This is a genomic window from Shewanella glacialipiscicola, assembly GCF_023283485.1.
Taxonomy (GTDB): domain Bacteria; phylum Pseudomonadota; class Gammaproteobacteria; order Enterobacterales; family Shewanellaceae; genus Shewanella; species Shewanella glacialipiscicola.
In genome coordinates this window covers 1-92,701 of sequence record NZ_JAKILU010000017.1, presented here as the reverse complement: position 1 = coordinate 92,701, position 92,701 = coordinate 1, and the positions used below count along the sequence as shown (strand labels likewise).

Here is a 92,701-nt window from a genome sequence, read left to right as displayed (position 1 = left end):
GTGTGGAGAATATAGGACGTGCCAAGGTGGCATTTTTGCATTAATTTTACGTGTTCAGTTATTTCCGCTCAGGGCAAGTATATCAGCAACTTAGAACCCTTTGAAAGGGCTCGGGTTGTGTAAAAAAGTAGTCCCACGCAACCAATTTTCGGGCAAAAAACCTCTTTAAGGTGGCATTTTTGTGTCATTTTCGGCAAAAAACGTGACTTATTTTAGTGGCGTGAAGTGCGGACAATGCAAGACGAGCTAAGATGGCATTTTTGCGTTAATTTTTTACAGATGCATATTTGAAACTAAACTAATTACATCAGACACATATAACATGCATAAATAATAAAAGCTGTGCAAAAAAGTAGTTTCCCGCAATCAAATTTACAGGCAAAACTTCTCTTAAAGTGGCAATTTTTCCCCAAAAAATACTGGATTTTTTAGCGGCGTGAAGTGTGGAGAATATAGGACGTGCCAAGGTGGCATTTTTGCATTAATTTTACGTGTTCAGTTATTTCCGCTCAGGGCAAGTATATCAGCAACTTAGAACCCTTTGAAAGGGCTCGGGTTGTGTAAAAAAGTAGTCCCACGCAACCAATTTTCGGGCAAAAAACCTCTTTAAGGTGGCATTTTTGTGTCATTTTCGGCAAAAAACGTGACTTATTTTAGTGGCGTGAAGTGCGGACAATGCAAGACGAGCTAAGATGGCATTTTTGCGTTAATTTTTTACAGATGCATATTTGAAACTAAACTAATTACATCAGACACATATAACATGCATAAATAATAAAAGCTGTGCAAAAAAGTAGTTTCCCGCAATCAAATTTACAGGCAAAACTTCTCTTAAAGTGGCAATTTTTCCCCAAAAAATACTGGATTTTTTAGCGGCGTGAAGTGTGGTGAATATAGGACATGCCAAGGTGGCATTTATGCGTTAATTTTCTTTAAAACTAATTATATACTAAATTAAATAACATCATAATCTTACAGGATTTCTGAAAGAGAATTATTATGTAAAAAAGTGATTTTACGCAATTAAATTTAAGATAGAACATCTAAGATGACATTTTCCATAAAATATCCTTGAGCTTGCCAATAATTAGCGAAGCATTAGCCAATCGCAAATGACATCGCTGAATGGTTTAGGCTTGAAAATGTGAGTGGATAATAAAATCTGATTACTTTTAAAATATCCAAAAATGTGTTTGCATAATCACCGCTAACACATTTTTGGACAAAAGCGCACTTGATTCCTAACTCTAATTCGTAAATTTCGGATTGAAATTTCTATGGATTAACGCCACGCTCACCGGCAATTTTAGATCGCAGCGGAAAAATTGTCCGTGTGCAACGCTTTGTTAGAACATATTTCCAACGACTCATGGACAAATTTAACTGCCTGCTCCCGACTCATTCTGTGCATTGATGCGATTGCTATTGCTTGCGAACAAGCAATAACAAAAAGATCACCAGAACCTAATTTTCTATCTATGGCTTCAAAACGATCCACATAATTATTGTATCTTGTCAGTATCTCATAGGTTGGATTCTTGATTACTGGTGGTTTAATTTCTTTCTTACACACCAAAATTGCATCTAGGTTGATTGGTGCTTTGGCTGCACTTTTAGGGCTAGCAACTGACATTTCTGCTTTTACAGGATGCGCAGCTACAATATCAAACCCTGCTTCGGTTACTGAATTATAAATAGCCATCCAACCTTCAACCGTTGAATGGTGATAGCTAAAGCATAAAAGACCATCTTCTTTCAACACGCGGTTGCACTCTTTAAAAATACTGCAAATTTTTCGTGTAAAGTTTTCATTGTCACGATCTTGAACTTCATTTTCATGAGACGAATTTAGCCTACTCAGGTATTGATATTCATGCCCGAGAGAATTAGTTAGCCATGCATAGAAAAAATCACTTAATTCGCTGTAGTGAACAAAGTCGAAATATGGTGGATCAGTTACGACTGCATCAACAGAAGAATCCGGAATCGGTAATGAAGAACTGTCACCATTCAGTATTAAGGCTCCATGAGGTGAGCTAACAAATTCTTCCCAATTCTTAGCAATGGATAGCCTAATCGGGTTGCTACAAACTATTTTTTTTGATGCCCGTTTCCCACTACTTTCATCAATTGAAATTTCGAAGGGTTCATCAAGATATGTTTTGGCTTTTACCAACCGGCTTCTGAATAACGTTGAAAAAGAACCACTACTTTTACCTAGTAAACCCCACGGGTTGTTTTCTAATGGTGTTTTTTCAGGCTTAATAATGTGATTTGAAAACATATGACGAACAGCGCCAGTCCCTTCACCCTTGAAACTGCAAAATAAGTTGTTAAATTCAAGCGTCCCACTAAAAAGACAAATAAAGTGATCTCGAATAACTTTATTTTCTATTTTTAATATTCTTTGAAGCAATAAGCCAAGGCATAACAATTGTCTATGATTAAAAAAATCTCTCCAATAATTATAGTTGTATCCGCGTGCTTGATTTGTATTATGTCCAGCTCTAACCGCCATCGTAGGCAATGGAAGGTCACCTTCAATTATGGAAAACCTTTCGTTAGCTTTGGTTAGAATATCATAGTCATACTGTGTTGGCTTGATGTAGACTTTTTTCCCATCTTCATTAATCGCCAAAATTGCATATAATTTATGTTCAGGTGCTTTTGCACCATTGACCACCAAGTCTTTAATCTTGTATTCAGAACCGTTACTATCAATAACCTTAGCGCCTATTGCTTGTCCCTTCTGCGGGTTGAAGCTGTAATGACAGTCTGGGCACTCAACTTCTGTTGCATTATATTTTTCTACAAAAATAGATTCACAAGAGGGGCACCATATTTGGGAATCTGGTTTTTTACTTGCGTATGCATTTTTGCTAAATACATAACTTGAAAATAGAGGAATTATTTCTCCTCTAGGAGTTGTAACCACCTTAACCCAAAAATAATACAACGCTGGTGTGGGCTTAGAAGACCCGGGAACCATGGTTCGATAATAAGAAAGTATTTCTTCTTTTACATCTAACTCTATAGCCGTATATTCTTTTTCAAGATCATTCAAGCTTACATTCGTCAATGCTTGGGTGACCAAGAACGTGCTTACGGGGTTCACATCACACCCGATAACATTGGCTCCAAGTTTTGCAGCTTCGCCAAGCGTAGTTCCTGACCCCATAAAAGGGTCAAGAACTACTTTTCCTGTATTATTCTGGTATTCGTGAAAGTCTTTCCATTCCCCTTCTGAAAGGGTTCCCGAAACTATTGACCTGAAAACACTCCCCAGTCTTTTTGCCCACCACTTATGAATATGATAAATAGGACGATTTATTTCCTTTCTATAGCTTTCGATTTCAGCTATTGGGTCTATTTTTTCGAAAGGAAAATCATTTTCGATTACATGTTTCAAAATTACTCACTCAAAAAAGGCATAGATGCGGAAATGCGTTCTCTTGCAGTTCTGGCTTTACAACCAGAAAATATGTCTTGAATTAATTCTGGTTCAGTTGAATGGTCATGTTTACCATTATCAATTATGTTGTATAAGAAAGTGTTTTCATATATGTCAGTCCTTGAGACTTCTTCTGTGACTAGATGCGTCAATCCCAAGTTTTCACAATCCAGCTTTTTTGTTACGAAAACCTTTCTTGTATGGAAACATTTGAGCTTGTAATTAAGAGGGTTAGGATACGTATACATCGCCCTGTGCCTTACAGAACCTTCACCGTAAGGGCCATGATGGTATTCCGACTGATTAGCTACTTTCGCCTTCTTGTGGAGATTAAAATCGTAGTTGATAAAATCACCATGCATTAGAATAAGGGTAACAATACTCGTGCTATCATTGCTCAATAATGCATAGAGATAGTAACAGGGTATGTCTACCGCTGCATTGCCAACTTTAATAAGAGCCGTGCCGCAAGGTAAACAGCTATTGTAATCCATAGTAAGTCCACGAGAGTCCGCCCCATTAGACTTTTGAATTAGCTTCTTCACCTCAATTCCTACAATTATTCCGCTGCGTTTGTCTCTAATAATGATATCTGGGGTCGTTAACGAACCAGAGCTCACAATTTCTAAATCAGGGAATGCCGCTGTAAGCTCTTGTTCAATAAGGCAATCGAACGGGTCGTCTTGTACCGTACCAACAAGAGTGGGAGCCCTAAGATCAATAGGGATAGCATCGTTTTCAATTTTATTGTAAAGATGCTCATAAACGCTTTTCATTATTTGATGTTCGTTGTGGTACATCTTGATGGTAATCCTCGATTCTTGAAGTTTGTGTGTTCTAACATTTTAGTATTTGTGCGTTGTGCTGTTTGCAAGGCAAAAATCGCTTGTTGGACTTGGCCGATGTCTTATCCAGATTAATTGGCATGCTTCATTTTATAGGAATTAGCCTCTTTGATGCGAGCTCTTAACTGCAAAGCAATTTTTAATTGATTATATTGAAAATCACTTGCCATTATGGTGTTCCATCACATCGTTTTTAAATCTAACTGATTCAATGAGGATAAGCCCCTCCGCCACATGAAGCGGAACACTTTATACCCTACGCCGCATTCAAATGCTGCATAAATATGTCGTAAGGTGAATAAAAAATGACGGTATTCAGTGCGTGAACCAGACTAGGCAAGTTTGATTCACTAACACGATTTTGGACAAAAATTGTTTTACTTTACGCCCCACGACAGTGTTTAACTCTACAAAAATAGCTTACTGTCCCTAAATCGTTGTATCGCGCGAAGCTCCTCTTTAGTTAAAGAGGGCGGTGCCTGTAATGGTTTAACCTGCTTCACTTTCTTCACCGCTTTGGGCTTTGGCTTCGCTGTTGGTTTTCTTTCTGGCAGACGCTTTTGCTTTACTTTTACGGCGGGCGTGGGAGCCTCATTAGTTTGAGGTATATAGGGCTTGAGTGGCTCTGACTGAGTGAAAATGCCTTTGAAGACAGCCCCTATAACCTCAGCGGCTTGCTCTACGCTATCATCCCCAACATGGGTATATCGTAACGTCATTGTGACTTTTTTATGCCCCAGTAAAGAGGCCACCATCGGAATACTGCATCCGTCCATGACAGCGTAACTTGCAAAGGTATGCCGTAAATCGTGCAATCTTACATCTTCAATCCCTATCTGTTTTCGCAACCTTAGCCATAGCGACTGTACCAACGAAGTGGAAGCGCCTTGTTTCATCGGAAAAAGTTCTATATTGGCCTTACAGTGATAGCGACTTAATATGTCAACTGCGGCTTGACCAATATAAAGCACTTTTGCCCCCGTTTTACTGTCGGGTAAATGCAATTCATTGCCGCGAACGTACTCCCCTTTTAAAAAAGTGATTTCCGATAATCGGCAGCCTGTTAGCAGTAACAGCCGCAAAACATCAGCACATTGAGCAATACTGCCACCGACCTTTTCACATTCATCAAGCGCCACAAATAAACGCTGCATTTCAGTAACACTCAAAAAGCGATTTAATACCCGCCTTTTGTTTTGCCGAATACCAATACAGGGGTTCGTCAGGCAATGCCCCTGCCTCAATGCTAACTTGAAGACTGATTGCAATGTATCAAGGTTACGATTAGCGGCACCTTTGCGCGTTTTACTTATTTCATCAAACCATGCTTGCACCATTTTATGGTTAATCATATGCAACGGGTAACGGCCAAAATGAGCTAACAAGCGTCTATTCAGCGCGGGCAAGACTGACCGTTTTGTACTGGGTTTCCAGTGGTCAAAAATCATCGGCTTCCATGTTTGTTCAACAAACACATCAAAACGAGGCGAAGCACTCATGCTCGGTTGAGTGTTTTCCTCTCGCCATGCTTGAAGTTGTTCTGTTGCCTTCTCCCGTGCCGCTTTAACCGTTAGCGCACTAACTGGCGCAAGAATGCGTGTGCGTATCCGATTATCAATAAGGCGGCTAATAACGTACTGCATCGGTTTATCGGGCATAACTTTAACGCCAAGGCCATGACAGAGACTGTCTTGAATGGTATAGGCGCGTGTTTGACGGGCTAATGACCGAATAAACACTTGTGTTAATTTCACTGTTTTCATCGTTGCATCTCCCCTGCAATGAGTTGAGAAACGACATTTGCCGCCTGTTGAACATCACGTTTAGCAAGGTGTGTGTACTTTAAGGTTGTTTCAGGTAAGGCATGCCCTAATAAGCGGCCAATCGTGAGGATGTTGATATTGTGCTTTACTGCAATACTGGCGTAGGTGTGGCGTAAGTCATGGATGCGAACATCATTAAGATGAATTGTCTCGCGAAATGGCCGCCAAAATCGGTCTAAGCAAACAGGGGTAAACGGCTGTGAAGGTGATTGATGCCAAAAAAGATGCTCGCTTACTTGTGGCCAATCACTCAGCAACTCCCGCGCAAAGGAAGACAGAAACACCGTTTTCGCGCCTGTTTTACTGTCGGGCAAATACCAATGCCCTTGCCGATAATCAACCCATTTGACGGAGCACACTTCGTTACAACGACAACCCGTTAAGATTAGTAACCGTAAAACCATCACCGCAACGGGTGACGCTTTTTCGTGGCTATCTAAAGCCAACCATAGCCGCTTGAGTTCTTCCTCGGATAAATAACGCTCACTGTGCGTAGACTTATAGCGCTTAAAGCCTTTGCAAGGGTTACTTTGCGCTGGACGATACTCATACACTTCGGCTTGCTGCATCATTACCGACAACAACGGCAACAAGCGATTAGCCATGCCTTTCGAGGCATGCATACCATCAAACCACTGCTCTATGTGTTGTCGTGTCAACGCTGCAAGTGGAACATCACCCAACACAGGGGCGATATGCCGCGTAAAACCGCGCTGGCTATTGAGTAATGTTGAGGGCTTCCAATGACGGGCATATCTTGGAAAAAACTCTTCTGCGAACGCACAGAGCGTAAGGGAGGGCGCAGGTTCACGCACCACCCCATAACGTAACGCATCTATCTGCTTTCTTGCCTCAAGTCGCGCATCATCAAGCGTGATATCATTTGCATTGCCGATAACATGAAGTTGCCGCAAGCCTTGATACTGGAAGCGAACGTAATAACACCGAATACCAGAGGGATAGGCTCGCATAAAAAAAGCGGGAAAATATTTATCGTAAAACACCGTTATTTTCTGTGGTGTGGGTAAATTATCAATCATTGACTGTTGCAGTTTAATACTCGGCATAGGTTTTCCTCGTTCAGTAAGGTGGCATTCATGAGGTGTTTTCGAACCATTTTCGGGCTAAAAACACGTAAGAAACGCATTAAATTTCACTGAGCGAAAAACAATAAAACACATTTAAATCAATGCACTAAACCCAACAAACAACCACCCCCTTGGAGCGTGGGGTGTGGTTCTTTTCTCAAGGTTCCAACTTCACTATTTCGCCAGGATTTTGCACTTTTCATTTTTTGGGGATTTTTTGGGAATTTTCGATTTTTGCTAGGCTGCTGCCGTATGAAGCGGCAAAGGTATCGGGGGATTTTCAGGCCAAAAAAAACGCACTCAATGAGTGCGTTTTCTGCAAGCGTGGCGGCTTAATATTCGCTTGGCAATAATGCGGTGGTTCGTGCTCTGTCTGCCTCGGTGATGATCCATATTTCTACACCTTCAAACTGATAAGCTGAAAGGATACGACCGCCCTTAATTAACATCTCATTATTAAGCTGGTAATCTTCATTCTCTAAATCTCCCCAATCTCCGATCGCGTGACGATAGAACAAAGACGCTAACGCTAAACCATTACCATGGCCGTTTTTGACCAATTCATTTATCCCTTTAGATGTATATAATGCACCAAGCCACTTCAATTTATCTTCTATTGTTTTATCCGACATATCTATTCCTATATAATAAAAGGCTTAGTGAAAACTAAGCCTATAAAATCAAGCGGCCTTTAACTGTTCGCATGTGACTTGCATTAAATACTGATGAGCCTTAGACGCGGCACTGGCGGCTTTAAAAATATAGCGCTTATCATTCTTTAACTGCGTTAACCAACTTGCGATATAAGACTCATGCTGAACGTCACCGCTAATATTTAACTCGGCCATTAAAAAACTTGCGCCTAATTCAGCGATCAATTCTTCAAAGGCGTAATCATCCGAACCAAACCGAGATCCCTTTATTCTGTCTAATCGGCTTTTTGCGCCTGTCCAATGCGTTAACTCATGCAATGCCGTACAATAAAAATCAAGGCTATTTGAGAAACGTTCGCGAGTGGGTAAAACGATGTTATCGGTAGAGGGTCTAAAAAATGCTTTATCTCCTTGCTCTACAATATTCGCACCTGTTTTATTAATGAAGCTTTCAACATGATCAATTGCATCAAATGAGTTGTTTACGTTGAAACCTTTCACTTCCTCAACATTTAACCCGTCGATTTGCTCAACGTTAAAGACAGTGAAACTTTTAAGCATGGGAATAACTTCTTTTTCACCTTGTTCATTTTCTTTTTCCCAACTCTTATAAAAAATAATTGAGGTGCCCTTCTCGCCTTTGCGAACTTGACCGCCTAAATTATTCGCTTGGTTATAGGTTAAAAATTGATTTGATGAAAATCCCGCATCAAATGCCGCCGCCCATAACAACAAAACATTAATACCGCTATAGGCTTTTTTAGTATCGAAATTAATCGGCAAACCTGCACCGATTGAATTTCTCTGCCACGGACACACCCAAGGCTTTACGCCTTTATCTAATGCCGCAATGATTTGATCAGTGACGACCTGATACATATCTACTTTTTTAAATGCTTTTGCACTTTTACTTTTTGTTTTGCTTTTTGAGATATCGTCTTTGGAGAGCCTGCTTGTCGCTTGTAAGCTGGCTTGCTCGCTGAAAGGCTTAGTGTGGCTTGCTGGGGTAGTGATTGAGTGTGTCATGGCTGCTTGCTCCGTTTGGGGTCTATCATCTTCGTTTTCGCCTGACGTCCTGCTCGCTCGCCATCGTTCTGATTGACAAGGGCGCGCAGCGGCGAAGCGAACCCTTGGCAAGCGGGTTGTGGTGAGCGACAGATTAAGACGGAAGCGTAAACGAAAGGGATAGAACCAGGAGCGGCCGTGATGCCGAATGAAACGACCAGCTTAGCCACACTTGCCGCGCAGTGAGTAGGACTGTGCTTGGCGGTTTGGTAGTTGCGTTAGGGATTGGCAAGCAGGAACGTAGAGCCACGGCAAGCTTGCTTGCCATCAGTGGATCACGTTATCGCGGGGAGCGAAGCGAAAAGCCCGACCGGAGGGAACGCCCAAGTTCATCAGTTGTATTTAGATGACATAGCGCCACAGCAGCCAATAGACACTCAGAGTAAATAGATTAACCGCCGAGGCACGTTTCAAAGCACACCAAGGGGTATTGTCAGATAAACGGAAAAGGGCGGCGAAGCCGCCGCTTGTTTCGCGTTTTGCGGGGAGCTATCAGGGGTAATGTTCAGTTTAAGTAGATCACATGGCTCAGGCTGATATCATTGCTCGACAACGATTTGCAGCCTACAAACCCACGCTTTTTTGAACTGCCCTTTTGATAAACTCATTCGTGCTAGTCGATGCCTGAAATGCCGCGATAGACGCAGCCAAATGCAAGTCATGGCCTAATCTGACATTAAGCGATCCCTTGCAAGGCTTCTCTGGTTGAATGTCCTGTTGAGCACAGTCAGCAAGATAAGCGTTAATCGCCTCTTGAAAGGCTTGCTCTAACCCTTTGGCTGTTTCGGCCTCATAGTTGATCAACGGTGAAATGAATAGCACCTGCCCAAACAGAATATTATCCTCTGGGCTGATTTCTACAGAGCCGTGATAACCCTTATATGTCATTGTATTTTGCATCATAGTTTCCCCCATTCGGTTAATTTGTCTCTCACTTGGCGCAATGCGTAAGCCTTTAATTCATTTTTAGGATGCGGTTTATGCAGGTTGATTAACTCCTTCGGAATGCCATTATCAAACTTAACCCTCGAACCATCACCCTCGACTTGTTGATAGCCGAGCACTTTTAACGCCCCCGCTAATTCATTCCAAGTCAGTGTTTTGGACGATTTGAGCTTTGCTAATAATTTATCCGTTTTCGTCATAATGCCCCCTGCTATATAGGGGATCATTATACCAAATCAACCGCAAAAAGTGCAACTATATATAGTTGCAATTGGGATATTTTCGAGACTTAACCTATCGAATGGATTGAACTTAAGAAGAAAACGAAATGGGTCATGATGTGAATTAACGAGAATGAGGAACGCATGTTCCCCTGTAAGACGTTCAGGCTGCTTACACAAAATGCCCTTGTAGATCCTTAATTCTCACTATCGGATAGCGATTAGCACTCTCTAAGCATTTAGCGCGAGCCCTTTCGATATTGATCGCTGAATCAATAAAATAGCATTGTTTTTGGGCAATATCGTTTTCAGAGTCATAGCCAACAATAAAAAAGCGAGGGGAATATTTAACCTCGTCCACGGTATAACGGATCGCCTGACCTGTCGCGGATTCGTGATGGCCAATGTACCCGATCCCGTTAGCATTCAAATCAGCCATGTGGCTACTAACAACTGATGTTGCATAGTCCGCAGGCCAACCCGTTGCAGGGGTGCGACCATATAAACGTTCATGTTTATATTGCCCTTGTAAATAGGTGTTCATTTCTTCAAACGTCACTGAGGGTTTGCACATATCATATCGCCCCCGCGTTAGTGGCCAACTCAATGCAGCCCCCTTCCATCACAAACCACAGAGCATGATGTGTATAGCAATCGCTTATCCCCCCGTCAGCCGCCACCGACACATAAACCGTTGATGTGATCCCCGAGGGTAAAGACCACATGATTGAAACGTGCTTATTTCGATAGTTCTGACTTAACGCCCTCGTTAGTTCTTCGACTGAGAGGCATTGCGTATCGTTGCCAAAATTCTTAATCACGACAGGAAAACGAACCGAAACCCGTTTTTTGTCAGTGCTAAACACATTAAAACGCACGCGATAATCAATACTTGCGCCATTGCGTCGAGGTTGATCGATTGATACGACATTTTGAGCCACTTTTGCCGCGACTAAGTACCGCTCGACCGCTTCAAACAATAACCCTTGTGAATAGGGATACCATGCCTCATTAGCCACGCCCTCAAGTCCGAGGCCGCAAAAGTGAAAGAAATTCATTTCAGTTAAAACAATGATCGTCAACTCGCCCCTTTTTTGCTGTTGAATATCGTCTTTGGAGAGCCTGCTTGTCGCTTGTAAGCTGGCTTGCTCGCTGAAAGGCTTAGTGTGGCTTGCTGGGGTAGTGATTGAGTGTGTCATGGCTGTGTGCTCCGTTTGGGGTCTATCATCTTCGTTTTCGCCTGACGTCCTGCTCGCTCGCCATCGTTCTGATTGACAAGGGCGCGCAGCGGCGAAGCGAACCCTTGGCAAGCGGGTTGTGGTGAGCGACAGATAAGACGGCAGCGTAAACGAAAGGGATAGAACCAGGAGCGGCCATGATGCCGAATGAAACGACCAGCTTAGCCACACTTGCCGCGCAGTGAGTAGGACTGTGCTTGGCGGTTTGGTGGTTGCGTTAGGGATTGGCAAGCAGGAACGTAGAGCCACGGCAAGCTTGCTTGCCATCAGTGGATCACGTTATCGCGGGGAGCGAAGCGAAAAGCCCGACCGAAGGGAACGCCCAAGTTCATCAGTGGTATTTAGATGACATAGCGCGACAGCAGCCAATAGACACTCAGAGTAAATAGATTAACCGCCGAGGCACGTTTCAAAGCACACCAAGGGGTATTGTCAGATAAACGGAAAAGGGCGGCGCAGCCGCCGCTTGTTTCGCGTTTTGCGGGGAACTAACAGGGAATAGCGACTATCGGCGGCCAATAAAAACGAGCCTGAATGCGGCGGCGACGAAATAAATAGCAGAAATGGCAATGAACAGCCAACAAATCACCAATAGTATATTATTCAAGAATGCCATCATCACTTTGTCCTTTCATTTTATCAGCGTAAATACTTTGCGATTAGCAGCGGTTTTGGTGTTATCAGTCAACGGCCAAATTTCCCAAGGAGAATCGGCGCCCGTGCGACTTCTGAGAATGCTATCTCCCTTGCGCCATTGAAACTCTTCGTAATCAATACACCACTCAAACACTTCGCCCTGTTTGACGGACTTGAGATCACTTATCTTCACAATCTCTATCGCACGTTGAGACATGCCTAATCCTCCTTGTCGTTATCGCAACACTCACATGTCTTCATCTTCCCACTCGATGAGGCGGTATTTTTGAAACTCTGGATGCTCTTTAAGCTGTTCGTGAACATCTGCGGGGATGTGAAAATTCAACTCCCCCGCTTCAATCAAATACTTCAAACACGCTAAGCCCTCATGCTCAAGCCCAGACTCATCAATCACGCGCTGCACTTGATTGGCTTGGCATCGATACCGCGCCCCACCGACAACGACATTCACCGCGCCAGAGGGCATAAAAATCATCGTCACTGGATAGTGATGGCCACCAAACAGATTCACAAAGGAAAAATAAACATGATGACCTTCACGAGTACAACTCACGATATTGTTGATTGGCATGATAACGCCCTCACTGTGTTGCACTGGAATAATGTGGATCGGTTCATCGGCTTGTACGGCTTGCTCATAGGCCGCGACAACCTCGGGATTGTCCATAAGCTGCGCTTTCACCTCTGAAAATGGAATACCGGTTACTTTGCCCATATCAATCTCCCACTTTTGAACACGATCTTACTGAGTCTGCGCTGTTCATTAACTTATCAGCTGCCTTGGCTAAGAAGTCCGAACGGTCTTTGAACTCGCGATGAAACGCCACAAAACTATCGATACGTACAATCTGCGATTCTGACAATGTGATATTGAGGCGTTTTTGTTTGGCTTTAAGCGCCTCTAGTGGCACCTCTAAGGCCATCCATTGGTCGAACTTGGGATGCAATGCCTGATAGTCGCGATAACCTTCATTCAAGCTATCGACTAAATGACCATCGTTGATCACTTCCTCAGCCATTAATAAAATGGCTTCTTTAGCCTTAAACAAGATTTCTTCTTGGCAATCCGCCGCCGAAAAACAGCCATAGCCTAATTTTTCAAACACGGGGATAACGATACCAAACGCCTGCGTTTCATCAGCAGGGCTTTCGATCCCGACCATAAATAGCATTGTAAAACCTCTGCGTTAACCGTTGAACCATTATACACACGCATACACACAACTCAATTTATTTAGTTAATTCTTGCTCAGATTTACCCTGAATTAACAGGGTAAATCTGCATCAGTATGCGGCTTAAAATCCAGCTGGCATCAACGCATCAAAGTAGGCTTTTTGTGCATCATCTAGCCCTTTTCGCTCACCGTTCACTAAGCTATCAACCTGATTTGCTAAATCCTTTTTCTTGAGTGCAGCGGCTTGTAATGCCCACTGCTCACCCATGACAGGCTGAGCCATATCAATTAAACAAGACAAACTCACGCGCTTAAAGAAGGTTTCCGCAGTAGGTCGCCAGTAGTTAGACCATTTCACATCGAGCGTGGATATCACGGCCTCAACAGCTTTATGACTATTATCAATTGACGCCTCGAACATGGAAGCCGTGGCGTAAGCCACCTGCTTTTCTTTCTCTTTTACATCGAGGGCGCAAAAAGCGTTAAAGCGTTCAGCGACCGTTGGCAGACCAACCCACGCTAAATTTAGGCTGGCTTTTACACCCTCGATTAACTGCACCGCTTTGTTATCCGTGAGCGCTCCCGTTTTAGGATGGCAAGTGGTGTCGTTAACGCTGATATGCAGTGGACGGCTGCCATAATGCGAATCAGTGAACGCGCTTACACAGACAGAGAAATGCAACGTATCAAGCGCAACGCTTGGCGCACTCATTAACGCATGTTTCGTGATAATCAAACGCTGTGCGCGTAAGTCGTCATTGAGCGCAGCGGAATAACCGCTTGCGTCCTTATCTTCAATTTTTTTCACGTCACCCACATTGAGTGGGTCTAATTGCACACTGGCTTTTAATTGTGCCAGTGCCTTTTTGTCGTCTTTATGCACTAACCCAATATAGATACTGACAGGCTCACCATAACTTTTTAACACGAGCATACACCCCGCTAGCGCCATTTCAGCGGGATCATACTCACCCTCTTTTGAGTCTAGAAGCCCAAACCCTGCAAGTTCATCGTATTCAGAAACTAACTTTATCTGTGTCCACTTCCAGCCACGCGCGATTAACTTTGCTGCTTCGATTTCCAATTTTGCGGTCGCTAATGATTCGAGCAACGCTTTATCATCAAGATAGACTTCATCACTGAACAAGTCTGAGGTCACAACCCCGCCCGCTTTTTCGTATTCTTCTTGGCCAACAAACTGAGCCAAATAGTGATCAGCATTCACAGCGGCGTCTTTAAGCATATTGCGGAATTGGTTTTCGTTGTAACGTCTATCGCCTGCCAGCTCCCACACTTCGACTTGTTTTTCGACACTGGCAATCGTGAATATCATCACGACATCAAGCGACACGTTCCCCGCTTTGTACGCATCGAGCACAACAGGGGCTACCATGCTTAATTTCATGCGCTGCTGCACGAATTTCGCTGTTACGCCAAACCGCGCCGCAACATCAGCAATGCTCGCGCCCTTATTCACCATGTCAGCAAAAGCGTGAAATTCATCGACTGGGTGCATCTTTGCGCGTGTGAAGTTTTCAGTCATTGATAGCTCGGTGGCATAGTTGGCGACTTCTTCGGCTGTCAGCAACTTAACAGGCACAAGCGTTTTCGGTTTCAGCTTATTATTTTTGACCGCTTTAATGAGCTGTCTCAGTCTACGGCCACCGCCCAAAACTGGGTATAAGCCTTGCGCGTTCATGGGCTCGACGATCAAATTTTGTAAAATGCCATGCGCCAAAATGGAGGCATACAACTGTTCATCGTCAGCCTTGGACGCATTTTCTTTACGCACGTTCTTCTCAGACAACACCAACTGGTTAATCTGCAATTGCAGTAACACTGGCTTTGCTGTTGAGGCCAATGCCACCACAGCGTTAGCCGCTGTTGCCGATTTTTGAGCAATATCGGGCTTGTGAGAGCCTGCTTGAGTCTTTGGGCTGGCAGGTAAAGTGGTGGCTTTAGTGTGAGTTGCTTGCGCTTGAATTGAGTTTGTCATTGCTTGTTTTCCTGTCGTTTAAATATCGTTCTCGTCTTCGCCTAACTTCCTGACTCATTTCACGTTCTGACAGACAAGGGCGCGCAGCGGCGAAGCCTCCCTTGGCGGGCAGGTTGTGAAATGAGACAGATAAGAAGTGACAGCGCAGACGTGAACGGTATTGACAGGGAAACGATGACAAACGATAGAGAAGCGCACGCTTACTCACACTTTAGCCGGCAATGAACCGGACAGTGCTTTAGGACGTTGATGTTTGCTTTTGTTTGGGGCTTGGTGATTGCGTTAGGGATTGGCAAGCAGGAACGTAGAGCCACGGCAAGCTTGCTTGCCATCAGTGGATCACGTTATCGCGGGGAGCGAAGCGAAAAGCCCGACCGAAGGGAACGCCCAGTTTAAGACCAATCTCCGGTGAGCTGTTTTACTTCCGTTTCACGAAGACAAAACGCCGTATTAATCGACGTTAGATTATCAAACTTCTCACGTTGAGTGAGCGCAGGATCTTGCTCAATTTTTCGTTCAGCGCCGGTCACTTGGATTAATAGCGTATCGAGATTCTTACTGGCTTTAAACTTACGCAACCAAACCAAATCCAACTCTGACAAGGTGTTATTATCAATATAATTCATGGCTTCTCGTATATTTACCAAATATTGGCTTGCTGACAGCGACTTTTGACGATTTCATTATCATTGAGCTGAATGGCGGCAATTTTTTTAGCCCGCTGACACTCTTGGACATTCACCGGATATTGCTTATCCCACGCACTCATAAGCTGGCGCTGCGACTTACTCATCGAATATTTAGGATAACTTTGGTCCATATACAGATAAGACCGAGCAATGCGCCCTCTGGCGGCTTCGGGAGGCTGAGCTTTGCTGCCCTCAATACGCATATCACAGGCACCAAAATCAGATTTAGCAGCTGGTAACAGGGCAAAATTGTAATTACTGCGCAGCGCGTTCACAGCGCCAATGGCCGGAAATAGATTGTGCATATCCGCTTGCATGTATCGATACTCAACATTCATCTTCTCGGCACACTTGCGGCCCTTGAACGACTGACCTTTGCTATCGACACATTCCCCATGGCCATCACGCCACTCAGTAAATGCTTTGCCAAAATTTTCGGCGGGTACAACGTGTTCCCATTCGATTTTTTTAGCGCGCGCTAAATGCGATTTAGTAGTAAATCCTGGCGGAGTGATTACCAGCCCTTTTGCATCAAATGCAGCACCGCAATAAAGGGTTTCCCGCTGATCTTGATAGACCGATAACAGCTGTTTTTTAGCCTGATTAAACGACTGATTCGTCGTATTGGAAGCAACAGCAAAAAGGGGAATTACCGCAATGATAGAAATTAAAAAACGATTCAAAAACAAACCTCTTTTCAATGAGATTGACTACATTAGATTAATCTAAAAGCTGTGTTAATAATGCGATACTGCCAAATATTCTACTTTATCCAGAAACTTAGGCGGCCAAAGATATGACTTGTTTAAGCGATCATTATCGACGACAGCTAATGAGGCTATTTAGTTAAGTAAATGACAAACCTCTGTTTTTTCATCACACAAAAATGATTTTCCGCTCAGTTAACACTAATGACTGAGAAGCCTTTATGCTCCCCACATTTAAGACATGAATCAGGCACTTTGTCCCCTTCAAAATAATGCTTGTTATCACCGCATTTTTCACAATGAGAGCAATAAACAGCATCGTGCATTTTGGCCGCAACTTTATGAAGATCAGACAAATCTACGTTTAATTTCATGCTTTATTTTCCGTTCTATGTGTTTTTGGTAATGGATGTAAGGGCTTTATCAATTGAGAATGGGCGTAGTTCACCGTTAGACAAGTGGACTTTATAACAAGCTGTTGTGATCCAAGTCTGTTCGACAAAACGTTTCTCATTTTCAACAACAAAAGAAACAACTAGGCGACCATTCAAATCCCATCCCTTTTCATTATCACAGTAACGTTCAAAGAGTTCTTTGAGTGCATTAAATAATTCACCAGAGTCTATTTTTCCATTTGCATCAGGACTCAATTTTTGACTTTTAAAGTAGTTAGAAGCTTCACCTTTGGTTTGATAAAACTTGCCTGCTATTGTGACTGGTTTTGCCTTTCCCATTTGAAACTCCTTTACGATGTTGAGTTAATCAGACAGCACATTTGCTTCAAAGTAACCTGGCGTTCTTTGTTTATAAGAGTGACCGCATTTATATGGGCAAATGATTTTTTCGCGCTCCCAACCAATACCATCAGCATTTTTTTCAATTAGTTCAAAAACTTTCTTACAGTTTGGACAAGTAATGTAATCTTTTCTATCGCTCATAATTGACTTTCCGTTATTTATTAAATGTTCCAAAAACAGTGTTCAAAGCATCTACAAATTCACCTGCTTTGACATCACCAAGGAAACAGGGCTTAAAAGAATCGGTGGCGATGTATTTTTTCTTAGCTGGCACGTAAATCATTGAGTCTGGATTCGTGGCCAAATAGTCTTGAAAGACTTTACTCACTTTTTGACGACCTAGCCCCAAATGACGGTAAATATCTTGGCTGGTAACGTGTCCATTAAGCACGAGTTTTGCGTCAATCAACTTTAATACAGCGTCATCAAGTAATGGGCGTGACATAAATTATTTTCCGATTATTTACTGTTTTTCTTTGGCAAGCCTCTAACTGCGTCCATATCCCTAGCTTCACCAGCCGCCGCGATTCTGGATAGTTGCCGCTCTGACTTGCCCCAGCGTTTTGCAATTTCTTCAAACGTCCATCCCTTTGAGTTGGCTATTAATTGAAATTCCGTAATAGGTTTACCCGTCATATATGCCTAGTACACCTTTTAAGTTAGACCTGTCAAATATGTCTAGTATATTTCTTTTTCAAAACCAATCAATCCCACACATCTGTTCAATCCGCTTCGGTTGAATAACAACGTAGTCTATTGTGGTTTCAGGGCTGGCATGGCCGAGGATTCGCGCTACAGTCTCAATCGGTACGCCATTGACTACGGCGTTAGTACAAAGCGACTTACGGCCAGAGTGTGACGAGGCCGATGGTAGGCCACATTTCTTATAAATCTCGCGCATTGCCTGCTCTAAGGAGTCGCAAGCCCAATATTCCCGCACCACGCCAGAGTCAAGCTTTCGCGGCTTAGGTTGGAGCGAATAAGGAGCGCCACGAACCGTATACAGAAACCGCGACTCAGGGATTAATCCTTGAAACTCGGCACGGCCTGATACGCCCCATTTTTTAACTAGGCGGTGATCAACCCATTCCTGAATGATCGCCCTCGATGTTTTGTTTGTAAGCCAAACCGTTCTGGGCTTCAACAGCTTGCAAATACTGGCTGGCAGGTGGATTTCCTCTTTGATTTTGCCGTTGGCAAAAAGGATGTGTTCAGTTTTGAGTAATGCAACCTCAGTCACGCGCAGGGCAGCGTGAGAAAGTGCTACAGCACAACGTTTTCCTTCGCTGTGCTGCATGAGTTGGCAAGTTTTCAGGACTCTATGAATTTGGGCGGGAGTAAGTGCGTCTGCGCGGCTCATTGTCTGTATTTTCCTTTTAAATGGGGATATGCAGACAATACGATTTTTACACTGCCTAATTAGCTTAACACAGCATTAGAACTGGCATTCACGGAAAGCAAAAATAATAGCGAAGGCCACTAGAAAATGAATAGGTTAGTCTCCATATGAATTATATGGCTATTTCGCCATAACGTCGTATAGGAGGCCTTATGGCTTGGAGTGATTATATTGGTAGCTGTTTTGGAATAGAAGATAAAAAGTTTGCTTTGCATCCTTCAGATATTAGTGCGGCATCCGAACTACTGGCTAAAGCACAAGCTGAAGGTGTGGGTTTTGCTGAATACGTAGAAGCAATTAAGCAATGGATGGTTGCTCAGGGCTGTTCTCCTGCTCATATTGCGGAGCAACTAGTTAGAGTTAAAAACGTAACCACTTATTTTATAGGGGATTAATATGAGTCAATGTCCAAAATGTGGTTCTCATAATATAGAAAAAGAAGAATGGCGTGATGCCGTACCAAATGCAGTAGAAATAGGTGGTTCAGCCGCATTTGGTAAAACAGGTGATCTGATATGTTTAGATTGTCGCTACACCAGTTCCCCAAGCTCGTTTGAACCCAAAAAGCCCAAATAGACCTCACTTAGAACAAAACCAGCTTCGGTTGGTTTTTTCTTTTATTTATCGTTTCCGTGGTGCTTGTGCTTAACCAGAAGGCCAGACGCCACGGAATCAAAATTAGATTCCATGGCGAGTTGACATAGATCCGGTAAAATTAATACTTTCTGATTAAGCATCTAAAAAATCTGTCAGCGAACCAAAGCCTAGTCGGTCAGAAATAACAGCACCAATTAAAAATATAGCGGGTGGTAAATACCACATACCAAGCGTCATACCGGCTGCAATCCATAGTGTTAACTCACATGATAAAGAAGCGATCAAGGCAATCATAAAAATTTTTGTCATATTAAACATACGGTTCTCTCTAGCTATGTAATTAGGAAAGCAGTTAAGTTTTAAGTGTGGGTATATCTGACCAACGAGTGGTGTATTGCGGCGATAGAAATTCTCGTCGCATAGACCAATGTTGCGCGCTGCCTTGAGCCGCAATATACAACACATCACGGCCATAGCGATTATTTAGACTATCAAAGATTTTCATTAATTTAGGGTCACTCTTTGGCACATTAAATAAGTCATATTGAACTGATGTTTTAGGACAAAGGTCAATCAACCCCACGCCAATTCGATAATAGCGCACACCAGAGCGATAGAGGTTTGATACCTCCCTGCTAACCGCGGTGCACAGTTCACGGCTGTCATCAGTTGCACAAGTGAACTGGACGACCTTCTTAAAATACACAGGCTGAGGATCGTGCGGCGAGTTTGCCGCAAACACCACCATCGTTTTACAGAGTGAACCTTGCTCACGCGCCTTGGCCGCCGCTATAGCGGCATGTTTGGCTAACGCTTGGTGTAAATGGTCACGGGTAGTTATTCGCTTGCCAAGGCTGCGGGTGGAAAAGATCTGTTGCTTGTCTGCTTTAGTGTCATCCCACGTTTTACAGATCTGGCCATTGAGTTCACGCACTGTTCGCTCAACATCGATAGAAAAATGTTGTCGCGCCACTTTCGGCGCCAGCTGCGCCAAATCATAGGCAGTTTGCACACCCAATAAACCCAATTTAACCGTTAACTTGCGGCCAATCCCCCAAACTTCATCAACTGGCATCGATTTTAAAATCTCAATCCGCAGTGCATCGTTATCGATAACGCAAACACCCTGATATTGGGCCAATTGTTTCGCGGCATGGTTAGCCAACTTAGCCAGGGTTAATGTCTCACCAACCCCCACACACACCGGCAAACGGCACTCACGCCAAACTGTTCGGCGCAACTGAGCACAATGTGCCGTTAAGTCTGCAATTGCAACACAGCCTTTAAACGACACAAAAGACTCATCGATGGAGTACACGTATTGCTCGGGCGCAAACCGTCCGATCACTTGCATCATTTTTGCCGATAGATCGGCATAAAGTTCATAATTAGATGAAAACACCTGCACATTATGTCGTCTACATAGATGTTGCTGCTCAAAGTAAGGAGCAAATTTCTTCACGCCAACGGACTTGGCCGCGCGGTTGATTGCCACACAACAACCGTCGTTGTTACTGAGTACAATCGCGGGAAGTCCGCGCAAGTCGGGTCTAAACACCATTTCGCACGATACATAAAATGAATTAGCATCAATCAGTCCGTACATGATTGACTCAGATATTGTTCAAGTAAGCTTGAATGCTCGTGAAGTCGGATTGATTTGATGATCACCCCTTCAACCGAGAAGGTATCTGCATCATCGATAGCAATGGACGTCATGTTTTGCTGTTGATCGATAGAAACCAGTAAACGGCGTTTTTCATCGAGGAGCTTTACGGTAAATTCACCGTTATAACTCGCCACGACGATAGCCATGTTGCGACGTTGAGCGGCGCGGTCTATCACTAAAATGTCACCATGATAAATGCCTACCCCCTCCATCGAACGACCAACTGCGCGGCCAAACCACGTAGAACTAGGATGATCAACCAGCAGTTGATCAAGACTAAGGGGTAATTCTACGTAATCAGCCGCTGGGCTTGGAAACCCCGAAATTCCCGCACTCGCATTGCATGTGATGAGTTTCATAGCACTAAACCACTGTATAAATAATCAGTAATAATAGCAGTAAAAAAAATAAAATCTAAAATTTCGATCCTGCTGCCGGTTCCTGACTTTTTTCGGTGGATAATCGCCGCGCTCTTTGCGGTGTTATCCACAAAAAATCAGGGTTCGGTGGCAAATGGCTTTTCGCTTGAAATGGTCATGAGTGATGGAAAACCGGTTAATAATTTCTGACAGCCGCTTTTGTTGCATAAATCTGTTCAATACCCACAGATTTTTGACCACTTGTTGCAGAATACTTGGTAATCTCATGGCAACTGTCTAGATCCACGGTGAACAACTCCTAGACAGCCAGCCCCCGCAAGGGGGCGTTCCAACTTTATAAACGTCAAGAAACGACAAAGGATACAAATGACTATTAAAAAGTGAATATCTTCGTGTCATTTTAGACCATGTATGCGTTAGTGAATTAAGTCTAGAAGACCGGATATTGATTTGAAAAATTAATTAAGTTATTCCAAAGTACCTAATAGAGATGACGAATATTTTGATTAAACTCTAGGGTAATGGCCAATATTAGTTGGCCACTATACATCTTGCTGTTTACGTATCACAAACCAAACCACGTACTTTCATATCGATTACTATCACTTCTATCTCATCAACACCTACGTAATTACCTGCAATAGTTTTCCAATAGCATTTCAAAGCAGATGCAAGTTCATTTACACCAACTCTCTGACCATTAACAACCCACTTTTTCGTGGTTTTTTGGGAGATTAAAAGAAACACACCGCACCCTGCAGCTTCTTCTCTTAGATAATCACCAACCAATTGATTTCTTAATCGCTCACATAATTTCGGACCACTCCAATCCTTATCAAGTAACTTTAATTCAATAGGTACGGGTGACCTTACCTTTGGGTTATCAAGCCAGATATCCATTCGCTGTTCATTAGCTAACTCTGGTTCCTCAGCAATAGTGTAGTATCCTTTGCTATGCTTTCTTAACTCTGCCGCAATAAGAGTTCTTACCTCATTTTCTTCGGTCGCCCTTTGCCATGTTACCCACGGGCTATCATTGCCATTCTCAACCCAATCCTTGAGTGTTTTTAACTGCAAAACAGCTAACTCAAAAAGTTGTCGATGTGATTCAGGTGAAACCATTTCAGATTTGCAAAACTCTTTAAATTGGTGAACTGACCAAGGGGTTATATTCCCATAATTCTCAGCCATTATATAAGCTCGCTCTCGCATCCAAGGCCTATATGATTCACTAGGGTGCTCTTCTATCAATTGCTTTAAAGCGATGTAACTCTCTTTCCCTGGTATTTCAATCAGAAAACTGAATAACATATCACGAGCTTCTTGAGCATAGTCTCGGGTAGTTGGGGAATATACACCTTTATCATTCCTGTCAATATCGTCACTTGTTTTTATATACTTGTGCATCAATATATAAAGAGACTTTATATGCGCAACAGTTTTAAATCTTCCGGCACAATACAATGCCTTTTGAGAACCTATTCCTCCCAATAACGCCACAATAAATTTTTCCGCAGCATACTTGGCGCTACTTTTATCTAGTTTAGATAACCAGTTTTCAAATTCTGAAATTCCAATCTCAGGAGAACTATCAACTAACAATGCAAACCACCAAGCCATTTCATCATTATCATCAATACACGCTGCTATATATTTCCGAGCCAATCTAGTTAACTTTTCAGGTTCAACTTTCCCGTCAATCAATATTCGAACACAATATTCTCGACTTGAACAAATAAGACTTGTACTGCGCATAAGGTGGTCAAATACTTTAGGCGCGATATACTCATTCAACCAAGGTGCGTAATATACTAAGTCATGAAGAATATGATTTATTGAATCTGAGTTTTTAGGCGTTTCCAGCTCCCAAATCAGCTCTTTCAATACAGCATCTTCCGTAGTCGTAGGAAATTTTTTATGTATTTTCTCAAACCAGTTAGGGAAACCATTAATGTCCCAAGTGAGGTAACGCAACGCTAAATCAACTTCACTATGACTTAAATATTCAGGAAAATGTGGAAACTCGATCGCTTCTATCTCAAGACCAGCTAAGGCAAGGAGTAATACACCGGAAATTGAGTTACCAAACTCCTCTTCTGACCTTAGTTGCGGTCTAAAGTGCCTCCAATGCTGAATAGCAAAATCTTTGTATGCTACAGCCACCTCCTCCCCGAAATCAGTAATTAGTAGCTGCCATTGCGTATAATGCTGACGAGAAGTACATGAACCATTTTTGTCTAATTCAGTCATTAACCAAATATGATTATTAGTAATTTCACCTTTATTAACTAAAGGTTTAGAGATTTCCAAAGGTTTATTCCGTAAATATAGTATCCAGTCCCTCCTTTCTTCTTTTCGCTTCATGTCCTTCTCTTTGATTTTTAAAGCACGGGTAGCTTGCTTCTCTTCAAAGTCTTTCATTGAATTTGAAACATCAGGATTTAACAACTTGTTTAGTTGCGCAGTAAGCTCGACATTTCCTTGCACAGAACGATTAATCTCTGCCAGCATATTCACTGGGAAATCACATTGTTGAAAAATTCTATAAGCTGCATTTAGTGCAACTAATTTATCGTCAATCAAATCTCGTGCTTCTATATAACCTAGGATCCTAATAAAATCGGCAGCCTCAAAGTACCAATAATGCTCCAGATAGGCGATGCTCCAATCATTAGTCAAAGACCCATCTTTAACACTCAAGTTCTCTCTTGCTTTTTCTATACAATGCCAATATAGAGCGTCATTTAACTCGGGCCATTGAGGTACGATTTTTTTAAAATCAGTATTAATTCCATGTAAAACATCACTCTTCCAGAACTTTAACTCTGCAGTTAAAGCCAAAATAGACAACGATACTGCAGAAAGTGCGTAGCACTCTTTCATCAATATCAGTTTCTCTATACATTTTAACGCTACACTGACTAACCAAGCGTACTGCTCAGAAATTTTGCACTCTCCTCCCTCAATATATGGTTCTATTTTCAAATAAATAAAAATTCTACCCAATATTTCTGGGATAATTTCAGTATCTGCACGTTCTACAAATTTAAATAAAACGCTATTCAACCTTGAAAACTCAAACTCTTCATATTTAGTTAGCTTAGGGATACTTTCTAGCAATAATTCGACTGTGGTTTGAGTTGGTATGATTTGATCAATTAACTCTACCAATAACTCCCTTTCAATTACGTTGCAGGTATCATTTATTGTTAGCCACATAAAATGCTTTTGTTCTTCGCAACCACAAGTCATAACAGCCCTAATGGAAGCTATTCTTGCGTACTTATCTCTATTCTCATCAACGGCAATTGGGATTAACGATTCTATACAACCTGCCATTCCACCTTGCCACACCAATCGGCCTAAGAAGAAAATGACGTCATCATTTTCTCGATATTTCTCAATAAGGCTAAGTACATTTTCTATAAGATCTGATTGTGCAATTCTTGCAATTGCTGCATTGTCACGAGCCGAATGTCCATCTGTTTTATTGGCAATACGACTAACAATATCTGAAAGTAATCTTTTACGTATATGCAACGGCAATTGTGACGGGTCGCCTTCTTCAACTGCAATTTCGGGCTTAATTTTTAAAGTTTCAGTACAAATATTATCATCAAATAAAATAAGCCATGGAAGTAATGGGCGAAGTAAAGGAGTAACGATAATTTCACCTAGAGACTCCCTAAAAAAAAACGATTTAATTTGCGAACGACTATGCCCACCTTTAAGTAATCCATCAAAAAACTCTGCTGCTAATAGCTCTCTAATATCCCTATGCCTAAAGCGTACTGCACCATAGATAATATCATTGAACAGCCCACTTTCTAGTAAGGATTTAACGTCTTCTTGAGACCAATCATATAAAATCACATCCGCATCAAATCCTTTTTTAATGCGTTCCGAATCAGGGACATTAATCCCAACAATTCCTGTTAATACAACAGCTGCGGCTAGACGCTGTGCTCCATTACGAGCTTTGTCAACATTTAGGGGTTGGCGATCATTATTATGAGACTCTTTTAACCGAGTATTCACATTGTGTTGCAAAAGGTTTAAGCGTCCGCCTAGTGACTGCTCATTAGCCCATTTAGTGATTATTAAATCTAAGTCGAAAGGCCTTTCAGCTAGAGTCCATAGATTAAGTCTATCTACTTCATTTAACAGTTTTTTGGTATCTTCAACGTTATGTGCATTACAATATTCTGAGATTCTTTCTCTATCCAAAGGCCGTAAACCATAGACTTTTAAGGCACTAGATGGCTGCTTATTACCTATGATCTCTTTAGTTTCTGAAGATGCAAGAAAAAGAAACGTATCCATTAGCCCTTGATCTGCTTTAGATCTCCAGCTATAAGGCCGACTAGAAATATATATATGCGCTCTATGTGCACCTTTTTCAATTCCCTTCGAAAAACGTTTTATTGCATTTTCAAAAGCTCTTGGGCTACTAAGTCTCGCTTCATCCACAGAGTCTAAAAAAAACCAAGCCTCTTCACTTGAGGCTAGCCAAGAATCAAAGGCATCTTCATCACCAACTTCAAAGGCATCATAAAATTGACGGTCGATATCTTCAACTCTAATAAAAAAAGACGGTTTTCCTTCACTTGCAAGTAACGTTGCTTTCTCCCGAAATTCTATTGTTTTCCCTGCCCCAGCTTCAGCTAGGACTACACAGCGATATTCGCACAATAGTGAATCCCATGATTCAGTTTTTCCTCCCCCCCAGTTAAGGGACTGCTCAAGTTCTTCAGCTTCTTTATGATCTTTAGAAACAGATGAAAACTGCCTGTTTAATGGAATGTATTTAGACATAACGGCACCAAAGCTAAAATGGATTATAGCGAAAGATCATTGCTTCATATTCTACTCGTTACTCATCCATAACCCAAACAATGCATCAAAAAGTTATATTTGGTAGCAACTTACGTAGTAATTGATAAATCGAAATAGAACTGATGGTTTCAGATCAAAGTAGATGGTTTCGGCAAAACTAATCAAAATGTAAGAGTATGAGAATATTATGAACATTAGCTCTAACGTATAAAGGGGCAGAAATGGATTATGATGATCATCTCTAACACTTACCAAGCCATAACCATGCAAACTTAATATGCCATCCTTAACTATGCCTGCATTGGCCCAATATGATAATGTGACTAGAACACTTAGAGTATACCCCAAGCAAACTAGCTACATCACATTGCCAATTGGTTCGCTATATATTGATTTAAAACCCTACTCGCACTAGCATCGTAAAACACATCCTAAAAACACCAAATGAGGCAAAATGTTTATTCGGGCGGGCCTACCTACGCGCATCAACAGATGAACAAGATGCCAATCGAGCCAGAAATGAGTTGGTTCAGTTTTCAGACAGTAAAAATGTTCGCATTGCCAGTTTTTATACTGAGACGCAATCAGGGACGAAAATTGAACGGCCTGAACTTGGGCGCTTAATCATAGACTCTCACCCTGGCGATGTTTTACTCATAGAAAAAGTCGATAGATTGTCTCGCCTCCCCTTCGAGCAATGGAAGGTCCTAAAAAGTAAATTGGTAAAAGCCAATATTCATATTGTGGTCGTTGACCAGCCAATGACACATGGGATCTTAAGTGGCACAGAAGAACATACCATGATCGCAAAGGTACTAACTGAGTTCATGATTGATTTAGCCGCGGCAATGGCCAGAGATGATTACGAGACAAGAAGAAAGCAACAAGCGCAAGGCATCGAAAAGGCCAAAACCTTAGGCAAATACCTTGGACGTCAGCCTGACCATGGATTAAGGCAAAATATTCGGTTACTACTCGATGAAGGGAAAAGCTGGTCACAAGTGCAGAGTCTGCTTAAATGCAGTCGTTCTACCATTGCCAAAGCAGCTAAGTTGAATGAGCTAAAAACCGATGAATCAATTCTCTAAAGATTTGATTCATTCTAAGGCAAAAACATGCCCCGCTGGAAGGAAGATACGGGGCGAAATAGGGGTTCTGTAGCAAAGTTGAGTGTCATGCTGTGGATGCTCAAGTTCCCACGGACTCAGAACTTAACTCAGAACTTAACTCAGAGCTTCACTCAGATAATCAAGTAGCATGCGCACTTTAGGTGATAAGTGCCGGTTGTGAGGATAGAGTGCCCAGATCCCCTCTTTAGGTTGACGATTTTGCTCCAACAGTGGAACAAGCTGTCCATCTTCTAAAAAAGGCAATACATAGTACTCAGGTAGCTGAATGATGCCTATGCCTTTTATCGCGGCATCAACGAGTGCATAGCCACTGTTACAGATCAAATTACCCTTAACCCTGACATTTCTCGTCTTTCCATTTTCCTGAAATCGCCAGTAATCTAATGTTCCCAACAGACAGTTATGCTGTTCCAGCTCAGACAGTGAGTGAGGTATTCCAAAAGTTGAAACATAATCTGGGGAGGCGCAAACATATTGAGTTCTTGAGCCTAGTCTTTTGGCCATAATACTCGAGTCTTTAAGCTGTCCGAGTCGAATGGCGAGATCGTACCCATCATCGATTAAGTCGACATTCTGATTCGTCAGATTTATCTTTACTTCAAGCTCTGGGTATTTAGCGATAAAATCGTTCACCAGCGGCGCAAGCGTTTTTTCACCATAAGTTACTGGAGCGGTAATTTTTAACAGCCCTCTCGGTGTACTCTGTAAATTGGTAATCGCGCGCTCGGCCTCTTCTAATCCATTCAGCACTTGCCTGCAGTGTTGATAATAGATCCGACCCACTTCGCTCACCGACACTTTACGTGTGGTGCGGTGAAACAGCTTAGTAGCCATTCGGGTTTCTAATGCGCTGACCTGCCTGCTGACTTGCGCGGTAGATATCCCAAGCTGTTTTGCGGCCTTGGTAAAGCTCTCTGCCTCTGCAACGGCTACAAATTCGCTAACGCCTTCCCAATTAAACATTGTTGCTTCCCAGTAATTATAGGTCTTCAATAATACTCATTATCGTCAAAAATATTGTGGATGCAATTTGTATCCTAAATAAGAGTGAATTTCATTTTGTTCTCACACCACATAGGGGTAGCGCTTTTCACATTCAAAATTGTTACTGAGAAGGAAAAGATATTTCCGAAATTATGGGATTATCATTACTTTTGAGTGGAATATAATCCTCGTTATCCAAGTAATACAGGCGAAGATCTTCAGGCTTTGACATCAACCCAGGCCAGTTTATCGCCTCAAAACTACTGACCCATTAGCAAATTTACCCTTTTTTATTCAATACGAGGAAAGACAAATGAGTACTACATTTTATATGCCTCCAATGTCTCTGATGGGACAACATGCTATCAAATTGTTAGGCACAGAACTGCAGGCAAGAAACTTCAACAAGGCACTGATTGTTACAGATAAGGCATTAGTAGATATCAAGTTGGTGGATAAGCTGACAGATCAGTTATCTGCTCACGATATCGCATTCGTAATTTTTGATGGCGTTAAGCCGAACCCGACAGAAAAAAATATTGAACAGGGTTTGGCTCTGCTCGAAGCGCAAAAATGTGACTTCGTTATTTCGTTCGGCGGAGGTTCTTCACACGACTGTGCTAAAGGCATCGCATTGGTCGCAGCCAACGGCGGCCACATTCGTGATTACTCTAAAGGGGTTCATCTGTCGGCTAAGCCACAACTACCTCTGGTGACTGTGAATACTACAGCTGGTACTGCAGCAGAGATGACGATATTTGCCATCGTGACCAATGAGGAAGATGAAACTAAATACCCGATTGTAGATAAAAACCTAACTCCAATAATTGCAGTAAACGACTCAGAGTTGATGGTTGCAATGCCTAAGTTCCTCACGGCAGCGACAGGCATGGATGCATTGACTCATGCGATAGAAGCTTATGTGTCGACGGCAGCAACGCCAATAACCGATGCCTCAGCAGTTAAAGCTATTGAGCTTATTGCCCAAAACCTGAAGGCGGCAGTTAACAATGGTGAAAATCGTGAGGCTCGTGAGGCTATGCAATACGGTGAGTACCTTGCAGGTATGGCATTCTCTAATGCTTCATTAGGTTATGTACACTCGATGGCTCACCAACTCGGTGGTGTCTATGATCTGGTGCACGGCCTCTGTAACGCCATCTTGTTACCGATAGTGTCACGTTTTAACGCGGTTGAAAAAGTGGAGCGTTTTGCCGAAGTGGCGAAAGCAATGGGTGTAAATACTGTGGGCATGACGTTAGTCGATGCAGCTGAAGCTGGCATCCTTGCTATCGAGAAACTATCTGCTTCGGTTGGCACAGATCAGAAACTGTCTGATCTTGGTGTTAAGGAGGGCAAGCTTGAGCTTATGGCAATCAACGCCCTGAATGATGCCTGTTCCTTAACAAATCCAAGAAAGGCAACCACTGAAGATATTATTAATATTTTCAAGAAAGCTATGTAATTCAAACCAAACAGCCTCAGGTGGAGGTTGTCTTAACTAAATATCCATGGAGTAATCACTATTAAAACTTTAATTCACCCTCAAGTCGATAACGGTATTGTTGCCGGTCGTGATGGCTTTTCTGGCGGTTATTTATTCTGTAAGTGCAGCAGTAAGCCCGTTGAAGTTACCGTTGGTGCTCAGACTGCCCACAATCATGTTTGCGGTTGTAGCAAATGTTGGAAGCCAGAAGGAGCCTTGTTTTCTCAAGTCGCCGTTGTCGCACGTGACAAGGTGAGCGTCACTGAAAATTCTCACAAATTGATCATTATCGACGAATCGGCAACTATTCAGCGTTATGCCTGCAAAGAGTGCGGCACGCATATGTTTGGCCGCATCGAAAACACGGGCCACCCCTTCCATGGTTTAGATTTCGTCCATACGGAACTATCTTCAGAACAAGGTTGGTCTGCACCAGAGTTTGCGGCGTTTGTGTCATCGATCATCGAGTCGGGCGCAGCGCCTGAATCCATGGGGGATGTACGTAACACCCTTAAAGAGTTGGGACTGGAACCTTACGACTGCTTATCTCCTGTATTGATGGATGCCATCGCTACTCATATAGCGAATAACGGCTAAGTTCGTTTCTGTTTCATCAATCAATTCCCGTTCTGGGCAGGGCAAGAGCGTGAACGTTTTACAATCTAAACTCGTTCGCAAAATAGACGGTAGTTGAGTGTTAAATAAACAGGAATCGCTTTGTAATATGTAGATAGGATTATCTTCTATACATCGCGTTTAAAAATCAACCACTCACGCCCTCGCCCTGCCGTTCTGGGAGGTACAGGATTTAATAAAAAATTGTTACGACACTTTTTATGTCAGATTTTAGCGGTAGCCATGATCGATATATACATTGATGGAACGAAATTAAATTTATAGGTGCGAAATTAGCATTGAAAGAATTAAAGAAAGCCTTGAATATATAATTGCTACTTTTAATAGCCTGTATGTAAATGCAAAACAAACACAAATAATGCATAAAGCACCCTTATTGGTGGGTTATGTTAAATTAAATGGAAAAACAACATATGACCACATTGACAGATAAGCCTGGGATATCGCTATTTAAAGCAGGCTCATTAAAATTGAATGAACTAAATGAAATTATTAAAATTGAAGGCTTGCGAAGCCAAATGGCTGAAGTTGCTGTTACCAATAATTCAAACGCACTGACAATTGGTCACTTCATCATGCAACCAGGCGTCGAATTTGAATACATCTATGATTCTGTAGAATATAAAGTTGTGACGAAAGGTAAAATTATTATGCGAGACCAGCAAGGTAATAAATATGTTGCCGAAGTAGGCGATGTTATTATTTTCTCACCAGATGTGACGGTTATCTTTGATGCTGAAAGTGATGGCGAAGCCGTTTATACCGCTCACCGTAAAGCTGCAGCAGAGTTTGCTCCACAGGCATAATAATGGATATCGCTAATAGAATCCAAAATGTCAGATTTTAAATTATAATAGTATGGAAACCATGGTTGTCAATTAGGGTAAGAGCGTGAACGTTTTACAATCTAAACTCGTTCGCAAAATAGACGGCAATTGAGTGTTAAATAAACAGGAATCGCTTTGTAGTATATAGAGTGGATTATCTTCTATACATAGCGTTTAAAAATAAACCACTCTCGCCCTGGATTGTCAATGGTTTCTACCTGTTTACCCATAACCGCTCTTATCTTGAATTACAACATCTGCATTTCAAAGCTGCAGGTTTTCCGCTCAAGCTTGTGCAGTTCAAACGGACCAGCGGTTATGTGCTGGTGTATTGCCCTGGTTTCTTCAACAGTCATTGTTACCTACTGATAGCCATCATTAAACATTGGGATAAGAACAAGCCGAATGATGTCGATAATACTGATCGTGATACCGGCTTAATGAACCAACTGGAGAAAATAGCCGAAGGCTTCAGGGAGCAGTTTTAATTATACCGAATTTGCCCAACGCGCCAAAAATGTAAAGTTAACCTACATTAAGGCCTTGTTGCTTGTCCGCTGATACAGCATATCTCGACTCTCTACGAGCTTGTTGGCTCATGGCAGTTTAGTGGCAATTAATGTGAGTCCGCCTAGATGAATGCAAGCCCGTTGTTAGTTAATCTGCCCCCATTGGCAGTTAATGTGAGTCGGCGGCACCGCTTATTATCAATTAATGTGAACCCAGTTTGGCGGATGTAATCGCGCCGAAGGGATTATGTGTGCAAGCCGCTACACCTAAGCTGCCTCGACTTTGTTTAAATAGCTGTCGAACAAGGCGATAAAGCTTCAGTGTTTCAACGCTTATCACGTTTGCAGGGCGTTTATGCCAATCGTAATAGCCTGACTTACTGACACTCATTACTCGACATAACAGTGCTATGGGAAACAGTTGAGATTGCAGTTTGATGAAACGAAATCTTACTTCATTTCTCTCGCAAAGAAGGCGCTTGCCTCGGCGTGCCCCTTGGGTATTTTTAGAATTTCTTTCTCCATGCGTAATTCTCTGTTTTCTCTACGCAATCTCTTTAGCTCATCACACTCAGACTCTTCTAAGGTGATACCTTGTTACAGGGCTTGGTGTTTTTCCTTCCAGCCTGTAAAGCAGGCTCGTGCTAACTCCAAGAGACTTTGCCGCATCGGCAACGCTATAACCTTGTTCTAGCACCATCAAGACAGCTTCATCTTTAAATGCCTGCGGATAACTCTTATGTGATTTCTTCAGACTCATATAGACCTCTTAATTTATTGACCCTACTGTCTCAAAATTAAGTGTCCGATGGGATTAGACCAGAACAGTTTCATCCATTCGCCACGAGCCAGATACTCGACGCTTTGTCTTCCTGAATATGGCTTCGAACTGCGGTGCATATTTGATAACCCAGCGGTTCAAGGTTGAGTGGTCAAAATGAATGTTTCGCTCCGCGAACATTTCCTCAATTTCACGGTAACTAAGTTTATTGGCTAGGTAATATCGTAGCGCTTGCATGATGATATCTGATGGGAAGTGTCATGCCGTGGCATGCTCCAAATTAATGCCTGCACATCATCAACACTTTAGTTTACTTCGTCTGCTTTGCGACAGTCCCCTAAAAAGCACTGACCTTGGTACTAACCAAATCGTTAAATTTTTCCTATGTTAACGACTTTTGATACGTTCATTAACGCATCATAAGAAGAAGGGATTTCACCATCATTTATTGAGGGCTGTCCCTCGTCAACCCCATAAAACTCAATGTGGACACTTGGGTATGGATTATCGCCATTTGCTTCAATGATGGTATTCGTCAACATGTTTTGTACTTCTTCGAGCGATTGGTTTTCAGAATATAGCCAATACTCTTTAGCTTCTTTATCTGGTGAGAACACGCTGACTTCAAAGCCGTATGTATATACACCTTTATATGACACCGGCTCTTTAGATCGTTCAGCACAACCAAATAACACCAAAACACTAACTAACAATAAAAGAGGTTTCATTGTTCACTTCCCGCTTCAAGTAAATCGATTAATTCTTGAGTAATGGTGTCAACTTGATATTGAACGGACACCGAAACAACCTTCTCTGCCAAACCATCAAAATGATGGCGATATAGCGCACTCAACCACTACAGCCAATAACTAACCTGCTACCCAACTCATAGGGCATATATATACTCCAAATTGTGATAATAAATCTTGAAGAACTCTAAGCTTTGTATACACGTCTTGCGCGTTTATTCAGGTTAGATCAGTAAAACGTATAATGATAATTGTTTAATCCACAACAGTTTTTAACCATCATCCTCAATTCACCTTTTATCAAAACGAGAATGCATACTTTGGTTCCCTCGTATCTCCTGAAGCTGTGCAAAAACGATTTTAGTTGATTGAATTTAGCATATTGTTTCTTATTCTTAATAGTACCTCGTGAACTGAACAGGCTTGATTTCTACTATGTGTCACAAAAGCTCAATAATACTGTATAAACACGGCGTTGTTGATTAAATCATTTCATAGAACGTAATCGTTCCAAGGCTTCTGGCTGATTAAGCAACTTGCTGACGAATGGGCATACCCAGTCTAATGACTTTGTTCATCGCCTTCACACCGGCCAATACCTCTGCGACTTGCCCATTGTAATCACGTAAACTCAGCATTGGACTATTCAACTGTTTATATCGGCCCATGGCGGTCTCTGCTAGAGAGCGCTGGTGATAGCCATTATCGATTTTCCATTGTTTCAGCTGACCCGCTTTCAGTGCTTCTACCGCTTCATTGCGTGGATGCCCCTTTTCCCATAACCCCGCATTTGAGCGCGGTGGGATGGTAGCTTTGCAGCCTTTACGTCGCAGTAATTGATAACAACCCTTTGTATCATAAGCCCCATCTGCCGATACCTGCATTATCTTTCGCCGTAAAGGATTGAGTAAGGTCGGCAGTACTTCATTATCGCCTACTGACACAAGACTGACTTCAGCGGCAACGACTTCGTGAGTGCTTGCATCGATGGCTAAGTGCAACTTACGCCATGTGCGGCGTTTTTCGCTGCCATGCTTGCGGGTTTTCCATTCGCCTTCACCAAACACTTTTAGTCCTGTAGCATCGACAACCACATGCGTTATGGGATTGCGACTGGGGTTGCGGTACTGAACATTGACTGTCTTAGCGCGTTTACTGATAGAAGTGTAATCGGGGGATTTAAGTCGCACACTCATCAACGTAAACAAAGCGTTGAGAAAGCCTTCTAGCGCACGCAACGATAAATTAAAGATGCATTTGACCATCAACGCGGTTTCAATCGTCACATCACTATAGCTAAACCCGCGTCCACGCCCGCCATGATGTTCATGGCAGTACCACGCGTTTACTGCAGCTTCATCCACCCTGAAGGTGAGCGAACCACGGTTCACTAACGCTTGGTTGCATTGCTTCCAATTAACAATTTTACGTATTGGTTTGCCCATGTTGCCGTCCTGAAGGTGAGTCAGGAGCTCTGATCATGGCAACACCGATTAGTTCAAGGATTTGTTCAACAACGCCAGGCGGTGGGACCGATGACGTTAAACCCAGATAAAGCTTCAACCGAAGACGTTATAAATACAGCTTAATATTTAAGCAAAGAGTGGCAGCTATCTTGAAAAGCACCGATAGTTAATGTAGGTATGCGTTACGATTTATAAGCCTAGCCATATATTTCTGAACTGAGTTAGCACATTGTCCAGCTGTAAATGTGAGTAACATCTTTTTGATAAATGACATTTTTGATTAAAACGGAACCTATTATCTAAACGGATAATAGGTTTTTTATGAGATGGGTATATGGATTAGTGGCTATGCCCCTGAGATAGGTTGATCATTATCACACCAAGGGCAACCAACAGCATGCCAATCCAAGCTGTCATGTCCAGATGCTGACGATAGAAGAGTGCTGACAGAAGTGTCACTGTAACAATAGCCATTCCAGCCCAGAGCGCATGTACTACGCCGACAGGCATTCCCTTCATCGCCTGGCCCAAGAAAATAAAAGCCGTCAAATGCCCCAAAATCACCATGACAGCAGGGAGTGGTCGCGTGAAACCATCGGTCGCCTTAAGCGCCACATGAGATAAGGCTTCAGCCATGACACCTAGTAATAGAAAGATCCAACTCATAATATAAGCCTTAAATTTAAAATGTTCGACAGAATAAGTCCGCTGCTTTGATAGAAATAATGATTTGTTGCGGCTATTATATTGATATTGACTTAGATGGTAATCGGGTAAAATAACAAATGACTTTTACCCATTTGTAATAAAGATAGGTACCCAAAAATAAAAAGGTCTCGCCACAAATGACAACACCTTTTCAGTCAGATCTTATTAGTTAAAATAAGTTACTGGTTTAAGTTTAATTACTTGCCCAGATGCTCGGCATGAAAACGCAGATGGTTTTCGATAAAGCTGGAGATGAAATAGTAGCTATGATCATAACCTTCTCGATAATTAAGCTCTAGAGGGTAACCCTTAACCTTAGCAGCAGCCTCGAGCACTTCGGGCTTCAACTGCTCAATAAGAAAGTTATCAGCGTCACCTTGGTCTACCAGAGCCGGTACAAATTGGGTCGCCTGGCGCATCAAGATACTGGCATCATATTCCATCCATGTCGCCGAATCTCGGCCTAAATAGGTAGTCAACGCCTTCTTGCCCCAAGGACAATTAATCGGGTTACTGATTGGGCTAAAGGCCGATACTGACTGGTATGTATCAGGGTTACGCAGCGCGACAACTAACGCACCATGCCCGCCCATTGAGTGGCCCGCAATAGAACGTTTATCACTGACAGGGAACATAGATTCAATCAGTTTTGGCAGTTCATCGACGACGTAATCGTACATTCGATAATGGCGATTCCACGGTGCCTGTGTCGCATTGACATAAAAGCCCGCCCCTTTACCAAGATCGTAGCCTTCATCATCGGCGACATTCTCGCCTCTGGGGCTGGTGTCCGGTGCGACGATAGCAATACCAAGCTCTGCAGCCAGTGCTTGTGCCCCCGCTTTCTGCATAAAATTTTCATCGGTACAAGTCAAACCTGAAAGCCAGTACAGAACTGGGACCTTCTTGCCACTTGATGCTTGTGGTGGCAGATAGATAGCGAATCGCATTCCACAATTTAACGTTTGGGAGTGATGACAATACTGTTTATGCCAACCACCAAAACTCTTACTAACACTAATATTTTCAATTGTCACGCTTGAGCCTCCTTAATCGCTCCGACTTAGCCTGTGATAACACTGACTAAGCCAAAGCTGCAGGATGAGTATCTTATCGATGAGTATTACTTATCAAAATGAATAACAGTACGGATACTCTTACCTTGGTGCATAAGATCAAATGCATCATTGACCTGCTCAAGACTCATGGTGTGAGTGATGAAGTCACTCAACTTAAACTCACCTGCCAGGTAACGTTCGACATATTCTGGTAGTTCAGAGCGACCTTTAACACCACCAAATGCACTGCCTTTCCATACACGACCCGTGACTAACTGGAATGGACGAGTCGAAATCTCTTGACCTGCACCTGCAACACCAATAACCACTGACTCACCCCAACCTTTATGGCAGCACTCAAGTGCAGAGCGCATCACATTAACGTTACCGATACACTCAAACGAGTAATCGACGCCGCCGTCGGTCAACTTAACAATCACGTCTTGAATTGGCTTGTCGTAGTCTTTCGGGTTAATAAAATCCGTAGCACCCAGTTTACCGGCTAATTCAAACTTACTTTCGTTAATGTCAATAACTATGATGCGAGACGCCTTAGCCATAGTCGCACCGATAACTGCCGATAGCCCTATACCACCCATACCGAAGATAGCAACCGTAGCACCCTCTTCAACTTTAGCAGTATTCATTACCGCACCCATACCGGTAGTCACACCACAACCCAACAAGCATACTTCTTCAAGTGGCGCATCAGGGTTCACTTTCGCTAGTGAAATCTCAGGTAATACTGTGTATTCAGAGAAGGTCGAGGTTCCCATGTAGTGGTAGATTATCTGGCCATCTTTCGAAAAACGGCTAGTTCCGTCTGGCATCAAACCTTTACCTTGGGTTTCACGGATCTTCTGACAAAGGTTAGTCTTGCCAGACTTACAGAATTTACATTCGCCACACTCAGGCGTGTAGAGTGGAATAACATGGTCACCTACTTGAACACTTGTCACGCCCTCACCAATGGACTCGACGATACCGCCGCCTTCATGGCCAAGGATACAAGGGAAGATACCCTCTGGATCATCGCCAGAAAGAGTAAAGGCATCGGTATGACAAACGCCAGTCGCGATCATCTTGACACGTACTTCACCCTTCTGTGGTGGCATAACATCGACGATTTCGATCGATAGTGGCTCGCCTACAGCCCAGGCGACTGCAGCTTTAGATTTAAGTATTTGTGCTGTCATCTTAATATCCTAAATTGATAATATTTGAATAGCGGTCTTACCGAATAAGCGCCATGGTTAATATACAACTATTATAACTAGCGCTCCGAGATTAATAATCCCTCCATTATGAAAATTACTTTTGCTAGAGGGTAATAATTGATTGTTGCCTTCTTTGCAATAAGTAATGGCATGGCAGACCTAAGCATCTGGTTTTAGATAACAAATAAGCCAAACATTAACTAGGGTCTGTTGATCTTTGCTGTACAAATGTTGTTCAGCAACACATCGGCAGCCACATTAACATAAACGCCAGTGACACCATACTGGCGTAATTTCTTGCTAGCTTGTCATATCTTGTTGATATTGCTCGATAGTGCTTAATTCTTTCAAAAGCATTCTCCACTAAATGTCGATACCGATATAAGCACCAATCGACTCTTTCTTGAGGTGTATTCTTATAGCGGCGCCTTGGAATAACAGATTTACCGCCTTTATTTGCGATAAGTTCACAAAAAGCATCGCTGTCATAACCTTTATCTGCAATGACGGTATCAACCTGCTTCAGGTGCTCAATTAAGCTGGGGGCGTGTGTAATATCGTGTTTTTGGCCTTCTGATAATTCGAAATAAATCGGTAATCCTCCGCTGTCGACGGCTAAGTGAATTTTGGTTGAATTACCGCCTCGACTTTTACCAATACTCTCATTATTTAGCGTCGCTGCACCTGCACTGTGCTGGTGAGCCCGCACTATCGAGCCATCAATAAAGACCCATTCTATATCAGCAAGGTTGGCTAATGCCTTGAATAAATGTGCTAGAACGTCTTTCTTAGACCATAAATGAAACCGTCTAAAGACCGTGCTCCAATGACCGAACTCTTTAGGTAAATCTCGCCAAGGGATACCTGTTCTAAGGCGGTAAAGAATACCTTCGAATGTTTGTCTATGTTCAGGTTTGTCATAAACACGGCCTGTGCTTTTCATTAAATGAAATAGCTTTTCCCAGCGTGCATCGGTTAGCATAAGTCTTGGCATGGCTTGAGGTTATGGTTACTTTTGGCGAAGCAAATTATAACGTCTTGCCATGCTGTCTAAAAATTACTCTCGAAAGATCAACAGACCCTAGGTAAGTATTGAACCTCATGTTCAATGATTTTTAAATTCAGAACTTACCTCAACTGACTATCTTTACTGGCACAGCAATTAACCTTGCTTACCTCTTTTTTGTCTTATATCCGACTTACTTTTGCAGCCAACACAGAGTCGAACACCTGCAACGGCTTTTCTTCGAGCCTCAGGAATTGGACATTTACATTCCTCACAAAAAAGTAGACTTTGACCGACTAGTAATTGACTCCTAGCTTTGGCTACGCCATCTTTAACACTGTTGTCTATTTGATCTTGTGCCGCGCCGTCTTTAGACCAACCACCTGCCATTCAGCCTCCTATTTTTTAAAACTTACTTGTTATGTAAATATATTTATCAATTTGATCTTGCACCGTCATCCAAACGCCATTATTTCGACCCACCACCAGTCATTAGATTCTTCTACCCATTACTAACTAATCAAGCTTAGAGTCGCTTGAAGTCAATCACTCAGAATGTGTCATCGGATTCATTTAGGGCTTACGCCACAAGGTAAGTCTTGAGAAAGTGTTTAAACGTATTTTCCTCATTTAGCTCTAACGCTTGCTGCTTTCGCAATGACTCTCGGGCCAGATTTTGAAAGAGGGTTTTCTCAGATTCGGATAACGCCTGCTGGCTAAGATGCTGCTTATACTGTTTCGCCTGAGTCAACATCTGCTTGGTAAAGCCTTTGTCCGGTGTGATCGACTGCATAATTCTTGCCCTGGCAGTAACCCGGAGCTCAAAGAGATTTAAGCGAGCAATTTTATCTACTCAAATCACAATAACAATCCCCTTAACGGTAATTCACTCTTACCCCCAACAATAATAAACCGCTCATCTGAAGAGTAAATCCATTGCATTTGGGTTAATACTTAACGATCCTTTTCCAAGCTAATATTGTCATGCCTGTATTTCATCATCTACATTATTACACATTAGTAAAAGTAATTTGCCAAACAAAAGGAATACGCTTTTTCTGTATATGAATATAATACACCATCAAAGTGAATGTGATTTACCCCAAGTGCTACTTGGTCTGATGCCGATATCTAATTCTTGATTAGCCAGCTTGCCAAAAAAGAACAATCGAGAGTCGCTTAATTAAAGCAACAATGCTCAGAATTTGGTCTTTTTACATTCGAAACGAAAACAAATAGGCGCAAGCCTGAGAGGTTCTGTGGGGCTAAATGCCCGGGACAATTTAGCTATGTATTTGGAGTTTGTAATGACCAATATTGTTGTGATCGGTGGCGGCGCCGGTGGTATGGAGTTGCTGGGTAAGATCAGCAAAAAACTGGGTAAGCGTGGCAAAGCCAATATTACTCTAGTAGATATCAGCAGCCACCACATCTGGAAACCGCTCTTACATGAACTGGCGGCTGGTAGTCTGGATGAAGGGATAAATGCCGTCGATTATCGCGTTCAAGCCGCTCAAAATAGTTATAACTTTGAGCAGGGTGCCCTGACTGGCATCGACCGTGAAAATCGAAATATCACCCTAGCCGCGATGAAAGATCTGCAAGGCAATGAAATTCTCCCTGCGCGTCATGTTGATTACGACTATCTAGTGATAGGCATAGGGGCGATCACCAATGATTTCGCTATTCCTGGTGTTCGTGAACACTGTGATTTTTTAGACTTGACCGAACAGGCCATGAATATACGTCAGAAAATCCTCAACAGATTCCTGCAGCATGCCAAGAATCCTGAGCATGGTCATTTCGATATTACCATCGTAGGGGCTGGCGCAACAGGCACTGAGATGGCTGCCGAGATGCACCACATTGCCGACACTCTGAGAGGTTATGGATACGAGATCGCAGAAGATCTGTTGAGGGTTAACCTGATTGAAGCTGCCGATCGCGTGATGCCGGGCCTGAAGAAGGAGTGCCTGTACGGGGCCGTAGATAAACAGCTACGCGCTCTGGGCGTGAACATTATGACCAATACTAGTGTTACTCAAGTAACGCCGGAGGGAATGTACACTAAAGAGGGGCTGTTCATTAAATCAGATATGATGATTTGGGCGGCGGGAGTAAAAGGCCCTGACGTTCTGGGCACCCTGGGACTCGAAGTTAACAAGATGAACCAGCTCATGGTTTTCGCCAATTGCCGAACTACTACTGACGAGCGTATTTTTTCCTTCGGTGACTGTGCCGCCTGCCCACAGCCGGATGGCTCTTTCACGCCTGCCCGAGGCCAGACAGCCCGTCAGATGGCACTGCTGGTCGGTGACAACCTGATTCGCATATTAAAGGATAAGGATGCCGAGCTCAAAGAGTATCTTTATAAGGATCTGGGAGGATTTGTTAACATGTCTAAGTTTTACACTGTTGGCAATATGCTTTCATTTATCGGCGGGGGAATAGCCATTAAAGGATGTCTGGCCCGCTTTGTCTATGCTTCCTTATATCGCAGGCATATGCTCGCCCTGCATGGCCCGATAAAGGGCTTGTTACTGATAGGACTCAATGGCATGCAAAGCTGGCTGCGCCCACAACTTAAGTTGTGGTAGGGGAATTTGTTGAACAAATCAGTGAACTAATCGGTGTTGCCATGATCAGATCTCCTGACTCACCTTCAGGACGGCAACATGGGCAAATCAATATACAACCAAGCGTTAGTGAGCCGTGGCTCGCTCACCTTCTGGGTGGATGAAGCTGCAGTAAACGCGTGGTACTGCCATGAACATCATGGCGGGCGTGGACGCGGGTTTAGCTATAGTGATGTGGCGATTGAAACCGCGTTGATGGTCAAATGCATCTTTAATTTATCGTTGCGTGCGCTAGAAGGCTTTCTCAACGCTTTGTTTACGTTGATGAGTGTGCCACTTAAATCCCCCGATTGGCTTTGTTTCCTAAATAGGTTGAACTAAAACCTTAGCCGCAGATCTGATCGGCATCGCCTATCAACTTACCCATCAACCGTGTCAAAACCTCGCTATAAAACAACCAACTGGAAGCAATACAACCAAGCCTTAATCAACCGCGGTTCACTTACCTTCTGGATCGATGAGGATGCAATTGCTAAGTGGAAAGCCAAAGTCGAGCAGCCCAAGAAAGGTCGCCCTCAAGTGTTTAGCGACTTAGCCATTACGGCTAGGCGTAAGGATTCGTGCGTAAATGTGTAAGATCGCCTCCTAACCCTTGCCACATCTGCTCTGTCAGAATTTAATGTCATAGCTAACAGGTGGGGGATGACGCTCTTTTACCTCGGATAAACCAAAGCGATTGATATGATGAGTACGGTACGGACTAAACGTGCTCAGAAGTTCGGGAGTTAAAGCCATCCCCTCTGCTTCCAGCTCTTTTAAGACCTGAGTCAGCGTTTGGCAATTGTGAAAAATCACAAGATTAGCAACTAAATGATTGTATTTTATTACCTTGAGTTGTTCATCACGTACGTTATCCGTGATTTTATCAGCACCAAAGTGAACCCATTGAGTGAACTGATTAAAACCTTCACACTTATTTTGCGCTGCCTGAATAACACGACGTAGTTCATCATCGCCAATATATTCCAGCAAGAACTGCGTTCTTATCACTCGACCCAGTTCGCGGAATGCAAAGTACAGTTTATTTTTCCGACTGGCTGTGCCTAATTTTCGCAGAATAGTTGAAGGTGAAAGCCGCCCGGCTCTGATGGATTGGACAACCTGCAACATATCAGGTAAGTGGCAGGAGATCAGCGCCCAGTCTATGGCCTCTTTACTGAACAGCATTTCAATATTCTGATAGATTTCATCTGGTGTAGCTGTGAAGTGGTCAACTAAATTTGGCCACGGCTTTAGAATCTTCCCAAAATCTTCGCTCTGATTCATTTGGGCTTAATCCTGCATTATAATGATGTGGCCTGACTTGGCTGTAATAGCCAATAATATAATCAGTCACATCTTGTTTAGCTTCAATAAAACTCTTATAGCCTTGCGTTGGCACCCATTCCGTTTTTAAACTCCTGAAAAATCGCTCCATTGGCGCATTATCCCAGCAGTTACCTCGACGGCTCATGCTCTGGGTTATTTGATATTTCCACAGCCGTTGACGGTATTTAAGGCTAGTGTAATGACTGCCTTGGTCTGAGTGAAATATCAGGTTTTTAGGCTTACTCCGTGATTCAAATGCCATTTCCAGTGCTTTCACCGTTAACTCAGTATCTGGTGAAAATGACATTGCCCAACCCACCGCTTTTCTGGAAAATAAGTCCAGTACAACCGCTAAATAGCACCAGCGATTACCCGCCCAAATGTAAGTGACATCGCCACACCAGACGGTGTTTGGTTCAACCACTGCAAATTGTCGTTCGAGTATATTGGGGATAGCGACGTGCTCCTGCCCAGCCTTCTTGTAGTGATGTTTCGGTTGTTGGCAACTGACTAATCCTAGCTTTTTCATTAGCCTAGTGGCTCGATAACGACTTAGTGTAAAACCCCGTTCAGAAGCGATAGTGGCAATGTTTCTCGCACCCGCGGACTGGTTACTTTGTGCATGTATCGCTTTGATTTCACATTCTAAACGTCGCTGCTCTGACGTCACAATATGCTCGTGACTCACCCAATAACGGTAACTACTACGGTTCACGTTAAATGCATGGCATAACACTGAAATAGGATATTTATTGCTCTGATTGAGTTTCTCGATTATCGAGAATTGTTCAGCGAGTCCGACATCAATAGAGCAGTAGCCTTTTTTAAGATTTCTTTCTCGAGATTTATGCGCTCAATTTCACGTTTAAGTGCCCTAATCTCAATCTGCTCAGGCGTCATGGGTGAGGCTTTAGGAGTAAGCCCTTTGCGTTCAACCTGAAGTTGCGTTACCCACTTACTGACCGTTGATTTACCTACGTTCATGGCTTTGGCAGCCGCTTCTTGTGTATAGCCTTGGTCAATGACTAATTGGGCAGTTTCGAGTTTAATCGCTGCGCTATATCGAGCACGTTTACTTTTATTCATTTTGTCACCTAAATTTGCTATGAATGAGATCATAACATTTCTTATTAGGTGGCCAAATTCAGTGTGCCACTACAAACACTATATTGGCACCAATCATAATAAATCTTTTTACCAGCTAAGCTGGGTTCCCACACTTTCGTTAATATCGTAAGCTGCTTTTTTTCGAGTGATTGGGAAGCTAAGAATTTATTGAAAATGAACCAGTTCCCTCGGTTACAAAAGGCAATATCCTTCTGGACTTGTTTTACCGCAATTCTTTCTTTATCAAAAAAATCAAGGATCTGATCTTCATTCTCGGCACTTAGCCAAATCAATGGCCATTCTTTTTCCTGATAGAAATGTTGTCGGTCAAGGATGACTTTTGGGGATTCACTACGAAGTTGGATTTCAAACGCAACATCTGTACCGAAATAACGAGCATGGAGATCGGGTTTTGCACGTTTGAGTTTGTCTAGGCTAAAAACAAACTGTGTATCGACATCCACCACTTCCCAATTGGGGAGGTTAATAAGTGTCTTAGCGAGTAGCTCTTTCATTTGCCAATGTTTATCTCCCTCACTTACTCCAGCGTAAATTTCCGCACGAGATTTACTATCAGACTTCCAATCGCAATCGATCCCTTCTGGATGACTAAAGTAATATTGATGCCCGTGCCGGCTATCGTCATCTCGTTTTGCATGAAGATACACCAGTTGTTTACAGTTTTGGCAGACGAAACGATGGTGTTTTATGTTGGCTTGACGTATTTCTTGTAGTTCATGCTGCTCATAGATCCAACTTAATGATGCAACCCAAATGGGCTCATTACGCTCGGTATCAATAACAATAGGAATTTGGCGCTTTGAATTTTCCATAATCTCGCAGCTCTTTAATATCTATCGAGTAGGGGAAACAATTGATTGCTTAACTGAATTTATAGCCCGATAAATAGAAGCTTCTCCAAGGTGATACTCCTTGGCAAGCTGACCAATAGTGGCCCCCTCAGCTCTTTTATCATAAATAGCTTGTTTTAAGGTGTCTGTAAGTTTTACAGGCCTACCAAATTTAACTCCATTTTCATGTGCTTTTGCGATACCTTCAGCTTGTCTCTCTGTCCGCAAGTCATTTTCAAACTCAGCAATAGCTGCCAACATATTGAACATGAGTCGCCCTGTCGAAGTGCTCGTATCGATGTTCTGATCGATAACGAGCAAATCAATACCTTCACTTTGAAAACGCGAAGCAATCTGGGCTAAGTGGACGACTGAGCGAGCAAGACGATCGAGTCGGGTGACCACTAGGGTATCCCCTTCACGTAAATAACTCATGCAAGATTGAAATTCAGACCGTTCAGCCGTCCTCCCACTGCGTTTTTCTTGATATATCTTATTGCACTCAGCTCGATGTAACTTGCCCAGTTGCACTTCTAAGCTTTGACCCGTGGAACTCACTCGAGCATAACCAACTTTGGACATAAATTACCATATCTCTTTAAAGGTTTTGATAATGCACTTATGATAGTAGTTTTGATAGGCAATAACCAGAGCTATCAAATAGTATACATTTTGATAAGGTGCATTTTTGACTTTTATCGTCCAACTGGTGTAAATTGAGCGAATCGAACGATTCGTTTAAAGGTGATAAATGAACACTCTTTCAGCCAATGAAGCAAAAATTCACTTTGGAGATTTGTTGCTCAAAGCTCAGCAAGCTCCAATCCAAATTAATAAAAATGGCAAGCCTGTGGCCGTTGTTATTTCAGCTGATGCATACCAAAGTATCGAGACACTAAAATTACATTTGCTTCAATCCAAAGCGGTGAAAGCCATGACTGACATCAAAATGGGCAATTTGGTTGATGGTAATACCTTTTTTGATGAGCTGGCCGCAGGGCAGTATGACTAATGCCGGTAACTTATCATTTAACGCCCGATGCACAATCTGATCTGATAGGTATTCACCGCTTTACGTTAGCCCAATGGGGAACGACTCAGTCGAAGACATATTTATCAGGACTTAGACAAACGATTCTGCTGCTGGCTGAAACACCCAGCCTTGGGAAAAATAGACCCGAGGTACGCATGAATGTGTTTAGCTTCCCTTATTCAAGTCATGTCATCTATTACATCCAACATGAGCATCAATTCGTTGTATTTGGGATCTTACATAAAAGTATGGTTCCACTTGCACATCTCGCGGAGCGGGAAATTATTTGATGTAGTGAAATAGGGGGTTCACCATGAAAAATGACGTTCGGCGGCTATCTAGGGGTCCGCTTGGAAAACGGAAAATATCCTACGTTAAGGCCGTTTCTTAAGCAGACATGACAGGCAGCTCTGAGCGAAAAGCAGAAATTTCTCTCCGCATCATAGTACTCATGCGAAAGTATGCTTTGCTTGATAGAGCGGACATTAACGCCTGAAGTTGGACGGACTTTTAACCGCAAAATGGCATGTGTCTCAACCACAGTGTCCAGCATCCATTCGTCGAGTTGATTGTCACTCGGATCGTGCTTCTCAGTAAGGCAAGCTAACTTTTTACTACAACAATCATCTTCAAAGCGATCTGCTTCTATTGATTTCCGTAGATCACGCAATTAAGTTGGATTGACAATGTTAGGGGGCGCTAATTTGTCCTTGCTCTGTAGATTAAATATGACTATTCATATCGACATAAGCTCAATGCAACTTGAAAGTTTTGCTTTTTGAGCTTAGATTGATATTTTTAATAAGTTTCTAATTTACTGGTTGGCTCAACTTGTTTTAAAAACACGGCGCGCTGGTGCGACTGTTTCATAATGAGCGAGTCCTACAGGCAAATCAGTTGCTGGATTGTTTCTGAATTTGATTTTGGTTTTCCATCTAAATTATCGGCCCTACCCTTTTTATATCAATCGGAGCCTCCTGAGCATTAAATGAAGTCACTTATCTCTGTTCCCAAATTTTCATTACGCAGTTGGTTAATGTCATTATGGCTACCGTTAGGGTTATTATGGCTACCGTTAGGGTTATTAGTTATTGGCTACTTTGTGGCAACATCCATGGTAGATCAGCAACAACAAACCCAAGCAAAGCGAATTAGTGATGCGGTTACTGTCAGGTTAAATCTAATTGCAGAAGGGGTTCAGGAAAAGGTCACGCTGTATCAATATGGTTTGCGCGGCACCCGTGGTGCAGTAATGTCGGTATCCCCTGAGCATTTTGATTACAACGATATGCAGGTCTATACGCAAGTGCGAGACTATAAAAGGGAGTTTCCAGGGGCTCATGGTTTTGGTTTAATCATCAAAGTTGAACCAAACCAAACTGCGGCATTTCTAGACCGGATGGCTGCCGAGCGACCAAGCTACAACTTCCAAATCAGGCAGCTTACGCCACACCAAGATAGCCTTTTTGTGATCACCTATATTGAACCTGAGCAAAACAACCGAGAGGCCGTGGGGGTTGATATTGGTTCCGAAGCAATGCGCCGCAAGGCAGCATTAGATGCGGCGTTCAATAACGATGTGAGGTTAACAGCGCCCATTACCTTAGTACAAGCAAATGAGCGAGCTCAACAGGGTTTTTTAATGTTAATGCCGGTATATAAAACAACAACCGTGCCACAAGATAGTCGGCAACGGCTTGAACATTTATTTGGCTGGAGTTACGCCCCAATCCTGATTAACTACGTCCTTAATTCAGTTGCTGGTCTGGAAAACGATGTCTTTCTGCAAATCAGTGACATTACCGAACAAACGCCAATCGAGTTCTTCAGCCAAGAAGTGAAAGACACTTACGACGCTGCTCTACAACATAAATTAAATCTCTCTGTATTTGGCCGCCAATGGCAGCTGTCGCTTACGCCAACCAATCGCTTTATTAATGAACTGCAACTGCGCTCTGGCACCAGCTTATTTTTTGAAGTAATGGCAGTCAGTACCATCCTGGCCTTTGGCGTGTATCTACTGCAACTTATGTTAATGCGCAGAAGTCAGTTAATCCGTCATAAGCAGGAGCTGGCAAGTATTGCAGAGCAAACTTTACTAAAAGCGAATGCTGAGCTTGAACAGCAGGTCGCACTGCGAACGGCGGAGATTTCACGTGTTAATATCTTGCAGCGCAGTATTCTTAGCAGCGCGGGCTACGCAATTATCGCTACCGATGAAGAAGGCATTATTACGGCCTTTAATCCAGCAGCAGAAAAACTCTTAGGCTATCGCGCAGAGGAGGTCCTTTTCCAACAAACCCCGTCTATTTTTCATCTGCCCGCAGAAGTGGAGCACCATGCCGCTAAGCTGACCACTGAGCTCGGTAGCAACATCGCGGTCGGTTTTGAAACCCTTGTAGCGAAAGCGCGTCTGGGGCAAACGGATAATGTGCGCTGGACCTACCTGACAAAAACCGGTGAACAGGTGCAAGTAAAACTAAATCGCAGTGCACTAAAAGATGAGCAAGGTCAGCTAGCAGGCTTTCTTGGTATCGCGTTTGATTTAACTAAACAACTTAAATACGAAGCGGAACTGGCACAAGCAAAAGAACAAGCTGAGTCTGCTAATAAAGCAAAATCTGAGTTTTTGGCAAATATGAGCCACGAGATCCGCACGCCGATGAATGGAGTTCTGGGATTATTACAATTGGTAGCCAACAGCACGCTGGATCAACGCCAGGCCGACTATATAGAAAAAGCCTATAGTGCAGCTAAGTCTTTGCTTACCTTGTTAAATGATATTCTGGATTTCTCAAAAGTTGAAGCCGGTAAGTTGGAGCTAGACCCGCATCCATTTAGTTTGACGGATTTGCTGCAGGATATCGGCCTTGTTTTTTCATCTAGTGCAGAGCAAAAAGGATTGGAAGTGCTATACGATGTCACAGCGGATGTGCCTGAGCATTTGTTAGGTGATAGTTTCCGTATTAAACAAGTCCTGATAAATCTGGTCGGCAATGCCATAAAATTTACTGATAAGGGTGAAATACTCATCTCAATTAGGTCTCAATCACTGCCAGAGGGCGAGATTAACTTGTCTTTCAGTATTAAAGATACTGGGATCGGTATCACGCTGGAGCAACAGAACGCTCTTTTTTCCGGTTTTCAACAAGCAGATTCTTCAATAAGTCGTCGCTATGGCGGGACAGGTTTAGGTTTAGCCATCAGTAAGCGCTTGGTGAATTTGATGGGTGGTGAAATCGGCGTAGAGAGTGAATTTGGTTGTGGAAGTACCTTTAGCTTTAACGTCGTCGTACGCAATGCGGAGAAGAGGGCGATCCAAAACTCTCAAACGTTTACTCGTAGTAATGAAAAGTTGAGCGTGTTGATTGTCGATGACAACGACAGTGCGCGAATAATTTTACAAGGTATTGCGGTCTCGTTGGGATGGCAGGCAAAGATTGCGTCCGATGCGCAAGAGGCGTCACTATTAGTCAAGCAAGCCCACCGCGATAGTACTCGCTATGATGTCGTTTTCGTAGACTGGCGTATGCCGGGTAAAGATGGCCTAACCTTCGCTCGCGAGCTACGGGAATTGCATAGTAGCGTGGTTTCACTGATTGTAATGATTACCGCTCATGGAAAAGAACTGCTCGATGAGCAAAATAACGATTATGAGCGCTATCTGGATGGATTTTTAATTAAACCTGTTACAAAAAATATGATGTTACAGGCAGTAAAGAGTGTTGTTTTTGGCGATCTCGACCTGTCGCTCCCGACCTCCCCCCTCCCGCACGAGCTGCCATTGCAGGGAATATCCTTACTGCTGGTAGAAGATAATTTGACGAACCAGCTGGTTGCCAGTGAGTTACTGCAGCAACTAGGGGCGACCATCAAAATTGCTAGCAGCGGTGAGGAAGCGTTAGAGATGCTGGAAAGTACGGCAGAGCACTTTGATATGGTACTGATGGACATACAAATGCCGGGAATGGATGGCTATCAAACCACTCGTGAGATTAGAAAGCTACCTAGACATCAGTTGCTGCCGATTATTGCTATTACAGCGCACGCCATGTCTGATGATATAGCCGCTTGCCTGGCAGCAGGTATGCAAGACCACATCGCAAAACCTTTTGATCTTAACGAGTTGACGACCAAAATTCTCAGCCATCATAAAGCAGAAAAAGCACCTCACGTCAAACAAGTTAATAAATCAAACCTGAATTTTGATCAGGCAGCGTTAGCGTTCTGCCAGCAGCATCATATTGAACTCGAAGCTGCTGTTCAGCGCCTTGGTTATTCCCTGACGATTTATGTCAATGTATTAAAGCAATTTGAGCAGGACCTTAGGCAAGCATTACAACAACTAGAGGATAAAACACTTACCCGTCGTAATGCACGATTGTTGTTTCATAGTTTAAAAGGTGCTGCAGGCACACTTGGCTTTAGCAATCTGGCAAAGCTTACTGCCCGCTTGGAAGATGAGCTGCGTGAGCACAGTGATGACGGTTATCAGGTAGATAACAACGTTCTGGATATACTGAAGTTAACTCTTAACACCGCTACAGACTTGGTGAAATTATTACAAGTGGAACAGCAAATAGCTACCGCACAAGCCCCTGTTAGCCGGACGGAACAGGCAGCTCAGTTAATGACGCTAAAGCAACATCTCAATCTTGCCAACATGGCAGCGTTGCCACTTTATCAGCAATTGGCACCGTCACTGCAGGCTCAAACACCTGAACTAAATAAAGAGCTTGAAGAGGCTCTAGTCAACTTGACTTTTGAGCAAGCAGTCGTGATAGTTGATAAAATGTTAAGTCAATTCAAAGAGTAGTTTATATGTCAGTTGACACTATACCAAATGTAGCTATCAGCCAATTCCCTGCAACCATTTTAGTTGTCGATGATCAACCTATTAATATTCAGATTGTCTTTCAGGTTTTAGGCAACGAGTACAATATTCTGATGGCCACAAGCGGCAAACAGGCAATAAAAGTTTGCCACGACAGTCGGCCTGATCTCATTTTGTTAGATGTAGTAATGCCTGAGCAGGATGGATTAGAAACATGCAGGCAATTAAAAGCCGATAAACAACTGGCAGATATCCCGGTCATATTCGTCACAGGCTTGCAGCATGAAACGGATGAAGATGCCTGCTGGGATGCAGGTGGCGTCGATTTTATTCAAAAGCCATTTAATACAAATACATTACGTAACCGGGTAAAGGCTCACTTAGCCCTGAAAAGACAAGCTGACTTACTGCGTTCTCTCGCTTATCTGGATGGGTTAACCGGTATTTATAACCGCCGCTATTTTGATAACGTTTTATCAATCCAACTTGCCCAACATAGACGTAAACTGAGTCCTCTTGCAGTATTGATGATTGATATCGACTACTTTAAGAAATATAACGATACGTTTGGCCACTTAGCAGGAGATGATGCTTTACGTAAAGTGGCCAGTGCCCTAAAGCATAACGGGCGACAGGCTGACACGGTCGCCCGCTATGGAGGTGAAGAATTTGTAGTGTTGCTAGCCGATACCGATATAAATGGCGCAGTAACCGTGGCAAAAAAGATGCTGCATCATGTATTGGAATTAGATATCGCACACCCCCAAACTCCCGCCACCAAACTGAGCATCAGTGTTGGCATTGCCGTCGCCGATGAAGCGAAAGGCTACGATAGTAATATTATAGAACTGGCAGACCAGCAGCTGTATTTAAGTAAACAACGTGGTCGTAATACCTATTCGGTTGTACTAGCGTGAGGTCTGGCAAACCTATTACCAAAAAATTACTATCTATGAGTGATTAATTTTAAACTCTGTTGTTACCATGATTTTTACAGCATAATATTGAAACCGGCCAAGATAATTTACACAGAATACTGGGACCATAACCCGCTGCGCTGCTCATCGCCCTTACACTAACGTTCTGCTAACGACTAATAGCGGACTTTAATACCTGCACATTGTAATATCCGCTTCTGGCACTGAGCAGACTGTCAACGCTGGAATCTTGGGTCTGGGATTATTGCTTACCTGCCTTTACCCGAAGAATTGTTTGCCGGGTGGTATTAAACTCCCGGGCAATGGCGCTGATACTGACCCCGGTGTTAATGCGTTCAATCACAGAAAGTTGCTGTTCTTCATTCAGTGTGGAAGGACGGCCAAACCGCTTTCCTGCCGCTTTTGCCCTCGCAATACCTGAATGTGTGCGCTCAAGCAACAGATCCCGCTCAAATTCCGCCACCGCTGAAATAACCTGCATAGTCATTCTCCCGGCAGCACTTGTCAGATCAACACCTCCGAGCGCAAGGCAGTGAACTCGAATATCTGACGCAGCCAGTTGCTCAACTGTTTTTCTTATATCCATGGCATTACGCCCAAGACGGTCCAGCTTGGTGACAATCAGCACGTCGCCATTTTCCATGCGATCAAGCAGTCGGGTGAAGCCTGGTCGTTCACCGGCGGCAACCGAACCGCTGATATGTTCTTCAATCAGTCGCTGGGGCCGGACGGTAAAACCGGCAGCCTCGATTTCTCTGCTCTGATTTTCGGTGGTCTGATCCAGGGTAGAGACCCGGCAGTAAGCAAAAACACGTGACATAGTGATATTTTATGTACGAAATGGATGTACGAATCATAACGCATGTACGAAATGAATTTCACTTACTTTCGGACAGATTTGCAGAGTAGTGTACGAAACCGACCGGTTTCGGTCAGGGCAAGAAATAACGTAAATAAACTATATGCAGAGGAAGCATTTATGCCACGGAGACAAATACTCAGTAGTGAAGAAAAAGAACGCTTGTTGGTTGTGCCGGAAGATGACGTTCTTCTGACGCGCATGTGCTTTTTGAACGAACATGACCTCGCGCTTATTAATAAACATCGCAGACCAGCTAACCGCCTGGGCTTTGCTGTTTTACTTTGCTATTTGCGAGGGCCAGGATTTCCACCCGACAATAATGAGTCCCCTCACTACGGGGTTGTTTCCCGGCTTGCGGCTCATTTGAAACTTCAGCCTGATCTGTGGGCAGAGTATGCATCAAGAGAGGTCACCCGCTGGGAACATCTGGCTGAACTCTACCGCTACCTTGAATTATCCCCCTTCAGCCGGGCGCTGCAAAAAAACTGTATTCGCCACCTTTATCCCCACGCCATGCGGACAGACAGAGGTTTTTTACTTGCGGAAGAAATGCTCTCCTGGCTCCACAGTAATAAGATTATTTTCCCCTCTGTTGAGGTGATCGAACGAACCCTTGCTGAAGCAACAACGCTTGCTGACAGAGCGGTTTTTTCTGCGCTGACCGAGCAGCTTGAACCGGGGCAAAAAGCGGCACTGGACCGCCTGCTGGTATCTGAGGGTGAACAACCTTCACGGCTGGCCTGGTTGCTTCAGCCTCCGGGAAAAATAAACGGCAAAAATGTCCTGCAACATATCGACAGGTTAAATGCGATAGAGTCGCTGGCACTGCCTGACGGTATTGCGCTTTCCGTGCATCAGAACCGGCTCCTGAAACTCGCACGCGAAGGCAGGAAAATGAGTAGCCGGGACCTGGCAAAATTCACGGATGTTCGCCGTTATGCCTCGCTGGTTTGTATCATATCGGAAGCCAGAGCCACCCTGACTGATGAAGTTATTGATCTGCACGAGCGTATTCTGGGCAGTCTGTTCAGCAGGGCAAAACGCACTCAGGCCGAGCGGCTCCAGCAAACGGGAAAGCTGATTCAGAGTAAACTGAAGCAATACGTTACCGTCGGGCAGGCCTTACTTAACGCCAGAGAGTCTGGGGAAGATCCCTGGGCCGCAATAGAAGACGTGCTTCCCTGGCAGGAATTCATCAACAGCGTGGAAGAGACGCGGTTCCTGTCACGTAAGGACAACTTCGATCCGTTGCATCTGATCACAGAAAAATACAGTACGCTGCGTAAATACGCGCCCCGGATGCTGTCAGCGTTGCAGTTCAGGGCTGCTCCCGCTGCAATGCAGCTCGGTGACGCGCTGGATACCGTCAAAGAGATGTATCGAAAGCAACTCCGAAAAGTACCACCTTCCGCACCAATCGGTTTCATCCCGGAAAGCTGGAGAAAAGTTGTGATTACCCCCACCGGCATTGACCGAAAATATTACGAATTTTGCGTGCTGAATGAGCTGAAGGGAGCATTACGTTCTGGCGATATCTGGGTAAAGGGATCACGCCGTTACAGGAATTTCGATGATTATCTGATCCCGTCCGGCGATTTTGAAAAATCACTCAAGGATAACCAGTTACCCCTTGCTGTTCCGGGCGATTGCCATGAATACATTGAGAGCCGTTTGACGCTTCTGGCATCGCGCCTGGAGGAAGTTAATGCAATGGCGCTGGCCGGTGATTTACCCGATGTTGATATATCGGATAAAGGCGTGAAAATTACCCCGCTGGATAATAGTGTTCCTTCAACAGCATCCCCTTTTGGCGATCTGGTTTACGGCATGCTACCTCATCCTAAAATTACTGAAATGCTGGATGAAGTGGACGGCTGGACTGGTTTTACCCGCCATTTCACCCATCTCAAGAACAATCACATCAGACCTAAAGACAGAAAGTTGTTACTGACCACCATTCTTGCCGATGGGATCAACCTTGGGCTGACAAAAATGGCCGAATCCTGTCCGGGAACGACAAAATCGTCACTCGAGGGCATTCAGGCCTGGTACATCAGGGATGAAACCTATTCAGCCGCGCTGGCCGAGTTGGTTAATGCGCAGAAAAAGCGGCCTCTGGCAGCATTCTGGGGCGATGGAACAACGTCATCGTCTGACGGACAGAACTTTCGGGTGGGGAGTCACGGGCGTTATGCGGGTCAGGTCAATCTGAAATACGGTCAGGAGCCAGGCGTGCAAATTTATACACATATTTCGGACCAGTACAGCCCGTTTTACACCAAAGTCATCAGCCGTGTTCGGGATTCAACACACGTACTTGATGGTCTGCTGTATCACGAAACCGATCTGGAAATTACAGAGCATTATACTGACACCGCAGGTTTCACTGAGCATGTTTTCGCGCTAATGCATCTGCTCGGATTCGCTTTTGCGCCAAGGATCCGGGATCTTCATGACAAGCGGCTGTTTATTCATGGGAAAGCTGAGTTGTATCCGGGGCTTCAGTCAATCATCTCCTCAACCAGCCTGAATCTGAAGGAAATTGAAACCCACTGGCATGAGGTACTGCGTCTGGCAAGTTCTATAAAGCAGGGAACGGTAACAGCATCACTGATGATGAAAAAGCTGGCCAGCTATCCTAAACAGAATGGTCTGGCAAAGGCTCTGAGGGAGGTTGGCCGCATAGAAAGGTCATTGTTTATGTTGGACTGGTTCCGGGATCCTTCGCTGCGTCGACGAGTACAGGCTGGGTTGAATAAAGGTGAGGCCCGTAATGCCCTTGCGCGAGCAGTCTTTATGCACCGGCTGGGGGAAATCAGAGATCGGGGACTGGAAAACCAGAGTTACCGGGCAAGTGGGTTGACATTGCTGACTGCGGCGATCTCGCTGTGGAATACGGTCTATATAGAAAGAGCGGTAGATTCATTGAGACGGAAAGGGATCGCGATTAATGAGCAACTGATTACCCATCTGTCACCGCTGGGATGGGAACATATCAACCTGAGCGGGGATTACGTCTGGAGAACAAACCTCAAACTGGGACAGGGTAAATACCGCGCATTACGCTCAGTGAATAGTAGTCTGTACAAAAAACAGGCTTAGCGTAGGATATTTTCCGTTTTCCAAGCGGACCCCATCTATTTTGTCAACTGATGAAATAGATGAACTGTTTGGATTACCTCATTTCTCAGATGATGATCGTCGATTATATTTTGACTTAAGTGCTAAAGAGCGCGAGCTATTCGACAATACCCGAACGTTTTCTGTGGCAGCCCATTTAGTATTGCAACTGGGCTATTTCAAAGCCAAACGGCAGTTTTTCAGTTATGAACAAGAATCGTCAGTACTAAATGACTTGGATTACATTGCCGCGCTGTACTTTCCCACCAAAACGCTTTCAAGGCTGAAAAGTCCCTCAAGACCGATTAGGGCTGAACAACAACGAGCAATTCTTGATTTATTCCAGTATAAACAATGTGATAATGAGGTAAAAGTTGATTTGGAAGATAAAGCACAGCGGGTTGCGATGCTATCGACACAACCTATCTTTATCTTTCGTGAATTAACCCAATACTTAGCATTACACCGTATTGTCATGCCCAGTTATCGGTATATGCAAGAGATGATTGGTAGAGTGGTGGCTTATGAACGCACCCGTATTGCTCGATTACTTAGCACTTGCATGACTTCACTTATCGATCAGCAATTAGCGGCTTTGCTTCGGGCTGAGTCAGGAGTATTTCGCGTCAGCGCATTAAAACATGAAGCTAAAGATTTCAGTTATAAAGAATTGCGACATGAAGTCGCACGGCGGCAGTTTTTCCAGCCTCTACATGAGTTTGCCAAGCAGTTCCTCATAACAGCGGGGATCTCCAATGAAAGCGGCAAGTATTATGCTTCTATGGTTAAGTTTTATACCACTTATAAACTTCAACGCATGAAAAAAGAGACTGCTCAGTTATATCTGCTGTTTTTTGCTTTTCATCGGTTTCAGCAAATTAATGACAACTTAATTGAAGCATTGCTCCATTGGGTCGATCAATACGAGAAACAGGCCAAGCGTGCCGCTGAAGAAGCAATGAATAATGCGGTTACCAATGCAGCGAAAAATTTACAGGCTGCGGGTCATGTATTGAGCCTGTTTACGGATGACACCATCACCGATGACACACCTTTTTCCATTATTAAAGAAAAAGCCTATGCATTGCTTGAACAAGAGAGATTCCCATTAGTTGCTGATTACTTACGCAATATTGCTTTCGACAAAACGGCATTTGAATGGTTACATTACACAAAATTATCCGCCACATTCAAACGTAACTTAAGGCAACTTTTTACTGATCTGGATTTTGCCGGACGTGTAGAAGACTCTCCTTTGCTTGAAGCTATCGGTTTTTTACAAAACTTGTTACGCACAGAAAAATCACCAAGGCAAACTGATCCTAATGCATTTCCGACTGAGATTATTCCTAAAGGTTTACGCCGATATTTGTTTAGTAAAGAGGGTAAAACATTTAAAACGCTAGATGTAGATCGCTATGAGTTTTTGGTCTATCGCCTACTACGCAACTCACTGGAAGCGGGTGATGTGTACGTTAAACATAGTAATGAATTTCGCCGCTTTGAAGATGACTTAATAAGCGATCTTAGATGGCAGGATAAAGAACGAGTATTGCAAGATATTGGTGCACCCATTTTATTGGCCCCTATCCAAGATACTCTGGCTGTATTTCATACTATGCTAGCAGCACGTTATAGTGCGATTAACCAACATATTTCTGATGGGGTCAACAAACATATTAAAGTAATTGGGGCTGCCGAAAAGCGTCGTTGGAAGCTGCTTTATCCGAGCAGTGATGAATCCGTTAATAGCGATTTTTACAGCCAGTTACCAGGAATTGGTATTGCGGATCTACTGTGGTTTGTTGCGGGTAATACTGGATTTTTAAATGCATTTACCCATGTATTAGATCGTTATGTAAAGCATGAAGCTGATCCCCGTGAAATTTTCGCCTGTATTGTTGCGATGGGAACAAACATGGGGTTAGCAAAAATGGCTGAGGTTTCAGGCCTTAGCTCAGCATCAATGGCGGGGACATCAAGAAATTATCTACGCTTGGAGACATTACGAGCGGCTAATGATGCGATTAGTAATGCGACCAGCCAGCTACCCGCATTTCATCTCTATGATATTCAGGACACACTTCATTCAAGTAGCGATGGTCAGCGGATAGAAACGCAAATTAACACCCTTAACGCTCGATATTCTCCCAAGTATTTTGGTTTACAGAAAGGTGTCAGCGCCTACACGTTGGTTGCAAATCATGTTCCTATAAATGCAAAGATTATTGGGACTCACGAACATGAAAGCCATTACGTTTTCGATTTATTGCATAACAATACCTCTGATATAAAGCCAGAACGGCATTCCACTGACACCCATGGCACCAATCAGGTTAATTTTTGGATTTTGCATGCATTTGGATATCATTTTGCACCTCGTTATCGTGATTTGCATAAGAAAATGGATACGTTAGTCGGCTCACAACATCCCAATGAGTGTGGTGACTGGCTAATAAAGCCTGCCCGAAAAACCAACGATGAATTGATTGAACGTGAATGGCCCAATATTCAACGTATCATGGCATCGCTAGCTCAAAAAGATGTTACTCAAGCCACGATTGTTCGCAAACTCTCGAGTTATTCGCGTCAGAATCAGACCAAGAAAGCATTATGGGAGTTGGAAAACATATGCCGAACGCTATACATTCTCGATTTTGTCGACGATGTTGGCTTACGTCAATGTGTACAAAAAGCATTAAATCGTGGTGAAGCCTATCATCGTCTCAGGCGAGCAGTTGCATTTGTTAACGGTGGAAAATTCAGAGTAAAAACGGAAGAGGAGCAACAAATTTGGAATGATTGCTCTCGGCTCATCACCAACGCGGTCATTTACTACAACACAGTGTTGCTATCTCGTGTCTATGAACAGAAGCAAAAAGTAGGTGATCAAAACGCACTGGCTCAGCTTCACAGTATTTCGCCCGTTGCATGGCAGCACATCAATATGTATGGCAATTTTGAGTTTAGTCCATCAACCTCAAAAATAGATATCGATGCATTGGTTGCTCGATATGCTGAACCAGAATATTGGCAGCAAGCCTTGACGGATAGTGAGACGCCAAGCGTTGATTTTTAGAGTAATTAATATGAAGAGCAGAAATGATTATGAAATTTGAAAAGCACAACTATCTATTTTTATTAGTATTATGTTGCAGTTCTTTTGCTTTGACTGGAAACGAGTTAAATAAAGATATCATCCAATCAGCACAAAATGGGGATGCCACTTCCTCACTGATACTTGGACGAGCTTATGAATTGGGTAACGGGGTAAAACAAGATTTAAGTAATGCATTTAAATGGTATTTAATATCTGCTGAAAAAGGTGATGTGAACGCTCAGATCATCGTTGCAACAAAATATGCAACAGGCGACGGAATAGTTGAAAATTTAGGGCAGGCTTTTAAATGGTACTTAAAGGCCGCTCAACAAGGACTTCCAGAAGCACAAAATATAGTCGGCAGAATGTATGCCGCTGGTGATGGCATAGAGAGAGATTTTTCAAAATCTTTTTTATGGCACTTAAAAGCCGCGGGGCAAGGTAATATTTACTCTCAGTTAGCTATAGGAACCATGTATGCATCAGCTGTTGGTGTGGAAAAAGATCAAACACGTGCTTTAGCATGGTTTCTAAAAGCAGCAGAGCAAGGAAGTGATATCGCTGAAAAAATTGTTGGCGATACTTATAACTTTGGCTATGGAGTTCCAATAGATTGGAGTAAAGCACATTTTTGGTATTTAAAATCAGCTAGACAAGGAAATCTAGAAGCGCAAAAGGCACTTGGATTTCTCTATGTTCTTGGACAAGGAACCGAACAGGACTTTAAAAATGGCTATGCATGGTTCTCTATTGCTGCAACTGGAGGAGATGTAGAGTCTATTAATTATAGAGATGAAACAGCTAAAAACTTGTCGACTCAACAGCTTAATGAGGCTCAGCAATTATCTAGCAAGCTGTATGAGGAATTATCGAATTCGAGATAACCCGTTTCGAGCTAACTTTACATATTTGGCGCGTTGGGCAAATTTAGCCATGTAGAAATGGGTAGCTGAGATTCTGGAATTTTTCACCACTGAAAAATTTCAATTCTTTCTAGCTTATATGTACACCTCGATCTGAAGTCATGTACCGCGAATAAAACGATAGCAGTAGATAATTTGAAGTTATCTACTGCTATAAATAGGCAATATTTAAAATGTGGCTAAGGCGTTTTAGTATGTAATAAGTGTACTGTACGTATTACGTACCAAGACCGAATCAATAATCTAAGATGTTGTGTTAAATTTATTTTTTTTCAAAACATCTGCAATAGCAACATCTAACTGCTGTTGAATATCTAAAGACAATCGTCCAAATTCATAAGCAAAGTTTCGCCCTTTAATACGCTTTCTTGCATAAATGCCAGAACTATCAAATGTTGCAAGATTAGTAACACTAACCAGTGCTTTATTCTTCATATCCTTAGCGATCTGAAGTTCTGCTTTTATCGCTTTGATGATAGCTGATTTACGTTCTTCCCTTGAATATTCAGCCTGAATAATGACAACTTTTTTAGTCAAATCCTTGATGAATAATAGTAATTCATCTTCAAATTCATATACTTCCATAACGTTATTCAGCAAAGCGTAGTCAGTATGTGACAAGTCATTAGCCACAGGAAAAAGCTTTACCAAACGTTCATCGACCTTAGCGGCTTTTAAAGCTTTACTCACACCAGCCTGACTCATTCCAAGTTGAGCAGCTACTTCAGCCTGTGTAATCTTAGGATTCGCTTTTTCCAAAGATAAGCATTGTTGGCCAATCTCACGTAGGTTATGTTCTTTTGCGGTTTGGAGCTGTTTAGCTAGAGCTTTAGCATCTGAAAGTGAAATATCATCTTTAGTTACCAGTATGCGAAATATATCAACTTCACCATTTTGCAGTAAAAACCAAGCTCTGCGTCGAGAACCATCTAGCACATCGAGTTTACCATTCACTTCTCTAGCGACTGCTGGATAAAATTGCTGGAAGGCTAATGAGTCGAGATCTTGTAGAGAATCTGCATTTAATAATGCCTGGTCACGCCCGTTAACATCGAAAGTCACATAGGTACTATCGCGAACTTGTTCATATGATAACGTTGCTTCGGTAAATGTAGCGGTAGCACCAGAAGCTAATTGCCATAAGAAGCTTTTACCTACAGATTCAAGACCAAATAGATTTTGAAGAGATAACGTAACATCTTCACTTACTTTTTCTATTTCAGTTGTAATTTGGCGTTTTAAAGACTCAATATTAGCTTTGGCTGCATTTATTTGTGCTTCTTCGGCACCAACTGCATTACCTAGAGGGCTCATTACCCCACGTTTTTTAGCCATTATGCTTGCTCCTGTTCACGCCAGACGTTCACAATATCTCTTAGGACTTGGCTGGTTACTTCATAACAATTTTGCTGTGCACTTTGAAAAGTCGCTTTACTCTTAGGGTATTCACTCTTAGACATATCAAACACGGTAGAAAGCAACGAAGATGACTGACGAATAGCTTCACTATGTTTAAATTCATTTGAGTACATATAAGGCGCAAAATGATCGTATAAACTATTCATTAGATCGGTTGTAGTAGCGCTATCACGATGATTTGTAATTAAAATCTTCATAAAATCATAACCATGATGATTAGCATTAGCCAATAAAGCCCACACTTGAGGGATATAACTAAAATAGGAACAAGTAGCATCAATGTCGTTTTCTGTGATGGACAACGGGAAAACTACACTGGTAGCGGCAAAATATGCATTATAAGTTGCATACCCTAATGAGGGAGGGGTATCGATAATGATGATATCAAATTCATCTTGAACAGCATTGATGATCGTGTTCAAAAGAGAGTAAGGAGACTTTAACTTTTGACCAAATACTTGTTCATGAAACCAACCTTCAATAGCTCTATCACTTTGTGATGCCGGCAAAATACGGAGATTAGGTATAGTTGTAGGTAAGAATGCGTTTGAAACGACTTGTTCAAGAGTCTCACCTTCATCTAGATCAAAATTATTCATCATGAGATCGCCAACAGATAAACAACCTTCTAGATCCGCTTCTGGTGCGTAATACATGGACAAAGTAGCTTGACCATCCATATCGATAAGGCCTACCCGATACTCTTGATGAAACTCTGTAGCCAAGCCTGAAGCGATTGTTGCGGCAGAAACGGTTTTACCAACACCACCTTTTTGATTTTGTATAACAATAACCTGCATTTTTTGGTTATCACTGCGCTTAAATTTAGATGCTTTACGCAAGTTTTCTGGCAGCAAATCTCGTAACTGATACATTTCTTCTATGTTGATTAGCCATTGAGAATCTTCATGCCGCCTTGGATCAAAATCTGCTGTAGATACATATTTATCAAGTGTTTTTGCGTCAATGTCCAAATAGGTAAAGGCTTCCGCACGCGTAAATTTTCGCAACTCTTTCCGGTGATTTGACAATAACCGTTGGTTACGTCGCTTAATATAGGCATCAGCCCCCATTTTAAGCACTTGAAAAGTCTCTGTAGCCTGCATGCTATCCATGAAATTCTCCTTAAATAATTAAATATAAGTGTATACCTTAATATTTAAGGTGTATACTTATATTCGATGGAATTTCTATTTTAAAGGTAAAAGTACCCGAATTTGGTCAGACTGTTAATGTGGCCAAACAACAAAATACGGTAGTTGAGGGTATTGAAATGAGAAATGATGAATAAAAATACGGCCAATGATGATGGTCAAGATCATCACTGGCCTGTGCCACAACTTAGGATAAAGGTAACTAAACTTATGTCACAATTTCAGTATAACCAAATTGAAAAAGCGCGTCTAATCGACTTACCAATGATCCCATCGGGATTGTTGATTCAATGGTTAGTAACGAAACCTGATTGGTTACAACAGCGAGTATTTAAACAACTAACACTTCAACAATAAACCATAGAGAGCAGGGATTAAGTTCCTGCTCTTTAATGCTAGGTCTAAATACCTTTATAAATTTTTAACCTTTCTTACTTCGCTCATATTCAAGTGAACTTACAATAAAATGGTTCAACCATTTTATTGTAAGATCAACTCCTCTTGCTTTTGGAAATCTCAGTTTTACTCCGTTTCTTCGCCACTTTGGCACTTAGCTTGCAAATTCCTTCTGCTAGACGCTTTTTTCTTTAGCGACTTACTATACAGCGCGTTTGAATTTTAACGGTCGTAGACAAAATTAACTTACAGCACTGTTTTTAGATATCGCCCCTAGCGTTAGCTAGGAATTGGCGAGGCATTATGCATTTAGTGGATTTATCCACTGCTTTTGATTCCTTTTAATAAGTTATCTTTTACTAATAAGTAAGCTCTTAAAAGAAAAAAGCTTTTGGACTCCCGAATTTTACTCCTTTTTCTTACTCCCAATTTAATAAGGATATACATACCTTATCCACAAGAGCTACGAACCTATGAGAAAAACATACGAATTAACGTCAATCGCTAACAGAGAGAGATGAAAATTTAGTGAAATGTAAGCCTTTAACTAGCAAAATTAGCTGTTATTTATCGTTGGGGTAGGGAAGGGCGCCGCCATATGACGGTAAGCTTAAAATAGCGATTAATGCGTACTGGGGGGATTAACGTTAGAGGAGAAAAACATATCCGCTGTAAATCGTTGCCTCAATGGCAGCTGACGCTTGAAGCAGCGCCACGTAAACGATAAACCATTATCAAGAGCTTTCTGATACGAAAACTTAATTTGCGCTCTTATATCATCGGAATAAACACCAATCGATTGTAAAAATTGAGGTGATAGCCACTTATAAGCAGCGCGAGAACGAATAGTACCTTCTTCGTCAGCTTTTTTAACTTCTTGAACCAGGTAGACGCCTGCAAGTTTAAGCATATCGATAAAGCGATACCAAGTTGAGCTTGGTATCGCTTCACCCCAGCGCTTAGCGTGAGCAAGCATGAGTGCATCATGGCTGGTAGGATCGAACCCTATGTTTTTAGCTTTACCCACTTGGCCGCTCATAAGATCGCATGTAGTTATCAATGTAACTGATATCTCAAATAGCTTTCGCTTAGTACGTTCAGACATAGTTCGTGATACGCCACCATTATCAACGTCTAACTTTCGGCTATAAATCAGCCGGCGCGCATTGTTGATCACCACATTAAAATATCGAGGTAAACGGCTACCTTTAAGCTTAAAACCGTCAAGACTAGCTTTATAGGCATTAGAGCCCACATCATGCTTATTATTTTTTACATGAAGAGCAGCTGCGCGTTTTTCGTTGCGTAGTCTCTGACGCTTCTGACGTGCTTTATCTGCGTTAGATTTTTGCATGAGACACTACCACAATGCACTCACGAAAAGATGATCTCAAGATCAACTGACGCTGGCATATGGGGTTTAAGTGTCTTAAATTTTGGTGCTGCAAAGGTACGCAGCCATTGAAATAATTAGGCATTATATTGATTCCACATGTTTTAGGGCTGTTTGAATGGTTAGTTCAAACATTGCTGATCACTATAATCTTATCGATCGCAAAGATCAACGATCTTTCAATGGCTTGAATTTTAGGCACAAAAAAGCCGACCCATGTGGTAAGTCGGCTTCGTTGTCGAATGCTTCACGTTAGGGAACCACCCCCAACACACTCTAATTTTGAAAAATACACTACATAGAAAACTATGTAGTAGCGTGCTATGTAATGCACTTTTGCTTCAAAATCTACTTCGTATTTTAATAGCTCATCAAAAAAATTGCAAGGCCAATGCAAAACAGATCAACTATGCATCTGAATCGGGGTCGAATTGCAATTTATCCTTAACAGCCTCAACAGTTAAAGCTGTAATTGTTTGATATTTACCATCTTTTACAGCTTGGTCCATCAATTCCTTAAGCTTCTTTGGGCACCTAAACGTCACAAGCTCAGTTTTAGACGAAGTAGGAGGGTTATAATTTTTTTTCATAATAATTCATTTTGTATTGACCACCTTACTGTAATACAGTAAGTTTACTGTAATACAGTAATCTTGTAATTTTATTCATGATAGAACATATCGATTTTTCAATAAAGAAGTAAAAAAATATGCCTCTAAATAAAAGCGAGATCACTATTTTCCGTGAGTTGTTCCCAACTCTTACGCAACGGCAGCTAGAAGTAATGAAGGATTTTTCACTAGGAATGACACCATCTCAATTACAAGCCAAAGCAGACTGCTCGCGCACGGCAATTGAAAGGCACCTTGCCGATCTCAGAGCAGAATTTGGATGCACGTCATCTAATGAAATTAGAACTATCTTTTTAAATAAACTATTAATACAAGTATTACGTAACTCAATTTAAGTTTCATTTCAAGTTAGGAATTTCCTAACTAATAACGGTATCTGTTTTCACTTATTATCTTCGCCGCGATAGTCGCACAACTAGATATAAATGAGGATTACATGTCCGATGGAAAAATTAACAAAAATCACTCAAGAATAACAATTATTTTAACAGGTGAATATCACAATAAATTAGTTAATTCATGTGAACGTTCAGCACGTAGCAAACGAGCCGAAATACAGCTTCGAATTGAGCATAGTTTATTAAGTTTTGTTGATGCTCCGCCCAAACCAATTAAACAACAATGATCAAACAAGTAATTATAATTAATTACATAAGCCTCACCTAAATATATACAAAGGAAGTGTTATATGACAACTCTGACTCAGAAACAACCTAGCGCACAACAAACTGAAGTAAACGCAGAGATCCTAAGACTCGCAAAACATATACCTAGTAATAGAACCATTAACGTTATGCGCGTCGTCGGCATATTTATCGTTTGTGTGGTTGCTACTTTGATTATGTCTTGGGATGTGCATGCTGCAGATCCTTTTGCACCGGCTAAATCTGAAATTGTTGATACCGTTGGCACCGGCTCAACTGCACAGTTCGCCATTCTCGTAGTGGGTTTATGTGCCGCTGCGATTACTGGCTTTTTAACCAAAAACTGGGGAGCCGCTATTGGGGCTTTTGTCGTTGGTATGATCTTCGTCAACGTAGCCTTAAAGGTTGTAGGTCTATAGACCGTGGATAACCCCACTCAGTTTTTTAGCATCCCTAAACACCTCAACAACACCCCTACGTTATTAGGGTTTGCGATGGATGAACTTGTTCCTGCCTTAGTGTTTTTTGCCGTGTTATTCATGATGAATCACGCGCTCATTGGCATGGTACTAGCCTCTTCATGGTTTTTAGGGATGCGCAGAATGAAATCGCAATACGGCATGAGCGTATTACGCCTCACCGCTTATTGGTACGCCCCTGCAGAATTTAGCGCTTCATTTTTAAAACGAACACCTGCGGCATGTCGCCGCTACTGGTTACGTTAAATGATGTGAATTAGGGGGCCAATCCCCCTAAGGATGCCCCATGTTACAAAAGAACAAGATCGACTTTATTCGCATTGCCAAATCCCTCAACACACTTCTGTTAATCGGCTTTACCGTAGCCATGATCAGTAACACGGTCCTAGCAAGTATTGTATGGAAGGCCTACTTCAATAAAAGCCGCACCGTTGTTCCACCGACCATCAGCGCAGCCTTTACCGTATCAGACACGTCTATAGATGAACCGTATTTACAGCAAATGGCCGAATACTTTGCCTTTCTAAAACTCAATGTCACGCCCGCTTCGGTAGACCATCAGTACAAACAGCTCGCAACCTATATCGATGAAGCTGATTGGCATCAGATGCAACCTTTACTCGTTGAAGATGCAGCCATGATTAAAAAACAAAACATCAGCAGTCACTTCACCATCAATGAAACCCAAATTGCCCTTGATGATCGTCTCGTCAAACTCACGGGTACGTTAAACAAATATGTCGGCAAACGCGCGCTAGAACCCGAAACCATCAGCTACATCATTGCCATGAATTATGACCATGGCCAACTGTCGCTCAAAGCCATTAAGAAAGTGCAAAAGGACGTTAAATAATGAAGATTGCTAACCCACTTGTTTTCGCAGCCTGCGCGCTTTTTCCTATGAGCGTGTTAGCGGCAAATACGCCCCCAAAACACTACGGATTCAATGACAGCGAAACGGTTCCTATTGAGCTGTCGAGTGTTGATATCAACCGCTTAGTCGTTGAAGGTGACAAAATCACCTCGATTGATTGTCCAGAAGGATTTTGCGTTGTCACTGGCACGAAATCGGATAAATCCGGTGCAGCGCGCGTTAACCTCAATTTGGCCATGCCATTCACAGCCTATGTATCAACAGAAAAGGGCAGACATTTCGGCTTATTCATCAGCCCTAAAGCCATTCCTGCCGTGACCTCTATCTTCACTGCAGAACATTATCGCGAAGAACAACCCTCCGTTTTCGATAAGAAAACCCCTTATCCAACCATGATGACCGAGTTCACCGCGCAAATGATCCGCTACCTCGCCACAGGCAAACCGATTGACGGTTATCGTGTGCATGTCGTCAATGATGACCTTGAACGCACCACGGTAGACAGTGAGCCGAGAGGCACGGAAACATCTATCGATGACGCGATGTTTACTCGCTTAAATGAGCAACAAATGCCTAAACCAGCAGGACTAACAACAGAACCTGCTTTCGTGTTCACTGGTAAGCATTTCAACGGCATCATTTATCGCGTAACAAACCACGCAGCACTCCCAGTCACCCTCACCACAGCGCAGTTCTATTCCCCAACAACGCGAGCCGCTGCCTTATCAACCTATGAATTAGCACCACAGCAAACGGGCCACCTCTTTGTTGTCTCGGGCGGGGAGAGCATGCAATGAAGCAACTCCTAGACTACTTCAAAAAGGACCCCGAAGCCGACTTTGAGCAAGGCAGTGCGTTAAATGAAGCCAATAAAAAACGCAATTGGGTGATTGCAGGTGTGGGGGCAACGGTACTCGGTGCCCTCTATTTAGCGGGCGACGCCTATATGTCTGCCCCTAAACGTGCCCCCGAAACCGCAGCGGGCAATCCTATCGATTTTGGTGCCGTGATTGATAAAGATTTCACCGAGAAAGACAATCAGTCTGCGCTCACCGCACAACAAATTGCCTTAGATAAGCAGCAGAAAGCGATTGATAAAATACTGAGCAGCATGCAAGCCATTGAGCGCAACAATGAAGCTAATCGCCTTGATTTAAAACGTAATTTAGAGACGTTCCAACTAACCATCACTGAAAGAATTGATGATAAGATTAATGCCGCTACCGCAAATGCAATGCAGCATAGCAATAACAATGTCACCGATGAATTTTCGACAGAGGGCATCGATGCATCTGCCTATCCCGTTAGGCAAAGCACACGCTACTTAGGTGAACAAACGCTGCCGCCACGCCCGAGCGTGGGTGACGGACAAAGCGGGTATGCTGCCCCCTATCAAGGCGGCGCTATCCCGCCACCTGCAACCCAAAATGGCATCGATTCCTTTGCATTAAATTGGGAAACGCCAGAAGAAAACCTGCCAAAAAAACGCACCCCTGAGAACTATGTTCCTGCAGGTACGTTTGTCACGGCTGTCGTTACGGGCGGCGCAGATGCCAATGCGGGTGTGAATGGCCAAGGCGATACGGTGCCGATGGTATTCCAAACCACTAACCAAGGTGTACTCCCTAACGGCAAGCCCTCAAAGCTCAATAACTGCACGGTTCTCGGTGCAGCTTACGGGGAAATCTCATCGAGTCGCGGCATTGTGCGCACCACTCGCCTCAGCTGTATTTTTGAAGATGAAATCATCGACATTCCAGTCGAGGCGACCGTATTTAACTATGGCCGCAATGGCATTCGCGGTACAGCCATTATGAAGAACGGCAAAATCGTTCAGATGGCAGGGATTAGCGGCATTTTGACGGGCATTGGTGAGACAGGTAAGGCACTGAGCCAAACCACATCGAACTCAGCGCTAGGGTCAACTTCAAGCGTGAATGGGGCCGATGCACTGCTCAACTTAGCCGGCAGTGCCAGTTCAAGCGTGGGTAGCAAGCTTGCTGATTACTACATTAAATTAGCTGAGCAATACCACCCGATTATTGAGCTCAATCCGGGCAATACCGTCAACATCGTGTTTTTGAAAGGCTTCCCACTCGATCCGGTTGGCATTCAAGAATACGAAGAAGCGCTAACGCAACAAGCCCAAAATCCTGTCAGTGCCACAGCGCAAATCCTCAACACGATCAGCAACCCACTGTTAGAACAGATGCCAGGGAATATTAAGCCGCAGGCCCAAGGCGCAAACACGCCTACACCACAGCAGCAATATAACCAACAAGGCCAACGCCCCCCTGTTAACTCAGCCTTTGGCCGTGCGAATTAATTCATTTAAGGAGTGACATTTTGAACCCAATCATGAGCAAAAATGCATTACGTAACACCGGTATTATCGCACTGGCTTCATGGCTAGTGAGTGGCTGTGCGGCAGGGCTGGATGGTGACTATTCCTGCGATAAGGTGGGCGGCATCAATGGCTGTACCAATATGATGGAAGTGAGGCAACTCACTGACAGTGGTGTGTTCAATCAGCCACAAGCACAAAGCCCTGCGGTGACGGCCTTAAGCGGCCAAAGCACAACTGCACTTCCCAAGCTCGCGAGCCAACAACAAGACTTTATCCCATTGCCACGCCGCGACCGCCACGGTGTACCGCTGCGCACCTCAGAGTCAGTCCAAAAAGTAACAATCTTCCCGTATCTCAATGAGCAAGGTGATTACGTTGATACCAGCGATGTCTACATCGTGGTCGATAAGAGCCGTTGGACGGGTAGACCTGCCAAATACATCAAGCAGGATTAAGCCATGAAACAACGTATTAAAGACGATCTCGGCGCACTCTATGCCAGCAGCAAACAGCAGCACAACCATCTGCATCATGAATTGCCCTATCGCATTTATGATGATGCCGAACAAGTATTTGAAAATGCCAATACGCTTGGTTTTGGCTTTGCCATTTCGCTGTTTGGCGGGGCTAATGACGACTTGATCAAAACCATGAACGCCTTGGTGTGCACACTGCCAGAGGGCGACAAATGGCACTATCAATTCGTCATGGTGGGTAACAACCAAGTCGGTGAACTCATCGAGCAAAATCAAGCGCTGCTCAGTGGCCGCAATGCCATTTGCGATAAATTTGCTAATAATGAAGCTATCTATGCCAAACACAGTTCGACAAAAGGCTTTGGCACCAAGCTCAGCAGCGCATACCACTACGATTTAAAGAACACCAAAGGGTTTTTCTTTGTTTCAACCACCGAGGACATGCCTGCACTGCTGGATATGCGTCTTGGCGTTGAGTCAGAACTGGCGCAAACAGGCATGCACATTCGCCGCTTAGGCGCTGACGATCTGATTGAGCATTGCCGCGAACACTTAAATTTTTCGCATCAACAAGATCGCGTCACGCCCGCTAAATATAACGAGTATCAACCTCTCAACACCCAAATTCTCAGCCCTGACAGTGAGTTCATCATTAATCGTGATTCGGTCAATATCCGTCACACACCGATGCAATCCGACAACAGTGTCGATACCACCCTAATCAATCTAGGGCTTAAAGGGCTGCCGAACGACTTTAGGCTATATGCGTTTCCCAACTGTATTGCATCACTCAGTTACACCATGAACAGTGTTCAATGCCCTTACCGTGTCAGCGTGTCGTTTTATATTAATAAAACGGGTGAGCAAACAACCCGTAACGACAGCAAAATTGGCTCACTAACCAAAACGGTCAACTCCCCTATGCGGTTGTTGATCCCCAGTGCCGCGGATGAACTGGCTGAACGCAAGGAGATACAAAAAGGACTCAGCTCACACGCTTTTAAAATCACCACCATGACATTGAATGTCACCCTGTATACGACAGAAGAGAAGCACCGCCACGACACCTCAAAGGCGATTGCGACATTTCGCACGGCAGGCATTGATTTAATCCGAAACAATAAACTGCAAGGCATGTGCACACTGTCCACCCTCCCGTTCTCAATGAGCGAAGGCTTTATGAAAGACAGCCAAAAAGCGGGCCTGTGTTTCATGATGAAAACCTCAAACTTGGTGAATTTCTTACCGATTGTTGCAGACTACAAACGCTTATCAGCAGGGTTACTCTTGCCAACAATGCGCCATCAAATTAGCTATTTCGATCCGTTTAACTGCGGCAGTGATAACTACAACATGGCGATTACGGGCGGCTCAGGGGCAGGGAAGTCATTCTTCATGCAAGCCTTAGTAAAATCGATTTTTGCCAAAGGGGGCAAGGCATGGATTCTTGACAAGGGTCAGAGTTACAAAAAACTCACTCAAACATTAGGCGGCGTCTATCTCGATAGTTCGCAGATTTTCCTAAACCCGTTTACCCACTTAGGCAAAGTTTTAAGCGTGCGGGATGCGGGTACTTTTGGCCCAATCCTCGATGATGAAGGTCAAGCCATTGATCCCATCACCGAAGTGTTGGGAAACATCACCGCGCTTATCGCCACCATGGCATCACCTGATGAAAAGCTCACCGGATTTCAGACGGCATTACTCGGCGATGCTATTTTGCTGGCATGGCAAAAATGCGGTAACGACACGCTGATTGACGATGTGCAAAAGGCACTCTATGACATTGCCGCGCAAAAAAATGACGATACCCGTATCAGTGATATCGCTGCGCAATTAAACAAGTTCTGTTCAAGCGGTATTCATGGCGCGATTTTCAATAAGCCCTCGATGCTCGATCCCAATATCGATATCACCACGCTTGAACTCGATGGATTTAAAGGCGAGCTACAACGTCCAGTGATTTTCGCGTTGATGGTGACGATTAGCCAACAAATGTACTTATCGGGCCAACGTTCTATTCCGAAAATCTGTGTGATTGAAGAAGCGTGGTCGCTCATGAGCGGCGCGAATGCGCAAAGTAAGGATTTCATCAACGAAGGTTATCGCACAGTGCGTAAGTTCGGCGGCAGCTTTGCCACAGTAACGCAAGGCATGAACGACTTCTTTGCCAACGCCGAGGCCGAAGCGGCACTGAACAGTTCAGATATTCATATCACATTACGACAAGGTGATGGCTTTGGGGATTTCTTGAACAAGCATCCTGACCACTTCTCGCCCTTCGAGCAACACATGATCAAGTCATTCCCCCGCGCCAATGATGCGGGTCATTCCTGCGTCATGCTCAAAGCGGGCGGGCTAGTGTCCTTTCACCGGATTTTTGCCGATCCATGGTCGCGCGCCATGCTCTCAACCGAGCCGAAAGAATTTGAGCATTGTGAGAACCTTATTAAAGGCGGCATGCCGTTACTCGATGCCATTGAACTGACAGCCCAACATTTCTATCCCGATGATATGGCCCGTTTTGATGCCATTTTGTCCGCAGCAGCAACCCACAAAGAGGCCGCATAAAATGGAAAAAAACCTTATTCAAGCCTTTTTATGGCTGGTGACGCTGGGCGTCATGATCACCCTATGGGTGACGCGCGAACCCAGAGTTGTCGAGTATGACATTAACGAAACCGTGGCCAGCTTTCACCAATCTATCGGTCAAAGCGAGCTATCCGACGAACAACGCGAAAAAGAAATCACTCGATTTACCCAAACTCTGGACGATGTGGTGCAGCAATACGCCATTGATAACCATGTAGTAGTGTTAGTCAGCCCCGCCGTCGTCAGTGGCGCCGTGAATGTCACTCAAGAAATTCAGCAGTCACTACTGCAAACCCTTCATGCGCAAAACAAGGCGAACCGCGCCCAAGCGAGCGAGGTCACGCCTAAATGAATAAATTCGCGCTACTGATGCTGACGCTATGCCCACTATTGCCGCTCAAGGCTGCGTCTATCGGCACCGTGGGGCAAGTGTTCCCCATTGCTGAAATTGACATGCTGCAGTGGATTGAAAACCGTCTGCAAACCTTTGAAAAAACGGGTGAGCTAGACAGTATGCGCGAGCAATTCCAAGAGAATGTCAAAGCGGGTGTAAAGCGCCCTCGTCCGGTGGGGCTCATTACCACTAAAACCCCAGAGGTGTTTTTAGTCGATCCCACCTTAACGCTGGCCAAAGATATCAATGATGCTAATGGCAATCTGATTTATCCCAAAGGCACACGGGTTAATCCATTTGATACCAAGACATGGCCCGCCCTACAAAAAGCAAACGTCGGCAAGTTTGAGTTCAGTAAAACGCTGGTGTTTTTTGATGGGGATGATGTGCAGCAAGTGTTATGGGCCAAAGAGTTTGCAACAACCCATGAAAAGCAACACATCAAATGGATTTTAACGGGCGGCGAACCCGAAACACTGCATGCCCAATTAGATGCGCGCGTTTACTTTGACCAGCAAGGAAACCTCAGCCGCGCCTTAACACTTAAGCGCGTTCCAAGTGTCGTGAAGCAAGAGGGCGTGATGTGGCAAGTGCGCGAAGTGGATGTGTCCAATTTCCCTGTATTCATGGAGGAAACAAACAATGCGACACATTAAACTCGCGTGGCTATCTTTATTGATGGGTCTAATTCCCGCACAAGCCAACGCACAGGCCGCCTGTACGGGCACGTTCGTTAACCCGATGACCGACATTTGTTGGTCGTGTATCTTCCCGATGACCATTGGCAGTGTGCCTATTATTCCTGGGAGCCTACCCGATACGCGCAACCCCGTATCACCCATTTCATTTTGTCCCAAACCGCCGCCTATTTTTATGCAAATTGGCTTGAATATCGGCTACTGGGAGCCTGATACCTTAGTGGACGTGACGCGCGTCCCTTACTGCATGGTCAACATGGGCATGAAACTCGACATGAGTAATTCCCCCCAAATTGGCGGTCGCGTCACAAGTCGCGATAACGATGCCAGTGATGGCGCGTTTTATCATGGGCACTGGTACAAATACCCTGTGATCTATTGGCTGCAAATTATGCAAAGCGCAGCCTGTATGGCCACGGACAATTTTGATATCGCCTATTTAACAGAGATAGATCCACTGTGGGATGACGATGAGTTGTCTTTTATCCTCAATCCCGAAGCCATTTTATTTGGCAATTTAGTGTCACAACTCGCCTGTGCAACCGAAGCCGTGGCCACCTCAACTAACAGCATATTGCCTTTTGATTTTCTGTTTTGGTGTATGGGCTCACAAGGCAGTGCCTACCCCCTGACTGGCACCACCAATTACCGCGACACGCCCATTCAGGCGGGTACGTTGATTTTAGAGCGCCTGAACTACAAATTGCATCGCCAAGGCATCGTTTGGGAATCCCACGGTGAAGACGGCGCGATTTGCTATCAAACGCCGATGCCCCTCATGCCCAAATCCCGCTATCGCTATCAAATGACCAACACCATACCCGATGCGCTATGGGCGCACCCTTACACCACGACCACCGTTATCTGGGAAAGTGGCCACGACAACCCTGTGTCGGGTGACAACTTTGGTTTTATCAACTTCAAAAAACGCAATTGCGTGTTTTTGTGACCAAGAAGGAGAGGGATTTTCGATGAAAAAGTTTGAGACCAAATTACCTACAATTTATACCGAGTTATGCACAAAAATTGTGCATAACTCTCTATTTTCACAACCATTCAAGGGATTAGCCTTACTGCTGAGCTTATACCTTGGATCAATTTCACAGGTATTCGCCCAAACGGATTACAGTATTGACGAATTAAAAGCGCTGTCGATGCGAGAACGTCACACATTACCCCCATTGAATGGTGACCAAGCCGCACTGTTTGATAAAGCTCGTCAGTTCGAAGCGCAAAGCAAAGGCCAATTAGACAACGCGCTATCACCATTGCTCGATGCAAAGCCCAACCCCAGTGCCGATGCTAATGGTGTGATGGTATTTGTGTCATTGGGTATGCCTGCCACCAGTTTGCAGCAATTGCTCATGCAAAGCGCAGACTTACAAGTGCCACTCATTGTGCGCGGTGTACTGCCACAAGGCTTTACCGCCACTGTTAAACAGATGAATCACCTCATCGATAACAAGGGTAAAACCATACAGAGCGGTTTTGCGATTAATCCCCAGTGGTTTACGCAATTCGGCATTACCCAAGTACCCGCCTTTGTTGCTGTAAGACCCAACAAATGTCAGGCAAAACAGCCCTGCAGTACCGATGACTTTGACGTGATTTACGGCAACGTTTCGTTGTATGACGCGCTGAACTTACTAGCACAACACGGCAGCATTCCCGATGTTGCGGCGAAGACATTAGCACAGGGGGCGAAATGACTCAGTTGAATAATGCCTTAATCCTAAGTGCCATCCTCACATTGAGCGCCGCCTTGCCTGTTGTGGCGACAAACAGCGAAAAAGACTATCGCAACAATGTGCAGTGGGCCAAAGACAGTATCAAGCAGAATCAGAACAAAGCGGGTTACACCGATTTTGACGTTAACAGCTTATGCAAAGATGCGACATGTCAGCAAGAAGTCGCCAATCCGAGCGAAAGCCGTTACTACAACAACCCAAGCGCCATGGACAGTGCCAAAATGCAAGGCATGAGCACGGATGGTCAAGCCCAAGCCGTGACGAGCGGCTTTAACAAGGGACGCCCGACTATCGATGAAAACGATCCGGCATACCATACCGCCGTTGGCTATCAAAATGATGCTTACAATATCAGCCACGGCATTTCATCTAAATATCATGACTGTGAAAAAGGGCTCGTTTGTGAAGTCGATTCTCTGCCACGTTCTTGCACGTTGCCCACCAATAATCCGGTGCAATGCTACCTAACACCCTTTGTCAAAAGCACATCGGTTAAGGAAGTGGCGCATTCATACAGCTTAACTGGCACACCACCGTTTACTATTGACATTAAATTACCAAACCCTAATGTTAAGATCGTCCGTGTTCAATTTAAAGGTGAGTATCGTTCTATAGCCATTGATGCCGAATTATCAATTGCATTAAATGGTACGTTTATAGGACATGTTCTAACAGAGAGAGCCCCTGGTACATGTGTTGCTAATCAACCTTGCGCAATGAGTGTAAACAGTTCATTAACCACAGAAAATTATGATATTAAAGCATCCCCATTAGCGGTTCATATAAGTGCAAATTGGGATTTTTACTTTAAAATTGAGTTACAGAATTTACCCATCACTATCATCACCACTGAAACGCATGTTGAAGTCGGTTACAACAACAGCTGTGGTGCTGTTCTTCCTGAGTGCCAACAAGTCCAATCTCAATGCGTAGAAGGTAAAGAAACGCGCATGATTAATGGGATAGCCGTGACATTGGATTGCTGGAAAGAACAAACCACCTATCAATGTACCTTTCCCAATACCTGCACCACCCTCGCAGATTGCAGCATTCAATCGACCAGTTGTGACACCCAACTTGGCGGCGTTTGCATTAAAGATAAACAACAACGCCTATGTGATAAACAGCAATGCCGAGATACGGGCCTTATCTGCGGTGCAGACAGCTTTGCGCTCAGTGGTGACTATTACGATCCTGCGGCCACTCGCAGCACTGACTTTAACCATGCTGCGGCAGGACTGGCCGCCGTCAGTGACGCAGCCGGTGATGTGAAAGACAAAGCCAACATCAACGAAAACAGCGCCATCATTTTCAAAGGCAACATCATGGAGTGCAGCGATAAAGCGCTGGGGATCAGCAATTGTTGTCAGGACAGCGGTTGGGGTAACGGCATCGGCTTAACGTCCTGCAGTGAAGAAGAAAAAGCGCTGGGTACCGCCAAAGAAGACAAGCTCACCGTATCACTTGGCCAATATTGCGCTGAGAAAGTGCTTGGCGTGTGTATCCGCAAGAAAAAAGCCTATTGCGCGTTTGATAGCAAACTCGCGCGCATTGTGCAAGTTGAGGGCCGCGCGCAATTGGGCAAAAACTTCGGCAGCGCTAAAAATCCTGATTGCAGCGCCTTTTCACCTAACGAACTGCAACGCATTGATATGTCGTCAATGGACTTTTCTGATTTTTATGAAGACATGTACGACGCCATCGAACTGCCCAGCACAGACGAAATTCAAAAACGCTTACAACAGTCGGTTGGAGGAACCAAACCATGAGGACGTTGTTAAATAACCGCTTACAACATGCCGCCGCAGTGCCTTTTTTTCGGTGGTCAAGCCGCGCGCCGTTGGCGTGGTTGTCCACAAAAAAAGGGGATGCGGTGGTCAACAAGCGCAGCGCGTTAGTGCTCCTTATACTGACAACGTTTTGCCACGGCGCAAACGCCACGGATGCACAAGGCTGGCGCTGGTATAACGAACCGACTGCCCCCAAGAAGCAAGCGCCTAAAAAGGCCGAAACGCCAAGCGTCACACTCACGCGCACCCAAACCCTGACGCCCACCGAGCAGATGGATTGGTTTCACAGCTACTACCAAGACACGCTCAATGACGCCGCGATAAACAGCCAAGACAGCGAGAAAGTGGAAAGGGCCATGCTGCTTAATCAGTACGTCAGCAATAAATCGTCAGAGTTTGGCATGACCTTCAAAAAGGTCCTGCTGGATAACCCTGAGCTGTCTTACACCAAAGACAGGCCAACAGAGCAAGCGGCAAGAAGCACCTATTTATCATTAGAGCGCAACAAGAAGATGCGCGCAGTACGCACCCTTGCAGATGCAGGATGGGGCCTGTTCTTTGTCTACAAAGGCCAAGAAGAAATTGATATTGCGCTGGCGCCCAGCGTGCAGCAGTTCGCAACGCAACATGGCATTGAGCTACTTGGCGTCACGCTGGATGGTGTAGCACTGCCAGCCATCGTACAGAACCGCCAAAACGACCAGCACATAAACGTCCCGTTTAGTCCCGCACTCGTGTTAGTTAATCCTGGCACGGGGGAAATGAAACCGCTCGCTTATGGCTTTATCTCTCAAGACGATTTACTTGGCCGCTTCCTGAACGTGGCCACCGATTTCGCCCCTGACTTTTAAACGGAAAAATACCCATGAAACGCATCATCACTGTAATGTTAATGACTCTTCTATTCTCTTTCAACGCGAAGGCTACCCCCATGGGGGCGGCTGTTGCAGCCAATCCGAATGATTACGCGTTAGTGTTTTTCTTTCGCTCTGATTGCCCGTTTTGCCACAAGTTCGCCCCGAAACTGAAACAGCTTGCGGCGCAAACTGGCACCTATACCTATGCCTTTTCGCTCGACAACCAAGGGATAGCAGGTTTTGAAGTGCCTATTCCTTCCACGCCAGACATTGCCGCCACCTTCTTTGAGAACCCGCGCAGCGTGACAGTGCCCGCCACATTTTTAATAAACGTCAATACCCGTAAGTTTGTCCGTTTAACCGTCGGTGATGTGACGCCCTCGCAGCTTCAACAAAGTTACCTTCAATCCCTCAATGACCCACAAGTCATTGCAAGCATGCGTTAGGAGCAACCTTCATGGACACGATGTTAATCATCAATATTTTACTGGCCCTAGCCATTTATAAATTTGTACTCGTCCCAGTGCATGCATTGTTAAGTGCTGTTTGCTTGCGTGCGCTACGCACACTACACCCGCGCCATAACGGCAACATAAGCGGCAATACAGGGGGTAAATCATGAAACGCTTAGCACTGACACGCACACTACTGGGCGTCACTATTTCATGTTTGCTGACAACCCACGCGCATAGTGCGGGGGTTTCAGGTTCACTAAACGATTTTTTCAATGGCCTAGGCTATGGCACGAACGTGACCAATCCGGGCTCATTCAAAGGCCAAAGCGCCAACTATTACAGCGGCGGCAATCTCTTTGTGCGCAGCCCCATTCGCGACGCACAACTGGTGAGTGTGCAAATGCCCAGCATTGCCGCAGGCTGTGGCGGTATTGATATGTTTATGGGGGGATTCAGCCACATTAACTCTGACGCGCTGGTGCAACAAGGTAAGGCTATTATTGCTAACGCCGCGCCGTTTGCCGTCGATTTAGCCCTGCAAACGTGGGCGCCGCAAATCAAACAGATTAAGGACACGCTAACGGCCATTGCTGATAAGTATCTCAATCAGTCGATCAATTCTTGCGAGAGTGCCCAAGCGGGCGTGTCGGCACTGGCGGGGTTTGCGGGTGTAGGTAGTCAAAAATACATTTGTGCCACCATGGGTACACAAAATAACGCCTTTGCGGATTGGGTATCTGGCCAGCAAGAATGCGGCGCGGGCGGTCAAGCTAACAATCAGCTCGATAACGCCAAGAAAGATCCCGCACTAAAAGACATGGTGCGCAAAAACACCAACATCGTCTGGGCCGCCATTTTAAAAAACACCTTCCTTGCCAGCGATCCCACCTTGGCAGAATTTCTCATGTCGATTTCGGGTACATATATCTATGACGCGACTGGCAATGCGCGCGGCTATGGCTCACTGCTGACCGACAACAATAACCTGATTAATAGTCTGTTAGAGGGCGGCAAAGCCGAAACCTATCAGTGCACCAATAAAGCGATTGATCAATGTCTTGCACCGACACAACAAACGATCACGATCCAAAGTAACCACGGCCTGCAATACCGTGTAGATACCTTGCTCAGAGGCATCGCCAGTAAGATGCAAAACGACCAGCCACTCACAGATAACGACAAGTCGCTGCTCGAATACACGACACTGCCCATCATGACTTTTTTACGCACTGAACTAGAAGCTGGACTCACGCCCCAAACCAATACTTACGCCAAAATCATCAGCGTGCAGTTTATTACCCTCTATCTGCAAAACATGCTGTCGATTGTGAAATCTTCTATCACGGCAACCAACAATGATCCCAAAGACATTGACCGTATCGAACGAGACATTATCAACGCCAACCGCTTCTTAGAAGGACTCACCGCTAAAGCTCAAAATGAGGCCGTATCGCAGCACCAGCTCATTATGCAAAACCAGCAAATCAAACAGCAAATAACGGGCGCCATGAGCGCTAAAGCTAAGGCCAACTTGAATTTTGGGGAGCGATAACCATGGCGGTTGAGATTTTCACCTACAGCAACGGTGACGTGGCCAAGCAAGTGATGAATGCCATTGCCGTGCTGTTCAAGTCCGATTCATTTGCCAGCATGATAAGCATCTGTGCACTGTTTGCCGTTGTGGCCACCGCGCTGCACTTTTTCATCAAGCGTGACCATAACGCGATTATGAAATGGTGCGCGGTTTACTTTGCCGTGCCATTGCTTGCCATGAACACCACCGCCACAGTGCAAATTACCGATTTAACCAATCCGACGGGTAACTATCGCGTGGACAATGTGCCCGCGATAGTGGCGTATCCAGCCTCATGGGCGTCGCATTATATGTATGCCACCACCCAAACGGTGGAAGATATTGCTCACGTACCGGATGATCAACAATACAGTAAAACGGGCATGATGTTTGGCTCTGAGCTGTACAAGTTATCCAGACAAAGCGAGATAGAAAACACCCAACTTAAAGGCTATTGGCAGCACTACATCAGCAGTTGTATTCGCGGAGATATGCTACTCAATAATAAATACACATGGCGAGATTTAGCCAGTGCACCGGATATTTGGGACTTTCTAGCGACTCACAACCCTTCGCCGCTACGGGCGATTCAAATGGGTCCTAATGACTATCCTACCTGCAAAGAAGCCCTTCCGCGCCTCAAGCAGCTATTCCAAGCAGACAGCGCAAAAAGCATCAAGTTACTGGGCAGTTGGATTTATGGTGAAAAGGCCACAAGCCAACAAAGCTTTTTGAATACCAGCATCAGCAGTGGTTATCAAAAGTACGCCAATATCAGTCAAAGCGCGTCGCAAATCACGCTGCAAAACATGACGATTAACGCCCTGCGAAATGGCCTTGCAGATGATGCAGCGGTGAGCAACAACACCGCCGCCGCATTCAACTACGCCTATACGCAAAACAAAATGCAAACCACATCGATGTGGGCGGGAATGGCCCTGCAGGCGCGCGAATTTTTGCCCATGCTGCAATCGATTTTGTTTTTGCTGTTTAGCTCTGTCGCCTTTTTAGTGGTGGCGATAGCCATGATCCCCTCGCTCACGTTTCAAGTACTCGGCAACTATTTCAAAGGCTTTATCTACCTAGGCACATGGCCGGTGATGTTTGCCCTCATTAACTTCATTATGACCACGCGCTTATCCCTTAACGCCACCGAAATCACTAACATTTACGGCGGCATCACGTTAAGCAACGTTGATCCCTTACAAGAAATGCACTCCCGCTATGCCGCTATGACCGGCTTTTTAATGATGAGCGTACCGACATTAATTGTCCCGCTCATTATGAAAGGCGGTGCGTCGGTAATGAGCAGTATGTCGCATCAGTTCGCGGGCATGATGAGCAGCGTTAACGCGCGCACTTCTGCGAGTGCGGCAAGTGGCGATATCAATTTGGGTAACGCTCAGGTGGATAACTACAGCTACAACAACACCAACGGCAATAAAATCGACACCACTGGCGTTGAACGTATTCATGGCAACACCAAGCAAGATGCAACAGGCTATGAGACCACCACCTTTGATGATGGCAAACAGGTCATTAGTGGCCAAAATGCTTTAAGTCGTAGCTTGCCGGTGAACATCAGCGGTAATGATGTGTTATCAAACTCATTATCTCAATCAGCCACTGATAGCATCAATGCCAGCAAGGTTTCTGGTGAGCAAGTCAGTACAAGCATTGCAAGCATCAACAATGCCGCGTTAAGTCAAATGAGCGGAGTTAATACATCGAACAGTTATGGCAGCAATAGCGCCACCGGCGACAGTGGTTCCCATAACAAAGGCTTCTCAGATATGAGTAGCACTGTGAAGTCTTATGCCAAAGATTTTAACGTGTCAGAAGAACAAGCCTTAAGCGATTTAACCACTATGTATATAGCCGCAGAAGCGGGGGTAAAAGTTGGCACACCTGGGAGTGGAATATTTGGTTCTGGCGCACATGTTTCCGCCAATGCAGGCACCAAAGGGTCAACCGATGAGTCTAACAGCTCGCGCATGAGTGAAAGCGAACGCGCAAGTCGCCAAGAAAGCTATCTTGACCAGTTCAGCACTAACGTTAACACCGTGAAGTCATATAGTAGCGGCGAACAAGCGAGCGAAACTAACAGTAAAAATGCAGGTGAAACGCAAAGCTTCCTACAGGGAATTAACGAAGCAACAACCCAAGCTAAAAACTACCAATCTCAGCTCACCGAAGCACAAAGTTACACTGATGCAGCCAATAGCGTGAAGAGTGGCTCAATTAGTGTTGGTCGCGATTTCAATCAGGATTTTGTTAATTTCGTCGGAAAGGCAAGAGAGCAGGAAGGGGATTTCATGGATGTTATCAAGGGCGAAACCCCTCAAGCGATAGAGACGAGAAACCAGCTAGTCGAAGAATTTGCAAACAGCCCTGAAGTCAAAGCGATGGCTGAGCAATATAAAAATCATGAATTTCCGCAAAACAGAGATGACATTGTGCAAGCTCAGGAGCGTTACGCTTCAGACATTGATGTCAATAAACAGCAATCACCACATTATGCTCCTGCGCCGCTTAATGAAAGCCTCTATCAATCAGGCGAATTTGAGCGCATCCAAGGCCATGCTGCGCAAGGTAACGCTGAAATTAGACAAGATGTTTGGAAGGAAGAGCGCGACCATACTCCTTCAAATGTTCAGAGCATTGATATGGAACAAGCCCGTGCAGATGCGGAAGCGGCGCATGCCCTAATTCCCTCAGACAATCTAATACCACCAGACAGTCGAAGTGATGATGAAAAATTGGCTGAAACAGTACGTCAATCAAGTCCCTTTAATACAGGACCAAAAATGTGATAATAGCCATGACTTTTAATCACAAAGAGATAACCTCATGAAGATCATTAATAAAATTGCACTATTGTTGTGTTTGTTAAGTCCCTTATCTCAGGCTGAAACCACCCTGTTCGGCCTCACCTTGGGCAAATCCACGAGGCAAGAGGTTGAGCAATCCTACACACTCCAAGACAGAAACACTGCATCAGGACAGTCTGATAGACGGAATTATTATGTCGTTGATGGCAAGCAGTTTAATGAGCCACAGCTTAAAGACGCCGCGCTGTATTTTGATGACGCTCAAACATTAGGAACCATCCTGTTTACCTTCCCGAGCTCCTTAGAAAAGTATAAGGCGCTAGAAGAACAACTTAGCCGCCAATACCCACGCATAAAAATGGCCCCCTTCGTATCGGAGCCATTACGCCTCGATAAAGCCGAGTTTCAAAATGACACCACCCATATCCGACTGGAGTACAACGTTTACAGCACTTTCTTGTCCTTTACTGACCTAAAGTATCGCGCTGCCAACCAAAAACGCCTCGCTGAAAAGAAAGCCCTCGAAGGCAATAAACCGAAAAAGGAACCCTAGACGTGACCTTAAAACATGACACTCCCCCCACTCAAGGGGGGGTAAAAACCATTTACCGCGCCAATCGATCCATTATCCATTGGACGATACTTGGCATTATGGTGATGACAGCACTGTTGTGCTGGCTACTCCTTGGTAAAGACACCGTACTGGGGGCGTATTATTACGCACTATATAGTGGACGCGCGTTATTGCAGCCCGCCGCAACGATGGTGCAAACACACTGGCAAGGGGTGATATACACCAGCACGCTAGGCGATCAAGTACATAACCCCGTCTTGGCGGATATGTTTACCTTATTCACCACATGGTTTGCCATCATCTTCGGGGCTTGCACCACCCTAGGGTTGATTTTCATGGCGACCGATCCACGCTTTCGAGTTAAAGGAAAACTATTATCGATACAGAATCGCACCCTTGTATCAGTTGGTTTATTGCTTGCCTTTTACTCCACGTTGACGACGGTGTGGCAACCGAGCTACCCACCCGTGCTCACCACTTTTGCCACCAAGCACCTCGTCACACAAATACCCCTTACCTCGACGCCAAAGCAAACCGCCTTTCGTTGTGATGGCCGCACACATTGCAGCCAAATGAACTCAAGAGCAGAAGCGGTGTATTTCATTAACCATTGTCCCAACACCAAAATGGATGGCGACAATAACGGCATTCCTTGTGAAAACGACAGTCGCTGGTAGTAGGTAAGGAACCTTAATCATGACCTTAAACCCCAAACGTACTAAAGGCAGTAACTACACCCGTGGTGGCCAGATTTTATTTCACAATTTGCGGATGTTCCTGCAGATTAACGCCGTGCTTATCCGCTGGACGTGTTATGGCGTGCTCATCTTAACAGCGCTGCTATGCTACCTATTCATTGATAAAGATACCTTAACAGGCGCTTATTATTACTGGATAAACCAAACGGTTAGCATGTTTAGACCAGAAAGCCATGTCATGCAAACTGAATGGCAAGGCACTGTCTATACCAGTACGTTAGGGTCTCAATTGCAAAACCCGATACTGATTGCGGCCAACAGCCGCTTTTGGTTGTGGACACAAATTTACCTCCTCATAAGCAGTGTAATTGGCATCGTTTTTCTGTCCGTGGCCATGTGGTATTTCAAGAGAAAAGGGGACGAGCAAACCGAGGAACACTTTATTCGGGGCATGCAAAAAGCCACGCCGAAAGAATTAGCAAAACAGCTTAAAAAAGACAAGCGCCAATCCGATTTCAAGCTCGATGGCATCGGTATTTTCAAAGAACGCTTTGAGGTTCAACACTTACTGCTCGATGGCACCACGGGCGCGGGAAAGTCGGTGGCGCTGCGTAAGTTTTTAACGTGGATACGTGAACGGGGCGACAAGGCGATTATCTATGACAAAGGCTGTACCTTTGTCAGCAAGTTTTATAATCCGGCAACGGACGTACTACTAAACCCGTTTGATGAACGCTGTGCCTATTGGGATGTGTGGTGTGATGCGCATGAACCCTCAGATTTTGAGAACATGGCGAGCGCGCTCATTCCCCAACACGGCGAGGGCGATCCATTTTGGGTGCAATCTGCTCGCACCATTTTTTCATCTACTGCATTTAAGATGCAAGATGAACCTAAAGCGAACCAAACCACTGAACGACTGCTTGAACTCATGCTGACCAGCGAGCTTGAGTCCTTAAGTGAGTATCTTAAAGGGACCGAATCGGCCTCACTGGTATCAGATAAAATCCAAAAAACGGCGATATCCATTAAATCAGTCCTCGCGGCCTACATCAAATCATTACGATTCCTTGCCGGACTGGATGAAAAGGACGAACAGGGAAAACTCCTTCGCCGCAAATTTTCAATCCGTGAGTGGGTGAAAAACGATGCCGAAAATGGCTTCCTATTTCTATCCAGTAACGCACAGCAACATGCTTCATTGCGGCCACTGATCTCAATGTGGCTATCCATTGCCTCGACCGCCATTTTAGAACAAGACGAAGATCCCGACCGCAGAATTTGGGTGTTGATGGATGAAGCACCAAGCTTGCACAAGTTACCTGAACTTGCCGAAACAATCGCAGAAGTGCGCAAGTTCGGCGGCTGTTATGTCATAGGCATTCAGTCATTCGCACAGCTTAAAAAAGTCTATGGCGAAAATGCGGCACTTGAAATGTTCGACTTGCTCAACACTCGCTTATTTTTCCGCTCACCCTCTAACGAAATGGCCAAAATCTCGTCTCACGATTTAGGCGAGCAAGAAGTCGATGTTTCTAAAGAGCAATACAGCTACGGCGCTAATGAAATCAGGGATGGCGTATCACTGGGCCATCAAACCATTACCCGCCCTGTGGTCACGCCCTCTGAAATCATGCAGCTTGAAGATTTACAATTTTGGCTGCGCACGCCTGGCAATTATCCCGTGGTAAGAGTGGATTTAGTCTTTAACCAAATGCGCTCACTGTGCGCCCCGTTTATCAAACGCAACTACACCCCGTCTGAAAACATAAAGCAGATTGAATGGAGTCTGAACTATCACCAGTTCAGTGCGGTTCAACATGTCGATAAGGCAGATAAAACCAAGCTCCAAAGCATTCATGACACCATGTATGAAGGGGATGAAAACAATGATGAACGCAGCGCGGAAGCGCAGCGCATGACCAAACTTGCTGAAAAAACCGATGCGGTCGCCCAAAGCCTCATCGATGCGAAAAAGGCCAAACCGACTGAGTTAGCGCTCAAGGATGCAGAGAAGAAAAAAGCCGCTGAAAAACAAAAGGCCAATGACCAGCACATTGAAGATGCACAGCGACTTGAAGAGCAACAAATAGCCTCAGTACATGAAGAAATATCGCTCGACTAAAGGAGCTAAAACGATGACCTCATTCAACACCACAGTACGAGTGCCCGAATTGTCGGCGAAAATGCCCTCACGTAAAGCCTCTAAAAATGACAATGAACGGATGAACGTCATGCGTCGAATTGAAGCCATCAAGGAACTCAAAGCGCTGGGCTTCACGTCTGACGAAATCAAAGCCCAACTCGACTCAGAATAAACCTACCGGATTAGTTCACCTCGCGCCCCGCGCGAGGTCCCTCTAAAGGAATATCATTATGCTTTCCATCAGTCCCATTGCGTCGAGCGCTGGCGGCGCGGCCAGCTACTACCTCAGTGAAGAAAAGAACCTCAATTTGCCTGACGTGTCGTTAGAAAAAGCAGCGGACGCCAAAGAAGGGGAAACCAACTATTACTTGAAAGAGCAGAGCGCCGAGCCCAATACCCAATGGTTTGGCAAACTGGCAGAGCAAGAGGGAATGTTAGGTAAGCCCGTTGAAGAACATCAACTCAAAGAGGTGTTAGCCGGTAGCCTGAACGACCAAACGCTTAAAACCCAAAACAGCAACGCCCGCAACGGTTTTGACTTTACCTTTTCGGCGCCTAAATCCGTCAGTTTACTTGCACTCGTGGGCGGCGATAAACGCTTAATGACAGCGCACGATGACGCGGTAAAATTCGCGTTATCGCATATCGAGAAAGATGCGGCGCAGGCCAGACAAACCAACCCTGATACCAAAGCGACCTCTTTTGAAAACACGGGCAATTTGCTGTTTGCAATGGTGCGTCACAAAACCAGCCGTGAAGAAGATCCGCAGCTGCACACCCACTCACTCACCGCCAACATGACCAAGGACAGCGAGGGCACATTGCGCGCGCTGGCAAGCAGCTTTAAACAAAAAGGCGGCATCATCAATGGCACGGGTGAGCGGGTTTATAACCATCAAAAATACTATACCTCGCTCTATCAAAGCGCCTTAGCCCGCAGTGTTGAACAAGCGGGTTATCAAACTCGTTCACTGGGTAATAATTTGTTTGAAGTCGAAGGTGTCCCGCAGTCCTTACTCGATACCTTTTCAACCCGTAGCCAGCAAATCAACGAACAAACCCAAAGCTTAGGTTTAGACTCCCAAGCGGCGCGGGATGTGGCCGCAAAGGACACCCGCAAGAGTAAAGCCTATACCAGCGAAGCCACCTTGTTTGAGCAATGGAAAAACAAAGCCAATAACAGCGGCTTTAACCTGACAAGCTTCGTGACGGACAGCATGTCACGAGAAACATCACTCAATGCGTTAGCGCTCAAACCCGCCGCTATCGATGCGGTGAGTCGCGCGATTGAGCACGCCAGTAACACCCAAAACCGTTTTAATTACGCGAAATTAGTGGAATCAGCCACGCTTGAATTTACACTAGGCCAGAAGCTCGATGCGCTCGATATTAAATTGGCACTCGATAAGCACATTGAAGATGGCGCACTCATTCCGCTTGATAAAGAGTCTGCGACCTTTACCAGCGCCGCCCACATCAAAGCCGAAACTAACCTGCTAGAGAGCATCAAGCCAAAAACGGCCAACATGCGCCAAGTGGTCGATACCAACACGCTTCAAGGCAAAGGCTTAAATGCGGACAACCAAAAGAAAGTCTCTGAACTGTTCGCCAGTACCAAACAAGTTAACCTAGTGAACGTCTTTGGTAGCAGTGAACAGCTCGCGACCGCCCTGCTCAATGTCGGTGAGGCCAACGGTAAACGTATTCACATCATTACCCCTGACATGAAAAGCAAACTGCAAACCAGTGAACGAGTGCAACGCGATTCATCGACTATTGGCAAGTGGATAATGAACCACTTCAAACCTGACCACACACACACACTCAGCAGCTTTACTAAAACGGCCAACAACACTAACCGCGATATTTTAGTGGTTGAGAACGCCAATAAACTCGGCCTTAACGACTTTAATGCCCTGCTCGCGCAAGCCAAAGCGGGTAACAGTAAAGTGATTTTGCTCAATCACGCCAATGCCAAGCAAGGCATGAAAGCCGGTAACGCTATCGAGGTACTTAAAAAAGGCAACGTAAACGAAAGCAACTGGGTCGCCACCAAACAAAGCAACACCGCCATGCGACTGCATGAAAGCAAAGACAGTGACAGGGTTAACCTGATTGCAAAAACTTACGCGCAACTGCCCGAGAAGCAACACACCCAAGTCATTGCGGGCACCCATAAAGATGTGAAGCAACTCAACAGCGCCATTCGCGCTGAATTGCAAAATCAAGGTGATGTATCGCGCCTTGGGCTCAACATCCCTACCCTTAATCCCGTGTTCTTATCCGCGCAGCAACGGGAAGTCGTCGGCCAGTACACCAAGGGCATGGTACTCACCCACTGGCAAAAAGTCGGCGGCCGCAATCAACAGCAGCAATTGACGGTGGACAGTGTAAACCGCGATAACAACACCCTCACGCTGATAGACAAAAACGGTAAAGCATCTGAGATTAACCCCAGCAGCAAAGCCTTTAAAGCCGCAGAGTACGTGATCGCTAAACCGGACAATTTACATATCGCCAACGGCGACAAACTCATCATGGCCACAAACCATCAAGACAGTGGTTTGAGCAAACAAATTTATACGATCAACGCCCTGTCCAAAGAATGGGTCACGCTCAAAGACGAAAGCGGCAAACAGCACAGCGTTAAAGCCAGTGCATTGCACCATGCGCCGCTCAATCATGGTTACGCCACCACGCCAAGCAATGCCAGCCCTAATGCAAGTCACCACATCGTCAATATTAAAGCCTATAGCGCCTCTAAAGAGTGGTTACATGACACCCTGACACAAGGCATCAAACACATCGATATATTCACCGACAAGGCACAACAATTTGATGACCGATTAGAAAAAAGTGAGGTGAAACCATCCAGTATTTCGCGCATCATGCAAGCCGCTGACATGCCAGAAAAGTTCGTGAATAGCCAAACCACGGCCCTGCTCACCCAAGATGTGACCGCAGCACTGAATGCCATTGGTGCCCAGCATCAAGACAAAGGGCTTATTCACAATGCAGTGGACTTTGCCATCCAGCACATTAGCGAGAAAGAAGCCGGTTACTCACAAAAAGAACTGATTGTTAATGCGATCAAGTACGCCTTTGAAGAAAAAGGCACCAGCATTACCCAACATGAAATCATCAACACCCTGCAACACATGGCCACGAACAGCACGGATAAAGGCGCGCCCTCACTCCTGAGCGCCGAATACCACGACGGCACCCGCTGGACAACCCAAGCCGCTATCGATACCGAAGTGCGTATTTTAGACAGACTGCAAGCGGGCAAAGACCAACTTGCGCCCCTAACCAGCGTTGAACACGCCGCGCAGGTACTCAGTCAAAATCAAAACCTGACCGATGGCCAAAAAGACTCGACCTTATTGATCACCACCACCAAAGACCGATTTGTGGCAGTTAAAGGGTTAGCCGGTACGGGTAAATCGACCATGCTTGAAACGGGTATCGATCTCGTTAAACAAAGCGAATCCATTCTCAACACACAACCAGATAAGACACCGACACAATTCATAGGTCTAGCGCCGACACACGCCGCCGTTAACGAACTCAAAGACAAGAACGTCGAAAGCCAAACGGTGCAATCACTCCTAAGCAACTTTTTAAGCCAAGATGCGAAACCTGACCAATACGCCAACACCGTGTTCTTGCTCGATGAATCCTCGATGACCAGTAACGCCCAAATGGATAAATTTACCCATTTGATTGAGACAACAGGCGCGCGCGCCGTGTTTTTGGGTGACACTAAACAGTTAACGTCCCAAGAAGCGGGTAAACCTTTTGAACTCGCGTTAAACAAAGGTGCAATCAATAGCGTCACCATGAAAGACATTGTGCGCCAACAAAACAGCACACTACTGAGTGCGGTACACAATATTGTTGATCGCCAGGGCGAAAGCGCTATTGATAAAATTCAGCAACAATTACCCTTTGACCAATACACCCCGCCCACCGCTAACGACGTGGTAACGCCCGAAAAGCAGGCGACAGCTAACATCAATCAAAGCTTGAATATCATTTCAACTTTGCAGCCGCTAACTGATAACCCAAAGAAAAACCAGCAACTTGCGACCGAAGCCCTGCCCGCCACTGTGGCACTGGAATACTTGGCCAGAACACCTAAAGCGCGTGAAAATACCCTTATCATTGCGTACACCAACAAGGAACGCGACGACATTACCCACGAAATACGCCAAGGGTTACAGCAACAAAAAAGCCTCAGTGCCGAGCAATTCACCGTGCCGAGATTACGCGGAGTTCATGCCAGTAAGGCGGAACTGGCGACCATGTTGCCCTATCAGCAGGGGTTAATCCTGACGACCGGTAAAGACAGTTATTTTGAAATTATGAAGGTCGATAAGCTCAATAACATGCTCACCCTCGCGGATATGAAAACCGGCGAGGAAAAGCATTTCTTCCCCAAAAATCATGGTCACAAATTCACGAACCTTTGGGCCAAGAGTGAGCAACCTCTCGCAGAAGGCGACAGTATTATGCTCCGCAAAAGTGATATTGATCGTGAAATGCAGGGCAACAAAACCTATACCGTTAGCAGCATTGACGATAAACAAATGCAGCTCAAATCCACGGATAACCACACATTAACGCTCTCAACCAAAGAGTTGAAAGATGCTCATTGGGATTACGCATACACCCGCACCGCCGATATGGCGCAAGGGGCAACCTATGAGAATGTCATTACCGCGATTAAGGGCCAAGGTGCATTAACTAACGTAAGGCGCGCGTATATCGATATCACCCGTGCCAGTAAGCACGTAAAAATCATCACCGATAACCCGCAAAAAATGATGCTCTCATGGGTCAATAACGATCCCAATAAAGTCTCTGCACTTGAGACAAGAGATAAGTATTACCCTGAACATACCCCGCTATTTAATGACAAACCCTTGCCGCAGGAAAACCCAAAGTACCTCGATGTGAATGGATATGTGGATCTAAAACGGATGGCCACTGAGCTAAATGCCAAGCTTCCGGCCTACAGTGAATCGCTGGCAACGCAGCTTTTAGGTGAGCCGAACCACGATAAATCAGACAAAGATAACCTGACATTTGGCAAAGAGGGGAGCCTAACATTGACCACAACGGGCCAATATCGTGGCTATTTTAAAGACTGGAAAACCGGCGATAAAGGCACCCTAATTAACCTGATTATGGTCGCTGAAAAATGCAGTTATAAGGATGCACTTTATAAAGCCGATAAAATGATGAACGAACCCGATAAATATAATCTGGTAAAAAACCCACAGCATGATGAATTAACACATGCCATTCCGGTTAAGCAAAGTCAATTAGAAGCGCGCGCGAAGCAATACTTTAATGAAGCGAAACCTATCGAAAACTCACTCGCACAGACGTATTTAAACAAGCAAGGCATCGACGTTAAGCAGCATGAAAACTTACGTTTTCACGATGCCGTTTATTCGTCAGAAAAACGTGGGACCTTCCCCGCATTAATTGCGAACATCACCAATGATAAGGATGAGACCAAGGCAGTAGAAATTACTTACCTTGATAAATCCAGCGGTGACATTGCAGCGCTTAAAATAAACAAGCGCATACTCGGCTCTAAATCGGGGAACAGCACGACGATCAACAAAGGCAATAATTCAGACTATAGCATTGTCGCTGTCGGGGTAGAGAATGCACTTAAGATAAATGCTGACAATAAAAACGGGGCTGATGTTATTGCGCTAAACAATAATAATGACACTAAAACATTCAATACAAATGAATTGCGCGAAAACGTGATAGTGGTACTTGATACCAATAATTCACAAGACACTGCAAAACTGGCTAGTGACCTTACGGATAAATTCAGCAAGGAGAATATACATGCGGTTATTATTGAACCCAACCTGATACCTGATGGCTTAAACAAAGTCGAAACGACAAAGCAATTAGTCAACGAAGCGATCTATAGCATCACGACAAAAGATAATACCCTATCTAAAGCCATTCAATCACTGAGTAATGACATTGCAGGCACAAAAAATATCACGATGAAAGATGACAGCACTAACGTAACGACGAATAAAATAAAGCACGATGAACACTATCAACATTTAGCAATGGATAGCCACCGTTCAACCACGAAAGAACATAGCCCCAACATCGACAATCCTAAATTGGATATTGGGGAAAAGACCATGTAATGAATATATAAAGAGGACACTTAGTCCTCTTTATTTTCGCCCGCTAAAATCTGCTCAACTTTTTCCTCTGCCTTTCTCATTGTGTCCTTATGCTTAATACCAGCATTCTGTATATCAACAGGTGCCTCATTGTATGTCTGGTAATAGACCAGACTGCTAGTGTGTTGCGCCTTAACTGTATAGGTCAGAATCACCTCTAACAGTTCGCGAGTAGATAACCCCTCGGCATCATCTTTATGCTCAAGAATACGCAGAGCAAACAAGATCAAATCTCGCGCGGCAGCAGCATCTTTTTCCAAACCCTTCTCTTCTCGATAAGCAACAATCTTGGCATAGAGACCTGCATCGCAGGGGACTTGCACAACTTTACTTCTGGCCATAGTGACATTATCCAATGTATTAAAAGTGTATTAACTACGTATAGATTTGCATTATAACTGTATTAACCAGTGTATTAAAGTTTAATACACTCACAAATTGAGTTAATGAGTAATTCCTTTATAAACATCACGTTAATACTAAATAATACACTCGGTATTAATACTGTATTAATCCGCCTGAAACCATTGGCACAAGGGCTTTTAATACGATTGTATTATTTTATTAATACACCTTTAATACGATTTAGTGTAAAAACGAAATGAATTTTCAAAAAAAAACATTTAAACCATTCTGATATTTAAACAATTAATTTCAATAACTTACACCACAAACAACCATAAGAATTGATTTATCAATTCTTGCGTGGGGTGTGGAGAATATAGGACGTGCCAAGGTGGCATTTTTGCATTAATTTTACGTGTTCAGTTATTTCCGCTCAGGGCAAGTATATCAGCAACT

Annotated in this window: 82 protein-coding genes and 4 pseudogenes; 40 read left to right on the top strand and 46 right to left on the bottom strand. The window is 44.1% G+C overall.

The window, feature by feature from the left end:
• Nucleotides 1–1,306 precede the first annotated feature (1,306 nt).
• The 21 genes from L2717_RS13290 to L2717_RS13190 all read right to left on the bottom strand — a co-directional run bounded on the left by L2717_RS13290 (nt 1,307) and on the right by L2717_RS13190 (nt 18,710).
• Nucleotides 1,307–3,409, bottom strand: a complete 2,103-nt coding sequence (locus L2717_RS13290; RefSeq protein WP_220775042.1) for a DNA methyltransferase — start codon at nt 3,407–3,409, stop codon at nt 1,307–1,309.
• A gap of 2 nt (nt 3,410–3,411) precedes the next feature.
• On the bottom strand, nt 3,412–4,251 hold the full coding sequence (locus L2717_RS13285) for a hypothetical protein (protein ID WP_220775043.1): 840 nt from the start codon (nt 4,249–4,251) through the stop codon (nt 3,412–3,414).
• 452 nt (nt 4,252–4,703) lie between these two features.
• Nucleotides 4,704–6,059 carry a site-specific integrase gene (locus tag L2717_RS13280; protein ID WP_220774017.1) on the bottom strand — a complete coding sequence of 452 codons (1,356 nt, stop codon included), beginning with the start codon at nt 6,057–6,059 and terminating at the stop codon, nt 4,704–4,706.
• Nucleotides 6,056–7,186 (bottom strand): tyrosine-type recombinase/integrase, encoded by a 1,131-nt coding sequence (locus tag L2717_RS13275; protein WP_220774016.1) that lies wholly within the window; start codon nt 7,184–7,186, stop codon nt 6,056–6,058. The genes L2717_RS13280 and L2717_RS13275 overlap by 4 nt, the downstream gene beginning before the upstream one ends.
• A gap of 353 nt (nt 7,187–7,539) precedes the next feature.
• A complete protein-coding gene (locus L2717_RS13270) occupies nt 7,540–7,839 on the bottom strand; it encodes a hypothetical protein (protein ID WP_012197944.1) in 300 nt (99 codons plus the stop codon).
• 48 nt (nt 7,840–7,887) lie between these two features.
• Nucleotides 7,888–8,886, bottom strand: a complete 999-nt coding sequence (locus L2717_RS13265; protein ID WP_048908709.1) for an ArdC family protein — start codon at nt 8,884–8,886, stop codon at nt 7,888–7,890.
• 603 nt (nt 8,887–9,489) lie between these two features.
• Nucleotides 9,490–9,828 (bottom strand): type II toxin-antitoxin system HicB family antitoxin, encoded by a 339-nt coding sequence (locus L2717_RS13260; RefSeq protein ID WP_012197942.1) that lies wholly within the window; start codon nt 9,826–9,828, stop codon nt 9,490–9,492.
• Nucleotides 9,825–10,070, bottom strand: a complete 246-nt coding sequence (locus tag L2717_RS13255; RefSeq protein WP_006087375.1) for a type II toxin-antitoxin system HicA family toxin — start codon at nt 10,068–10,070, stop codon at nt 9,825–9,827. Before L2717_RS13255 ends, L2717_RS13260 begins: the two co-directional genes overlap by 4 nt.
• A gap of 193 nt (nt 10,071–10,263) precedes the next feature.
• Nucleotides 10,264–10,665, bottom strand: a complete 402-nt coding sequence (locus tag L2717_RS13250) for a hypothetical protein (RefSeq protein WP_220774015.1) — start codon at nt 10,663–10,665, stop codon at nt 10,264–10,266.
• A 1-nt stretch (nt 10,666) separates the two neighbouring features.
• The gene (locus L2717_RS13245) at nt 10,667–11,290 is read right to left on the bottom strand and encodes a hypothetical protein (protein WP_220774014.1); all 624 of its coding nucleotides are present in this window, start codon (nt 11,288–11,290) and stop codon (nt 10,667–10,669) included.
• A 670-nt stretch (nt 11,291–11,960) separates the two neighbouring features.
• Complete coding sequence (locus L2717_RS13240) at nt 11,961–12,182, bottom strand: hypothetical protein (protein WP_220774013.1); 222 nt, start codon at nt 12,180–12,182, stop codon at nt 11,961–11,963.
• A gap of 30 nt (nt 12,183–12,212) precedes the next feature.
• Nucleotides 12,213–12,701, bottom strand: coding sequence for a hypothetical protein (locus L2717_RS13235; RefSeq protein WP_220774012.1), 489 nt, complete (start codon nt 12,699–12,701; stop codon nt 12,213–12,215).
• A gap of 1 nt (nt 12,702) precedes the next feature.
• Entirely contained in the window at nt 12,703–13,158 is a 456-nt protein-coding gene (locus L2717_RS13230; RefSeq protein ID WP_220774011.1) for a type II toxin-antitoxin system HicB family antitoxin, read from the bottom strand.
• 124 nt (nt 13,159–13,282) lie between these two features.
• A complete protein-coding gene (locus tag L2717_RS13225; protein ID WP_220774010.1) occupies nt 13,283–15,157 on the bottom strand; it encodes a ParB/RepB/Spo0J family partition protein in 1,875 nt (624 codons plus the stop codon).
• Nucleotides 15,158–15,549: 392 nt separating this feature from the next.
• Nucleotides 15,550–15,783: a hypothetical protein gene (locus L2717_RS13220; protein WP_012197936.1), complete on the bottom strand. Its 234-nt coding sequence runs from the start codon at nt 15,781–15,783 to the stop codon at nt 15,550–15,552.
• 14 nt (nt 15,784–15,797) lie between these two features.
• Complete coding sequence (locus tag L2717_RS13215) at nt 15,798–16,529, bottom strand: endonuclease (protein ID WP_220774009.1); 732 nt, start codon at nt 16,527–16,529, stop codon at nt 15,798–15,800.
• Nucleotides 16,530–16,942: 413 nt separating this feature from the next.
• Nucleotides 16,943–17,287 carry a hypothetical protein gene (locus L2717_RS13210; protein ID WP_220774008.1) on the bottom strand — a complete coding sequence of 115 codons (345 nt, stop codon included), beginning with the start codon at nt 17,285–17,287 and terminating at the stop codon, nt 16,943–16,945.
• 24 nt (nt 17,288–17,311) lie between these two features.
• Nucleotides 17,312–17,491, bottom strand: a complete 180-nt coding sequence (locus L2717_RS13205) for a hypothetical protein (protein ID WP_220774007.1) — start codon at nt 17,489–17,491, stop codon at nt 17,312–17,314.
• A 13-nt stretch (nt 17,492–17,504) separates the two neighbouring features.
• Nucleotides 17,505–17,795 (bottom strand): BrxR family helix-turn-helix transcriptional regulator, encoded by a 291-nt coding sequence (locus L2717_RS13200; protein ID WP_220774006.1) that lies wholly within the window; start codon nt 17,793–17,795, stop codon nt 17,505–17,507.
• A 14-nt stretch (nt 17,796–17,809) separates the two neighbouring features.
• On the bottom strand, nt 17,810–17,986 hold the full coding sequence (locus L2717_RS13195; protein ID WP_193377977.1) for a hypothetical protein: 177 nt from the start codon (nt 17,984–17,986) through the stop codon (nt 17,810–17,812).
• A 58-nt stretch (nt 17,987–18,044) separates the two neighbouring features.
• Nucleotides 18,045–18,710 (bottom strand): tyrosine-type recombinase/integrase, encoded by a 666-nt coding sequence (locus L2717_RS13190; RefSeq protein ID WP_006087356.1) that lies wholly within the window; start codon nt 18,708–18,710, stop codon nt 18,045–18,047.
• A gap of 191 nt (nt 18,711–18,901) precedes the next feature.
• On the opposite strand from L2717_RS13190, the gene L2717_RS13185 reads away from it, so the two are divergent.
• Entirely contained in the window at nt 18,902–19,144 is a 243-nt protein-coding gene (locus L2717_RS13185; RefSeq protein ID WP_220774005.1) for a hypothetical protein, read from the top strand.
• Between the two features lies 1 nt (nt 19,145).
• Nucleotides 19,146–19,325: a hypothetical protein gene (locus L2717_RS13180; RefSeq protein WP_220774004.1), complete on the top strand. Its 180-nt coding sequence runs from the start codon at nt 19,146–19,148 to the stop codon at nt 19,323–19,325.
• 153 nt (nt 19,326–19,478) lie between these two features.
• Here the strand turns inward: L2717_RS13180 and L2717_RS13175 are convergent, their stop codons facing one another.
• The 4 genes from L2717_RS13175 to hyoA form a co-directional block, all read right to left on the bottom strand.
• Nucleotides 19,479–19,664, bottom strand: a complete 186-nt coding sequence (locus tag L2717_RS13175) for a hypothetical protein (RefSeq protein ID WP_115407247.1) — start codon at nt 19,662–19,664, stop codon at nt 19,479–19,481.
• A gap of 34 nt (nt 19,665–19,698) precedes the next feature.
• The gene (locus L2717_RS13170; protein ID WP_220774003.1) at nt 19,699–20,952 is read right to left on the bottom strand and encodes a Y-family DNA polymerase; all 1,254 of its coding nucleotides are present in this window, start codon (nt 20,950–20,952) and stop codon (nt 19,699–19,701) included.
• Complete coding sequence (gene umuD, locus L2717_RS13165) at nt 20,940–21,374, bottom strand: translesion error-prone DNA polymerase V autoproteolytic subunit (protein ID WP_220774002.1); 435 nt, start codon at nt 21,372–21,374, stop codon at nt 20,940–20,942. Before umuD ends, L2717_RS13170 begins: the two co-directional genes overlap by 13 nt.
• Before the next feature lie 579 nt (nt 21,375–21,953).
• Entirely contained in the window at nt 21,954–26,210 is a 4,257-nt protein-coding gene (hyoA, locus tag L2717_RS13160) for an NACHT domain-containing antiphage protein HyoA (protein WP_220774045.1), read from the bottom strand.
• A 449-nt stretch (nt 26,211–26,659) separates the two neighbouring features.
• On the opposite strand from hyoA, the gene L2717_RS13155 reads away from it, so the two are divergent.
• Nucleotides 26,660–27,319 carry a recombinase family protein gene (locus L2717_RS13155; RefSeq protein WP_107881429.1) on the top strand — a complete coding sequence of 220 codons (660 nt, stop codon included), beginning with the start codon at nt 26,660–26,662 and terminating at the stop codon, nt 27,317–27,319.
• Nucleotides 27,320–27,454: 135 nt separating this feature from the next.
• Here the strand turns inward: L2717_RS13155 and L2717_RS13150 are convergent, their stop codons facing one another.
• Nucleotides 27,455–28,324: a LysR family transcriptional regulator gene (locus tag L2717_RS13150; protein WP_220774046.1), complete on the bottom strand. Its 870-nt coding sequence runs from the start codon at nt 28,322–28,324 to the stop codon at nt 27,455–27,457.
• Nucleotides 28,325–28,658: 334 nt separating this feature from the next.
• Between L2717_RS13150 and L2717_RS13145 the strand changes: the two genes are divergently transcribed.
• From L2717_RS13145 to L2717_RS13130, 4 genes are all read left to right on the top strand, one after another.
• Nucleotides 28,659–29,810: an iron-containing alcohol dehydrogenase gene (locus L2717_RS13145; protein ID WP_107881431.1), complete on the top strand. Its 1,152-nt coding sequence runs from the start codon at nt 28,659–28,661 to the stop codon at nt 29,808–29,810.
• 60 nt (nt 29,811–29,870) lie between these two features.
• Nucleotides 29,871–30,428, top strand: a complete 558-nt coding sequence (gene gfa / locus L2717_RS13140; protein ID WP_107881433.1) for an S-(hydroxymethyl)glutathione synthase — start codon at nt 29,871–29,873, stop codon at nt 30,426–30,428.
• 452 nt (nt 30,429–30,880) lie between these two features.
• A complete protein-coding gene (locus L2717_RS13135) occupies nt 30,881–31,273 on the top strand; it encodes a cupin domain-containing protein (protein ID WP_107881435.1) in 393 nt (130 codons plus the stop codon).
• 170 nt (nt 31,274–31,443) lie between these two features.
• Nucleotides 31,444–31,782: a type II toxin-antitoxin system YafO family toxin gene (locus tag L2717_RS13130; RefSeq protein WP_246611776.1), complete on the top strand. Its 339-nt coding sequence runs from the start codon at nt 31,444–31,446 to the stop codon at nt 31,780–31,782.
• A 286-nt stretch (nt 31,783–32,068) separates the two neighbouring features.
• Here L2717_RS13130 and L2717_RS13125 read toward each other — a convergent pair.
• The 10 genes and pseudogenes from L2717_RS13125 to L2717_RS13080 all read right to left on the bottom strand — a co-directional run.
• A pseudogene (locus tag L2717_RS13125) lies at nt 32,069–32,563 on the bottom strand (transposase); the annotation flags it as partial.
• A 60-nt stretch (nt 32,564–32,623) separates the two neighbouring features.
• Nucleotides 32,624–32,821, bottom strand: a pseudogene (locus L2717_RS13120) (IS6 family transposase); the annotation flags it as partial.
• Between the two features lie 134 nt (nt 32,822–32,955).
• A complete protein-coding gene (locus L2717_RS13115; RefSeq protein WP_107881324.1) occupies nt 32,956–33,312 on the bottom strand; it encodes a hypothetical protein in 357 nt (118 codons plus the stop codon).
• 548 nt (nt 33,313–33,860) lie between these two features.
• Complete coding sequence (locus L2717_RS13110; RefSeq protein WP_107881326.1) at nt 33,861–34,778, bottom strand: IS5 family transposase; 918 nt, start codon at nt 34,776–34,778, stop codon at nt 33,861–33,863.
• A gap of 360 nt (nt 34,779–35,138) precedes the next feature.
• Nucleotides 35,139–35,465: a DMT family transporter gene (locus L2717_RS13105; RefSeq protein ID WP_107881328.1), complete on the bottom strand. Its 327-nt coding sequence runs from the start codon at nt 35,463–35,465 to the stop codon at nt 35,139–35,141.
• Nucleotides 35,466–35,704: 239 nt separating this feature from the next.
• Nucleotides 35,705–36,544 carry an S-formylglutathione hydrolase gene (gene fghA / locus L2717_RS13100; RefSeq protein WP_107881330.1) on the bottom strand — a complete coding sequence of 280 codons (840 nt, stop codon included), beginning with the start codon at nt 36,542–36,544 and terminating at the stop codon, nt 35,705–35,707.
• An 86-nt stretch (nt 36,545–36,630) separates the two neighbouring features.
• Nucleotides 36,631–37,761: an S-(hydroxymethyl)glutathione dehydrogenase/class III alcohol dehydrogenase gene (locus L2717_RS13095; protein ID WP_107881332.1), complete on the bottom strand. Its 1,131-nt coding sequence runs from the start codon at nt 37,759–37,761 to the stop codon at nt 36,631–36,633.
• Nucleotides 37,762–38,017: 256 nt separating this feature from the next.
• Entirely contained in the window at nt 38,018–38,776 is a 759-nt protein-coding gene (locus tag L2717_RS13090; RefSeq protein WP_220773350.1) for an IS5-like element ISSod6 family transposase, read from the bottom strand.
• 168 nt (nt 38,777–38,944) lie between these two features.
• A complete protein-coding gene (locus tag L2717_RS13085) occupies nt 38,945–39,178 on the bottom strand; it encodes a DksA/TraR family C4-type zinc finger protein (protein ID WP_281421736.1) in 234 nt (77 codons plus the stop codon).
• 190 nt (nt 39,179–39,368) lie between these two features.
• Nucleotides 39,369–39,581, bottom strand: coding sequence for a hypothetical protein (locus L2717_RS13080; RefSeq protein WP_181317829.1), 213 nt, complete (start codon nt 39,579–39,581; stop codon nt 39,369–39,371).
• Between the two features lie 514 nt (nt 39,582–40,095).
• Here L2717_RS13080 and L2717_RS13075 point away from each other — a divergent pair.
• The 3 genes and pseudogenes from L2717_RS13075 to L2717_RS13065 all read left to right on the top strand — a co-directional run.
• Entirely contained in the window at nt 40,096–41,385 is a 1,290-nt protein-coding gene (locus tag L2717_RS13075) for an NAD(P)/FAD-dependent oxidoreductase (protein ID WP_107881336.1), read from the top strand.
• Between the two features lie 78 nt (nt 41,386–41,463).
• A pseudogene (locus L2717_RS13070) lies at nt 41,464–41,736 on the top strand (transposase); the annotation flags it as partial.
• Between the two features lie 60 nt (nt 41,737–41,796).
• Nucleotides 41,797–41,967: pseudogene (locus tag L2717_RS13065) on the top strand (transposase); the annotation flags it as partial.
• A gap of 66 nt (nt 41,968–42,033) precedes the next feature.
• Here L2717_RS13065 and L2717_RS13060 read toward each other — a convergent pair.
• The 4 genes from L2717_RS13060 to L2717_RS13045 form a co-directional block, all read right to left on the bottom strand.
• Nucleotides 42,034–42,690: a Tn3 family transposase gene (locus tag L2717_RS13060; protein WP_220773351.1), complete on the bottom strand. Its 657-nt coding sequence runs from the start codon at nt 42,688–42,690 to the stop codon at nt 42,034–42,036.
• Nucleotides 42,635–43,818 (bottom strand): IS3 family transposase gene (locus L2717_RS13055; RefSeq protein WP_220773352.1). Its coding sequence is split into 2 segments (ribosomal slippage): nt 42,635–43,563 and nt 43,563–43,818, totalling 1,185 coding nucleotides; the frame shifts between segments, so codons are not numbered across the junction. The genes L2717_RS13060 and L2717_RS13055 overlap by 56 nt, the downstream gene beginning before the upstream one ends.
• A 44-nt stretch (nt 43,819–43,862) precedes the next feature.
• The gene (locus L2717_RS13050) at nt 43,863–44,672 is read right to left on the bottom strand and encodes a DUF6035 family protein (RefSeq protein WP_246611747.1); all 810 of its coding nucleotides are present in this window, start codon (nt 44,670–44,672) and stop codon (nt 43,863–43,865) included.
• A 21-nt stretch (nt 44,673–44,693) separates the two neighbouring features.
• Nucleotides 44,694–45,272, bottom strand: coding sequence for a recombinase family protein (locus L2717_RS13045; protein WP_107881344.1), 579 nt, complete (start codon nt 45,270–45,272; stop codon nt 44,694–44,696).
• Nucleotides 45,273–45,441: 169 nt separating this feature from the next.
• Between L2717_RS13045 and L2717_RS13040 the strand changes: the two genes are divergently transcribed.
• The 4 genes from L2717_RS13040 (at nt 45,442) to L2717_RS13025 (ending at nt 51,474) form a co-directional block, all read left to right on the top strand.
• Nucleotides 45,442–45,702 (top strand): type II toxin-antitoxin system Phd/YefM family antitoxin, encoded by a 261-nt coding sequence (locus L2717_RS13040; protein ID WP_011638898.1) that lies wholly within the window; start codon nt 45,442–45,444, stop codon nt 45,700–45,702.
• Nucleotides 45,702–46,013, top strand: a complete 312-nt coding sequence (locus L2717_RS13035; RefSeq protein WP_107881346.1) for a type II toxin-antitoxin system RelE/ParE family toxin — start codon at nt 45,702–45,704, stop codon at nt 46,011–46,013. The genes L2717_RS13040 and L2717_RS13035 overlap by 1 nt, the downstream gene beginning before the upstream one ends.
• Nucleotides 46,014–46,837: 824 nt before the next feature.
• The gene (locus L2717_RS13030) at nt 46,838–50,539 is read left to right on the top strand and encodes a CHASE domain-containing protein (protein WP_246611748.1); all 3,702 of its coding nucleotides are present in this window, start codon (nt 46,838–46,840) and stop codon (nt 50,537–50,539) included.
• A gap of 5 nt (nt 50,540–50,544) precedes the next feature.
• Nucleotides 50,545–51,474 (top strand): diguanylate cyclase, encoded by a 930-nt coding sequence (locus L2717_RS13025; RefSeq protein WP_107881349.1) that lies wholly within the window; start codon nt 50,545–50,547, stop codon nt 51,472–51,474.
• Nucleotides 51,475–51,736: 262 nt separating this feature from the next.
• Here the strand turns inward: L2717_RS13025 and L2717_RS13020 are convergent, their stop codons facing one another.
• Entirely contained in the window at nt 51,737–52,315 is a 579-nt protein-coding gene (locus tag L2717_RS13020) for a recombinase family protein (protein WP_086903633.1), read from the bottom strand.
• Nucleotides 52,316–52,474: 159 nt separating this feature from the next.
• On the opposite strand from L2717_RS13020, the gene L2717_RS13015 reads away from it, so the two are divergent.
• From L2717_RS13015 to L2717_RS13005, 3 genes are read left to right on the top strand one after another with little or no spacing between them, the layout of a single operon-like run.
• Nucleotides 52,475–55,459, top strand: coding sequence for a Tn3 family transposase (locus L2717_RS13015; protein ID WP_043495657.1), 2,985 nt, complete (start codon nt 52,475–52,477; stop codon nt 55,457–55,459).
• A gap of 40 nt (nt 55,460–55,499) precedes the next feature.
• Nucleotides 55,500–58,556 (top strand): Tn3 family transposase, encoded by a 3,057-nt coding sequence (locus tag L2717_RS13010; RefSeq protein ID WP_246611749.1) that lies wholly within the window; start codon nt 55,500–55,502, stop codon nt 58,554–58,556.
• Between the two features lie 29 nt (nt 58,557–58,585).
• Nucleotides 58,586–59,461 carry a tetratricopeptide repeat protein gene (locus L2717_RS13005; RefSeq protein ID WP_181317832.1) on the top strand — a complete coding sequence of 292 codons (876 nt, stop codon included), beginning with the start codon at nt 58,586–58,588 and terminating at the stop codon, nt 59,459–59,461.
• A 282-nt stretch (nt 59,462–59,743) separates the two neighbouring features.
• On the opposite strand, the gene L2717_RS13000 is transcribed toward L2717_RS13005, so the two are convergent.
• A complete protein-coding gene (locus tag L2717_RS13000; RefSeq protein WP_107881353.1) occupies nt 59,744–60,835 on the bottom strand; it encodes a ParB family protein in 1,092 nt (363 codons plus the stop codon).
• Nucleotides 60,835–62,034: a ParA family protein gene (locus tag L2717_RS12995; RefSeq protein ID WP_107881355.1), complete on the bottom strand. Its 1,200-nt coding sequence runs from the start codon at nt 62,032–62,034 to the stop codon at nt 60,835–60,837. The genes L2717_RS13000 and L2717_RS12995 overlap by 1 nt, the downstream gene beginning before the upstream one ends.
• Before the next feature lie 168 nt (nt 62,035–62,202).
• Between L2717_RS12995 and L2717_RS12990 the strand changes: the two genes are divergently transcribed.
• Nucleotides 62,203–62,430, top strand: a complete 228-nt coding sequence (locus L2717_RS12990) for a hypothetical protein (protein ID WP_014358140.1) — start codon at nt 62,203–62,205, stop codon at nt 62,428–62,430.
• A gap of 661 nt (nt 62,431–63,091) precedes the next feature.
• Here L2717_RS12990 and L2717_RS12985 read toward each other — a convergent pair.
• Nucleotides 63,092–63,823, bottom strand: a complete 732-nt coding sequence (locus tag L2717_RS12985) for a hypothetical protein (protein WP_012197907.1) — start codon at nt 63,821–63,823, stop codon at nt 63,092–63,094.
• 446 nt (nt 63,824–64,269) lie between these two features.
• On the bottom strand, nt 64,270–64,452 hold the full coding sequence (locus L2717_RS12980; protein WP_012197906.1) for a ribbon-helix-helix domain-containing protein: 183 nt from the start codon (nt 64,450–64,452) through the stop codon (nt 64,270–64,272).
• 478 nt (nt 64,453–64,930) lie between these two features.
• Here L2717_RS12980 and L2717_RS12975 point away from each other — a divergent pair, with 478 nt between their 5' ends.
• The 22 genes from L2717_RS12975 (at nt 64,931) to traI (ending at nt 91,861) form a co-directional block, all read left to right on the top strand.
• The gene (locus L2717_RS12975; protein WP_012588990.1) at nt 64,931–65,119 is read left to right on the top strand and encodes a TraY domain-containing protein; all 189 of its coding nucleotides are present in this window, start codon (nt 64,931–64,933) and stop codon (nt 65,117–65,119) included.
• A 63-nt stretch (nt 65,120–65,182) separates the two neighbouring features.
• Nucleotides 65,183–65,557, top strand: a complete 375-nt coding sequence (locus tag L2717_RS12970; RefSeq protein WP_012197904.1) for a hypothetical protein — start codon at nt 65,183–65,185, stop codon at nt 65,555–65,557.
• A gap of 3 nt (nt 65,558–65,560) precedes the next feature.
• The gene (gene traL, locus L2717_RS12965; RefSeq protein WP_006087326.1) at nt 65,561–65,863 is read left to right on the top strand and encodes a type IV conjugative transfer system protein TraL; all 303 of its coding nucleotides are present in this window, start codon (nt 65,561–65,563) and stop codon (nt 65,861–65,863) included.
• 40 nt (nt 65,864–65,903) lie between these two features.
• On the top strand, nt 65,904–66,470 hold the full coding sequence (gene traE, locus L2717_RS12960; RefSeq protein ID WP_220773234.1) for a type IV conjugative transfer system protein TraE: 567 nt from the start codon (nt 65,904–65,906) through the stop codon (nt 66,468–66,470).
• A complete protein-coding gene (gene traK / locus L2717_RS12955) occupies nt 66,470–67,288 on the top strand; it encodes a type-F conjugative transfer system secretin TraK (RefSeq protein WP_006087324.1) in 819 nt (272 codons plus the stop codon). The genes traE and traK overlap by 1 nt, the downstream gene beginning before the upstream one ends.
• Nucleotides 67,285–68,817, top strand: coding sequence for a TrbI/VirB10 family protein (locus L2717_RS12950; RefSeq protein ID WP_220773235.1), 1,533 nt, complete (start codon nt 67,285–67,287; stop codon nt 68,815–68,817). Before traK ends, L2717_RS12950 begins: the two co-directional genes overlap by 4 nt.
• 20 nt (nt 68,818–68,837) lie before the next feature.
• Complete coding sequence (gene traV, locus L2717_RS12945) at nt 68,838–69,293, top strand: type IV conjugative transfer system lipoprotein TraV (RefSeq protein ID WP_012589027.1); 456 nt, start codon at nt 68,838–68,840, stop codon at nt 69,291–69,293.
• 3 nt (nt 69,294–69,296) lie between these two features.
• Nucleotides 69,297–71,885 (top strand): type IV secretion system protein TraC, encoded by a 2,589-nt coding sequence (traC, locus tag L2717_RS12940; RefSeq protein ID WP_012197900.1) that lies wholly within the window; start codon nt 69,297–69,299, stop codon nt 71,883–71,885.
• 1 nt (nt 71,886) lies between these two features.
• Nucleotides 71,887–72,258, top strand: coding sequence for a TrbI F-type domain-containing protein (locus L2717_RS12935; RefSeq protein ID WP_107881359.1), 372 nt, complete (start codon nt 71,887–71,889; stop codon nt 72,256–72,258).
• The gene (gene traW / locus L2717_RS12930) at nt 72,255–72,956 is read left to right on the top strand and encodes a type-F conjugative transfer system protein TraW (protein WP_107881361.1); all 702 of its coding nucleotides are present in this window, start codon (nt 72,255–72,257) and stop codon (nt 72,954–72,956) included. The genes L2717_RS12935 and traW overlap by 4 nt, the downstream gene beginning before the upstream one ends.
• Nucleotides 72,943–73,947 carry a conjugal transfer pilus assembly protein TraU gene (gene traU, locus L2717_RS12925; RefSeq protein WP_220773236.1) on the top strand — a complete coding sequence of 335 codons (1,005 nt, stop codon included), beginning with the start codon at nt 72,943–72,945 and terminating at the stop codon, nt 73,945–73,947. Before traW ends, traU begins: the two co-directional genes overlap by 14 nt.
• Before the next feature lie 22 nt (nt 73,948–73,969).
• Nucleotides 73,970–74,707 (top strand): type-F conjugative transfer system pilin assembly protein TrbC, encoded by a 738-nt coding sequence (gene trbC / locus L2717_RS12920; RefSeq protein ID WP_220773237.1) that lies wholly within the window; start codon nt 73,970–73,972, stop codon nt 74,705–74,707.
• A complete protein-coding gene (traN, locus tag L2717_RS12915) occupies nt 74,704–76,515 on the top strand; it encodes a type-F conjugative transfer system mating-pair stabilization protein TraN (RefSeq protein WP_220773238.1) in 1,812 nt (603 codons plus the stop codon). Before trbC ends, traN begins: the two co-directional genes overlap by 4 nt.
• Nucleotides 76,512–77,387, top strand: coding sequence for a type-F conjugative transfer system pilin assembly protein TraF (gene traF / locus L2717_RS12910; protein ID WP_063883622.1), 876 nt, complete (start codon nt 76,512–76,514; stop codon nt 77,385–77,387). Before traN ends, traF begins: the two co-directional genes overlap by 4 nt.
• An 80-nt stretch (nt 77,388–77,467) precedes the next feature.
• Nucleotides 77,468–77,839: a type-F conjugative transfer system pilin assembly thiol-disulfide isomerase TrbB gene (gene trbB, locus L2717_RS12905; RefSeq protein WP_246611742.1), complete on the top strand. Its 372-nt coding sequence runs from the start codon at nt 77,468–77,470 to the stop codon at nt 77,837–77,839.
• Between the two features lie 172 nt (nt 77,840–78,011).
• Nucleotides 78,012–79,400, top strand: a complete 1,389-nt coding sequence (locus tag L2717_RS12900; RefSeq protein WP_012197892.1) for a conjugal transfer protein TraH — start codon at nt 78,012–78,014, stop codon at nt 79,398–79,400.
• Between the two features lie 2 nt (nt 79,401–79,402).
• Complete coding sequence (traG, locus tag L2717_RS12895) at nt 79,403–82,234, top strand: conjugal transfer mating-pair stabilization protein TraG (RefSeq protein WP_220773241.1); 2,832 nt, start codon at nt 79,403–79,405, stop codon at nt 82,232–82,234.
• A 37-nt stretch (nt 82,235–82,271) separates the two neighbouring features.
• Entirely contained in the window at nt 82,272–82,805 is a 534-nt protein-coding gene (locus L2717_RS12890; RefSeq protein WP_220773242.1) for a hypothetical protein, read from the top strand.
• A 2-nt stretch (nt 82,806–82,807) separates the two neighbouring features.
• On the top strand, nt 82,808–83,503 hold the full coding sequence (locus L2717_RS12885) for an excalibur calcium-binding domain-containing protein (protein WP_220773243.1): 696 nt from the start codon (nt 82,808–82,810) through the stop codon (nt 83,501–83,503).
• A 19-nt stretch (nt 83,504–83,522) separates the two neighbouring features.
• Nucleotides 83,523–85,649, top strand: a complete 2,127-nt coding sequence (gene traD / locus L2717_RS12880) for a type IV conjugative transfer system coupling protein TraD (protein WP_220773244.1) — start codon at nt 83,523–83,525, stop codon at nt 85,647–85,649.
• A gap of 13 nt (nt 85,650–85,662) precedes the next feature.
• The gene (locus L2717_RS12875) at nt 85,663–85,842 is read left to right on the top strand and encodes a MerR family transcriptional regulator (RefSeq protein ID WP_220773245.1); all 180 of its coding nucleotides are present in this window, start codon (nt 85,663–85,665) and stop codon (nt 85,840–85,842) included.
• A 58-nt stretch (nt 85,843–85,900) separates the two neighbouring features.
• The gene (traI, locus tag L2717_RS12870; RefSeq protein WP_220773246.1) at nt 85,901–91,861 is read left to right on the top strand and encodes a conjugative transfer relaxase/helicase TraI; all 5,961 of its coding nucleotides are present in this window, start codon (nt 85,901–85,903) and stop codon (nt 91,859–91,861) included.
• 20 nt (nt 91,862–91,881) lie between these two features.
• Here the strand turns inward: traI and L2717_RS12865 are convergent, their stop codons facing one another.
• Nucleotides 91,882–92,241, bottom strand: a complete 360-nt coding sequence (locus L2717_RS12865; RefSeq protein ID WP_220773247.1) for a hypothetical protein — start codon at nt 92,239–92,241, stop codon at nt 91,882–91,884.
• Nucleotides 92,242–92,701: the final 460 nt, after the last annotated feature.

Bases quoted from the DNA above. Each gene is read 5' to 3' on its own strand.
- L2717_RS13285 (WP_220775043.1), bottom strand. From the start codon at position 4,251: ATGTACCACAACGAACATCAAATAATGAAAAGCGTTTATGAGCATCTT.
- L2717_RS13280 (WP_220774017.1), bottom strand. From the start codon at position 6,059: ATGAAAACAGTGAAATTAACACAAGTGTTTATTCGGTCATTAGCCCGT.
- L2717_RS13275 (WP_220774016.1), bottom strand. From the start codon at position 7,186: ATGCCGAGTATTAAACTGCAACAGTCAATGATTGATAATTTACCCACA.
- L2717_RS13270 (WP_012197944.1), bottom strand. From the start codon at position 7,839: ATGTCGGATAAAACAATAGAAGATAAATTGAAGTGGCTTGGTGCATTA.
- L2717_RS13265 (WP_048908709.1), bottom strand. From the start codon at position 8,886: ATGACACACTCAATCACTACCCCAGCAAGCCACACTAAGCCTTTCAGC.
- L2717_RS13260 (WP_012197942.1), bottom strand. From the start codon at position 9,828: ATGATGCAAAATACAATGACATATAAGGGTTATCACGGCTCTGTAGAA.
- L2717_RS13255 (WP_006087375.1), bottom strand. From the start codon at position 10,070: ATGACGAAAACGGATAAATTATTAGCAAAGCTCAAATCGTCCAAAACA.
- L2717_RS13250 (WP_220774015.1), bottom strand. From the start codon at position 10,665: ATGTGCAAACCCTCAGTGACGTTTGAAGAAATGAACACCTATTTACAA.
- L2717_RS13245 (WP_220774014.1), bottom strand. From the start codon at position 11,290: ATGACACACTCAATCACTACCCCAGCAAGCCACACTAAGCCTTTCAGC.
- L2717_RS13240 (WP_220774013.1), bottom strand. From the start codon at position 12,182: ATGTCTCAACGTGCGATAGAGATTGTGAAGATAAGTGATCTCAAGTCC.
- L2717_RS13235 (WP_220774012.1), bottom strand. From the start codon at position 12,701: ATGGGCAAAGTAACCGGTATTCCATTTTCAGAGGTGAAAGCGCAGCTT.
- L2717_RS13230 (WP_220774011.1), bottom strand. From the start codon at position 13,158: ATGCTATTTATGGTCGGGATCGAAAGCCCTGCTGATGAAACGCAGGCG.
- L2717_RS13225 (WP_220774010.1), bottom strand. From the start codon at position 15,157: ATGACAAACTCAATTCAAGCGCAAGCAACTCACACTAAAGCCACCACT.
- L2717_RS13220 (WP_012197936.1), bottom strand. From the start codon at position 15,783: ATGAATTATATTGATAATAACACCTTGTCAGAGTTGGATTTGGTTTGG.
- L2717_RS13210 (WP_220774008.1), bottom strand. From the start codon at position 17,287: ATGGGAAAGGCAAAACCAGTCACAATAGCAGGCAAGTTTTATCAAACC.
- L2717_RS13205 (WP_220774007.1), bottom strand. From the start codon at position 17,491: ATGAGCGATAGAAAAGATTACATTACTTGTCCAAACTGTAAGAAAGTT.
- L2717_RS13200 (WP_220774006.1), bottom strand. From the start codon at position 17,795: ATGTCACGCCCATTACTTGATGACGCTGTATTAAAGTTGATTGACGCA.
- L2717_RS13195 (WP_193377977.1), bottom strand. From the start codon at position 17,986: ATGACGGGTAAACCTATTACGGAATTTCAATTAATAGCCAACTCAAAG.
- L2717_RS13190 (WP_006087356.1), bottom strand. From the start codon at position 18,710: ATGAGCCGCGCAGACGCACTTACTCCCGCCCAAATTCATAGAGTCCTG.
- L2717_RS13185 (WP_220774005.1), top strand. From the start codon at position 18,902: ATGGCTTGGAGTGATTATATTGGTAGCTGTTTTGGAATAGAAGATAAA.
- L2717_RS13180 (WP_220774004.1), top strand. From the start codon at position 19,146: ATGAGTCAATGTCCAAAATGTGGTTCTCATAATATAGAAAAAGAAGAA.
- L2717_RS13175 (WP_115407247.1), bottom strand. From the start codon at position 19,664: ATGTTTAATATGACAAAAATTTTTATGATTGCCTTGATCGCTTCTTTA.
- L2717_RS13170 (WP_220774003.1), bottom strand. From the start codon at position 20,952: ATGTACGGACTGATTGATGCTAATTCATTTTATGTATCGTGCGAAATG.
- umuD (WP_220774002.1), bottom strand. From the start codon at position 21,374: ATGAAACTCATCACATGCAATGCGAGTGCGGGAATTTCGGGGTTTCCA.
- hyoA (WP_220774045.1), bottom strand. From the start codon at position 26,210: ATGTCTAAATACATTCCATTAAACAGGCAGTTTTCATCTGTTTCTAAA.
- L2717_RS13150 (WP_220774046.1), bottom strand. From the start codon at position 28,324: ATGTTTAATTGGGAAGGCGTTAGCGAATTTGTAGCCGTTGCAGAGGCA.
- L2717_RS13145 (WP_107881431.1), top strand. From the start codon at position 28,659: ATGAGTACTACATTTTATATGCCTCCAATGTCTCTGATGGGACAACAT.
- L2717_RS13135 (WP_107881435.1), top strand. From the start codon at position 30,881: ATGACCACATTGACAGATAAGCCTGGGATATCGCTATTTAAAGCAGGC.
- L2717_RS13115 (WP_107881324.1), bottom strand. From the start codon at position 33,312: ATGAAACCTCTTTTATTGTTAGTTAGTGTTTTGGTGTTATTTGGTTGT.
- L2717_RS13110 (WP_107881326.1), bottom strand. From the start codon at position 34,778: ATGGGCAAACCAATACGTAAAATTGTTAATTGGAAGCAATGCAACCAA.
- L2717_RS13105 (WP_107881328.1), bottom strand. From the start codon at position 35,465: ATGAGTTGGATCTTTCTATTACTAGGTGTCATGGCTGAAGCCTTATCT.
- L2717_RS13095 (WP_107881332.1), bottom strand. From the start codon at position 37,761: ATGACAGCACAAATACTTAAATCTAAAGCTGCAGTCGCCTGGGCTGTA.
- L2717_RS13090 (WP_220773350.1), bottom strand. From the start codon at position 38,776: ATGCCAAGACTTATGCTAACCGATGCACGCTGGGAAAAGCTATTTCAT.
- L2717_RS13085 (WP_281421736.1), bottom strand. From the start codon at position 39,178: ATGGCAGGTGGTTGGTCTAAAGACGGCGCGGCACAAGATCAAATAGAC.
- L2717_RS13080 (WP_181317829.1), bottom strand. From the start codon at position 39,581: ATGCAGTCGATCACACCGGACAAAGGCTTTACCAAGCAGATGTTGACT.
- L2717_RS13075 (WP_107881336.1), top strand. From the start codon at position 40,096: ATGACCAATATTGTTGTGATCGGTGGCGGCGCCGGTGGTATGGAGTTG.
- L2717_RS13060 (WP_220773351.1), bottom strand. From the start codon at position 42,690: ATGAATCAGAGCGAAGATTTTGGGAAGATTCTAAAGCCGTGGCCAAAT.
- L2717_RS13050 (WP_246611747.1), bottom strand. From the start codon at position 44,672: ATGGAAAATTCAAAGCGCCAAATTCCTATTGTTATTGATACCGAGCGT.
- L2717_RS13045 (WP_107881344.1), bottom strand. From the start codon at position 45,272: ATGTCCAAAGTTGGTTATGCTCGAGTGAGTTCCACGGGTCAAAGCTTA.
- L2717_RS13040 (WP_011638898.1), top strand. From the start codon at position 45,442: ATGAACACTCTTTCAGCCAATGAAGCAAAAATTCACTTTGGAGATTTG.
- L2717_RS13035 (WP_107881346.1), top strand. From the start codon at position 45,702: ATGCCGGTAACTTATCATTTAACGCCCGATGCACAATCTGATCTGATA.
- L2717_RS13030 (WP_246611748.1), top strand. From the start codon at position 46,838: ATGGTAGATCAGCAACAACAAACCCAAGCAAAGCGAATTAGTGATGCG.
- L2717_RS13025 (WP_107881349.1), top strand. From the start codon at position 50,545: ATGTCAGTTGACACTATACCAAATGTAGCTATCAGCCAATTCCCTGCA.
- L2717_RS13020 (WP_086903633.1), bottom strand. From the start codon at position 52,315: ATGTCACGTGTTTTTGCTTACTGCCGGGTCTCTACCCTGGATCAGACC.
- L2717_RS13015 (WP_043495657.1), top strand. From the start codon at position 52,475: ATGCCACGGAGACAAATACTCAGTAGTGAAGAAAAAGAACGCTTGTTG.
- L2717_RS13005 (WP_181317832.1), top strand. From the start codon at position 58,586: ATGAAATTTGAAAAGCACAACTATCTATTTTTATTAGTATTATGTTGC.
- L2717_RS13000 (WP_107881353.1), bottom strand. From the start codon at position 60,835: ATGGCTAAAAAACGTGGGGTAATGAGCCCTCTAGGTAATGCAGTTGGT.
- L2717_RS12995 (WP_107881355.1), bottom strand. From the start codon at position 62,034: ATGGATAGCATGCAGGCTACAGAGACTTTTCAAGTGCTTAAAATGGGG.
- L2717_RS12990 (WP_014358140.1), top strand. From the start codon at position 62,203: ATGAATAAAAATACGGCCAATGATGATGGTCAAGATCATCACTGGCCT.
- L2717_RS12985 (WP_012197907.1), bottom strand. From the start codon at position 63,823: ATGCAAAAATCTAACGCAGATAAAGCACGTCAGAAGCGTCAGAGACTA.
- L2717_RS12980 (WP_012197906.1), bottom strand. From the start codon at position 64,452: ATGAAAAAAAATTATAACCCTCCTACTTCGTCTAAAACTGAGCTTGTG.
- L2717_RS12975 (WP_012588990.1), top strand. From the start codon at position 64,931: ATGTCCGATGGAAAAATTAACAAAAATCACTCAAGAATAACAATTATT.
- L2717_RS12970 (WP_012197904.1), top strand. From the start codon at position 65,183: ATGACAACTCTGACTCAGAAACAACCTAGCGCACAACAAACTGAAGTA.
- traE (WP_220773234.1), top strand. From the start codon at position 65,904: ATGTTACAAAAGAACAAGATCGACTTTATTCGCATTGCCAAATCCCTC.
- traK (WP_006087324.1), top strand. From the start codon at position 66,470: ATGAAGATTGCTAACCCACTTGTTTTCGCAGCCTGCGCGCTTTTTCCT.
- L2717_RS12950 (WP_220773235.1), top strand. From the start codon at position 67,285: ATGAAGCAACTCCTAGACTACTTCAAAAAGGACCCCGAAGCCGACTTT.
- traC (WP_012197900.1), top strand. From the start codon at position 69,297: ATGAAACAACGTATTAAAGACGATCTCGGCGCACTCTATGCCAGCAGC.
- L2717_RS12935 (WP_107881359.1), top strand. From the start codon at position 71,887: ATGGAAAAAAACCTTATTCAAGCCTTTTTATGGCTGGTGACGCTGGGC.
- traW (WP_107881361.1), top strand. From the start codon at position 72,255: ATGAATAAATTCGCGCTACTGATGCTGACGCTATGCCCACTATTGCCG.
- traU (WP_220773236.1), top strand. From the start codon at position 72,943: ATGCGACACATTAAACTCGCGTGGCTATCTTTATTGATGGGTCTAATT.
- trbC (WP_220773237.1), top strand. From the start codon at position 73,970: ATGAAAAAGTTTGAGACCAAATTACCTACAATTTATACCGAGTTATGC.
- traN (WP_220773238.1), top strand. From the start codon at position 74,704: ATGACTCAGTTGAATAATGCCTTAATCCTAAGTGCCATCCTCACATTG.
- traF (WP_063883622.1), top strand. From the start codon at position 76,512: ATGAGGACGTTGTTAAATAACCGCTTACAACATGCCGCCGCAGTGCCT.
- trbB (WP_246611742.1), top strand. From the start codon at position 77,468: ATGGGGGCGGCTGTTGCAGCCAATCCGAATGATTACGCGTTAGTGTTT.
- L2717_RS12900 (WP_012197892.1), top strand. From the start codon at position 78,012: ATGAAACGCTTAGCACTGACACGCACACTACTGGGCGTCACTATTTCA.
- traG (WP_220773241.1), top strand. From the start codon at position 79,403: ATGGCGGTTGAGATTTTCACCTACAGCAACGGTGACGTGGCCAAGCAA.
- L2717_RS12890 (WP_220773242.1), top strand. From the start codon at position 82,272: ATGAAGATCATTAATAAAATTGCACTATTGTTGTGTTTGTTAAGTCCC.
- traD (WP_220773244.1), top strand. From the start codon at position 83,523: ATGACCTTAAACCCCAAACGTACTAAAGGCAGTAACTACACCCGTGGT.
- L2717_RS12875 (WP_220773245.1), top strand. From the start codon at position 85,663: ATGACCTCATTCAACACCACAGTACGAGTGCCCGAATTGTCGGCGAAA.
- traI (WP_220773246.1), top strand. From the start codon at position 85,901: ATGCTTTCCATCAGTCCCATTGCGTCGAGCGCTGGCGGCGCGGCCAGC.
- L2717_RS12865 (WP_220773247.1), bottom strand. From the start codon at position 92,241: ATGGCCAGAAGTAAAGTTGTGCAAGTCCCCTGCGATGCAGGTCTCTAT.